Source organism: Spirosoma areae, assembly GCF_054781775.1.
This window is the reverse complement of sequence record NZ_BAAGTT010000037.1, coordinates 1-115,326: the sequence shown is the minus strand read 5'-3', so window position 1 is coordinate 115,326 and position 115,326 is coordinate 1. Positions and strand designations below refer to the sequence as shown.

104 protein-coding genes and 3 pseudogenes are annotated in these 115,326 nt (G+C 46.2%); 48 read left to right on the top strand and 59 right to left on the bottom strand.

Annotated elements, in window-relative coordinates; genetic code table 11:
- Positions 1 to 353 precede the first annotated feature (353 nt).
- Positions 354 to 788 (bottom strand): transposase, encoded by a 435-nt coding sequence (locus ACYVI1_RS22970; protein ID WP_460913180.1) that lies wholly within the window; start codon positions 786 to 788, stop codon positions 354 to 356.
- Between the two features lie 314 nt (positions 789 to 1,102).
- The gene (locus ACYVI1_RS22965) at positions 1,103 to 1,597 is read right to left on the bottom strand and encodes a transposase (RefSeq protein WP_460913179.1); all 495 of its coding nucleotides are present in this window, start codon (positions 1,595 to 1,597) and stop codon (positions 1,103 to 1,105) included.
- A 379-nt stretch (positions 1,598 to 1,976) separates the two neighbouring features.
- On the opposite strand from ACYVI1_RS22965, the gene ACYVI1_RS22960 reads away from it, so the two are divergent.
- Complete coding sequence (locus ACYVI1_RS22960) at positions 1,977 to 2,798, top strand: alpha/beta fold hydrolase (protein ID WP_460913178.1); 822 nt, start codon at positions 1,977 to 1,979, stop codon at positions 2,796 to 2,798.
- A gap of 453 nt (positions 2,799 to 3,251) precedes the next feature.
- Positions 3,252 to 3,491 (top strand): annotated as a pseudogene (locus tag ACYVI1_RS22955) (IS110 family transposase); the annotation flags it as partial.
- Between the two features lie 268 nt (positions 3,492 to 3,759).
- On the opposite strand, the gene ACYVI1_RS22950 reads toward ACYVI1_RS22955, so the two are convergent.
- The 18 genes from ACYVI1_RS22950 to ACYVI1_RS22865 form a co-directional block, all read right to left on the bottom strand.
- Positions 3,760 to 3,945, bottom strand: a complete 186-nt coding sequence (locus tag ACYVI1_RS22950; RefSeq protein ID WP_460913177.1) for a hypothetical protein — start codon at positions 3,943 to 3,945, stop codon at positions 3,760 to 3,762.
- 41 nt (positions 3,946 to 3,986) lie between these two features.
- A complete protein-coding gene (locus tag ACYVI1_RS22945; protein ID WP_460913175.1) occupies positions 3,987 to 4,685 on the bottom strand; it encodes an SDR family NAD(P)-dependent oxidoreductase in 699 nt (232 codons plus the stop codon).
- A 565-nt stretch (positions 4,686 to 5,250) separates the two neighbouring features.
- Complete coding sequence (locus tag ACYVI1_RS22940) at positions 5,251 to 5,991, bottom strand: ferredoxin reductase (protein ID WP_460913174.1); 741 nt, start codon at positions 5,989 to 5,991, stop codon at positions 5,251 to 5,253.
- Complete coding sequence (locus ACYVI1_RS22935; protein WP_460913173.1) at positions 5,992 to 6,606, bottom strand: sulfite oxidase-like oxidoreductase; 615 nt, start codon at positions 6,604 to 6,606, stop codon at positions 5,992 to 5,994.
- Positions 6,607 to 7,087: 481 nt separating this feature from the next.
- On the bottom strand, positions 7,088 to 7,387 hold the full coding sequence (locus ACYVI1_RS22930) for a hypothetical protein (protein WP_460913172.1): 300 nt from the start codon (positions 7,385 to 7,387) through the stop codon (positions 7,088 to 7,090).
- A gap of 16 nt (positions 7,388 to 7,403) precedes the next feature.
- The gene (locus ACYVI1_RS22925; RefSeq protein WP_460913171.1) at positions 7,404 to 7,955 is read right to left on the bottom strand and encodes a YceI family protein; all 552 of its coding nucleotides are present in this window, start codon (positions 7,953 to 7,955) and stop codon (positions 7,404 to 7,406) included.
- Positions 7,956 to 8,016: 61 nt separating this feature from the next.
- On the bottom strand, positions 8,017 to 8,493 hold the full coding sequence (locus tag ACYVI1_RS22920) for a cupin domain-containing protein (RefSeq protein ID WP_460913170.1): 477 nt from the start codon (positions 8,491 to 8,493) through the stop codon (positions 8,017 to 8,019).
- Between the two features lie 40 nt (positions 8,494 to 8,533).
- A complete protein-coding gene (locus ACYVI1_RS22915; protein ID WP_460913169.1) occupies positions 8,534 to 9,178 on the bottom strand; it encodes a superoxide dismutase in 645 nt (214 codons plus the stop codon).
- A gap of 65 nt (positions 9,179 to 9,243) precedes the next feature.
- On the bottom strand, positions 9,244 to 9,717 hold the full coding sequence (locus ACYVI1_RS22910; RefSeq protein ID WP_460913168.1) for a Dps family protein: 474 nt from the start codon (positions 9,715 to 9,717) through the stop codon (positions 9,244 to 9,246).
- A gap of 147 nt (positions 9,718 to 9,864) precedes the next feature.
- Complete coding sequence (locus tag ACYVI1_RS22905) at positions 9,865 to 10,809, bottom strand: hypothetical protein (RefSeq protein WP_460913167.1); 945 nt, start codon at positions 10,807 to 10,809, stop codon at positions 9,865 to 9,867.
- A 9-nt stretch (positions 10,810 to 10,818) separates the two neighbouring features.
- The gene (locus ACYVI1_RS22900; protein ID WP_460913166.1) at positions 10,819 to 11,214 is read right to left on the bottom strand and encodes a DUF302 domain-containing protein; all 396 of its coding nucleotides are present in this window, start codon (positions 11,212 to 11,214) and stop codon (positions 10,819 to 10,821) included.
- A gap of 111 nt (positions 11,215 to 11,325) precedes the next feature.
- Complete coding sequence (locus ACYVI1_RS22895; RefSeq protein WP_460913165.1) at positions 11,326 to 12,339, bottom strand: type I glyceraldehyde-3-phosphate dehydrogenase; 1,014 nt, start codon at positions 12,337 to 12,339, stop codon at positions 11,326 to 11,328.
- Positions 12,340 to 12,509: 170 nt separating this feature from the next.
- Complete coding sequence (locus ACYVI1_RS22890; protein WP_460913164.1) at positions 12,510 to 13,307, bottom strand: alpha/beta hydrolase; 798 nt, start codon at positions 13,305 to 13,307, stop codon at positions 12,510 to 12,512.
- Positions 13,308 to 13,380: 73 nt separating this feature from the next.
- Positions 13,381 to 13,812 carry a DUF6130 family protein gene (locus ACYVI1_RS22885; RefSeq protein ID WP_460913163.1) on the bottom strand — a complete coding sequence of 144 codons (432 nt, stop codon included), beginning with the start codon at positions 13,810 to 13,812 and terminating at the stop codon, positions 13,381 to 13,383.
- Between the two features lie 143 nt (positions 13,813 to 13,955).
- Entirely contained in the window at positions 13,956 to 14,813 is an 858-nt protein-coding gene (locus tag ACYVI1_RS22880) for an SDR family oxidoreductase (protein WP_460913162.1), read from the bottom strand.
- Positions 14,814 to 14,985: 172 nt separating this feature from the next.
- Positions 14,986 to 15,996 carry an alpha/beta hydrolase gene (locus tag ACYVI1_RS22875; protein WP_460913161.1) on the bottom strand — a complete coding sequence of 337 codons (1,011 nt, stop codon included), beginning with the start codon at positions 15,994 to 15,996 and terminating at the stop codon, positions 14,986 to 14,988.
- 123 nt (positions 15,997 to 16,119) lie between these two features.
- On the bottom strand, positions 16,120 to 17,478 hold the full coding sequence (locus tag ACYVI1_RS22870) for an FAD-dependent oxidoreductase (protein ID WP_460913160.1): 1,359 nt from the start codon (positions 17,476 to 17,478) through the stop codon (positions 16,120 to 16,122).
- A 63-nt stretch (positions 17,479 to 17,541) separates the two neighbouring features.
- The gene (locus tag ACYVI1_RS22865) at positions 17,542 to 18,117 is read right to left on the bottom strand and encodes a DsbA family protein (protein ID WP_460913159.1); all 576 of its coding nucleotides are present in this window, start codon (positions 18,115 to 18,117) and stop codon (positions 17,542 to 17,544) included.
- A gap of 582 nt (positions 18,118 to 18,699) precedes the next feature.
- On the opposite strand from ACYVI1_RS22865, the gene ACYVI1_RS22860 reads away from it, so the two are divergent.
- The 3 genes from ACYVI1_RS22860 (at position 18,700) to ACYVI1_RS22850 (ending at position 26,006) form a co-directional block, all read left to right on the top strand.
- On the top strand, positions 18,700 to 21,318 hold the full coding sequence (locus ACYVI1_RS22860) for a tetratricopeptide repeat-containing sensor histidine kinase (RefSeq protein ID WP_460913158.1): 2,619 nt from the start codon (positions 18,700 to 18,702) through the stop codon (positions 21,316 to 21,318).
- Between the two features lie 415 nt (positions 21,319 to 21,733).
- On the top strand, positions 21,734 to 24,034 hold the full coding sequence (locus ACYVI1_RS22855; RefSeq protein ID WP_460913157.1) for a tetratricopeptide repeat-containing sensor histidine kinase: 2,301 nt from the start codon (positions 21,734 to 21,736) through the stop codon (positions 24,032 to 24,034).
- Positions 24,024 to 26,006: a sigma 54-interacting transcriptional regulator gene (locus ACYVI1_RS22850; protein ID WP_460913156.1), complete on the top strand. Its 1,983-nt coding sequence runs from the start codon at positions 24,024 to 24,026 to the stop codon at positions 26,004 to 26,006. The genes ACYVI1_RS22855 and ACYVI1_RS22850 overlap by 11 nt, the downstream gene beginning before the upstream one ends.
- Positions 26,007 to 26,053: 47 nt before the next feature.
- On the opposite strand, the gene ACYVI1_RS22845 is transcribed toward ACYVI1_RS22850, so the two are convergent.
- The 3 genes from ACYVI1_RS22845 to ACYVI1_RS22835 are packed head-to-tail and all read right to left on the bottom strand — an operon-like array spanning position 26,054 to position 27,680.
- Positions 26,054 to 26,674, bottom strand: coding sequence for a pyridoxamine 5'-phosphate oxidase family protein (locus tag ACYVI1_RS22845; RefSeq protein WP_460913155.1), 621 nt, complete (start codon positions 26,672 to 26,674; stop codon positions 26,054 to 26,056).
- Between the two features lie 39 nt (positions 26,675 to 26,713).
- Positions 26,714 to 27,082 (bottom strand): hypothetical protein, encoded by a 369-nt coding sequence (locus ACYVI1_RS22840; protein WP_460913154.1) that lies wholly within the window; start codon positions 27,080 to 27,082, stop codon positions 26,714 to 26,716.
- A gap of 46 nt (positions 27,083 to 27,128) precedes the next feature.
- Entirely contained in the window at positions 27,129 to 27,680 is a 552-nt protein-coding gene (locus ACYVI1_RS22835; RefSeq protein ID WP_460913153.1) for a hypothetical protein, read from the bottom strand.
- Positions 27,681 to 28,050: 370 nt separating this feature from the next.
- Between ACYVI1_RS22835 and ACYVI1_RS22830 the strand changes: the two genes are divergently transcribed.
- From ACYVI1_RS22830 to ACYVI1_RS22815, 4 genes are all read left to right on the top strand, one after another.
- Positions 28,051 to 29,289, top strand: a complete 1,239-nt coding sequence (locus ACYVI1_RS22830) for a Pycsar system effector family protein (protein ID WP_460913152.1) — start codon at positions 28,051 to 28,053, stop codon at positions 29,287 to 29,289.
- 124 nt (positions 29,290 to 29,413) lie between these two features.
- Complete coding sequence (locus tag ACYVI1_RS22825) at positions 29,414 to 30,025, top strand: porin family protein (protein WP_460913151.1); 612 nt, start codon at positions 29,414 to 29,416, stop codon at positions 30,023 to 30,025.
- 39 nt (positions 30,026 to 30,064) lie between these two features.
- Positions 30,065 to 30,655, top strand: coding sequence for an RNA polymerase sigma factor (locus ACYVI1_RS22820; protein ID WP_460913149.1), 591 nt, complete (start codon positions 30,065 to 30,067; stop codon positions 30,653 to 30,655).
- A gap of 30 nt (positions 30,656 to 30,685) precedes the next feature.
- Entirely contained in the window at positions 30,686 to 32,572 is a 1,887-nt protein-coding gene (locus tag ACYVI1_RS22815) for a monovalent cation:proton antiporter-2 (CPA2) family protein (RefSeq protein ID WP_460913148.1), read from the top strand.
- Positions 32,573 to 32,646: 74 nt separating this feature from the next.
- On the opposite strand, the gene ACYVI1_RS22810 is transcribed toward ACYVI1_RS22815, so the two are convergent.
- Positions 32,647 to 33,306, bottom strand: a complete 660-nt coding sequence (locus ACYVI1_RS22810) for a BON domain-containing protein (RefSeq protein ID WP_460913147.1) — start codon at positions 33,304 to 33,306, stop codon at positions 32,647 to 32,649.
- A 572-nt stretch (positions 33,307 to 33,878) separates the two neighbouring features.
- Between ACYVI1_RS22810 and ACYVI1_RS22805 the strand changes: the two genes are divergently transcribed.
- The 6 genes from ACYVI1_RS22805 (at position 33,879) to ACYVI1_RS22780 (ending at position 40,588) form a co-directional block, all read left to right on the top strand.
- Positions 33,879 to 34,352 carry a nuclear transport factor 2 family protein gene (locus ACYVI1_RS22805; RefSeq protein WP_460913146.1) on the top strand — a complete coding sequence of 158 codons (474 nt, stop codon included), beginning with the start codon at positions 33,879 to 33,881 and terminating at the stop codon, positions 34,350 to 34,352.
- A 56-nt stretch (positions 34,353 to 34,408) separates the two neighbouring features.
- Complete coding sequence (locus ACYVI1_RS22800) at positions 34,409 to 34,993, top strand: DsbA family protein (protein WP_460913145.1); 585 nt, start codon at positions 34,409 to 34,411, stop codon at positions 34,991 to 34,993.
- Between the two features lie 243 nt (positions 34,994 to 35,236).
- On the top strand, positions 35,237 to 35,731 hold the full coding sequence (locus ACYVI1_RS22795; RefSeq protein ID WP_460913144.1) for an HAD family hydrolase: 495 nt from the start codon (positions 35,237 to 35,239) through the stop codon (positions 35,729 to 35,731).
- A gap of 147 nt (positions 35,732 to 35,878) precedes the next feature.
- The gene (locus ACYVI1_RS22790) at positions 35,879 to 37,069 is read left to right on the top strand and encodes an acetate/propionate family kinase (protein WP_460913143.1); all 1,191 of its coding nucleotides are present in this window, start codon (positions 35,879 to 35,881) and stop codon (positions 37,067 to 37,069) included.
- 101 nt (positions 37,070 to 37,170) lie between these two features.
- On the top strand, positions 37,171 to 39,576 hold the full coding sequence (locus ACYVI1_RS22785; protein WP_460913142.1) for a phosphoketolase family protein: 2,406 nt from the start codon (positions 37,171 to 37,173) through the stop codon (positions 39,574 to 39,576).
- 4 nt (positions 39,577 to 39,580) lie between these two features.
- Positions 39,581 to 40,588 (top strand): class I fructose-bisphosphate aldolase, encoded by a 1,008-nt coding sequence (locus tag ACYVI1_RS22780; protein ID WP_460913140.1) that lies wholly within the window; start codon positions 39,581 to 39,583, stop codon positions 40,586 to 40,588.
- Positions 40,589 to 40,697: 109 nt separating this feature from the next.
- On the opposite strand, the gene ACYVI1_RS22775 is transcribed toward ACYVI1_RS22780, so the two are convergent.
- Together ACYVI1_RS22775 and ACYVI1_RS22770 are read right to left on the bottom strand one after the other, a co-directional pair.
- Positions 40,698 to 41,330, bottom strand: coding sequence for an HAD family hydrolase (locus tag ACYVI1_RS22775; protein ID WP_460913139.1), 633 nt, complete (start codon positions 41,328 to 41,330; stop codon positions 40,698 to 40,700).
- 105 nt (positions 41,331 to 41,435) lie between these two features.
- Positions 41,436 to 42,551, bottom strand: coding sequence for an alpha/beta hydrolase (locus tag ACYVI1_RS22770; RefSeq protein WP_460913138.1), 1,116 nt, complete (start codon positions 42,549 to 42,551; stop codon positions 41,436 to 41,438).
- Positions 42,552 to 43,679: 1,128 nt separating this feature from the next.
- Between ACYVI1_RS22770 and ACYVI1_RS22765 the strand changes: the two genes are divergently transcribed.
- Positions 43,680 to 44,630: an MBL fold metallo-hydrolase gene (locus ACYVI1_RS22765; protein ID WP_460913136.1), complete on the top strand. Its 951-nt coding sequence runs from the start codon at positions 43,680 to 43,682 to the stop codon at positions 44,628 to 44,630.
- A gap of 174 nt (positions 44,631 to 44,804) precedes the next feature.
- Complete coding sequence (locus tag ACYVI1_RS22760) at positions 44,805 to 46,166, top strand: alginate export family protein (protein ID WP_460913135.1); 1,362 nt, start codon at positions 44,805 to 44,807, stop codon at positions 46,164 to 46,166.
- 265 nt (positions 46,167 to 46,431) lie between these two features.
- On the opposite strand, the gene ACYVI1_RS22755 is transcribed toward ACYVI1_RS22760, so the two are convergent.
- From ACYVI1_RS22755 to ACYVI1_RS22745, 3 genes are all read right to left on the bottom strand, one after another.
- Complete coding sequence (locus ACYVI1_RS22755) at positions 46,432 to 47,139, bottom strand: hypothetical protein (protein ID WP_460913134.1); 708 nt, start codon at positions 47,137 to 47,139, stop codon at positions 46,432 to 46,434.
- Positions 47,140 to 47,596: 457 nt separating this feature from the next.
- A complete protein-coding gene (locus ACYVI1_RS22750) occupies positions 47,597 to 50,212 on the bottom strand; it encodes a histidine kinase dimerization/phosphoacceptor domain -containing protein (RefSeq protein ID WP_460913133.1) in 2,616 nt (871 codons plus the stop codon).
- A gap of 189 nt (positions 50,213 to 50,401) precedes the next feature.
- Positions 50,402 to 52,966 (bottom strand): tetratricopeptide repeat-containing sensor histidine kinase, encoded by a 2,565-nt coding sequence (locus ACYVI1_RS22745; RefSeq protein WP_460913132.1) that lies wholly within the window; start codon positions 52,964 to 52,966, stop codon positions 50,402 to 50,404.
- Positions 52,967 to 53,472: 506 nt separating this feature from the next.
- On the opposite strand from ACYVI1_RS22745, the gene ACYVI1_RS22740 reads away from it, so the two are divergent.
- Positions 53,473 to 54,099 (top strand): class I SAM-dependent methyltransferase, encoded by a 627-nt coding sequence (locus ACYVI1_RS22740; protein WP_460913131.1) that lies wholly within the window; start codon positions 53,473 to 53,475, stop codon positions 54,097 to 54,099.
- Between the two features lie 86 nt (positions 54,100 to 54,185).
- Here ACYVI1_RS22740 and ACYVI1_RS22735 read toward each other — a convergent pair whose 3' ends face one another.
- The 3 genes from ACYVI1_RS22735 to ACYVI1_RS22725 all read right to left on the bottom strand — a co-directional run bounded on the left by ACYVI1_RS22735 (position 54,186) and on the right by ACYVI1_RS22725 (position 55,939).
- Positions 54,186 to 54,866 (bottom strand): hypothetical protein, encoded by a 681-nt coding sequence (locus ACYVI1_RS22735; protein ID WP_460913130.1) that lies wholly within the window; start codon positions 54,864 to 54,866, stop codon positions 54,186 to 54,188.
- 156 nt (positions 54,867 to 55,022) lie between these two features.
- Positions 55,023 to 55,457: a nuclear transport factor 2 family protein gene (locus tag ACYVI1_RS22730; protein ID WP_460913129.1), complete on the bottom strand. Its 435-nt coding sequence runs from the start codon at positions 55,455 to 55,457 to the stop codon at positions 55,023 to 55,025.
- A 146-nt stretch (positions 55,458 to 55,603) separates the two neighbouring features.
- Entirely contained in the window at positions 55,604 to 55,939 is a 336-nt protein-coding gene (locus ACYVI1_RS22725; RefSeq protein WP_460913128.1) for a putative quinol monooxygenase, read from the bottom strand.
- A 743-nt stretch (positions 55,940 to 56,682) separates the two neighbouring features.
- Here ACYVI1_RS22725 and ACYVI1_RS22720 point away from each other — a divergent pair.
- The 8 genes and pseudogenes from ACYVI1_RS22720 (at position 56,683) to ACYVI1_RS22685 (ending at position 64,752) form a co-directional block, all read left to right on the top strand.
- On the top strand, positions 56,683 to 57,645 hold the full coding sequence (locus tag ACYVI1_RS22720) for a quinone oxidoreductase family protein (protein WP_460913127.1): 963 nt from the start codon (positions 56,683 to 56,685) through the stop codon (positions 57,643 to 57,645).
- Positions 57,646 to 57,702: 57 nt separating this feature from the next.
- The gene (locus ACYVI1_RS22715; protein WP_460913126.1) at positions 57,703 to 58,143 is read left to right on the top strand and encodes a VOC family protein; all 441 of its coding nucleotides are present in this window, start codon (positions 57,703 to 57,705) and stop codon (positions 58,141 to 58,143) included.
- Positions 58,144 to 58,213: 70 nt separating this feature from the next.
- Positions 58,214 to 58,735, top strand: a complete 522-nt coding sequence (locus ACYVI1_RS22710) for a cytochrome P460 family protein (RefSeq protein WP_460913125.1) — start codon at positions 58,214 to 58,216, stop codon at positions 58,733 to 58,735.
- Positions 58,736 to 58,816: 81 nt separating this feature from the next.
- Entirely contained in the window at positions 58,817 to 59,236 is a 420-nt protein-coding gene (locus ACYVI1_RS22705; RefSeq protein ID WP_460913124.1) for a nuclear transport factor 2 family protein, read from the top strand.
- Positions 59,237 to 59,264: 28 nt separating this feature from the next.
- A complete protein-coding gene (gene pheS / locus ACYVI1_RS22700; protein ID WP_460913123.1) occupies positions 59,265 to 60,278 on the top strand; it encodes a phenylalanine--tRNA ligase subunit alpha in 1,014 nt (337 codons plus the stop codon).
- 3 nt (positions 60,279 to 60,281) lie between these two features.
- Positions 60,282 to 62,384 (top strand): phenylalanine--tRNA ligase subunit beta, encoded by a 2,103-nt coding sequence (locus ACYVI1_RS22695; RefSeq protein ID WP_460913122.1) that lies wholly within the window; start codon positions 60,282 to 60,284, stop codon positions 62,382 to 62,384.
- Between the two features lie 790 nt (positions 62,385 to 63,174).
- A pseudogene (locus tag ACYVI1_RS22690) lies at positions 63,175 to 63,828 on the top strand (DUF417 family protein).
- A 534-nt stretch (positions 63,829 to 64,362) separates the two neighbouring features.
- A complete protein-coding gene (locus ACYVI1_RS22685) occupies positions 64,363 to 64,752 on the top strand; it encodes a DUF983 domain-containing protein (protein WP_460913184.1) in 390 nt (129 codons plus the stop codon).
- 835 nt (positions 64,753 to 65,587) lie between these two features.
- On the opposite strand, the gene ACYVI1_RS22680 is transcribed toward ACYVI1_RS22685, so the two are convergent.
- A complete protein-coding gene (locus tag ACYVI1_RS22680) occupies positions 65,588 to 65,959 on the bottom strand; it encodes a hypothetical protein (RefSeq protein ID WP_460913121.1) in 372 nt (123 codons plus the stop codon).
- Between the two features lie 1,078 nt (positions 65,960 to 67,037).
- Here ACYVI1_RS22680 and ACYVI1_RS22675 point away from each other — a divergent pair.
- Together ACYVI1_RS22675 and ACYVI1_RS22670 are read left to right on the top strand one after the other, a co-directional pair.
- The gene (locus tag ACYVI1_RS22675; RefSeq protein ID WP_460913120.1) at positions 67,038 to 69,359 is read left to right on the top strand and encodes a histidine kinase dimerization/phosphoacceptor domain -containing protein; all 2,322 of its coding nucleotides are present in this window, start codon (positions 67,038 to 67,040) and stop codon (positions 69,357 to 69,359) included.
- A 549-nt stretch (positions 69,360 to 69,908) separates the two neighbouring features.
- Complete coding sequence (locus ACYVI1_RS22670) at positions 69,909 to 72,575, top strand: BamA/TamA family outer membrane protein (protein ID WP_460913119.1); 2,667 nt, start codon at positions 69,909 to 69,911, stop codon at positions 72,573 to 72,575.
- A gap of 100 nt (positions 72,576 to 72,675) precedes the next feature.
- Here the strand turns inward: ACYVI1_RS22670 and ACYVI1_RS22665 are convergent, their stop codons facing one another.
- From ACYVI1_RS22665 to ACYVI1_RS22655, 3 genes are read right to left on the bottom strand one after another with little or no spacing between them, the layout of a single operon-like run.
- Positions 72,676 to 73,299, bottom strand: a complete 624-nt coding sequence (locus ACYVI1_RS22665) for an alpha/beta hydrolase (RefSeq protein WP_460913183.1) — start codon at positions 73,297 to 73,299, stop codon at positions 72,676 to 72,678.
- A gap of 42 nt (positions 73,300 to 73,341) precedes the next feature.
- Positions 73,342 to 73,641 carry a GNAT family N-acetyltransferase gene (locus tag ACYVI1_RS22660; protein ID WP_460913118.1) on the bottom strand — a complete coding sequence of 100 codons (300 nt, stop codon included), beginning with the start codon at positions 73,639 to 73,641 and terminating at the stop codon, positions 73,342 to 73,344.
- Between the two features lie 15 nt (positions 73,642 to 73,656).
- Entirely contained in the window at positions 73,657 to 74,592 is a 936-nt protein-coding gene (locus ACYVI1_RS22655) for a ring-cleaving dioxygenase (protein ID WP_460913117.1), read from the bottom strand.
- A gap of 1,538 nt (positions 74,593 to 76,130) precedes the next feature.
- Here ACYVI1_RS22655 and ACYVI1_RS22650 point away from each other — a divergent pair.
- The 4 genes from ACYVI1_RS22650 to ACYVI1_RS22635 all read left to right on the top strand — a co-directional run bounded on the left by ACYVI1_RS22650 (position 76,131) and on the right by ACYVI1_RS22635 (position 79,429).
- The gene (locus ACYVI1_RS22650; protein WP_460913116.1) at positions 76,131 to 76,712 is read left to right on the top strand and encodes a DUF4136 domain-containing protein; all 582 of its coding nucleotides are present in this window, start codon (positions 76,131 to 76,133) and stop codon (positions 76,710 to 76,712) included.
- Between the two features lie 56 nt (positions 76,713 to 76,768).
- Complete coding sequence (locus ACYVI1_RS22645; protein ID WP_460913114.1) at positions 76,769 to 77,281, top strand: general stress protein; 513 nt, start codon at positions 76,769 to 76,771, stop codon at positions 77,279 to 77,281.
- Between the two features lie 121 nt (positions 77,282 to 77,402).
- Entirely contained in the window at positions 77,403 to 78,584 is a 1,182-nt protein-coding gene (locus ACYVI1_RS22640; RefSeq protein ID WP_460913113.1) for an oxalate decarboxylase family bicupin, read from the top strand.
- Between the two features lie 125 nt (positions 78,585 to 78,709).
- The gene (locus ACYVI1_RS22635; protein WP_460913112.1) at positions 78,710 to 79,429 is read left to right on the top strand and encodes a YoaK family protein; all 720 of its coding nucleotides are present in this window, start codon (positions 78,710 to 78,712) and stop codon (positions 79,427 to 79,429) included.
- Between the two features lie 118 nt (positions 79,430 to 79,547).
- On the opposite strand, the gene ACYVI1_RS22630 is transcribed toward ACYVI1_RS22635, so the two are convergent.
- The gene (locus ACYVI1_RS22630) at positions 79,548 to 80,351 is read right to left on the bottom strand and encodes a DUF2490 domain-containing protein (protein WP_460913111.1); all 804 of its coding nucleotides are present in this window, start codon (positions 80,349 to 80,351) and stop codon (positions 79,548 to 79,550) included.
- Positions 80,352 to 81,010: 659 nt separating this feature from the next.
- Here ACYVI1_RS22630 and ACYVI1_RS22625 point away from each other — a divergent pair.
- The 6 genes from ACYVI1_RS22625 to ACYVI1_RS22600 all read left to right on the top strand — a co-directional run bounded on the left by ACYVI1_RS22625 (position 81,011) and on the right by ACYVI1_RS22600 (position 84,870).
- On the top strand, positions 81,011 to 82,018 hold the full coding sequence (locus tag ACYVI1_RS22625) for an SLAC1 anion channel family protein (protein WP_460913110.1): 1,008 nt from the start codon (positions 81,011 to 81,013) through the stop codon (positions 82,016 to 82,018).
- Between the two features lie 197 nt (positions 82,019 to 82,215).
- The gene (locus ACYVI1_RS22620; RefSeq protein ID WP_460913109.1) at positions 82,216 to 82,965 is read left to right on the top strand and encodes a substrate-binding domain-containing protein; all 750 of its coding nucleotides are present in this window, start codon (positions 82,216 to 82,218) and stop codon (positions 82,963 to 82,965) included.
- 79 nt (positions 82,966 to 83,044) lie between these two features.
- On the top strand, positions 83,045 to 83,224 hold the full coding sequence (locus ACYVI1_RS22615; protein WP_460913108.1) for a hypothetical protein: 180 nt from the start codon (positions 83,045 to 83,047) through the stop codon (positions 83,222 to 83,224).
- A 132-nt stretch (positions 83,225 to 83,356) separates the two neighbouring features.
- Positions 83,357 to 83,602, top strand: a complete 246-nt coding sequence (locus ACYVI1_RS22610) for a TolC family protein (protein WP_460913107.1) — start codon at positions 83,357 to 83,359, stop codon at positions 83,600 to 83,602.
- A gap of 80 nt (positions 83,603 to 83,682) precedes the next feature.
- Positions 83,683 to 83,937, top strand: coding sequence for a hypothetical protein (locus ACYVI1_RS22605; protein WP_460913106.1), 255 nt, complete (start codon positions 83,683 to 83,685; stop codon positions 83,935 to 83,937).
- Positions 83,938 to 84,015: 78 nt separating this feature from the next.
- Positions 84,016 to 84,870 carry a universal stress protein gene (locus tag ACYVI1_RS22600; RefSeq protein WP_460913105.1) on the top strand — a complete coding sequence of 285 codons (855 nt, stop codon included), beginning with the start codon at positions 84,016 to 84,018 and terminating at the stop codon, positions 84,868 to 84,870.
- Between the two features lie 331 nt (positions 84,871 to 85,201).
- On the opposite strand, the gene ACYVI1_RS22595 is transcribed toward ACYVI1_RS22600, so the two are convergent.
- Together ACYVI1_RS22595 and ACYVI1_RS22590 are read right to left on the bottom strand one after the other, a co-directional pair.
- Positions 85,202 to 85,678: an RES family NAD+ phosphorylase gene (locus ACYVI1_RS22595; protein WP_460913104.1), complete on the bottom strand. Its 477-nt coding sequence runs from the start codon at positions 85,676 to 85,678 to the stop codon at positions 85,202 to 85,204.
- A 23-nt stretch (positions 85,679 to 85,701) separates the two neighbouring features.
- Positions 85,702 to 86,139 (bottom strand): hypothetical protein, encoded by a 438-nt coding sequence (locus ACYVI1_RS22590; RefSeq protein WP_460913103.1) that lies wholly within the window; start codon positions 86,137 to 86,139, stop codon positions 85,702 to 85,704.
- A 598-nt stretch (positions 86,140 to 86,737) separates the two neighbouring features.
- Between ACYVI1_RS22590 and ACYVI1_RS22585 the strand changes: the two genes are divergently transcribed.
- Both ACYVI1_RS22585 and ACYVI1_RS22580 read left to right on the top strand, forming a co-directional pair.
- A complete protein-coding gene (locus ACYVI1_RS22585) occupies positions 86,738 to 87,118 on the top strand; it encodes a hypothetical protein (protein ID WP_460913101.1) in 381 nt (126 codons plus the stop codon).
- Positions 87,118 to 87,621 carry a hypothetical protein gene (locus tag ACYVI1_RS22580; protein ID WP_460913100.1) on the top strand — a complete coding sequence of 168 codons (504 nt, stop codon included), beginning with the start codon at positions 87,118 to 87,120 and terminating at the stop codon, positions 87,619 to 87,621. Before ACYVI1_RS22585 ends, ACYVI1_RS22580 begins: the two co-directional genes overlap by 1 nt.
- 4 nt (positions 87,622 to 87,625) lie before the next feature.
- On the opposite strand, the gene ACYVI1_RS22575 is transcribed toward ACYVI1_RS22580, so the two are convergent.
- The 5 genes from ACYVI1_RS22575 to ACYVI1_RS22555 all read right to left on the bottom strand — a co-directional run bounded on the left by ACYVI1_RS22575 (position 87,626) and on the right by ACYVI1_RS22555 (position 93,035).
- Positions 87,626 to 89,308, bottom strand: coding sequence for a type IV secretory system conjugative DNA transfer family protein (locus ACYVI1_RS22575; RefSeq protein ID WP_460913099.1), 1,683 nt, complete (start codon positions 89,306 to 89,308; stop codon positions 87,626 to 87,628).
- A gap of 29 nt (positions 89,309 to 89,337) precedes the next feature.
- The gene (locus tag ACYVI1_RS22570) at positions 89,338 to 90,147 is read right to left on the bottom strand and encodes a DUF5712 family protein (RefSeq protein WP_460913098.1); all 810 of its coding nucleotides are present in this window, start codon (positions 90,145 to 90,147) and stop codon (positions 89,338 to 89,340) included.
- Positions 90,148 to 90,501, bottom strand: coding sequence for a BfmA/BtgA family mobilization protein (locus ACYVI1_RS22565; RefSeq protein ID WP_460913096.1), 354 nt, complete (start codon positions 90,499 to 90,501; stop codon positions 90,148 to 90,150).
- 1,832 nt (positions 90,502 to 92,333) lie between these two features.
- The gene (locus ACYVI1_RS22560; RefSeq protein ID WP_460913095.1) at positions 92,334 to 92,618 is read right to left on the bottom strand and encodes a hypothetical protein; all 285 of its coding nucleotides are present in this window, start codon (positions 92,616 to 92,618) and stop codon (positions 92,334 to 92,336) included.
- Between the two features lie 207 nt (positions 92,619 to 92,825).
- Complete coding sequence (locus ACYVI1_RS22555; RefSeq protein ID WP_460913094.1) at positions 92,826 to 93,035, bottom strand: helix-turn-helix domain-containing protein; 210 nt, start codon at positions 93,033 to 93,035, stop codon at positions 92,826 to 92,828.
- A gap of 137 nt (positions 93,036 to 93,172) precedes the next feature.
- Between ACYVI1_RS22555 and ACYVI1_RS22550 the strand changes: the two genes are divergently transcribed.
- Entirely contained in the window at positions 93,173 to 93,688 is a 516-nt protein-coding gene (locus ACYVI1_RS22550; protein ID WP_460913182.1) for a TraM recognition domain-containing protein, read from the top strand.
- Positions 93,689 to 93,905: 217 nt separating this feature from the next.
- Here the strand turns inward: ACYVI1_RS22550 and ACYVI1_RS22545 are convergent, their stop codons facing one another.
- The 6 genes from ACYVI1_RS22545 to ACYVI1_RS22520 all read right to left on the bottom strand — a co-directional run bounded on the left by ACYVI1_RS22545 (position 93,906) and on the right by ACYVI1_RS22520 (position 97,489).
- Complete coding sequence (locus tag ACYVI1_RS22545; RefSeq protein WP_460913093.1) at positions 93,906 to 94,157, bottom strand: hypothetical protein; 252 nt, start codon at positions 94,155 to 94,157, stop codon at positions 93,906 to 93,908.
- A gap of 113 nt (positions 94,158 to 94,270) precedes the next feature.
- Positions 94,271 to 94,534 carry a DUF1883 domain-containing protein gene (locus ACYVI1_RS22540; protein ID WP_460913092.1) on the bottom strand — a complete coding sequence of 88 codons (264 nt, stop codon included), beginning with the start codon at positions 94,532 to 94,534 and terminating at the stop codon, positions 94,271 to 94,273.
- Between the two features lie 262 nt (positions 94,535 to 94,796).
- Positions 94,797 to 95,792, bottom strand: coding sequence for a type II toxin-antitoxin system antitoxin SocA domain-containing protein (locus tag ACYVI1_RS22535; protein WP_460913091.1), 996 nt, complete (start codon positions 95,790 to 95,792; stop codon positions 94,797 to 94,799).
- Between the two features lie 10 nt (positions 95,793 to 95,802).
- Positions 95,803 to 96,150 (bottom strand): hypothetical protein, encoded by a 348-nt coding sequence (locus ACYVI1_RS22530; RefSeq protein ID WP_460913090.1) that lies wholly within the window; start codon positions 96,148 to 96,150, stop codon positions 95,803 to 95,805.
- A gap of 650 nt (positions 96,151 to 96,800) precedes the next feature.
- Positions 96,801 to 97,067, bottom strand: a complete 267-nt coding sequence (locus ACYVI1_RS22525) for a hypothetical protein (protein WP_460913089.1) — start codon at positions 97,065 to 97,067, stop codon at positions 96,801 to 96,803.
- Complete coding sequence (locus ACYVI1_RS22520; RefSeq protein ID WP_460913088.1) at positions 97,064 to 97,489, bottom strand: response regulator; 426 nt, start codon at positions 97,487 to 97,489, stop codon at positions 97,064 to 97,066. The genes ACYVI1_RS22525 and ACYVI1_RS22520 overlap by 4 nt, the downstream gene beginning before the upstream one ends.
- A 192-nt stretch (positions 97,490 to 97,681) precedes the next feature.
- Between ACYVI1_RS22520 and ACYVI1_RS22515 the strand changes: the two genes are divergently transcribed.
- Together ACYVI1_RS22515 and ACYVI1_RS22510 are read left to right on the top strand one after the other, a co-directional pair.
- Positions 97,682 to 97,960 (top strand): hypothetical protein, encoded by a 279-nt coding sequence (locus ACYVI1_RS22515; RefSeq protein ID WP_460913086.1) that lies wholly within the window; start codon positions 97,682 to 97,684, stop codon positions 97,958 to 97,960.
- A gap of 88 nt (positions 97,961 to 98,048) precedes the next feature.
- A complete protein-coding gene (locus ACYVI1_RS22510) occupies positions 98,049 to 98,396 on the top strand; it encodes a hypothetical protein (protein ID WP_460913084.1) in 348 nt (115 codons plus the stop codon).
- A gap of 334 nt (positions 98,397 to 98,730) precedes the next feature.
- On the opposite strand, the gene ACYVI1_RS22505 is transcribed toward ACYVI1_RS22510, so the two are convergent.
- Positions 98,731 to 99,978, bottom strand: a complete 1,248-nt coding sequence (locus ACYVI1_RS22505; protein WP_460913083.1) for a replication initiation protein — start codon at positions 99,976 to 99,978, stop codon at positions 98,731 to 98,733.
- A gap of 955 nt (positions 99,979 to 100,933) precedes the next feature.
- Here ACYVI1_RS22505 and ACYVI1_RS22500 point away from each other — a divergent pair.
- The 3 genes from ACYVI1_RS22500 (at position 100,934) to ACYVI1_RS22490 (ending at position 103,739) form a co-directional block, all read left to right on the top strand.
- On the top strand, positions 100,934 to 101,896 hold the full coding sequence (locus tag ACYVI1_RS22500) for a ParA family protein (RefSeq protein WP_460913082.1): 963 nt from the start codon (positions 100,934 to 100,936) through the stop codon (positions 101,894 to 101,896).
- 31 nt (positions 101,897 to 101,927) lie between these two features.
- Positions 101,928 to 102,896 (top strand): ParB N-terminal domain-containing protein, encoded by a 969-nt coding sequence (locus ACYVI1_RS22495; protein ID WP_460913081.1) that lies wholly within the window; start codon positions 101,928 to 101,930, stop codon positions 102,894 to 102,896.
- Positions 102,897 to 103,220: 324 nt separating this feature from the next.
- Positions 103,221 to 103,739: a DUF3471 domain-containing protein gene (locus tag ACYVI1_RS22490; protein ID WP_460913080.1), complete on the top strand. Its 519-nt coding sequence runs from the start codon at positions 103,221 to 103,223 to the stop codon at positions 103,737 to 103,739.
- A gap of 513 nt (positions 103,740 to 104,252) precedes the next feature.
- Here ACYVI1_RS22490 and ACYVI1_RS22485 read toward each other — a convergent pair.
- The 4 genes from ACYVI1_RS22485 to ACYVI1_RS22470 form a co-directional block, all read right to left on the bottom strand.
- Positions 104,253 to 104,948, bottom strand: a complete 696-nt coding sequence (locus tag ACYVI1_RS22485) for a DUF4476 domain-containing protein (protein ID WP_460913079.1) — start codon at positions 104,946 to 104,948, stop codon at positions 104,253 to 104,255.
- Between the two features lie 64 nt (positions 104,949 to 105,012).
- Positions 105,013 to 105,363, bottom strand: a complete 351-nt coding sequence (locus ACYVI1_RS22480; protein WP_460913078.1) for a LytR/AlgR family response regulator transcription factor — start codon at positions 105,361 to 105,363, stop codon at positions 105,013 to 105,015.
- Positions 105,364 to 105,390: 27 nt separating this feature from the next.
- A complete protein-coding gene (locus tag ACYVI1_RS22475) occupies positions 105,391 to 105,819 on the bottom strand; it encodes a hypothetical protein (protein ID WP_460913077.1) in 429 nt (142 codons plus the stop codon).
- Positions 105,820 to 106,074: 255 nt separating this feature from the next.
- Positions 106,075 to 107,151, bottom strand: coding sequence for a DUF5694 domain-containing protein (locus tag ACYVI1_RS22470; protein WP_460913076.1), 1,077 nt, complete (start codon positions 107,149 to 107,151; stop codon positions 106,075 to 106,077).
- A gap of 213 nt (positions 107,152 to 107,364) precedes the next feature.
- Between ACYVI1_RS22470 and ACYVI1_RS22465 the strand changes: the two genes are divergently transcribed.
- Both ACYVI1_RS22465 and ACYVI1_RS22460 read left to right on the top strand, forming a co-directional pair.
- A complete protein-coding gene (locus ACYVI1_RS22465; protein WP_460913075.1) occupies positions 107,365 to 108,390 on the top strand; it encodes a sensor histidine kinase in 1,026 nt (341 codons plus the stop codon).
- Positions 108,391 to 108,411: 21 nt separating this feature from the next.
- Positions 108,412 to 109,167 (top strand): LytR/AlgR family response regulator transcription factor, encoded by a 756-nt coding sequence (locus ACYVI1_RS22460; protein ID WP_460913074.1) that lies wholly within the window; start codon positions 108,412 to 108,414, stop codon positions 109,165 to 109,167.
- 122 nt (positions 109,168 to 109,289) lie between these two features.
- Here ACYVI1_RS22460 and ACYVI1_RS22455 read toward each other — a convergent pair whose 3' ends face one another.
- From ACYVI1_RS22455 to ACYVI1_RS22440, 4 genes and pseudogenes are all read right to left on the bottom strand, one after another.
- A complete protein-coding gene (locus tag ACYVI1_RS22455; protein ID WP_460913073.1) occupies positions 109,290 to 110,411 on the bottom strand; it encodes a carboxylate-amine ligase in 1,122 nt (373 codons plus the stop codon).
- A gap of 260 nt (positions 110,412 to 110,671) precedes the next feature.
- Positions 110,672 to 113,134 carry a glycoside hydrolase family 95 protein gene (locus ACYVI1_RS22450; RefSeq protein WP_460913072.1) on the bottom strand — a complete coding sequence of 821 codons (2,463 nt, stop codon included), beginning with the start codon at positions 113,132 to 113,134 and terminating at the stop codon, positions 110,672 to 110,674.
- Between the two features lie 103 nt (positions 113,135 to 113,237).
- Entirely contained in the window at positions 113,238 to 115,142 is a 1,905-nt protein-coding gene (locus ACYVI1_RS22445; protein ID WP_460913071.1) for an MGH1-like glycoside hydrolase domain-containing protein, read from the bottom strand.
- Between the two features lie 80 nt (positions 115,143 to 115,222).
- Positions 115,223 to 115,326 (bottom strand): annotated as a pseudogene (locus tag ACYVI1_RS22440) (IS5/IS1182 family transposase); the annotation flags it as partial.

The window sequence follows — 115,326 nt, the reverse complement described above, 5'->3', positions numbered from 1 at the left end:
GGAAGCTAACGTACGGCAAGTAAAACGGCGTTTAGCGGCTCTGGATTTAAGTCAGGACGAATTGAGTAGACTGTTTTCAAGCTATTCTATATCAGGAAGTTAGCTATGTGTTGTATAGAAATAAGTTGACCGTTGTCCGATCCTGAAAATAAGTTGTCAGTTTTGGGGTGAGAATTTATTGGTTAATCTTAATCCTGATATAGTGTTGTCAAAATAGATAAAACGGATTGAATTACCCAAATTGACCTTGGTCCCGAACAACCTTTGAGCGCTTGTAGACCTTCGGTTTCCAGTACTTCTTGAGGGGATGTTCGCTCTGATGGGCTAACACCGGAGTCAGGTAACCACAGCCGCTACGGCGGACCGTTCATATGGGGACGAAGATGATTGTAGTTATAGATACTTTTTTCAACCGCTTTTTCGGCCTCTTCAAAAGTAGTGAACACCCGGTTCAGCCGAAAGTCCGTCTTTAATATTCCATTCACTCGTTCGGCGATGGCATTTTCATAGGGGTCACCTTGCTGAGTCATACTAATCAAAATATTGGCTCCTTTCAGCTTGCGAACATAGTCAAAACTACAATATTGGCTCCCTCGATCGGAATGATGGATCAGTTCATCTTCCCTTTCCAAATGAGTTGCCAAGGCCATGTCCAGTGCCTTCAGACTACCTTCTGCCGTTAAAAATGGGTGAAGACAATAGCCCACAATCAGCTTCGAATAGGCGTCCGTTATCAACGACAAATAGCCAAATCCTAAGCCGATGTACAGGTAAGTAATATCACTCACCGCACCGGCGGCCCGGCCAAACCTGCCGGGGAGTTGTTATTACCCTATCAATAAGTAAGTTAGGGTATTTATGTAGACGGTGATTGGAATCCGTTGTTTGAGGTGTCTGTCGACCCTGACGGATAACCATAGCATGATTGTATAAGATTTTGTGCAACTTGTCACGGCCTAACTTGATGCCACTTTTGGCTAATGGTTCTGCCAGCAGAAGATGTAATTTCCGGGTTCCCAGGCCAGGCACATCTCGTCTGAGCGCCGTCACCAAGTCCAGTACTAACATCGCATGGCTCACCGATCGCTGAGCGCGTTGTTTTCTAGCGTGAAACGCTTGTCGGCTCACACCGCTCCGGCGGCCCGGCAAACAGTCGGCAAAGGCTTCCGACACTCACCTTTGCTATCTCGTTTTCACGAAGGTTTAGGACCGTTTGGTTCGGACCGCCGATGCGGCCAGACTTTTTTCTTATAGGCACATTCAATTCTTTTTCAGCGGTCTCAATCATCGTGTTGAGCGCCAGGATCAGCAAATTGGCTTGCTGTAAAGTCTGTTCTAACTCCTCATTTCGCTGTTTTAAGGCGGCCATGTCGCGCTTTTGTGCTTGCTTCATGGCGGGTAAAGTTAGCAGGCCCGTCTTCATCTTCTGGCGATAGAGTTGAACCCAGCTGCGCAGAGTATGGCCACTGTGAATGCCTAAATCCTCCATTACCTGGCTGACTTCTTCTCCACCAAAGAGGATACGAAAAACAGCAGTCTCACGGAGCTGCTCACTGTACTGAAAGCGACTCAGCAGGTCGCGGATGTGGTCTTGCATGGTTGTCGATTTTTGGTGAAAGTGTGACAACCTATTTCAGTGTAAGACACCTGCGCAATCGGGGGATTTTAGGACAAGATACTCCAATACATTGGATGTTAGCCTTGGAGCATCCAAATCATTAGAGTCTTGAGAAGTTGACTCGTTAGTAAGTCAGGATCAATCTTAGGCTTAAGGAGGGCATTGACGCAATTTTTCTATTCACTAACCTCTTTTTTTGCTTTGGCACGCTTTTAGGAAAGCCATTTACCTGCCGGGGCGGTCAACTGTTTCGTTCAAAGTGGGTGAGCATACTCATTAGAATCATCTGGTGGCGTGAGAGGGCAAAAGTTTTAATTCAATAAAATAGTAATTGTAGTTAATCTTAAATTCCAAGATCATGAGCAAGATTACAGTAAGTGACGGCACCGAGATTTATTACAAAGACTGGGGAACAGGTCAACCCTTGGTTTTTCATCACGGTTGGCCTTTATCCAGCGACGAATGGGATGGGCAATTGATGTTTTTCTTAAAGGAAGGATACAGAGTCATTGCCCATGATCGACGGGGGCATGGACGATCGTCCCAAACGTCCGAGGGACATAATATTGACACCTATGCTGCCGATGTGGCTGAGCTTACCCAATTTCTTGATTTAAAAGATGCGATTCACATTGGCCATTCAACCGGTGGTGGTGAAGCGATCCGCTATGTAGCAAAACACGGCCAGGGACGGGTATCGAAAGCGGTACTTATCAGTGCAATTCCGCCCATCATGGTACAAAGCGAAACTAATCCGGATGGTGTTCCAATATCAGTATTTAATGACATACGGGAAGGCACCGCAACCAAACGAGCTCAGTATAATGAAGACCTTACCTTGCCCTTTTATGGCTACAATCGGGAAGGCGCAACCGTCTCGCAAGGCATTCGGGATAATTTTTGGCGTCAGACCATGATGGGGGGAATTAAAGCACATTACGATGGTATTAAGGCCTTTTCTGAAACTGATCTTACGGAAGACCTCAAAAGTGTGACTGTGCCAGTCTTGGTTCTGCATGGTGAAGATGACCAGATCGTTCCTTTCCTTAATTCAGGGGCAAAGTCTATAAAATTGTTAAAATATGGGAAACTGATTTCGTATCCTGGATTTCCACATGGCATGCCTACTACCGAAGCGGCCACCATTAATTCAGCTGTGCTAAATTTCATTAAACTATAGCCTGTAAGTAATTATAATGCAGAAAAAAGCTGCCAAAGAAAAGACAGCTTTTTTTTGTTTATGCAACTGATTACGTTTGGCAGATAGTAAAAGTAGTCAGGTGACAGGAGCTCGCGTACTTACTTGTCCTGGAATCGAATGATTGTGCGGGTACCATCGAATACCCATTTCAAGTTGTCCTTGGTATTCAATGGTACCTGCACAAACGGTCAATACTTGCCGGACGGGTCACTGATCCAGCATTGCATGATTTATTTGAAATTGTTACTTCCATCAAGGGCGTTGGTGTCACAGTAGCTACCGCACAGGCGGCCCTGCGAAGTCATCATTACGACCAATGAGCGGCCCGCCGCAGCGGTTTAAAGCTATTACTGATCCTAAAAAGTTTGCCCGCGCGGCGTCCGCTGCTACGCTGGAGTCGTCCCTTTTGAGCAGAGTTCGGGCCGCAAACGAGGGAAACCTCAGGTAAGTCGGATTGCCAACAAAAAGGTAAAGGCACTCTTGCACTTGGCGGCTTTATCCGCCAGTCGTCACTCGGAAGAATTTCAGACCTACTTTGACCGCAAAGTATCGGAAGGCAAAAACAAGATGATAGTACTCAATAACATTCGTAATAAAATTGTATTGCGCATTTTCGCTTGCGTCCGGCGAGGTCAGAAATATGAAAATATTTATCCTTCCCCTATTGTATGAATCATAGAAATCTACTGGAAACTTTAGTCAGAATCCAGTATGAATACCTATCTTAATGATTTAGTAGGCTATAAGAAAAAGAAAACTCGACACCTGTTCCGTTGGAAGGTTACGGTCCGCCGTTCATGCATCGTTGAATTATTTAACACCACATCAGATGCATCAACGTAAGCGAAAAGCCAAACTTCACTGGTACCCTTATAAAAAAGTCAGGTACGGAAATGTACAATATGAGGGCCTGTTTCGCTGATTTTAATAACTGTACAACTCAATCAGTAGCATACGCCCAGAGCAGCCCAGCCGTCAACGGAGATAACCACGTCGATAGTCCGCCGAGTTTACTAAGGTTGCCAATTAGTGGATTTGCACTTTTATTCGCAGTGCCGAGCTGAATGGCCAGTTTGGCTAGTGATACGACGCGGAATAAACTGAAATCGGGAATGTTGCCCTCCATCAGTAAATTAGTTTGCGAGTGAATTGGTTACCAGCCAGCAGCTAGGCTCGATTGTACACCTTAAGTATGGGTTCTCGCAAGGCGCGGCCCGATCCAGATAGCACAAAGGCGATTGTATCTGCCAGCGTTTGCGGATCAACCCAGGCCGTAAAGTCGGCATCCGGCATGGCACGACGGTTTGCAGCGGTATCAATAACACTGGGCGCAATAACCGTAGAGACAATATCGAGTTCTTTACCCGACGCATTTATCAAATTTGACAATTCGAACAACAGGGATTTAGATAACGTATAAGCAACGGCCTGCTGGCCGAATTGAGCGTTCAGAGCTTGCCGGGCACCAATGAGTATAAACCTGCCTCCGTTGGGTTGAGTACTCATGTGGGTAAACAGGGGTTGGACCACGTAATAAGCCGTTTTGAAATTTACCGTCATCATGCTCTCGAGTAAGTCTCCATTCGTCTCCGTCAACGAACCACCCGCATACCCACCCGCCAACAGAATCGCTGCGTCAATTGGGCCATGTTTGGGAATAACCCGTTGGACCAACATTTGAACCTGGGCTTCGTCGGATAGATCCGTTTCATAGGTAAACAGCAAGTCTGAAAAGCCTAGGATAAGGTTTTGAGGATTGTCGCTGTACTGACGGGTAGCAATGACGAGATGCCCTTCGTTCAGCAGAGTTTGGGTGACGACGTGGCCTAAACCACCAGCAGCACCGGTTATAAGTATGGTAGCCATGAGTAAACAGATGTGTTATGTTAACGCGGTTGAAAATCGGTTGAAAGTCTAGCTCCTGTAGTTTCTCACTCCGCTTTTGTGCCAGTATTCTTTTTTATTAAGGAATTCTGATAATAGGCCTTATCTGTCGATTACGGGTTATTTTTAATCGGAGAAAGAAGCTAGTCACGTGTACAAACTCCAAATAACCTGGACGCTGCTTGATACTCGCTTGGGTGAACGACTATCCGTATCAAGCTTCAGTTGCGGCAAGTTTAGGAAATTCTTTGAAGTGGCTTACGAGCTATCTTTCCTGAAATAAATTGAGGGTTTAATCGAACGGTTTCCAGGTATTCAATGGTATTCGCATAATCATTCAATTTTAAGACGATACATGCGAAGGCGGTTCTGATCAGAATCGGACGTTTGAATGAACGAATTTGTTAATCGGGAAATTACAAACCAACATATTGACAGTGACTGTATTATCTTGTGTAATAAATATCAGGCAATTGTTTTTATAGAACAAAACAGGAATTTGTTAAGCTTAAGTAAGTGAAAGAGAGAAGGCTAGAGTATTATGCCTTCACGCACCAGTAGAGCCGAAGCGTTCCGTGTAGATGTCAGTAGGAAGTATTCCCATTTCGGCCAACTCGTTAGTGACTGATTCGACCAGTTGGGTTGGACCGCAGATAAAACAAAGGGGTTGCACAGTAAAAGCACTAACTTCCTGTTGCAACATCTGCCTATCTATCCGACGTTGATACCCAACCCAGGGAGAAGGAGTCTGCCGAGTGAAAGTTAAATCCGAGGTGAACGTAGCATCCTGGTTGGCCAATTTTAGTAGTTCTGTTCTGTAGATGGTTTCTTCCGGTGTTCGAACACTGTAGAGCAATCGAGTTGCATTTTCCGCCCCGATTAAAAACCTATGACGCAGGATTGCCATCAAGGGAACTACGCCCGAACCACCACCGATCAAAAGAAGTGGCCTATTCGCCATTTCATCACGCCAGACAAAATAACCTCCAATAGGTCCGCGAACTTCCAGCTTATCGCCTAATCCGACCCCTTCGTGTAAATAATTGGATATTTCTCCATCGTCTATTAATTCAATGGTTAGGTCAATTTCGCCCGTTTGCTCCGGAGCCGATGCAATTGAATAGCTGCGCTCGGCCTGGTAACCGTCTTCAGCAGTTAGGCGTAAATCATAATGCTGCCCTGGCAGGTGAGCGATCCACTGGGGCAGTTGGAGTCTAAACGTCTTGACCCGGGACGTTTCCTGAATAATAGCGGTCACTTCCCCTAGTTGCCAATGGATTCGAGTCATCTAATCGTCGCTGCTGTAGCGTTGTTCAGTCCAGGGGTTCCCATACATACTGTAGCCACCCCGTTCCCAAAAACCAGGCTGGTCATGCTCCATAAAGCGTAAACCGGTGATCCATTTGGCACTTTTCCAGAAATACAGGTGTGGAACTACTAATCGTGCAGGGCCACCATGCTCAACCGCCAGGGGTTCACTCTCGAAATTTAAGCCAATAAATGCTTTTCCATGTCTAAGGTCTTCCAGCGGAATGTTGGTGGTATAACCCCCGTATGAATACGCCATGACGTAGCGAGCTTCGGGTTTAAGGGTAACGTGTTCCAGCAAGATTTCCACGCTAACCCCCTGCCAGTGGGTATCTAGCTTCGACCACTTGGTTACGCAGTGAATGTCGGTCGTAAATGACTGCTGGGGTAAGGCATTAAATTGCTCCCAAGACCACTTTACGGTCGAGTCGACCAGTCCATCTAAGGAGAATGTCCAGGCCGAAAGAAGTGGGCGGGGTGTTGGGCCGGCCGTGAGCACTGGCCAGTCGGGAGTTTCATACTGGCCGGGTGGAATTCGTTCGGCATTCGGGGCAGGGTGTTTGCGACCGAAGCCCGGATTAAAAAAAGAGGGCATGTGGTGTTAAGTTTTGGGTTGAAAATGTATAGCCATGCTTACGTTCACACGATTCCTGCGAATCTTAGTTAAGCCCAAAGCATCCGGGCTATTTTTTCGTACTTTCCCATCGCACTGGTAATATATTCACTCATACCAACACCTTAAATGGGATATTTGAAAATGCTGGTTGAGATGCCCCGTACCATTCAACCAAACGAGGCAAACCTACATTGACCGAAAGTATACGCATGAGAGTATTTCCATCAACTTAGAGTTAGTTTTTAAATAACTGAATACAAACCCACCCGGTTAAAACTCATTCCACATCAAGTCGCTACAAGCTTTGAAAACGAAGGGTCAACCGTCGGCAAAAGCAGAATCTGAATGGTCAGTGTCCACGCTTATTCTGTTAGAACGTTTTTTTTGTTCAGCTGAAAATAGCAATACTCCTTTTTGTTGAGGCTGTTTTAAACATAAATCCAATCGATTCAATGAGGCCTCAATGCCTTTGTAACTTCTCCAATATTTCGGTTGAAGCGGTATCAGAAGAGGCCCCGTATCCTGTAACCAAAATACCTCTCAGCCCGGACGTAGATTCAATAGCATAGACACTGGCTTCATCAGCCGGATCGGAATCGCCTACATATCGGTATACATCCACAATGCTAAATTCATCTGCTTTAAATCGACTTGATGGGCAGACTAATCTGTTTTCTTCCAACCGAAAATCAACTGTATACCCCTGTTGGCGTAACGCCTGGATAGCCGTTGTCACCGTATCGTAATGAAGTTGGCCCATTGCTGTTGTGTTTTGGTTAATTCTGCTTGGTAACCTGAATATTCAGCACCAGTTTTACATCGTCGCTGACCACAATCCCCCCAGCTTCCGTCACACCATCCCAGTTCAGGCCAAATTCTTTGCGTTTGATGGTTCCGGTAATTTCAAAACCGGCTTTCGTATTTCCGTAAAAATCCTGCATCTGTCCTCCATATTCAGCCTGTAGTGCAACCACTTTCGTTACGCCATGTAAGGTTAACAGGCCGGTAAGCAGGTAGAAATCAGCTTTGGTTCGGGTCATGCCGGTCGATACAAACGTCAAACTTGGGAATTGGGCGGCATCGAAGAACTCCGCCGATTTTAAATGCTCATCCCGTTGTGCATTGCCGGTACTGATACTGTCTATATCAGCCGAAAAGGTGATTTTCGCATCATCAAAATCATCACCATCCATTTCCAGTTTTCCTTCGTAACGGCTGAACAGACCTATTACGGATGACACCATCAGGTGCTTTACCTTAAACTGGACTTCGGAATGAGTGGGGTCAATGACCCAGGTACTGGTTGTTACTGTGGTTGTTGTTTCCATGGAGATAATTTGTTTAATTGATTGATAAGATGAATTAATTCTGTGCTTTCCTAAAGATGGCTCATGCCTGTACCGACGTTATATTCAACTCTGGCCGGGTACCGGGAGGCCCCAGGAGGACATCACCAATTTCTTCGGATAGTTTTAAAAATAAGCTCATTTCATTCGAATTATCGGGTGGCAAGCTGTCATAACTACCGGGAGTACCGGTACTACGAATTAGTTTCGCGAATCCACTGGGTGAAGCAACGGTGATAGCCCGGTTTTCTGTTTTACCCGTAGCGGCCACTGCATGCGGGGTATTAATCGGAACGAAGATATACCCACCGGGAGAAAGGATAACTACCTGTGTATCCGTATAAACGGTAAATTCTCCTTCCACTACATAGATTGCTTCCGAGTACCTGGAATGACGATGTAAAGGCGTCTCTACACCAGCAGCCAGTCGGCCATCGATCAGGTCATACCGGGAATTTGTCTGTTGCTCATCCGTTAAAATGGTGAGGTGTGTGCCGAATAACCAATATGTTTGTTCCATCCTATAATTTGCTTATTATTCGTGCTAACTATGTTTACGCTCACAATGATTGTTGGTAAAGGTTTTCGGCCTCACGCCAATTAATGTGCTGCCACCATTGCGCCGAGTACTCCGCTAGCCTGTTTTCATACGTTTCTTGGTAAGCATGCTTCCAAAGGTTAAGCCCCAGAATAGGTATTCCGCGCCGATCGGCTGGTTCACAATCCATAAGTGGATTACGATGGCCAACTGTCGTAGCAGTCAGTAAACGGCCATCACGGGATACCAGCCATATCCAGCCATCCTGCCTAACCTGATGGGTCAGAGAAGCAACGTGATGCATCAATGGTTCCAACCCACCAAACGTTGACTGGATCGCTTCATGGAGGATACCTTCTGGTTTGTCGTCAGCCCACGGACCCAGCGTTTTCCAAAATAGCGACAAGTTGTAATGACCAGCCAGATAGGCTTGCAGGCCTACACCCATCGAAGACGACCGCCCAAGCAACTCAGTCAACGAACATACAGCCGGAAGCAGGGTGTTACGAAGAGCTCCGTTCAGTCCCAGTACGTAGGCGGTATGATAACCGTTGTAGAGTAGGTCGACGCTGTCCAGGCTTATAAAAGGTTCTAAAGCATCCAGTGCATAGGGCAAAGACGGCAGTTCAAACGCTGTCGTTACGGAAGTTGTAACAAGCTGGTTCATAGCATAAATTGAACTAGAAGATTTTTATGGGCTTGTGCAGCGGTAATAGCAGGGTAATCTGTTTGTTATTTAGTATGGGCCCGCAGCATCCACGCTATTTTTTCATGCGTTTCCATCAGACCGGTTATGTAATCGCTGGTACCGGCATCCTTGTGAGCATCAGAAAAGTTGTTGATATTCCCCCGCAAAAACAGGATAATGCTTTCGTGATCACTCAGTAAACTTTTGATCAGGCTGAGGCTATCGTTATTCCCGATGTACTTCTCGGTAAGATGAGTCAGTTCAAGGAAGTCTGCCAACGTCGCAGGCGCGTAGTGTCCCAGTTGACGCATACGCTCTGCCACACTATCAACAATATCAGTCGATTGCTTATAAAGTTCTTCGAAGTAGAGGTGTATGGAATGAAAGTCAGCACCTTCCACATTCCAGTGAGCATTGAGCGTTTTGGTGTACAATACAAATTCATCGGCCAATACCTTAGCCAGTTGATGAGCCACTTCGTTTCTGTTCTCCTCCGAGATACCAGTTGTATATTCCATGATTAAAAGGTTTATGTAAAAAATTAATAGTATCCACACGCACCGCTGTTTCTTAAAAAGTACACGAACAAGGGTTTATGCTTTCAGCTTGTTAGGGCTTCTTTAATAAACTGGAGGTAGCCAACATCCATTCGAGGATAAGACTTGTTATCTGGAGAAATTTAATAGTAAGCTACATAAGTCCTGATTAATTGATAGCACGGATGACTGGAGTTGATTCAACATCTCAACACGTACATGAAGGTCATCAGATTTATACATTCCACCCCCTCCAAAATATAAATCCTGAGCTTTATCGGCGCTATCCATCAATACGTACTCCTGCCATCTGCGACGTGTATTATAGCTAATTGAATTCTGACCGCTGTAACTAAACAACTTATCGTTAAGCATATTCCAGACAAAGGGTGGGTAATCGGACGAATGTTCATTCTGCAACCAGACATCTGTCAGTAAATTTCGCAGATGGATCAACTTAACGGCTCGGTTGGATGAAAAGGCGCCTAAACCACCAAAACCCGCACCAAGAGCGCCCCCTCCAATTCCTGTCACTTTCAGCGCGTTGCCATCTGGCAACAACGTAGTCGCCACGGTAGTCGAAGCACCGATGACAACCGAAATGATAGTTAGCAAACGTATACGCCCGGCATCACGCTGGTCCAGGTAAGTAGCCAATCGGCTGGCTCGTTCGCCCTCACAATTCAGTTCAGCCACAACACTGGCAATTTGAGCGGATGCCACTACCAATCGCCCCATAATTTTCTGACGTAAAGCAATACGTTGTACAAAATTGCCAGTCGTAGGATGAGTCTCCAAAGAAGCTAATTCCTGTAGTAAAGGCAAGATGCCAAGGGCGTTGGCCATTACCAGATCACGATGAGAGTACTGTGTAGACAAATCCAAGGTGATCTGTTCGATTGCCTTCAGATCAGTTTGAGTTTGGTATGTTGAATCGTAAACATACTGTATGGCCTGTTCGCAATATTTACTTTCGTCAATCAACAGACTTTTATTCCGTTTCACTGCAGTGCAGGCATTGAGATTTGCAATGGCACCCACCAACAAGCTGGTTGTGATAAGCCGTACATTCATAAAGAAATCTCACATATTTGACAACGCTTCGGCAACCAGTCCGTCCAGACGTAACATCGAAACAAGCTCTGCTGGCAGCTTGTAACGCTCAGCTATATACGCTATGCTGTTATACGCAACCCATACTTCATTCTGCACATCTTCCCAGGCAATTACTTTTAGTGGCAGATCAAGTGCTACCAATGGATTCTCCAGAATCACCGGCCCTCCTCCTTTCGGGTTGCCGAACAGGATGAACTCGATGGGCCGACTTTGAAGTCCTGCTTTTTGTAATTCAGCCTGCTGATCAATACGCGTATAGAGCGTACTATCACGCTGATGGATCAGGGACACCAGTCGATCAATCGTTTCATGGACTGAGAATAGACTCTGGCGGATGACACATCCTTTTGGGTTGGTACGCATCGATCTTTCTGTTGGTAACATACTATCTATCTGTATTCTTATTGACCTGAAGCACAATCTGATTGCCCATTACATGTAAATAACTGGCTGATGACAGGCTGTTTTCCAAGGTCACTTTCCATCGTCAATTCGTTCGGCCATGAATGCCGCTACATCGGCCAGCCGGTTTGAGAATCCCCATTCGTTATCGTACCAGGACGCGACAGATAGAATGTTGCCTTCTTTTACCGTTAGGGGTAGATCAATAAGGGAGGAATGGGAGTCATATACGATTCGGGACGAGGCCCATTCCTCTTCCAGCACATCCATCACACCCTTTAAGGGTCCTTCGTCAGATGCCTGACGAAAGGCTTCGTTCACTTGCTGAACCGTACATTCCTTCTCTGTAACCAGATTCAATTCGGCAATACTGCCCGTGCGTGTTGGTACCCGATACGCTTTTCCGGTAATCTGGAGGCCGGGCCAGATAAACTGCAACGCCCGTGCCGCTCCCGAGGAGGACGGAATAATATTCTCACAGGCAGCCCATGAGTCCCGCCGATCGTTCATCGGCTGGTCGGTAAGTGATTGGGAGTTGGTATACGAATGTACCGTTGAAAAAAGCCCGCACTGAATCCCGAAGTTTTCCAACAGAACCTTAATCGGTGCGGCCAGGGCGTTTGTCGTACAACTACCCGTACTGACGATATGATGGCTGGCTGGAGCAAAGTTTTCCAAGTTTATTCCCTTCAGCAGCACTGCATCACAATCGGCCAGCGTTTTACTTGGCGCACTGATCAACACATATCTGGCCCCCCGGTCTATATGAGCCTGTGCGCCAGGACGGGTGGTTGCCCGCCCCGTACAATCAACGACTAAATCAACACCAAGAGCGCCCCAATCGGGAAGTTCCTTCGTTGCATTAACGTATAAAATATCCCGTCCACCAATTGTTATCTGCCCGTCACGACCCGAAACCTGTTCGGGCCAACGGCCGTAATTGGTATCAACGGCAAACAGGGCTGCCAGGGTAGGCGCATCTTTTATATCGGAAATTGAAACGGGAACAAACAAATTTCTCTCCAGACCAATCCGCAAAAACTGTCTTCCAATCCGGCCAAATCCATGCAGGGCAATACGTGTCATACGTTAAGTTGATTAGTGCAGTTAGACAATATTATATAGTGTGTTGCAGGAAGAATCCGGCAGTTCGTGTCAACCATTGTGCCGATGGGCCTTCATGGCTGCCTGAAAATGGCAACGGCCAAATACCGACACCAACATATTAACCTTCCTTATGGGAGTGGTTGACATTTTTATTTCCTGCTCACTCGGGTAGACAGTTTATCCGACGCTTCCAGGATAAAGGTGGCAACTTCTTTGGGATGAGACAGAATCGATACGTGGCCGCTGTTGAGTTCAAGGGTATTGGCCTTTATTCGTTTGGCTTGATCCCGTTGCATGGTCGGATTTACCATCCGGTCCTGCTTGTCGATGATAACCCAGGAGGGTTTGGTTTTCCAGGCAGCTTTGGTCACTTTATCACTCAACGCTTTTTTGGCCCAAGGCCCCTGGGTGGCATACACGTTCAACCGGTCGACTGGTGACAGATCAGGAACGAAATCTTCATTCATTCCTTTTTCGCTCAGGTACAAAAAGCCCGACGCGTCTTCCTGCGTTTCGGCACCACCGGGCGAGGCTGGATACCCTTTTACTACATCAACCACCGCCTGGCCGTCATTGGGTATCAGAGCCGATATGTAGAGAAGCCCCTCTACCTTGGGATCATTGCCTGCTTCGGTGATCACCATGCCCGCCCACGAATGCCCAACCAGCAACACAGGCCCTTTCATTCGGGCAATAGCTCGTTTGGTAGCTGCAACATCGTCTCCCAATGACGTAAGAGGAAGATGTACTGCCGTGACGTTAAAGCCTTTGGCATGGAGTTGTGGAATCACTTTACTCCAACTGAAACCGTCAGCATAAGCCCCATGGACAAGTACGACATTTTTCAGACCAGCCGACTTGACCTGGGCCTGGGCCGAATGCCATGTGATAGAAGCGAACAATAAAACCGTTAATGCGCTCAGCGCAAGTTGATTGAGACGATACATGGTTTAAGTTATTTTGGTAAAAATGAAAAGTGATGTCTAACAATTTTGAATGGCCCTGGTTTAATATAGTCGCTCAGTTGCGTTTGGGAATAACGAATGTGATGGTCTTGGCATCAACAATTTTGTGAGTGGGATCAGCCAGCTCTATCAGCAAACTGTGCTGACCGGCGGGGAAACCATTCAGCGTAATCGGTTCGTTACTCGCGTCAAGCCAGTGCCAGGGAGCATCATCGACGGTTACGTGCAGATGGCCAATCCGTGGAGAAACATCCAGAGCAGCAGGTCCGTATACTGGCACAATGTGCAGGTTCTCCGTTCGATATTGTACCACTACCCGACCCAGTGTCAGCGGTTCGGCTAATGGGTCATCAACCACAAGTTTGGCGGGTGGTTCAGAAGCCAGGGGCACCACTGGGGCCGCCCCCCGAATAGCGAGGGCTGGTGGTTGAGTGCCCGCTGATGAGGTTGATTCAGCTGGTGTTGAATCGGTAAAAGAGAGTGCCATAAGCATATGGTCAACGCGCCATGCGCCAGCCGGTCTAGGTAAAACTTAGGTGAGAACAGCAAGCAGCAAACGACGCTGACAGATCTCACGACTTGCTTAAGTTGAGGTGAACTGCGGAGTATGAACCAGGGATCGCGGCTTGGTTATACGGCATATTTAGCCAACCACTTTGCTTTAATTTCCGCTCTGGCATTAATAAATTCAATATCCGTACCTTCTGCAACAGCATCAAGGGGATAACGCAATGGCCGAGTACCCTCTTTCATTGTAATGAGTGCTAAAACACCGTCGGCAATGACTTGTGGATTCATATTATACTCTACCATTTTTCTGTACAAACCTCCCCCCATTTCCTTGAACATCTCGGTCGCCAAGGGTTCGTATTCTTTACTGATTTCAGGTTTATCCGCAGATATATCGGCTTTACTGCCATTGTTCATTTCAGTAGGGTATACTCCAGGCTGAATGCTTACATTTTCAATACCAAACTGGGCCAGTTCTGCCTGCAAACCTTCGGTGATGCTCTCCACGCCAAATTTTGACGCAAAATAGGGGATCATAAAGGGTAAGGTATGACCACTTGCCCCCGATGTTATATTAATGATTAACCCCTTTTTCGCTTTACGCATGGCAGGCAAAACTGCCTGATACGTGCGGATAATACCGAAAAAATTAACCTCAAACATCCGACGTATCTGGTCCAGACTATAGGCCTCCAGTAACCCATATCCAGTTATAGCCGCATTATTTACCAGGACATCGATCGTGTCGTATTTTGATAATACTTTTTCGAAAGCGGACCGTACCGATTCATCGCTGGTAACGTCAATCTCCACCACTTCCACGTTAGTCATTGCCGATAATTCCTTAGTAACCGCTGCGTTTTTAGCAGCCGTACCACGCACACCGGCAATAACTGTATAGCCTGCTTTTGACAAAGTGATGGTCATCAATTTACCAAAGCCTGTACTTGTTCCAGTAATAAATACCACCTTACTCATCGTTCTTTTGTATTGTTAATCAGTTGTAAGACATTGAATTTTTAGTTGATGTTCGTATCCGCCGATAAGATTTGATACGCTCCTATCTGTAAAGTTTTGCCATCGGGTGCTATAAATCCTGATAGGCTTGAGAAACAGGATTTAACCAAACCTATCAGGATTTATAGCTCACTTACGCAAGGTATTTTTTCAATTCAGCAGCTGCCTGGACGAATAGCGAATGCACCGGTGGTAAATGAGCCATCCCATGCAGCAGCCCAAAATCATGGATGACTCCGTTGTACCGCACAGTCGTTACAGTTACCCCTGCTTCGTCCAGCTTGCGACCAAATGCTTCGCCTTCGTCCCGAAGCACATCGTTTTCCGCTACCTGAATCAGCGTTGGTGGAAGCCCTTTGAGCTGGTTAACTGTCGCCTGTAAGGGTGACGCATAAATCTGCTTCCGTTCCTTGGGATCAGGGATGTACATGTCATACATCCACTTCATCAGCGGAGTCGTCAGGAAGCGACTTTCCCCAAATCGTTTATAGGAGTCGGTTTCAAAGTTAGCATCGACGATCGGCCACATCATAATAATCAGTTTAATGTGTGGACCGCCATTCGCCTTGGCCTTCAGAGCGGTTACTGCTGTCATATTGCCGCCCACGCTATTGCCCACAACGGCCAGATTTTTGCCGTCTACTCCGATCTCATCCCCATGTTCTGCCACCCATTTTGTCGCTGCAAAAATCTCGTTGATGGCTTGCGGAAATGCAGCATCGGGGGTGCGGGTATAATTGACAAATACTCCGGAGTAGCCTGTTAAAACGACCAGTTCCCGGACCATCCGCTCGTGGGTTGGGAAGTCGCCTAAAATCCAGCCGCCCCCATGAATGAAAACAAACACAGGCAACGTACCTTCGACTCCGGCCGGACGCACGATATTCAGAACGACCTCGTAACCATCAGCGGTAATGGTCTTCTCAGAAACATCGATACCGGATACATCGACCTTTACGGCATCTTGTGCATTCACCAGCCCCAGCCGGGCCTGTGCAGGAGGAAGCTTCTCCAAAGGAGGCCCATCTCCTGAATTCAGTCCTTTTAGAAATGTTCTGACGCCAACGGAAAGATGTGGGTCTTCAGCGAAGGGCACAGGTTTAACCTCGTCTTTAACCTCCTCCAGTGTTGCTGTGTTACTCATACAAATAATTGTTAAAGGTGAAAAATTCAAACAAGACGCTTAATGGATCATAGATTTGTTCAAAATAATCCAGAGCAAGGCCACGTAGTAGCTCTATGACTTGCAGGCAAGCTCAATGTACCCTTACAGTTTTGCGAACAGATCATTCAACGCTTCACTCATGGTGGGATGCGTATAAATGCTGTCACGTAGAATGGTATAGTCGAGTTTCGCGTTAATAGCCATCTGTACCAGATTAATTAGTTCGCTGGAATAGGCGCATAACAGCGTACAGCCAAGAATTTGATTGGTTTCGGCATCCACTACCGCTTTCAAAAGCCCTTCTGTTTGATTGAGGATTTGGGCTCGTATACTGGCCGATGCGATTAGGGTAGTTACCCTAATCTGATAGCCTTTTCCTAAAGCTTCCCACTCGCGCAGGCCAACATGTGAATAGGGAGGGGTAATAAACAGGGATGTAGCGATGTTCTTTCGGTCGAGCAAAGTATGTCTTTTCGAGCCGAAGAACTGATCTCTAATAATTCGAAAATCATCCAGCGATATGTATGTAAACTGTGGTCCACCGTTCACGTCCCCAATCGCCCAAATGTGAGGTACGTTGGTTTGTAGCCATTCGTTGACCCGGATGTATCCTTTTGCATCCCGTTCCACACCGGCCGCCGAAAGGTTTAATCCTTCGGTATAAGGCTGTCGACCAGTAGCTATTAGAATGGCAGAAGCATCCACCGTTTCGGTTTCGCCCTCATTATTCCGGAATACGACAATATCATGCTGCGTGTTATCCGTTACAATCCTGTCGATGGATGCGCCCATTTTAATCCGAATGCCATTATCTGCCAGAATTGACCAAATGGCATCTGCCATATCCCGATCTTCATTCGGTAGAAAAACCGATGATTTATCCACAAGCGTAACCTCCGACCCAAATTGGGCATACAGGCTGGCAAACTCAAGCGCGATATATCCCCCGCCAATAATCACCAACTGTTTGGGCAGCTCGGTTAACTCAATTAGGCTTGTGCTTGTAAAGACCCTCGGATTACGATGAACTCCCGGTATTGAGGGTATAAAGGCCTTTGCGCCCGTATTAATTATGATTTTATCGGCTTCGATCAGCACTTCTTCACCCGTCTCACTGAGCCGAACCGATATCAGATGAGGAGATATAAACGCAGCTTTACCCGTTATGACCGTAGCGTTTGGCGATCCGTCAACCATATTATAGTTGGCCTGTCGTAGAATAGCCGTTAATCGGTTTTTGCCTTCGATAGCCTGCCTATAAGGTACATGCGTCTCGGCACTATGAACCAAAAACTTAGTGGGGATACAGGCAATATTGATGCAAGTGCCGCCATACATCAGGGGAGATTGCTCGACCAGTGCCACTTGCCAGCCTTCATTGGCCAAATAACCGGCCAGAGTTTTTCCGCCTTTTCCAAAGCCGATAATTAAGGCATCATATTTTCTTTTGATAGGCTTCATAGCGTGGTAAAAAACCATAATCATGACTAACGATCATCAATATACGTATAGGGTTACCCTGATTTATCCGAGCGAATAAATACGTCGTCTATCTACCAGCAACTGATTTGTTTCTGGTTGAGGATTTAATAATTTACGTTGACGAATCAAGTGGAAATGAATAAACGGTACCAATCGTGATAGTGTGAACTTGCCGTAGAACCGATATCCGTCTACGAAGAGTGTGGGCGTGTTATGTACGCCTAACCGATATCCGGCTTCCCAGTCCAGTTTGATTATAGTGTGTAAGTCATCGTTAGCCAGATCATCCATGAATTGTTGCTGGTCGAGCCCTAATTGGAGTGCCTGGGCAATAAGCGTAGTGCAATTAATTGCAGGCAAGGTAAGCAGCGCATCGTACATCGGCAGAAACTGATCCTGCCGTTTAGCAGCTTCAAGCGCAAATGCCGCCAATAACGAATCTTTGCAATCAGGATTAGGATAATGACGATATCGGTACGTTACATCATCATCGTGCATTTTAACAACTGCATCAATAAGATTACGAGCCTGTCGGCTCCGAAGAGTTCCAAAATCACCAAATTCTGTTATCTCTACGTGGCCAGCGTTAAGAGGGTACTTGCTTTGGATGGAGTTCATGGAAAATAGGGGCTAGCAGATGGGAGAATGTACGAGAGTAGTTCAGTGGCAGAACGGCTTTTAATCGAGTGATAACGGGCTGAACATAAGACCAATACTCCGTATTTATCATTATCGGTTATTACAGGCATTATGACTCAAAGTGTCCGAAAAGTGTGCCAAACCCCATGCTTACCACTGGTATATTGCCAAAAACGAGCTATTTGATTAAAAAAGCCCCTTATTTATCACTCTTTGCTTCTGTAGCATGCCAAAAACCATGTTCCAAAAGTCCATCGGAATGGATTCTCCAACAAAAGGCTCCAAGACCTTGGAGAGGTTGGTGTACCAGGCAGCTTTAAGGCAGTCAGGCTCGAGATAAACTGTGTCAAATAAAGGCTGAAATAACGCTCGTATAATAAAATATAGCTGATACTAATTAGTATGTTTAAAAATCAATTTACTGTATTTCAGCTATTTATCTATCTTACATAAAGATTTGTTCTAATGTCGGCATTGGTTGCTTTCCCTTGGCGAATTTAAAATGCCCTCTATTTTTTGCTTAGTCATAACATTGGTTATCAAGTTGCTAACTATCCTTCTATGTGGGACTTTCTAACAATCCGCTTCTTTGGGGGCATGCTTGGGTTAATCCTGTTATCGTCTGAGGCCAGAGCGCAGCCAAGTCCGTTAACCACAGTCGATAGTCTGAAGCAAATGCTTCGAACCTCCAGGACCGACATTACTCAGGTACCGGTATTCCTTAAACTGAGTGCTTACTACCTCAACAAAACCCTGAACCCCAGGCTTGATCTGGATAGTGCTCTGACACTTGCTCATAAAGCCGAAGAGTTAAGCCGTCGGTTTGCTTTGGCCACAGATTTGGATGAGGCCCTTTTCCTGCGGGGAAAAATTTATGGTAAACAGCAAAAATTCGGTACGGCACTGCACTTATTAAAAAGCCTGAGTGACACAAGCCTAATTAAGCTGTTGCTGGAATTAGGGAAAAATAAACTCCGGCCAACGTACACACAGAATGCGGATCGGGAAAGCGCAATCGCATTTTTTCGCCGGGCGGAAACGATTAGCGAACGTATTGGCAATCAAAAATGGAAGCAGGAAAGCCAGTGTCTGATTGGGATCAGCTATCTGCTAAACAAGGATTGGGCAGGCGGCAAAGCCTACTTTATGAAGGTTGTAAAAGCTCGCCAACAGGCGGGCGACAAAGCTGGTGAGATCAGGGCCTTGTTGCGGATGGCAACCACTACTTTCTGTGATGACTGCCGCGAAAATATGAACGCTTTAATAAGCGCACTGGCTCTCTCCCGTCAAATCGGTGATCAGTCCCAGGAAATGATTATCCTGATGGAAATGGGCTATGAACACTTTCAATTGGATAAAGGGAGCACCGTGCAGGCTGAGCAAAAAGCACTACAGGTATTGACTATTCAGCAATCTATCGGTTTTAAGCCACTAACTCGCGCTTATCACGCATTAGCAGAGGAGAGTGTTTACAAACTGCCGGGCGAGTATGGCTATTTATCTAATGCCTACTACTTTATGTCTGATTTAAGTCAGGCAAGAGGAGATTTAAATCAAAAATTATTCTACGTCCTGAAGGTCGTCAAAAGTATAGAGACTAGTGGGTTGCCTGAGGAACTGGAGTATGCTTATTTTAAGCTGGGAAACGCTTATTATGAGTTAGGCCTATTTGATGAAAGTATGGTGTATCATCAGAAATCGTTAGCGATCAGCCATCAAAAAGGCAGACTCTTTATTCAAGTGGGCATAGTTAGCCGAATGGTCGTGACCATGCTTAAACAGGGAAAATCGACGGAGGCGTTAGCATTCTTGCAGGATATAACGCGCAAAAACCTGCCCGCTACTTACGAGGAAAAACTGCTTTTAGGGCAAAGCTTTGGGGCCTGTTACAGTGCTCTAAAGCAATACAAGCTGGCAGAAAAATATTACTTGGAGAACGTCACCTTGAGTAAACAAGTTGCTTCTCAGTTTCGATATGCCGCCTGGCAACGTATTAGTCAATTTTATGTAGCAAATGCTCAATACACGAAGGCCGATCCGTATTTAAGAATGCTGCTGGCGGAATCCCCCCTCAAAATAATACCCAGTCATCAGATAGAGGTTCACCTGATGCAGTTTAAAGTGGATTCGGCGCAGGGCAACTATCCGACGGCCATTCGCCATTACCAGCGATACAAAACCCTTACCGATTCTATTTTTAATGAAAAAAAATTCAATCAGATTACCCGGTTGACTATTCAATACAAAACGGATAAAAAAGAACAAGCCCTACGGTTAAGGGAAAAAGACATCGCTTTACTTACCGAGCAGAGTAAAGCCCAGCAAACCCAGCGGAACGCCCTGATTGGGGGGGCTGCCTTGCTATTGGCTCTATTACTATTAAGCTACAATCGCTACCGGCTCAAACAGCAAAATAACCAGCAGTTAAAGGCCCAACAGCGCGTGCTTCAGGAACGACAGGAGGAGATTAACCATAAAAATACCACGCTCCAACTACTGCTGACCGAGAAAGAATGGCTCTTGAGGGAAATTCACCACCGAGTTAAAAACAACCTCCAAGTGGTCATGAGTTTACTCAACGCTCAAGCCAGTTACCTCTCCGATGATACCGCGTTGTCGGCCATTCAGGAGAGCCAGCACCGGGTGCAGGCCATGGCCTTGATTCATCAGAAACTCTACCAGGATGAGCAAATAGCCCGTATTGGTATGTCATCTTATATCCAGGAGGTAGTAGCCTACTTGCGGGATGCTTACAGTTTACACCAACCCATCACTTTACAACTTGATGTGGATGCTATCGAGCTGGATCTAACGCAGGCAGTTCCCTTAGGATTGATTATCAACGAAGCCATCACCAATGCCCTCAAATACGCCTTTCCAAAGGGTCGCCCCGGTACGATATCAGTAAGCTTACGCCAGATAAAGAGAGGTACTTACCAGCTAATTATTGCCGACGATGGGGTTGGCTTACCAATGGGTTACAATCCGGAACAGAGCCGTTCGTTAGGCATGACGCTGATGCACGGGTTCAGTGAGCAGTTGGGTGGGGTATTACAAATCAGCAATAGCTCTGGACTAACAATCAGTTTATTATTTAGCAATGAGGTATTTAATCAGAGCCCGACAAAGGAGGACAAGTCGCTGTGTTCGTCCTCCTCTTATCAGGATGAAAACGCTTAATGTTAGGGAACTCCTCCATTTAACTCCAATAGGATGGAGTTTTTCATGGAGACTCCATCCTATTGGAGTTAAATGGAGGAGTTTTGGCCGTTATTGCCTGCCTATCTGAAGGGTAAGAATTATTCCAGTTAACCTACTAAAGATTAAAAGGATAAATAGCGGTCCTAAAACAAATAACCTTATCTGATTAATAAGCTATAAATCAATACATTACCAATAAAGCAAAAAAGTTTTACCAGTTATATAGATAGTCTTATCCTACCTGACACATATAAACGTACTAGTAAATTATAAGGCTGGTTCTCAAGTTGCTAGCTCGTTCTTACTGTAGAAAAACTTACTGGCTCAGCAGGACTCCGAACGTCAGGTCAGATCAACCCTAAGATGGCTTGTTGGTTATTGATCTTCATCGACTATGCGACACGTTGGCTTTCGACGCTTCCTGCTCTGGTTTATAAATTTAATGTTGCTGGTTGGTACGATTGGAGCGCATCCGAATCAGCCAGGTAAAGTCGATAGCCTGAAAAAGGCCCTTTCGTTAGCTATCTCTGACACGAACCGGATCAAATTATTAATAAAATTGGGTCATAGTTACGTAATCAAACCCGGAGAATTTGCCATTGATCTGGACACCGCTTTACAGCTCAGTCGGAAGGCTTACGGGCTTAGTCGCTCAATAGGTTATTTAAAAGGACAGGGATTAAGTTATCTGCTTGCCGCACAGTCAAACCGTGAAAAAGGCAATAAACAACTGGGTATGCTATTCAACAAGCGGGCTATTAACCTCCTGGCGAAGCTTGGCACGCCAGAAGATCAGGCGGATACATACATCGAGCAGGCTGCTTATTACACCATTTCCAACCAGGATATTATTCAGCAAATTCATCTTTACAAAAGAGCAGTCAGGCTCCTACAGCGATCAGGAAATAAACTAAAACTGGCTGATGCATTAGCGTACCGGGGCGACTTGTATCAATTACAAAGCAATAATACACAGGCGCTTAAAGACCTTCATTACGCGTTAAGGCTTTATCGTTCAATTGGTTACACTCACTTACAGGAAATATATGATTTGTTGGGATTCGTATTCAGTAAGATGGGTGACTACGAGGAAGGAATCAAATATGGTTTGTTGGCCATGCAAACTGTGGAGGCCGCTAACGACACTGTTAAATTAGCTAAAGTTTATAGTCGCCTAGGGAATACGTATCATGAATTGAACCAACCGGCGAAAGCACTCCTCTATTACAGTAAATCTCTGCGTAGCGCTCAAACGCAACATCGCAGGAGCACGATCATTGTGCTGGCTACTACGATCAGTGCCATATTGGATAATTACGCAGGGGAAGCCGTAAAAAAACTGAAAATAGATGAGGCTTTAGCCCATTTACAGGAAGTTATAAAAATACGCCCGGCCGACAGGAATGACATTGACTGCCGCATGGCTATAGCAACCTGTTACGTAAATTATTACAGTAAATTCTCTCATGAATACGTCAAAGCACAACAATATTGTGACCAACTGGAAGCAATGCTTCAAGCCAACCTAGGGCGGGATTACCATCTCTATATTCATGGGGCATTAATTCCGTTTTACGTAAGCAGTAAACGATACGAAAAGGCCCAGCTACTGTTAAGTGCAAACGAAACTCTTTGCCAGGAAGCACATTATGCTAAAGAACTGTCTATCAATCATTTGTGGTGGTTTAAGTTGGACTCCGCACGGGCTAACTATGTCCCGTCGATTACCCATTATCAGCGCTACAAGACCCTGAATGATTCATTGATCAATGAAACGACAAAGCAGCGAACGGCCCTGTTCGAGGTGCAATACGAAACCCAGGAAAAAGAAAAGAAGATTATAGGCTTGCGGCAGGCTGGTAAATTGCAGGAGATGAAAATACAGAAAGCAGAATCGACCCGCAACTTTATCATAATCGGGGCCCTGATGCTAATGCTGTTACTGGGGTTAAGTTATAATCGGTATCGGTTGAAGCAGCGCAACAACCAGCAACTTCAGGAACGGCAGGAAGAAATCAACCAGAAAAACACCACGCTCCAATTACTGCTGACCGAGAAAGAATGGCTCTTGAGAGAGATTCATCACCGGGTCAAAAATAACCTTCAGGTGGTCATGAGCCTGCTGAACTCCCAGGCCAGTTACCTCTCCGATGATACCGCGTTGTCGGCTATCCAGGAGAGCCAGCACCGGGTGCAGGCCATGGCCCTGATCCATCAGAAACTCTACCAGTCCGAGCAGGTGGCCCGCATTGCAATGCCGGCCTACATCCAGGAAATGGTGGCCTACCTACGGGATTCCTATGACCTGCCTCAGCCTGTCTATTTTCAGTTCGCCGTTGACCCCATTGAGTTGGATGTTACGCAGGCGGTCCCGTTAGGCTTAATTATCAACGAGGCCATTACCAACGCCCTCAAGTATGCCTTTCCGGATAGTCGTTCTGGTACAGTAAAACTTTCGTTGCTCCGGTTAGAGCAGCGTTCATATGAGCTTACGATTGAAGACGATGGGATTGGCTTGCCAGCAAGCTATAATCCCACACAAAGTAACTCGTTAGGAATGACGCTGATGCGTGGCTTCAGTGAGCAATTGGGTGGAGAATTGCAGGTGAATAGCCACCCCGGATTGACGATTACCTTAGCGTTTGGCGATGAGCAATTAAATCCTACGTTTACCAACACCGATCATGCCTATTAACACAACCAACCTCCAGCACCTTAAGCAAACGATTCTGATTGTGGAGGACGAGTTTGCAGTAGCCAACGATTTGCGCCTTATCCTGGAGAGAGCAGGCTACATGGTTAGCGGGATTGCACTATCGGTAGCCAAAGCACTGGAAATCAACCGCCAGCAACGGCCCGATCTGGTATTGGTCGATATCCATCTGAAGGGCGCTGAGACAGGCATTGACCTGGCCCGTCAGCTTAGTGAGGACAATATTCCCTTTGTGTACTTATCGGCCAATACCAACGTCAGTATTCTGGAAGCAGCGAAGGCAACCAAACCGTACGGTTTTCTGGTTAAGCCCTTCCGCGAAAAGGACGTGCTGGTAGCCCTGGAGATTGCTCATTACCGCCACGCCCATAGTGTTGAGGTTCAGGTACGGCAGGAGCAGGCCTTGCAGATTGCGATTACGGATGCGCTTTCGGAGGAGGCCGACTGGAAAGCGCGGCTATTAACCGTTGCCCGGCTTTTCCAACCCCACATTCCGTTTGACTACTTCATCATAGGGCTTGAGAACGATATGACCCTGAATACGTTCCGGTCCTGTAGTTTCTTCCGGGCGGGTCAGGACGAATATCAAACGATTCAATCAGATACCTTTTTACAAATGACCGGCCTGACGTTAGATAAATACCATCAGATCCGTGCTCAATCGCAGTTAGACCGATTAGCCATTTACAACGGGGATGATTTTGACGCGAGCTGCCGCAAAAATCCTTTAAGACAGCTCATCGCTAAGACCTTCCGGTTGTACTCCAACTTGATAATGCCCATCAAAACGGCTCATAGTGGAGATTTTTACCTCTCGTTCTTCAGCCGTCAGCCGGACACCTACCAGCCTCAGCACGAAGCATTACTTCAGCGGTTAAAACCCTCCCTAACGCTGACGGTAGACCGGTTGATGGCGTTTGACAAGATCGAACAACTCAGTGAGCAACTGCGTCAGGAGAATACCTACCTACAGGAAGAAGTAAAGACAGGGGCCAACTTTGAGGAAATAATTGGGACAAGTCCTGCTTTATTAGGCGTGTTTAAGAGCATTGAACAAGTTGCACCGACTGATTACACGGTGTTGATTCAGGGCGAGACCGGGACCGGTAAAGAGTTGATTGCCCGTGCTATTCACAACCGCTCAACACGCAAAACAAAACCCCTTATCAAGTTGAATTGTGCTGCACTGCCTGCTAATTTGATCGAATCAGAATTATTTGGTCATGAGAAAGGTGCATTTACAGGCGCTACCGATAAGCGAATTGGTAAGTTTGAACTGGCAAATGAGGGCACTATTTTCCTGGATGAGATTGGTGAGTTACCCCTCGAACTGCAACCTAAACTCCTGCGGGTCTTACAGGAAAAAGAAATTGAACGGGTTGGCGGCAAGGGGCCCATCCCTTGTGATGTACGGGTCATTGCCGCCACCAACCGTAATCTACAACAAGAATCCGTTGTCGGACATTTTCGTCAGGACCTGTATTACCGGTTGAACGTATTTCCCATTAACTTGCCTTCCTTACGGGAACGGAAGCAGGATTTGCCCCTACTGAGTACTTACTTTTTACAAAAGATTGCAAAAAAGCTGGGTAAGAAGCTAACCGGCATCTCGGAAGCCTCATTACGGCAGATGAACGACTACCACTGGCCGGGTAACATACGCGAGTTAGAGCACTTGCTGGAGCGGGCCGCGATTATGAGCACTACCCCTGAAGTGTCCCTAATCGAACCGCTTGCTGCCAACTTGATGCCGGCACCATCGCCTATTTCGCTCAACCAGTCCTTCAGTCTAGTTAAGCCGTTTGATCAGGCCGAGCGGGATAATATTCTGGTCGCCTTAAACATGTCAAACTATCGAATCCGGGGAAGAGGTGGTGCGGCTGAATTGCTGAACATTAAACCCACTACGCTGGAGGCCAAGATGGTCAGGATGGACATAAAACGAAATAGATAGTCATACAAGACTGGGGTTCGACAAGTTTCAGATTATCGGGTTCCAATTTAGGATAAAACGTTCACCCTCTGGCGCAACCGGGCCACCTCCGCTTCCAGGCTTTGAACGTATTCATCCCGTTCAGCCATTGCTCCCGCTATCTCTTCAGCGGTATATCGGGGGGTGATGTGCTGTGGGCAGTTCCAGTCATAGGATTTTACGGTCAGAACCATCATTCGTTCGGGACGGTGAGGATAGTCGGCAGGATCGAGTAAATTGAACAGGTCGGGCTGGTCAGTCAACTCAATTATACTGGCTTCGGCATAAATTTTTAACCGGGCTCGTCGGGGGTAATCAACCATAATTAAGGACACCTGTGGACGAGTCAGGATATTACCCACCGAGATGTACTGGCGATTCCCTGTGAAATCAACAAAACCAATGTGGACTTTGTCAATCACCTTTGCAAATCCTTTTGGGCCGCCCCGATGCTGAATATAGGGGAACCCATTTTCACCGATACTCGCCATATAAAAGCTGTCGCGTTCAGCAATGAACCTGGTTTCCTGCTCAGTAAGGCCATCAAGGTAGGCGTACTTTTCCTGACGGGCATACGCACTTCGGCTACCGAAACGCTCCTGAAGTTTTTTTACCGGGTCTGTAAAGGCAAAGTTTGAGTAGTTCTGCATGATAATCTGAGGTTACTGTTTATCGGAGGGTTAACATGATTACTTGCGTACATCTTCGTCATAACGGGTGTAGCCGACGGTGATGCCCAACCGAACGAATCCATATTGCTGATTGAAGTAAATATTATACGGGTCTTCTCCGTAGTACCCCACTGTAGCAAACACGCCCGTATCGCGACCGAATGGCGGAATGTAATAAAGGCTAAGTTCAGCGTTAAGCCGTTTTCGAACATCCGTAAAACTGGACCCATCCAGTTTATTGATGGCATAGGAGGCCTTCCCACTGATTCGCAACCATTCCGATGTGACCGACGATTTATGGAGCGTGGTTAGCGTCGACGAACTTCGATGGAAGCGCCGGTAAAGAGCCTGCCCTAACAGACGTGTGAATCCATAGTGATCTTTCAAGCCTTCAGAGTGGTGGAAGAACGGCGCGTGCCAGCGGATACCCAAATTATAGTTGGTTCCGTAATGGTGGCGATGATACGTACCCCTGGTAAAGGCCTTGTACATAGTTCGTCGCAAAATCGCCGGTTTCGGTGTTGTACGTTCCATTTAAGCGCAAGGCATCGCCATCCTGTCCATTGGAATGGTGATACACCTGGCCTTCAAGGTAGTGATAGCGGACCGTCTGATGGGTTAGTCGGTAAAAAGCCCGTAGACCAACCCGATAACTGGGTGTACCTACCGGCGAGGAAGTACCATCCCGAATCCGGACGGTGAAACGGGGGGTGAAGGCCAGTGCCAGCCTTGAGGTACGCGTAGCCAGCACAAAGAAATTAGCAATCAGTTCACTGTTGAGCACATACTTGCTGGGTGCTCCGAGTTCACCTTTCGGCGACAGGTAGGACATATCCGTATTACTTCGATATAGCTCGATATAGCGGTGATTCTGTAATTGAATCGAATCAGATCGAAGGGCGGGGCTACTCTGTGCGCAAGTGAGCGGATAATACCACAACCAATTCAGAAAAAATAAGGCAGTAAGTAAGAAGTTGTGTTTCATGGCAAACGGGAATATTGGGTAGTTCACCTTCCATACCATGTAATATGCCAGAAACCAACGGTTGATACGAACTCTCTAAAATGCATCGCATTGGGGAATGGACGCGTATTTTTATCGGGTTACCACTGTTTCAGATAGCTGCTATTTAATAGTTCTCCAATTTTGGTGAAGGGTTTTGTCCAATTTTTCGCATGATTTTGGAGGATTTGGGAAATTGTTTCAGACAGACAAATTGATGACTCAGCGTAACTAACTGATAAACAGCATTTTTTAGCAACACTGGTTAGCTGCTTCGTATTGGTATGTCAATTGGTATAGAGTTGATGCCCCGTCACAATGGGTATTCATCACGACAAATCAGGCTTACCATATGGAATCGACCGCGCGATTGACCAGCCCAGCAAAGCGTCCTCTCCATGGACGACACAGGCATAGAAATATCGTTAAGAAGGCCCGAAAATATGTTTTTGTCCTCTATAACAAGTACGTATCGACTGACCGCTATTTCCATACCTACACGCGGGCGTTTGAGGTTGTCAAGTCCTGTAAGGAACTGGCTCGTATAATGGCTTTACCCGACGAGGCTTGTGAAGTACTCCTTTTGGCGGCCTGGTTTGTAGACATTAAGTACGTCAATATTGATCAGGAGACTAAATCGGACAGTGTTGCTATTGCACAAGCCTTTTTGGAAGAGTACGGTTACCCAGCCGCCAAAACTGAACAGGTGATAAGCTGTATTCAGTCAGTAGAAGATGCCCAGCCGCCCCAAATGCCCTTGGCTGAACTGCTTAACGACGGTTATTGGCTTTATCTGGCGCAACGAAATTACGTCCAGCAGGCCGAATTGATCCGGGCTGAGCAGGAAAGGTTATCAGGTCGAACGTTATCAGATGAACAGTGGATACGCCAATGTTTGGATGATTTTACCAGGCATCCCTTCTATACCGAGTTTGCCCAGCGGGAATATAGCCGAAAACGGGCCGAAAACAGGTTGGCATTGGATCATAAGCTTCGAAAGCTGATCCCTTCCGCCAGCCCTGATCATAAAGAAGATAACCGATTGTCGTTTCGGGATATTGAGGATGCGTTCAAGCTAACGTCACGGAACTTCGTTAATCTGGTGGGTGTAGCTGATCGAAAAGCGGGGTTGTTGATTCATGTCAGTTCAATCATCATCTCTATCGTTTTAGCCGTATTACTCCGCCATCTGACCGATAACTCAATGCTTTTGGGTCCAACCGTTCTACTCCTGATCGTTTGTTCAGCAACCATCGCATTTGCCATCCTGGCGAGCCGGCCTACCCACCTAACCAATCGGTCAATTGCTCAAACCGATGAGCCAATCCTGTTTTTTGGCAGCTTTGACAAGACCGATCCAGCCTTTGAGCGCATCTCCTGGGAAACCTATTGCAACCAGGTTAAACACCTTAGAGCAAATGACAAAGAAGCCCTCTTCAATCAGATGTCAGGTGAGCTGTATCAGACTCGACGATTACTTAGCCGAAAATTTCGGCATTTGTCCTACGCGTACCTCACCTTTCTAATCGGCATGGTCGTGTCGGTACTGGCCTACATTATCGCGGTATTACTCCAAAATCCAACAGCTTGAGTGGTCGGTTATCCGACTCTTGACGGTGTTAAAAACGTAGCTAATCTTTCCCAGACGGTGGTGGTTGCGGACGGGGTCCGTTCGTCCTTCCATCTTTATTTCAAACAATAAACAACAACTAATCATGAACAAATTTGTATGCACAGTTCTGCTGCTCACCGGATTAGTGAGCAGCACATGGGGGCAGATCTCACTGGTTCCCAAAGCCGGGATAAACCTGGCCCGTATTGCCTTCGATCAGACCGACAACAAAGACACACGAACAAGGGGGGTGTTTGTTGGTGGCATCGGGGTCTTGATTGGTTCGCCGTTCAGCGTTTTTTCGCTGCAACCCGAGGTGCTGTTTACTCAGAAAGGGTATCAACGCGCTACGAATAATCGAATGACGGTCAATTACATTGAGATTCCGGTGATGGGTCGCCTAAGCGTAGGGAGTAAGCAGACCCGGATTTATCTGGGTGCTGGCCCCTCTTACGGGTATGCCATCGGTGGTAAGAACCGGGGAGCGGATGGAAAAGATGTCAAATTAACGTTTGGCGACGGAAAAAATGAAGTAAAACGTTCGGACTGGGGTCTGCAATTTGGTTTGGGTCTTAATCAGAAATTGGGTTATGGCTCGCTACAGGTCGAAGGCCGATACGGATTGGGTTTGTCGAACATCAGTACATCAGAGTCTCACAATCGGGTCATCTCCTTTACGGTAGGGTACGCTATTCCACTCACCAGCCGATTGTAAGGTAAAGGACTACAATATTCCAACTGCAGCCCGCTGTCTGTGGAAAGATTTTATAGCGTTGCTGCTGGCTACTTTCCTGATTCCATTCGCAATAGCGCCTATCGCAATAACAAAATAACCATGACAATGAACGATGTACACGCCGATTTTACGCACCAGATTACCCAGATTAGGGGCAAACTGCACCAGTACGCTCTACAGATAACCAAAAATTCTGAAGACGCGAAAGATCTGGTGCAGGATACCCTGTTAAAAGCCTATCGATACTGGTATACATTCAAGCCTGACACGAACCTGAAGGCTTGGCTATTTACCATTATGCACAACACCTTCATGACCCAGTGTGACCGGGTAAAGCGAAAACGCCGGGTACTGGTTCAAAAACCATTTCATGAGTTAGGCGACTTGACCGGTGGTGCCTTACCCAATGGAGCCATTAGTAAGGCCGTAATGGACGACATTAAATCAGCTATTGCTCAGTTGGTGACAGAATATCGCGAACCTCTCCAACTGCACATGGATGGCTTTAAGTATTACGAGATTGCACGTCAGCTATCTGTACCATTGGGCACCGTGAAAAATCGGATTTTTATTGCCCGCAAAGAATTAAAACGACGACTACGGACCTAATTTTTTATTCACTCTTTCTGCTTACGTACCATGCAGGAATCCTTTTTCTTTCAGGCGATGGTGTTTCTGGCCGCAGCAGTCTCCATGGTGCCTATTGCTAAAAAGGCAGGGTTAGGCGCTGCATTAGGCTATTTGTTAGCGGGTGCTTTCATCGGGCCGGCCTGTTTACACATCGTTGATCATGAAGGAGCTGCTATCATGCGTTTTGCTGAGTTTGGCGTTGTCATGTTATTGTTTGTAATAGGCCTCGAACTGGAGCCTTCCCGCCTATGGCGTTTGCGGAGTGCTATATTGGGTATGGGTGGTCTGCAAATCGCCGTTACATCCGGGGTACTGGCTGGCCTGGCCATACTTTTTGGTGTTGAGGGCAAGCAGGCTTTGGTACTGGGCCTAATTCTATCCTTATCATCAACAGCCATTGTTCTCCAGGCACTTAATGAAAAAGACTTGTTACCCACAGCGGCTGGGCAAAGTTCGTTTGCTGTATTGCTGTTTCAGGATATCGCCGTGATTCCCATGCTGGCCTTGTTTCCTCTTCTGGCTGGCTCAGCGGTAACTAATCAGGGAAATGGCGGTCAGGAAAATGCCAGCCTCATTGATCCTCTGCCAGGGTGGTTACAACTTTTGGTTTCGTTAGGCGCCGTAGCGGCCATTATTATTGCTGGACGCTATCTGACTTCCCCTATTCTACGTATCGTTGCCCGCACGGGCATGCGGGAATTATTTACAGCCACGTCACTATTAATCGTTGTAGGTATTACCGTCCTGATGACATCAGTCGGCTTAAGCCCCGAATTAGGCGCGTTTTTGGCGGGTGTTGTGCTGGCCAACAGTGAATACCGGAATGAGCTGGAGAGTGATATTGATCCGTTTAAAGCCTTATTGCTGGGATTGTTTTTTATGGCTGTGGGGGCATCCATCAATTTTAATCTGATATTGGCTAACCCACTGTTGATATTGGGCCTGGTGCTTGGCATAATGGGCTGCAAAATGACGGTGTTATATGGATTGGGGAAAATGTTTCACCTATCTATTGACCAACGTCTTATTTTCAGTGTCGGGTTATGTCAGGTAGGTGAATTTGCGTTTATATTGTTTAGCTTTTCAAACAGGGAAGGTATCCTAAGCCGTGAGTTAACCGCTATTTTAACGGTTGTTGTGGCGTTCAGTATGATTCTTACGCCCTTACTCATGCTGCTGACCGAGAAGTTTCTCCTACCTGCACCAAAGATCAAAAAAAATGCGGATGACAACGCGAGTGACATAGTGCCCCGTGACAACCCGGTAATTATTGCCGGATACGGCCATTTTGGAAATACAGTTGGGCGCTTTCTGCAGGCTAATCATATAGGGACGACGGTACTGGATATAAACAGTGACAATGTAAACTGGCTCCGCCGATTAGGGCTTGACGTGTACTATGGAGATGCCTGCCGACAAGATTTACTGGAAATAGCAGGAGCGGCCAACGCTAAACTGATCGTTATCGCAATCAGCAATGAGAAAAAGCGACTGGAGTTAGTTGAGATGATTAAGAAAAACTTTCCTGATCTACACATTCTGGTGCGGTCGACCAATCGCAATGATGCTTATGAATTAATGAATGCTGGTATGCTGCACATTTATCGCGAGACGCTCGATACCAGTCTGCGCCTTGGCGTCGATGCGTTGACGTTGCTTGGACACAGCCCTGCCGAAGCATCACAGGCCGCCCAAACATTTTTTATTCACGATGAGCGAACATTAAAACGATTATCGGTGATCCGAAATAAAGACGAATACGTTAATGTCGTTCGCGAAACTATAGTCGAACTGGAACGGGTAATTCAGGCAGACCTTAACATTGAACCTCTTTTGCCGGGTAATGATCATTGGAATGGATCACCGTTCATTTCCAATTTGAAAGGTCCTCTATAAAAAAAGCAGCCCAAATTCAGGCTGCTTTTTCCGATTTACTCAACCTCCCTACTCACACACTTTTTACTAAGTCCTTAAACAAGAACATTCAGGTTGTTATTTACATGCCAGACACCGGGAGCTGCCCAAGCCGCAGACTCGGCTGCGTCGTACTCACTCCACGAGCGCACGGTTCCAGTAAGAAAGGCCTCGTTACCGGCTGCATCGACCTCGATGGCATTTGCTTCCACATTCGCATTTCGTTCGAGTGCCTTTTTGATTCTGTTTTTAATCTCGGCAGCACCGAATGACAACGTGGGTTTTAACGTGATTAAATTTATTACGCCCTTAGTCCCCGCCAGATAACGTACTGAATCTTCAGCGGCTTTCTTTCTAAAATTCCAATCAACCTGGCCCTGTAGGGTTATAACTCCATTTTCTACTTTTATACGGATGGCATCCAATGGTACAGAAGAATTCCATTTAAGCGCGTTCACGGCGGCTTCCGCAATATCCTGATCAGTGTGAGCATTCCGGCCGGGTAACTCGACGACGATGTCCTGTACTACAGCTTTCACTCCCGCCACCCGCCTGGTAGCCTGCTCAGCATTATACTTTTCGAGGTAATTGTCTACCTGACCGCTCAGGGTTACTACACCATCTGTAACAGCAACGCCAATATTGGCTGCATTGAGGGAAGGCTCCCAGAGCAATTCTTCTAAAACATCGCTCTGTACGTCTGCATCAGTTTTCATACGATTCAACAGGTTAACTATGAATTGATTAGTTATAAAAAGGTATTTTATGAGAGAGTAAAAAATTCTAAAATCTCAATACACCCGCACTCTAATAGATGAAGCGGGTTAAATAAGGGGTAAGAAAAAAAGTGCCAGAAATCGTACAGATTGACAACATCTGGTTAAAGCCACGTTCAGCCGCCAAAAATGGCATTAAAACTATTTCAGTTGATAATGGCTGGATAAGTCAATTTCGGAAAAACTCTATAATAATTGGAGACTCCATCAATTCATCTCCATTCAAGTAGAGTTCCCATACGCAAATAGAACTAAAACGGTATACTATTCTTAAATCAAAGAAATATCTCAATAGAATCAGTATTGAATTTTTACTGGCAGAATACTGACGATTTCTCTACATATACATAAATAACATACTGATATTTAGAGTATTAACATTTTCATAATTGTAGCTATCTCAGCCACACTCTTATTCATCAGGCAGGTTTTTTGGCTTAAGTCGAGATACTTGACTGCCCTGGCCCTTCTGTTGCTTGCTACTGGTAACACCTTAAAACCATTCATTCATCATGAAGTTACTGGCCGACTTTCTCCGCAGCCTATTTGGCCCTTCTCTTGCTACATTGGTTGGCGATCTTCATGTTCGTCTGCTTAATGACTGGATTCTGAAATCCGATGCTTCGTTTATCCACCCTCGCTGTCTGTGGAAACTGGCTAGTGGACACCCTTGTGAAGGTGTCTACGAAGGCCAGGACTTCTATGACCAGTACATGCGGGAAATTAACAGTGTCTACCCGGATTGGCATGAAATCGTTAACGAAATTATTGGCTCCCCAGTTGGCGGAATCGTTGTTGGTGAATACCAGTTTCGGCACGAAGTAAATGGCCTCTGGTACACAGCCCCATTTACCCATTTCTACCGGATTCATCAGGGAAAAATAGTAGGGATTCGGTATTACATGGGCGAGGTAAGTATTCATCTGCATCGCTCGCAGAAGCTTATAGATCTGTCAGCACTTTACGCTTTTCACTCACTTAATTAACCCCTGCCGTTTATTATTTCTTTCCCTTCATTAAGCGCCACTTTTTACTAACTTCTATGCATTCACTATCAAACAAATTTCCCACGGAAACCCACGCATTGGGAAACGCCGTAGAGTTGATTGAGTTTGTTGACTTCGCCTGTTCCCGTTGCCGTGCCACCAGGGAGCTTCTTGATACCGTTTTCAATGCGTTTACTGGTCAGCTAACGTATACCTTTTGCTATTTCCCCAATCCTCGAAATGAATCCTCGACTCTGGCTGCGTTAGCCGCCGAAGCGGCTCGTCGGCAAGGGTATTTTTTGCCTATGTTCCAGGCTTTATTCACCCAGCCCGCTATTAATCGTACCACTCTTTCCATCCTGGCCATCTATTTAGGTATGAACTACAATCAATTCATCAAAGATTTAGACGATGAACAACTACGGCTATGCATAGAAACGGATCAGCAGGAAGGCCATCGGCTTGGGGTAACCAATACGCCTACTCTCTTTGTGGGCGGGCAACAGTTTCATGGGAAATTGACCCAATCCCGTTTGACTTCGATTATCCGTTCTCATTTGAGCCGTAGTAACCGGTCCATTCTGAGTAAAGTTGACTCAGCAAGTGGTACAATTTGCTGGGGGAAGGGAGAATGGGGCTAAGTTCGTAAAGTCAATTTTCAAGAAGGCATTGTTACTGCAACCCAGCCAATATATCGACATTCATGCCAACGTTTAGAAATAAGATTACGAAGTGCTCCTCTATCTGGTCGTGGTATTAATCATCAGTTCGCATAAACAATTGGCTCTTCTATGGCTCCGCTCTTTGGCAATCCTGCTTTAACCATTTCTCTTTTGGCGTACTTCAGGGGCTGACATCTGTACGCTTTTTAACCTAAAATGAGCATGCAAAACCCAGCAGAAAGAAGCCAACTCATCACAACCTTATTCCTGGACATTGGTGGTGTATTGCTGACGAACGTATGGAGTCAGCAATTTTGTAAGCTGGCCGCCGAGACATTTGGTCTGGACCTGATGGAATTAGAAGAACGGCATCAACTAACCTTTGATACGTACGAAATAGGCAAGTTCACAATGAACAAATACCTCAGTCGGGTCATGTTTTACGAACCCCGCTCGTTCACGATGGATACTTTTCGGGAGTTCAAGTTCGCACAGTCAAGACCTTACCCCGACATGGTCGCGCTGGTCCGCCAGTTAAAGGAGACGTACCGGTTAAAAATAGCGATGGTGATTAATGAAGGCCGCCAACTCAACGTCCACCGAGTTCAAACGTTTAGACTAAACGAATTCGTGGATCTCTTCATCCTTCGTTCACTTCCGCAAACCCGACGCCGATATCTTTCGAATCGCCCTCGACATTGCGCAGGCTCCCGTTAGTCAGGTAGTCTATATTGACGATCAGCCTACGTTCATCAGTGTGGCTAATAGTCTGGTTATTACAGGTATTTGTCATGTAGATTATCCGTCCACCAGGGCTAAACTGGAAGCGCTCGGGTTACAGTTAGTCGTAGAACCCCGTAACTCATGATCACACCAACTAAGCAGATCTTAACCGTTAACGGCGGTTCGTCGAGCATTAAGTTTGAAGTATTTAATGGAGGTGACTTTTCAAACCGGGGCCTTTACGGGTGCATTGACCGCATTGGTTTGCCAGGAACAACGCTAACATTTACCGATCCTGTTACCCATCATTCGTCCCGTATTCCGGTCAATGCCATCAACTGTTCATCAATCGTGGACTTCCTAATCGATTGGCTGGAAAAACAACCCATTTTTGACCGGATAAGGGCGGTCGGGCATCGGATCGTACAGGGTATGGAGCATCAGGGGCCGGCATACATTACGCAGGAGTTGTTAAACGAACTACGCCGAATTAGTGCTTATGATCCCGATCATCTGCCCAGCGAAATGAAGCTGATTGAAACGTTTCAAAAGCGCCATCCGCACCTGCTTCAGGTTGCCTGTTTCGATACCGCGTTTCACCGCACGATGCCCCGCGTTGCTCAACTTCTGCCTATTCCCCGACGATTCGATGCGAAAGGAATACGCCGCTACGGGTTTCACGGTTTGTCGTATGCGTATTTGCTTCAGGAACTCGGCCGGATTGCTGGAAGGAAGCACTCCCTGCAAGGTCGTATCATACTGGCGCATCTGGGTAGTGGGGCAAGTTTGTCGGCCGTTCGGGATGGTAAAAGTGTCGATACGAGTATGGGGTTTACGCCCACCAGCGGCTTGCCGATGGGCACCCGCCCCGGTGACCTTGATCCGGGGGTAGCCTGGTATCTGATGCAATCGGAGCCATTGACGCCCCAACAATTCAACCACCTGATCAATCATGAATCCGGTTTGCTCGGTATATCGGAAACGAGTTCGGACATGAGCGATTTGCTAAAACAGCAATCCGTTGATGTTCGGGCGGCAGAGGCCGTCGAACTATTTTGCTATCAAACCCGCAAATGGGTCGGAGCGTTTACAGCCGTCCTCGGTGGACTGGATACGCTGGTGTTTTCGGGGGGAATTGGTGAAAATGCCGCCGAAATCCGAACCCGCATTTGCGACGGACTGAACTTCTTAGGTATTGAACTGAACCAACAGCGCAACGCAGCCAATTCACCAGTGATTTCGACCGATGAAAGCCGAGTCGCTGTCCGTGTTATTCCAACTAACGAAGAAGTGATGATCGCCCAACTGGTGAGCCAGCTCTTAACGGATTAACGGAGTTATGCCAGTTGATGCGATAATTCATAACGACAATACCACGCAGCTCTTCTTTACGCACTGCCTAACACCAGTTTTTCAACCCAGCTAACTCAACTATGGAACCCAATATTAATCGACAATCAAACATGGAAAGCCAGGGGGATATGCCCTTATCTTCGGAGCAATGTCAGCGGATGAATGCCTATTGGCGGGCCGCCAACTATTTATCCGTTGGCCAGATTTATCTGCAAGACAACCCACTGTTGCGAAAACCCCTTGAACTGGCTCACGTCAAGCATATGCAACTGGGGCACTGGGGTACTACGCCGGGACAGAATTTCATTTATGTGCACCTGAACCGGGTCATCAGGAAGTATGACCTCAACATGATGTACATTGCCGGACCCGGTCATGGTGGCCCGGCGGTGGTCGCCAATACCTACCTGGAGGGGACGTACAGCGAAGTTTACCCGGCTGTTAGCTCCGATGAAGCCGGATTGAAGAAGTTGTTCAAACAGTTCTCGTTTCCGGGGGGTATTTCGAGCCATGCCTCCCCACAGACCCCCGGTTCGATTCACGAAGGGGGCGAGTTAGGCTATTCACTCAGTCATGCATTTGGGGCGGTCTTCGATAATCCGGGCTTGATCGCGGCTTGTGTCATCGGCGATGGCGAAGCCGAAACCGGGCCTCTGGCGACGGCCTGGCACGCCAATAAGTTTCTCAATCCAATTTCCGATGGGGCGGTATTGCCCATCCTACACCTGAATGGCTATAAAATTTCCAATCCGACCGTATTCGCGCGCATTAGCCCTGAGGAATTAGACCAGTTGCTTAGGGGCTATGGTTGGATACCCTATTATGTGGAAGGTGACGAGTCCGAACGGATGCATCAGGCCATGGCCACCACAATGGACCAGGCGATCACGCAAATCGGTGAGATTCAGCGGAATGCCCGAAGTCAACATCAGTCGACCCGGCCTCGGTGGCCGATGATTGTATTAAAATCACCCAAGGGTTGGACAGGGCCAAAGGTTATTGATGGACTACCCAACGAAGGCACCTTCCGGGCACATCAGGTTCCTTTATTGGTGTCGGCCAGTACGCCCCCTGAGCATCTGGCGCAACTGGAAAGCTGGCTGAAAAGCTACAAACCTGACGAGTTGTTCGATGAGCGAGGGCGACTGAGACCAGAACTGGCAGAGTTGGCTCCGACCGGTGACCGGCGGATGGGGGCGAACCCTCAGACCAATGGGGGGCTATTGCTGAAGGATTTGCACATGCCTGACTTCAGCGGGTACGCCGTCAATGTACCGTCGCCGGGGGCCAGCGAGGCCAGTGTTACCTATGTAGCGGGGCAATTCTTACGAGATGTTATCAAGTTAAATCAGGAGTCGCGAAATTTCAGGGTCTTTGGCCCCGATGAAACCCTTTCGAATCGTCTGGAAGCCGTTTTTGAAACCACGAATCGACAATGGAATGCCGAAACTACTCTAAATGACCAGTTTCTGGCCCTCAATGGCAGTGTCATGGAAATACTCAGCGAACATCAGTGTGAGGGCTGGCTCGAGGGATACCTGCTGACAGGTCGGCATGGATTGTTTAATAGCTATGAAGCATTCGTCCATATTGTCGATTCGATGTTTAATCAACATGCCAAGTGGCTGAAAATGACGCTCGAAATCCCGTGGCGCCGACCAATTGCGTCACTAAATTACCTGCTGACGTCCACCGTGTGGCGGCAGGATCACAATGGGTTTACGCATCAGGACCCCGGCTTTATGGATCACGTGATCAACAAGAAAGCCAGTATCGTACGCGTGTATTTACCACCCGATGCGAACTGTTTGTTGTCGGTAATGGACCATTGCCTGCGCTCCCGGCATTACGTTAATGTGATGGTGGCGGGCAAACACCCGGCCCCCCAGTGGTTGAACATGGAGGCTGCCATAAAGCATTGTACCGAAGGTATCAGCATCTGGACTTGGGCCAGTAACGACGATGGCGTCGAACCGGATGCCGTTATGGCTTGCTGTGGCGATGTACCGACGCTCGAAACATTAGCGGCCGTATCGATTCTGCGAGCGCATTTGCCCGACCTGAAATTTCGGGTCATCAACGTTGTTGATCTGTTGAAACTGGAGCACCCTACCCAACATACCCATGGCCTGAGCGACGCAGATTATGATGCTCTTTTCACCCAGGACAAGCCCGTTATTTTTGCGTTTCACGGTTACCCCTGGCTGATTCATCGGCTAACCTACAACCGCATCAACAATCCTAACCTACACGTTCATGGCTATCAGGAAGAGGGCACTATTACTACACCCTTCGATATGACGGTACTGAATAAGCTGGATCGCTTTCACCTGGTTATAGATCTACTGGACCGCCTTCCCCAACTGGGCAACAAAGGAGCGTACTTGAAACAGTTGTTGACGGATAAGCTTATCGAGCACAAGCAATACATCGACCAATATGGAGAAGACATGCCTGAGATTCGTAACTGGACATGGAAAGCCTGATCGGATGAATATACCCCTATTAATCGAAACAGCCAGGGCCCTCGTCGCGGACAACAAGGGCTTACTGGCGATGGACGAAAGCACATCGACCGCTAACCGTCGATTCGCGGAACTGGGTATTCCCCAGACCGAAGAAACCCGGCGGGCCTACCGGGAGTTGCTAGTCACAACACCCCGATTGGGTGAGAGTATTAGCGGAGCCATTTTGTACGACGAAACGATTCGGCAGCGTACACTGGCCGGCACGTCATTTGTTGAAGTTCTGGGCCGGGCAGGCATCATTCCAGGTATAAAAGTCGATCTGAGTACAAAGAATTTGGCGGGCTTTCCAGCAGAAAGAATTACCGAAGGACTTGACGGGCTCCGCGAACGACTGGCAGACTATGCACAGTTGGGCGCCCGTTTTGCCAAGTGGCGGGCGGTGTTTTCCATTGGCGAGGGCCTGCCAACGAGAGCGTGTAAGGAAGCTAACGTTCATGCGCTGGCCCGCTATGCAGCATTGTGTCAGGAGGTTGGACTGGTGCCCATTGTGGAACCCGAAGTCCTTATGGAGGGCACTCATACACTGGAGCGCTCTTTTGCCGTGACCGAGGGGGTGCTAAGAATGCTTTTTGATCAATTATATACGCAGCATGTCAAGTTTGAGTGCATGTTGCTGAAACCTAACATGGTATTGGCGGGGAAAGATCATCCCGAACAGCCCACTAAAAATCAGGTAGCCGATGCAACCGTGACCTGTTTATTGAGAACGGTGCCCGCTGCGGTGGCAGGCATCGCATTTCTGTCGGGCGGCCAATCACCCGAGCTGGCAACCAGCCGTCTCTATGCGATGAACAGTCTATTTAAGGAGCGATTACCGTGGGCGTTGACTTTTTCGTTCAGTAGAGCCATTCAGCAACCCGCGCTGAGTATATGGAACAATCAGGACGGAAACATAGACGCTGCCCAACAGGCCCTGGTTTACTGGGCAAGTCGTAATCGTGCCGCCAGGCAGGGAGTATATATAGTTTAATAACCGGTAATCGACTCCCAACTGACCGGTAAGTCCGTTAACTAAACCGGGTATTATCCTGGTGGGTCCAGGGCTTGTAAGTTGACGTATAAATCACACGTTTTACTTGTTATGGCTGATTACTTTGGGTTAATCCCAAGGAAATCAGCTTTTCACGTGTGGACTCATAACTGGTATGCTCGATGCAGTGCATCCCCAACCTTTGGGCGACCTGAACAAACATCAACCGGTCGTCGATATACACAACTTCGCTAGGGTCTATCTGCCCTATGTCCAAAGCCAATTGGAAAATATCCGTGTCAGGTTTGCGCAGGTGTACGTAACACGATGATACAAACGCATCGAAAAACGTGTCGAGGCCGAATTGGCGAATACGATACGCATTGATCTCACGTCCTTCGTTATTGATGGCCAGCAGTTTTAACCCATGTTCCTGTTTCAAATTTTTCACCAATTGAATCATCTCTGGAAATGGCTGAGACTGCTCCATAATAAAGCGGGTAAACTCTCCTTCCGAAAAAGACCGATTTTCATAAAAAACAATTCGCTTAAGATACTCTTCCAGGCTTAGTTTGCCAGATTCATAGGTGTCGAATGTTAGATGGTGTCGCTCATTGAGTTGTTCGTAGTCCAGACTAAAGAGTTGGGCTGCCCGGTACCGAGCGTTTCGATCCCAGCCGTTCGTTAAGAGGACACCACCAATATCTAAAAAGAGCGCTTTGATTGGTTGAGACGGTATCATTATGATTTTTAGTTGTGTAGTACTCGCTAAGTAAAGTTAAAACGGCAGTAAAACCATATTGGGTTCTACTGCCGTTTTTTAATTAAATGAACAAACCCTGGACATCTATTTTATAGTGACTCCGCCCGGCAACAAATACTTTCTTAACTCGGCTGCGGCCTGGATAAACAGGGAACGCGTTTCTGGAATTTCCGCTAGCCCGTTTAACAATCCAAAGTCATGAATCATACCATTATAGCGGACTGTTGTCGCTTTTACGCCAGCCTCGTTGAGCTTTCGTCCGTAGGCCTCCCCTTCATCCCGAAGAACGTCATTTTCGTCTACCACAATTAAAGCGGGGGGAAGTCCTTCCAGTTGTTTTATAGTTGCCTGGAGGGGTGAGGCATGGATTTGCTTACGATCCTTAGGGTCAGGAATGTACATATCATACATCCACTTCATGGTCGATGTAGCCAGATACCGGTCTTTTCCAAACTCTTTGTAGGACTCTGTATTAAAGTCCGCATCTAATATTGGCCACATCATAATCTGCAACTTAATGGTGGGCCCATGTTTCTCTTTTGCTTGAATAGCGGTAACAGCCGTCATATTACCACCTACACTATTGCCCACCACAGCCATATTGCCTCCGTCTACATTGATCTCCTTGCCGTGCTCAGCCACCCACTTTGTGGCGGCATAAATCTCGTTGATAGCCTGGGGGAACTTAGCATCCGGGGTGCGGGTGTAATTGACAAACACGGCCGCAACTCCCGATAGCACCACCAGGTCACGTACCATCCGCTCATGCGTCGGGAAATCGCCTAATACCCAACCTCCTCCGTGAACAAACATGAACACAGGCAACTCACCCTTCACCCCTTTAGGGCGAACGATGTTAAGTTTTATAGTGTATCCATCAGCCGTGATCGTTTTCTCGGAGACGTCAATGCCTGACAGGTCTACTTTTACGGAGGCTTGTGCATTCTCCAGTAACTTCCTGGCTTCTCTGGGTGGAAACGTCTCGGGGAGGGGGCCAGCATTTACTACTTTCAAAAACGCACGTACCTCTTTCGTTAAATGGGGGTCCGTGGTATACTCTTTCCCCTGGGCAACCACATCGACTTGAGTGATCAACGAACACAGTGACACAAGCAATGTAAACAAAAGCGGTCGACTATATTTATTTGATTTAAATGGGTGATCTTCTGACCCGGTGGTAAAGAAATGGCATTGCTTCATAGTTGTAGTCGTTTTGTAACTATTGAAAAATTTGTTTGTAGGGAAGTATTGAAAACCAACGATTCGAAGAAGAAGGAATGGTGTCCTTTGCTTCATCCTAAATCCCACACGAGGCTAGCTCTCTTATGTAGTCTAACAGGTCTAATCCTGATTGTTCAACTCCCCCTTTCAACGTAAACCAAAACGGGTGCCAAGCCATATGCCAAGAACAATCACAGCTATTTTCTTTTCTAACTATCTCATAATAAGGCTTATATATGATTGCCTCATTTATTGATTAGTGGAGTTCTCAACCAATATCCAATTCTATTTTTGACTCATTTTGGAGTTTTGTCCATTACCTTGGATACTTGGCAAAGTAGTTATCCGGAAAATTGGAGCTAGAGGAACTGACGGAAACATTTAACCAAGATAGATGTCAGATTACCTTTATCGAATAGGAGTATGAAGAATAGCTTTTTTACGAGAAACGCATTGGGTAGGGTATTGGAGTTTAGTCTAATAGTTCGTTTATCTATCATCTAAGCCAGCGTTGGTTTAATACTGATGTTGAGAAAAAATTACCTCATAATCCAGCTAAAGTGGTTGGTTAGTGACTATAAAATCTGCGCTTTTGTATCAACTGCTACCCCTCAGAAAAGCTCATACAAACAGTGAAAATACTAGCTGTTGGATAATTTTAGTTGATTCCTGCAACGATTGTAGAAGTCACAAACCCCTTGCTTACTGGCGCGGACTAGACTGACAAGATACTGGTCCAATAGGTTTCCCGCCGTTGCTCGGTACCTCTACCTCCTTGGAGAAATGTAGCGTTGCCAGTGGAGTTCCCCATTTGGGTGGAGTATAGGGTCGCTTCCCAAAATCATCTATCTAAAGATAAGGAGATCAAAAAATTCATTTCTAGCGTCCAGATGCCTTTTATGGTCTAAACAGTCATCAGCCAGCTAATTAGGCACTGTTTTTTCGAAGGCCTGAGCAGACGTATAATGTCAAATGTCCGAGTAAGGTCAATGCCTATGCTCTACGGGTTTGATACTTCGTTGACCCAAAGCGCCAATTCGTACTCTTCTTGGGCATCTAGTGATCGTAATATTCACTCATTTTTTATCACTTTTAAAAAGGCTAGCAATGAAAAATCAGGACAGCAAAATCTCACGCAGAAACTTCATGGCCACTACCGGAATGTTCACAGCCAGTTTTCTTTATGAAGACTGGGAGATAGTAAAAGCCGTTAGCCCCGTAACCGTCATTATCACTGCGGCAGCCAAAACCCCCATTACCGTGCAAAAGTTACAGGAGAACATCAGTGTACTCCTAGGATCAGGCGGCAATATCATTGTTTTCTCGGGGCCTGAAGGGAAATTGATGATTGACGCCGGCATTAGTGTATCGAAAGACAAGATCAAAAAAGCACTGGCGGGCATTAGTGACCAACCCGTAAAACACTTAATAAACACGCATTGGCATTTTGATCACGCCAGTGGAAATGAATGGATACACCAGACCGGTGCTACGATAGTTGCGCACGCAAAAACCAGGGCAAACCTGATGAAAACCATTCGGGTGGAGGATTGGAATCATACCTTCACACCAGCGCCTAAAGGTGCACTACCCACCATCCTATTTGAAAATGAGCATACCTTACACATGAACGGTGACACCATTAAGTTGCACCATTATGGTCCCGCCCACACCGATTGTGACACTTCCGTTCACTTTGAGAATGCGGACGTATTGCATGTAGCCGACACCTGGTGGAATGGACATTATCCCTTTATTGACCATAACTCGGGCGGCAACATAAAAGGAATGATACGAGCAGCCAACGGTAATTTACAGCACGTTTCAGCTAAAACAATTATTGTCCCTGGTCATGGTCCGGTGGGCAATAAAGAGCAGATGATCGAATACCGAGATATGCTCGAAGATATAACGGCCAAAATTGAGTCCTCAAAAAAGCAGGGGCGATCACTGAAAGAAGTAGTGGCTAGTAAACCCACAAAGTCGTACGATGCGAAATGGGGTACTTATGTTATTGATCCTGATTTATTTACAAAGATGATTTACCGTGGGGTTTAGATACGGTAATTAACGTAACGACGGAGTCAAACGAAACCTTTATGTCAAATCAGCCGCAAGTGTCTGAAAGTAGCCATGTACAGTTGTTACGCCTTCTCACTCCCTTTACTCGACTTAAGTCAATAAGCAATAAAGCTTTTGTCTATCTAAAGCTCATCTAAACGCTGGAGACTCATGAAATTTCCTTTTTGGTTTAGAGTTTTATGTAATTCAGGGTGGTTAATGCTTACCTACACATCCCTTCTGGCCCAATTTACCCTGAATGGTCAGCTACGTACTCGTACCGAATACCGTCATGGACAAGGCACTTTAGTCCCCAAACTGACGCAACCTGCCATTTTTACGTCTCAGCGTACTCGGCTCAACGTTGGCTATACTGGGTACCGGTACAAATTTTTTACTGCGTTACAGGACGTACGCGTGTGGGGCCAGGATGCCTCCACCATCAATCAGATCACCTCCGAGATTCATAATGGCCTTATGGTTCACGAAGCTTGGGGAGAAATTTCACTAGTGGATACGGGCTCAACCTCAACCGAACTAACCTTGAAGATTGGACGGCAGGAACTTCTTTACGACGACAGCCGGTTGCTGGGCAATCTGGACTGGCTGCAACAGGGTCGCCGTCATGATGCAGCCGTGCTTAAGTGGCGTAATAAAGACTGGGCAATCCATTTGGGTGGGGCATTTAACCAAAATAAAGAGGGTAAGATCGGGACTATTTACAACGGCGTTCCAACAGGGTACCCGGCGGGTAGCAACGGTATAAGCACCCTGTACAAATCGCTGCAATTTCTCTATATAGGTCGTGAATTTAAGAACGGCAGGGCTTCGCTTCTGGGCGTAAAGGATGATTTTAATAAATACGAAACGATCAATAACCAGAGTCGTGTTTATACAAGGGGAGTTTGGAACCGTGTTACGGCAGGTGGTTATATTTCAGCGATCGCTGCTAAGCGAATCTCTTTAACCGGTAGTGCATATTACCAGTTTGGTAGAGATCAGGATGGGGTTGATCTGTCCGCTTATTTACTAACTATGTATACATCCTACCAGTTAGCTCCTAAATTCAATCTTGGGTTAGGTATAGACTATACGTCGGGCGGCGGGTCTGAAATTAAAAATAGACGATTTGACCCCCTCTATGGTACCCCTCATAAATTCTGGGGGTATATGGACTTTTTTTATGTCTCCGATGGATTTGGCCTTCGGAATGGACTCGTCGACTTTTACCTGAAGACTCGCTACAATTTCGGAGACAAAATAACGCTAACCTTAGATGCACACCAATTCTCTATCCCGAACCAGATAATCAGCACCGACAACAATCAATATAACCGCAATCTGGGTACGGAAGTAGATCTGGTTGCGAATTACAGCTTATCGAAAGCGATTAACTGTGAGAGTGGCTATTGCACTTTCTTTGCTACACCAAGTCTGGCGTCTAAACCTGTAAAAAATGTTCAAAACGCTCAACTTACGGCCAATTGGGTATATTTAATGATATCTATTAAGCCCAATTTCTTGAATAAATAAAAAACTATTGGTAAAAGCATATACTGCCTACTTAATTCAACTCAGCCAATGATCCATGTATTAAAACAATTTGTAATTATTTGGCAGGGCCACTGAGTTTCCTACGATTTACTGTTAACAGAAGTGATCAACGTTGCTGGGAAGTATAAATCCTCACTCATGAATTAAATATGTATTCATACTGATGTGGGATTATACTTAATAAAACAAAGCCGCTGGATTAATTCCAAACGACTTTGTCTACTTACTCTGGAAGCACTGTCAATTAAAGTGCAGTTACTTTAATTCGATTGTAATAAATGGATTGGTTACCCTCAAAACCGGAGTCTGTGCCGATAATCACCCAGACTTCGCCCTTAGCATCTGTTTTCACTTTGAATGGTTTACCGGCATTGGAACGTTGAATTAACGTGTACTCCTCTTTATCCTTGCCATTCGCCATGTTGCCAATAACCAACAAGTCCTTACCCCCTTCGACCTGATTTCCTTTATCCAGATTCAATTTGTAGTAGCTGCCTTCTTTCACCTTTTCAGGCTTAATGATCGAAGCCCCCGCTTTTAGCACGACACTCGTTGCTGGGCTACCACCCGCTCCAACCCCATTGGCTGGATAAAGGGAAGCCAGTTCCACCTCGAAGAGTAAACTGTATTCTTTGTTTGGGACTAAATTGGAAAGCTTTCGATTCACGTACATGAACAGGTCATCGCTGCGATTTTCCCCGTATAGCCGCAGTGATTTCTGAGCTACATTAAGAGGTTTGGGTAATCCAGTATGCTCAAATTTGAACTTAATTAAGCTATCCTGGGCTGCTGAATAATCGGTGTAGCCCCCTACCCAGCCATTGGTACTGGTCGAAAATGAATCGTTGAGTAAAATGCCTGTTGTTAGCATTGGCGGATTGATGGACTCGTTTTTACATGACGAGTTGATGAATGCCGTTAGGGCAAACACATAAATGAGGATGCGTTTCATAAAAGAAATAAACTGAAAAGATAAAAATGAACTGTACGTCCCGGGCACGCACTATTAAGAGCTTATCGGCTTGTGAAGGGTTGGAAGGGCTAATTAAATAAATTTAAAAACATTCATTTCTGTAATTAACAGTAAGCGAACCAGCGATTTTTAATGACTGTTTGGCACTATTTTAACTTAACTTTTATGCATAAAAACTACACTCTTATCACTGAAAATTTTATCATAAATATTTCATGTTACACTGATTGTAGATTGGCAACAAATAAGGCAATACGTATGATTTGACATTTTTGTAACCGATGTGTATATTTTATTCTATATACTTGAGATCAATGAAAATGATGTTTCTGTATGATAATTATTCCATATGAGTATAGTAAGAAAACTAAATACGGCGTCACTTTTGCCAGTTATGGCACCACTCCTCTGTCTTAAAGTGAATGGATACCTGTTATTATACGAGAGGGCTGATAGTGTTCGCTTCATCTTGGAATCGTAAACGCATGTTCAGTCCTGGTTGACCGCTGATCTGCAATTGCCCCCCGAGCTGTTCACTAAAGCCATACATCAGCGTCATGCCCAAGGACCGGCTCTGAGTAGGATCGAAATCAGCCGGTAAGCCGATGCCGTCATCGGCAATCACCAGCTCATATACCCCTTCGCTCAACGCACCCAACTTCACCTGCACGCTCCCCTCCCGTCCAGCGGGAAAAGCGTACTTGAGGGCATTGGTGATGGCCTCGTTAATAATTAAGCCTAACGGGACCGCCTGCGTTACATCCAACTCAATGGAGTCAATGGCGAACTGAAAATAGACAGGCTGGGGCAAATCATACGACTCGTGGAGGTAGGCCACCATCTCCCGGATATAGGCCTCCATGGGAATGCGAGCCACGCCTTGGGCCTGGTAGAGCTTTTGGTGGATCAGGGCCATGGCCTGCACCCGGTGCTGGCTCTCTTGAATAGCCGATAAGGCGCTTTCGTCAGAGAGGTAGCTGGCTTGGGAGTTAAGCAAACTCATTACGATCTGGAGGTTGTTTTTGACGCGATGGTGAATCTCGCGTAAGAGCCTCTGCTTTTCTTCCAGGAGCCTCTCCTGCTTCAGGAGTAAGTCATTCTTTTGGATTAGAAGTGAATTCTTCTCCCCCAGCAGTTGGGAGAGGTGGTCATTCTTGGAGTGAATCTCTTTCTGTTGCGCTTGCAGTTCTTGTTTTTGCACTTCCAGCAGCAAATTACTGCGCTGTTTAAGCCGGTAGCGGTTGTAGCCCAGCCCCAATAATGAGAATAGTAACAAGGTACCACCGATGAGGGTATCGCGCTGAGTTTGCTGGTTTTTGCCTTCAGAACGAAGCAGGATAATGTCCTTCTGGCGGAGTAGGAGAGCCTGCTCTTTCTGGTTGATCTGGTATTGGATATCGAGTTCAGCCATTTGTTTATGAATAGTCTCATTGAACAGGGAGTCTTTCAGGGCCGTGTAGCCCTGGTAGAGGTGAAGGGCTGCGGGGTAGTTGGCCTGGGCAGAGTCCACTTTTAACTGCAACTGCATCAGTTGCAATTTTTCAGGAGCTGGCATTACTCCAGCATGAGTTGCTAGTCGCCTGAGATACGGGGCCACTTTGGCGTATCGAGCCGTAGCCACGTAAAACTTACTAAGTTGCAACCAGGCAATAAATGTCCCTTCAGTCTTTTCATTCCAGGCAACGGATTCCAGGTAATACTGCTCGGCCAGTTTGTACTGTCTAAGGGCTGAATAGCATTGCCCAAAGGCGGCTGCAATATTCATTTTACTTGCGTAATCTATGGGAAGTTGTTGTCGGGTAAAGTTTTTTAATAACTGTAGGGCCTCGTGTGTCTTTCCCTCTCTCGTTAGCGACTCGGCCATTCGTCTGATCATTCCTGCGTATACAGCCACTTCTCCCTTCCGATGACTCACGGCTAAAGACAGTTGATAGTAGGCTACTCCCTTGCCATACTGCCCTAGTTCATAGTAGCTGTTTCCCAGCCAAAAATAGGGCCAGTCCAGGTCTTCACGCAGGCCACTGCGCTCCAGGTCCCTGACCACGGCCAATTTGTAGAATACCTCTTTAGTCACATTAGGAGTTGTTTCTATAATATGGGCTAACACACTATTAGCGTTTAAAAGGTTGAAAAGAAATAGGTGTTGCAGATAATTGTTTTCCTCCACCAGCGCGTGGAAAGCCCGGTTGAGTGCCGGATAACCAATGGACTTTTGAATGGCCAAGGCCTTCAGCCCTTCCTGCTCGGCTTGTCTCTGGTTGCCTTCAATCGAACGTTTAGTTCCAACCATTAACAACAGAAAGGCCTCCCGGGGCTTGTCGTCAAGCTGACGGGCCAATACGAAGGCTCGGCTTTGTATATCTACGCTATCATAGCATTTCCATAGTGTATATTGAGTCGTTGCCCACCGCAACCAGGCCCGCAGCTCACCCGCCCGGTCACCTGCCTGTTGGCGCGCATCGATCACCCGCATGAACCAGACCTTGCTCCGCTCACAATCGCCTTTGAACACATAGGCAACGCCGGTTAGCAGTTGGCTTTCCTGCTGCCAGGACTGACTGCCAATTCGATTGCTTACTTGTTCGGCCTGGTTAAAATACCACAGGGCACTATCCAGATTGGCCTCCCGGGAATACGTTGGTCGGAGCTTGTTCTTGCCCAGTTCCAGTAGCAGCCGGATGCGGGTTAGTGCATTCCCGCTTCGCATCAATTGTTGCACCTTGCTATATTGCTCCTGTTTGATATAGATCCTGGCTTGTTGGATGATTGCATCCTGGTGTCCGTTGCTATAGTGGAGTTGGTGACTCAGGGCCTGCGCCTGATTAGCCAGCACTAGGGCGGTGTCCAGGTTATTGCCGTAGTTGAGGGTCCGCCCCTGATAATGACTGCTCAACCCTAGCAACGCTCCTACTCGGTTAGTATCGGCATAGTTGTTTCGTAAGAGCAATCGCAGGCTATCTGCCTGTGCTATTGTAAGCGGTTGAGCGGTTGAGGATGCAGGCAGCAAGAGACCAGCCAGCATTCCTGACAAGACCAAGAGAGCGTAGCGCATGGCAGGCCAGATTCGGTTTACAGTTTATTAATCAAAACTGATAGCAGGCAATGATTGACTCCATTATCAAGTAGCTTTTGCCCGCGTTTGTAAAGATAAGCAACTCATGCACAATAGATTCCGAGCCAACTAGCAATGGCAATTGCCCAAAACCACAATCCCTCTATCCCAAGAGAAGTCGATACTTATTTATGCGTAGGCCTTGACCGTGTGCGTCTCGTCATGGAAGAGTAATCGAAGACTCATTCCCGATTGACCCCTAATCTGGAGCTGCCCCCCGAGCTGTTCACTAAAGCCATACATCAGCGTCATGCCCAAGGACCGGCTCTGAGTAGGATCGAAATCAGCCGGTAAGCCGATGCCGTCATCGGCAATCACCAGCTCATATACCCCTTCGCTCAACGCACCCAACTTCACCTGCACGCTCCCCTCCCGTCCAGCGGGAAAAGCGTACTTGAGGGCATTGGTGATGGCCTCGTTGATGATCAGCCCCAGGGGCACCGCCTGGGTCACGTCCAACTCAATCGGCTCCACCTCTAACTCAAAGCTGATGGGCTGGGGCAACACATACGACTCGTGGAGGTAAGCCACGACATCCTGAATGTAAGCCTCCATGGGAATGCGAGCCACGCCTTGGGCCTGGTAGAGCTTTTGGTGGATCAGGGCCATGACCTGCACCCGGTGCTGGCTCTCTTGAATAGCCGATAAGGCGCTTTCATCAGAGAGGTAGCTGGCCTGGGAGTTAAGCAAACTCATTACGATCTGGAGGTTGTTTTTGACCCGGTGGTGAATCTCTTTGAGCAGCCGTTCTTGCTCGGTGAGCAGCCGCTGGAGGGCCTCATTCTTGTGGTGGATGAGTTGTTGCTGCTCTTGCAGGAGTTGGTTGCTGCGCTGTTTGAGTTGGTAGCGGTTGTAGCCCAGTCCCAACAGAGCCACCAGCAATAAAGTACCCCCGATGAGGGCATTGCGCTGGATCTGCTGGAAGTGGTTCTGCTGGGTAAGCAGGGTGATGTCTTTTTGGCGGAGCAGCAGAGCCTGTTCTTTCTGGTGGGTCTGATAGCGAACATCAAGTTCGGCCATCTGTTTATGGGTGGTCTCGTTGAGCACAGAGTCCTTCAGGGATGTGTAGTACTGGTATTGGTGGAGAGCTGCAAGGTAGTGAGCCTGAGCGGAATCCACTTTGAACTGCAACTGATATAATCGCATTAATTGACCAGGGGAAAAGACAAACGGTTTATACGGTTTATTAGTAGGCAGCAGTCGTCTGAGATAAGGAGCCGCCTTGGCGTACTGAGCCGTGGCTACGTAGAATTCACTAATGTGTAGATAGGACAAAAGATAATTACGTCCTACCGAATCCCCGGTTTTTAAACTCAAAGCCACAGATTCCAAGTAATACTTTTCGCTTAGTTTGTACTGTTTGAGAGCAGTAAAACATCGTCCCAAACCGATAGAAACGTTTATTTTATTTAAGTTATCCAGTGGTAGGTGTTGACTAATAAAGTTATTATATAATTGAAGTGCTTGGCGAGCTTCGCCCTTCCTGATTAGCGATTCGGCCATTCTACGAATCAATCCTACGTAAACGACCACTTTTCCATTATGTTGACTCACGGCTAAAGATTGCTTGTAGTATGTTAAACCTTTAGCATATTGCCCATGATCATAGTAGTTGTTCCCCAACCAGAAGTAAGGCCAATCCAGGTCTTCTCGCAGACCACTGCGCTCCAAATCTTTGATCACTTTCAGATTGTAAAGCACACTTTTGGTTAAATCATTTTTCAAAAGATTTATGTCGGCTAAAAAACAATGTGCATCTAAAAAGTTGAAAAGTAACACATGTTCTAAGTAATCGTTTTGTTCCACCATTGCGTGGAAAGCTTGATTATAGCGCTTAAAGCTAATGCTCTTTTGGAGGCTAATGGCTTGGAGAGCTATCCGTTCCGCCATTTTTTGGTCGCCCAAAATAATGGGTCTTATCCCACTTTGAAGTAGTAGCAGCAACTCTGTTGGCTTATCGCCAAGATAACGTGCCAGGGTTAGGGCTCTAGTGAATTCACTTGAATCGTTGAGACATATGCCTTCGCCTTCACAACTGGTGATAAACCACCGTAGCCATGCTCGAAGTTCGCCCGCCTGATCACCTGCCCGATGGCGCGCATCGATCACCCGCCTGAACCAGACCTTGCTCCGCTCACAATCGCCTTTGAACTCATAAGCAACGCCGGTTAGCATCTGACTTTCCTGCTGCCAAGGTCGGCTACCAATCCGATTGCTTACTTGTTCGGCCTGGTTAAAATACCACAGGGCACTATCCAGATTGGCCTCCTGAGAATAGGTCGGCCGGAGCTTGTTCTTGCCCAAATCCACCAGCAAGCGGATATGAGTTAGGCCACTCACACTGGAGAGCATCTGCTTTACTTTACCCAGCTTCTCCTGCTTAATGAAGATTCTGCCCTGTTGAGCGAGGGCTTCTTGTTGGCCCTCAGCGTAGTGGAGTTGCTGACTCAGGGCTTGCGCCTGATTAGCCAGCACTAGGGCGGTGTCCAGGTTATGGCGGTAGTTGAGGGTTCGCCCCTGGTAGTAGGCACTCAACCGCAACAGCGCTCCTATTCGGTTAGTATCAGCTTTGCTGGTCCGCAGAAGCAGTCGCAGGCTATCTGCCTGGACTACCGTGAGTGCTTGGGCATGTAAGGGCAAAGACAGCAAGCAGCCGACCAGTAGCCCCAACAAGAACGAAAAAGCGTGTCGCATTACAGGTGGGGCCGAGCCAGCCTTTCATGACGTGAGAAGTATATAAATTACTTAGGATAGCTTCATTAGGTAAATCCATTAGTATAAAGGTAAGTAATTCATTCACAAAAGAATAGTTGACCGCCCCAAGCCACTTATCTCTAGACTTTAGTCGTTCGTAGATCAGCTAGATAAGGGCGTCTACTTGCTATCAATATCGCAGTATATACCGAACATCCAATACGATGGAGTTAAGCGTTGGAGAATACAAATCAACAGGGTGGCGTTAGGCTGACCCGCCAATCAAGTGGCACAAATGCAAGCTATTGCCTTTCTTTGAGGTACTTTTTATACTCGACAATTCTTTATTTCGTTTTGGCATGCTTTTAGAAGACCAGCTATCAGGATGTGCAACTCGCTAAATAAACGATTGGACTTCTCTCGACGCAAAACGGCAAAGCGGATAGTGACGGCTCAACTGTCATCGGTACCAGACTACATGTAGATCAACTTCTAATTCAGAAAACATGATGGATGCTTGGCTTAAACGGTGGGAAGATAGGTATAGCGGAAATGAGTATGCCTATGGAGTAGAGCCCAATGAATTTATTAAGGAACAGTTACCAAAAATAACTGTTGGAACAATACTTTTCCCAGCAGAAGGCGAGGGGCGAAATGCTGTATTTGCCGCTAAATTGGGCTGGATAGTTTCAGCATTTGATATTAGTATAAAGGGGCGCGATAAAGCCTTACAACTAGCCCAGGAAAACGAGGTTACAATTGACTATCAGGTTGGCGAACTCCCTGCATTAGGTTATAAAAACGAGCAGTTCGATACAATCGCATTGATTTATGCACACTTTCCCGCCAGTCTTAAATCAGTCTATCATGGGTTACTAAACCGGTATTTACGCAAAGGCGGAATAATCATTTTCGAATCATTCAGCAAAAACCACCTTGCGTACAGACATAAAAACGAAAAAGTTGGTGGGCCAGCCGATTTAGCGAGTTTGTTTTCAATTGATGAAGTGAAATCCGATTTTAGAGACTACGATATTATGACGTTAACTGAAGAAATAATTGACTTGAAAGAAGGGATATATCATAATGGAGAGGGGTCTGTCATTCGCTTTGTCGGACGAAAAAATAAATAAGCGTGCCCCGTGTACTGTATGGACAGGTTAGCAGGATTCGTTTCGTAATGGCATTGATAACAATGGTCTTCATGCCGGTAACAATCTTAGCTATTTCTCTTGATGAATGACTTTACCTTATCAAGTTCCAACCTAACGTTCTTTTCTGCATTTTGGGTGTCACTTTTGGCTGCCTTGTCGAGATTACTCAGTGCCGTGCGGGCGTCTTTAATCACATCCGTTCCTTCCTGTCGAGCATTCTGACTGAGATGGGCCGTATTTTTCTCAATGTGTTCCAGCACTTGACGCATGTGCAGGTTGGTTTTGGCTGTGAACAAAGGCATTGTTTCCAACTTTTCAATCCTATCATGCGCTACCAGCAGCTCACCCACTTCAGTTACGAATTGGACAGCATCAGCGGTAGCTTTACCCGCTTCAACCTGCGGCACTAGGGCTCTCATTTTAGCAAGTTGCTTCTCAAATGGGTACGCTGGAGAAGTCCCGCCGATCTGTGCTTCCTTCTCGTAGGCGTCAATACCTACTTTTAATTCGATGGCTGCCTGCTTATGGTTGTGTTTCTGAAGGTCCGAAACAGCTCGATCGAAGTGAATATCTGACGTATTATCTAAAACTTCAGGAATAGCAACGTCCTCGTAGGCGGAATCAATAGCAACCGATTGGACTGCATCATCATGCTGATCTGCATGTGAACGATTACACCCATTCAGGGTAAGCATAAGCCCGGTGACAAGAACACAGGGTGCGTAAATAAGAGGGTTATTCTGCATGACTTAATTGATTTAGGTATTGTATGTGCACGACAATAGTCGACAGGTAGATTCCAAAAACGGGCAAAGACACAAAGGGTCGTAACGGTCGTCTGATGATGCTATCGCTTGTCAATTTTAAAGCAAAGTTGACAAGCGATAGCATGAAAAAACAGTTTACGGTCCGAAAGCCGCCATGGTTTTAGTTGGATCGAAATACTCTGACAGAAATATTAATTTACCTTCATGTTGCCGAAAGTGCCCAATGTAATTCTGTTGGTAGATCCGGCCATTTTCCGGCACGTTTACCTTCGTTTCATAAGTGGCAAAAGCCTCACACGGATCAACACAGCGATAGACAACCGGATTAGTAAACCGAATTCCGGGAACACGAACAAAGAAAGCTTTGATGGTTTCCGCAATAATAGCTTTACCTTCTAAACGTGGCGGATTCCCAGCCGCTTCGCCATAGGGAAATTCGATCACGATGTTATCATGAAGTAAATCGAGCCAGCGTGGAAAGTCCTGTGTTGAGAATTCCAGATGATTCAATACTACCGATTCAATGTCACTCATGACCCTGTTTTTAGGATTCATCATGCTTGGTTTCATTGGCTGTTTGTTTAACATCAGTCTTGCACTTCACAGTAACCAGCTTGCTTGGCTACAAAAGGAGATCGTATAGCCAGGACGCAGTCTGAACATTCCTGCTTTTATCCAAACGCATGGCCTTTTCTGGCAGCGTACATCGATAGCCCTTAAAGCCTGTGCGGTTTAATTGGTGCTTCCTCAGAAACGGTGTAAATCACCCCTTTATAGTCTAGTATCCGTACATTATCAAGAACCTTGGAATAAGCTTCTTGAAATATTGGACTGTTCCCGTGTTCATCAAGCACTTGACGGTCAGTCCATCCTTCAGCTAAATGGCACAAGTTTTTATCCACTAAATCGAACGAGAAAGTGTAGAAAACACAACCAGGAATCCTTTGTGTTTCCTTGATATGTGGCCGGACGGCATCGGCAAAAATGTCAAGATCATCGGGATGAAGCGTGTAGGTAGTGTTTATCACTAAGTGCGCTTTTTCAGTTTTCATAAATTTTCGTTTTTATGGTTTATTACATTCAGTCATCTTGGTCCCTGGGAACAGATTCAGGAAGCCTAGCTTCAATAACTTTGGCGTCTATACGCTAAAATGCCAAATACCTTATTCAGGGAGGCACTCGATACACAGACATTTATTTTTATTGATTCAGGCATCGGACAGGAGAGCCTTGTGTAAACTTCGGATGAATGCTCGCTTAGAAGTGGTTAAGTGAGGTGAAGAAGCAAACAAAAATTGTTTTAAGTAAACCCATCAACCGCTACGATCAGAAGATGAACGTACCGGTGTAGGAGCCAACCCGATAATACATAGGTTAGGCTTGACCAGCAGGGCCCCATAAGTGTGCCAAACCTTACGGAAGTGACTGGGATAGGGCTAAAAACGAGTTATTTACTAAAAAGAGAAGTTTGCACTTGCCTTTGCCTTTGACAATTGGCCAACATGCTTGTTCATAAACTCCAGTTGTTTGGAGAATCCAACCAAACAACTCCAAAAGCTTGGAGGGAGAGGGTGAACAGACGGATGACGCGTTCGTTCGCTAGGCTGAATAGCACGCTTTCGGAGCGCATGACATAGTTTTCTTACACAGCAATACCCTTTTCAGGCTTTGGCACGCTTTTAGGAAACTGGCATCTGGCAGAGCTGTCCAACCCGTTAGAAACCGGTGAGTGTCAACTAAGTTGAGAGCCATTCAGTGTCAGTTAAATGAATGATCAAATAAGCCAGAAACAATCATGAAAGCAGCCGTATTGACTCAATTAGGAACATCCCCCTTTTATGAGGATGTGGAGAGTCCCGTTCCTCAGGATGGAGACCAACTCCTGATTAACATCAAAGCGGCCTCTCTTAAAAATATTGATCGGCTACGAGCCGGGGGTAAACACCCGGCGAGCCACAAGGATCTTCCTGCTATTGTGGGAATTGATGGCGTGGGCACGATAGAAGACGGCACAAGAGTGTATGCACAGGGCCTAACCGGAATGATGGCGCAGAAAGGCTTGATCGCGAAGAACCGATACACCGTTTTGCCCGACAAACTGGATTATAGTACGGCGGCTGCCTTACCCAACGCGGTCATTGGCTCGACAATGGCCTTACTATTCCGGGGTAAAATGGAGCCGGGAATGACAATCTTAATCAATGGAGCAACCAGTGTGACCGGACAGGTTGCGGTTCAGGTTGCCCGGCACTATGGAGCGGCTAACATCCTAGTTACGGGTAGAAATTCAGCAGTTTTAGATAGCCTTAAGGCGCTGGGAGCAAACACCGTCATACCCCTGGAACAGGCTGACGATCAGATTAGTAAGCAGATAAAGGAAAGCCATGCTAAAACCCCCATTGACCTTGTTATGGACTATTTATGGGGCAACCCAATGGAGTTAGTGTTAAGAGCCCTACAAAGCGGTGGGTCACATGCCGTGCGCGTTGTGACCGTAGGCGATGCTGCCGGAAGCGGCATCAGTTTACCCTCGATCCTGTTACGTAGTGCTGCCATCGAATTAGTAGGTTCCGGTCTAGGCAGTTTATCCCAGCAGGAGCTAAAAAAGTTCGATACGGAAGTTCTGCCGGAAATGTTTCAACTAGCGGCCGACGGCAAACTACGTATAGACACCGAAAACCAACCCCTAGAACATATTCACCAGGTATGGAATCAGGAAGGTAAAGCTGGTAAACGAATAGTGATTGTTATGAATTGACCCCAAATTAATGCTCGACCTAAGTGGATTACAGGTAATAATAAACATGAAAATAATATGGCTGCTGATTCAGTAAATGGCTTGCAGAGCCTTAGTCTGCACAACGTGGCTTTCACCGTTTCCGACGTGGAAAAGGCCGTTCGATGGTATAGGGATATACTTGGTTTTCAGGTACTGCGCCGGGAGATCTTTACGGCGCTGGGGGACGCTGAAATTGCTTTTTTACAAAAATCGGATATCCGCCTGGAAATGCTGCGAATCCGGGATGGTTTTCGCATCGACGAGTTGTTTGCCGATGCGCCGGGGCATCTGCTGCCCATTGGCAATAAGTCGCTGGTTTTGCAAGTCAATGACCTTCATGCGGCAACACTTGAACTGGAAGCGAAAGGCGTAACCTTTGCCTGGAAAGAAATGAACCTAACCGAAGATGGTATGCCGTCTACTATGATACGGGACATGGACGGGAATTTCATCAATATTTTTCAACGAGAAGCGTAAGACTGGCAGTTGTTGCGCACTGCCGGACTTACCATAGATTTAATTTTCACCTGTTTGAAATAGGCACTGTATGAAACTAGCCGCAGCACTGCTGTCAGTGATTTTATTACTGGCTGGCAAATTTACTCATGTATCACCCTCAGCCCGGCCTGGTAGCGGAGAAGCCGATTCTATTTATAGCATTAAGATCCCCGCTGGGTACCGCGATTGGCGGTTTATATCAGTAGCCCACGAAGAAGGTACGCTTAACGATTTCCGCGCTATTCTGGGCAATGCCATAGCTATAGAAGCTTACCGAAAAGGAACGCGGCCATTCCCGGACGGCGCTATCATTGCAAGACTATCCTGGGATTATGTTTCGTCGGAGGAAAACAACAAAGCATTCGGCCGTCGCCAATCCTTCGTGCCTGGCCACCCTAAGAATAATCAGTTCATAATCAAGGACTCAAAAAAATACGCCTTAACTGGGGGGTGGGGATTCGCACAGTTTAATGAGGGCGAAACCACCAACAAAGCGGTGTACGTCACCTGCTTCTCATGTCACCAATTTGTTCAGGGCCGCGATTTCGTTTTTACCCAGTACGCACACTGATACCGGCAGTTGCACGGCGATCGTCCTTAAGTCACCCCATATAGGAAGTGAATCACACAAAAATTGGAACAGGAAATCAAGATGAGAACCGCGAAAGAATTACTAATCAATTACCTAGAGAACATCAACGATGCCGATACGCTTATTGACCTATTCGCTGATGATGCCACCATCGAGTTGCCTTATCTGGGCAGTTTAGGTATGCCCTGGCAATGGCATGGGAAAGCGGTTATCTACCAGTTTCTTCAGAGCCTTCCCCAAACCTTCGCTGGTTTTGTATTTGGGAATATCAGGATACACATCGACACCCCCGATCAGGCGTTTGGCGAATATGATGTTGATGCAACGGCAGTAGCAACCGGCCGGCCCTACAAACAGACGTATATGGGCAGGCTCGTGGCCGAAAACGGCAAAATTAAGCTGATTCGTGAAGCTCTCGACATGGTACAAGTTGCCAAAAGTATGTTCCCTGATGGCGTATCCGACTTGCCAGGCATTTAAGTACAGGTGAAAATCAAAGAAGACGGTTATGTATGACATAAATAGTTTGAAAATTAAATTTACTTCTGCTATTCAGGAAGTGGATTCCATAAGAAGTTTAGAGGCACTTCAACTTTCATATCTGGGAAAGAAGGGGATAATCAAAGATCTTTTTTCAGGAATGAAGGCTCTCTCCGACAAGGAGCGGGTTGCCTATGCCCAACAACTAAATGCAGTCAAGCAGTACATAGAGCAAACCTTGCAAGACGTTGAGCAAGGATTAAAAAAAAAAGAAATCGATAGTAGAATTCAGGATGAATGGGTTGATATTTCCCTGCCAGGAATAATCAATCAACGTGGTGCATTGCATCCATTAACAATTATCGAAAGAAAATGCCTTTCTGTTCTTAACATGCTTGGTTTTGAGTTTGTGGATGGGCCAGAAGTCGAAAATGCCTTTTACAATTTTGATGCGTTGAATATACCTGAGCATCATCCAGCACGAGATATGCAAGATACGTTCTGGTTAGATCAGGGACTTCTGTTACGTTCTCATACATCAACGGTGCAAATAAGAGTCCTTGAAAAACAAAAAGAATTGCCGATAAGAGTAGCCTCTCCTGGTAGAGTCTACAGAAATGAAACTGTTGATGCAACTCATTTAGAAAGCTTTCACCAATTTGAAGGCTTATGGGCAGATAAAGATGTAAAATTCTCTCACTTAAAAGGCACTTTAGAATTTATCATTAAAAACATTTTTGGGGCTGATTGGGATTATCGGTTTAAACCTAAATTTTATCCTTATACAGAACCATCAATCGGTGTTGATATTCGATCAAAAGCAAAAGATGAAAAATGGATTACCATTCTCGGAGCTGGAATGGTACACCCTAATGTCTTTAGGTTCACAGGGCATGATCCAAATAAAGTAAGTGGATTTGCCTTTGGCCTGGGTATATCAAGAATGGTCGCTATGGCTCATAAAGTAGACGACATGAAAAGTTTGTATGAAAGCGATTTACGTGTTCATCATGGATTAGCACGAAAAACGTCTAAAGGCTAACGCATGAAAATAAGCATAAATTGTCTTCGCAACTATATTAATCTTCCTGAAAATGTTTTTGAAGTACAGGAAATTATGGAAGATATTGGATTGGAAGTTAAAAAAGTTGAGAATTCGGAAAAAGGCACTTTGTTTACATTGGAACTTCTTGCAAATCGTGGTGACCACCATTGTTATGTTGGATTGGCAAGAGAAATTCATGGTAGAACAGGCTGGGAAATGTGTATTCCCCCAATGCATGTGGATCGTGAATTGAATAATTTAAATAAAGTTGACGTACAAACGGATAAATGCTTCAATTATGTTTTGACAGAGTTAAGAAAAAAGGAGGTTGACAAGCTTGATCTTAATGAAGAAAAAAAATTAATGCTCGAAGTAGCGGGTATAAACTTGATTTCTCCAATTGTGGATAGTACCAACTTTATTACTATAGAAATAGGACAACCGCTCCACGCTTTTGATGCAGATAAAGTCAAAGGGAAAATCCAGGTCAGGGAAGCGGATAATGGCGAAAAGGCAAGATTGGTTTTTTCTGAAGATTTTCGTGACGTACCTAATGGGACTATTGTCATTGCGGATGAAGAAAAAATCCTAGCAATTGCCGGTGTTATTGGTTGCGAAGAATCAAAACCTACTGAAGCAACAACACGGATTTATATCGAAAGTGCCACCTTTGATCCAGATAAAGTAAGAAAATCGGCCCGATACTTTGGCATCCAGTCTTACTCCTCTGTACGCTTTGAAAAGGGTGCAGACCCCGCTCTTGCGATTGGCGGAGCGAAAAGAGCGGTAGACTTATTAAGTAGTATCGGCTGGGAGATGAATGGTCCAATTTCCATTGAAAAAGAATGGGATTTTCCAATAGTTTCGATTGAGTTGCAACTCAGTGAAGCTAATGAATTTTTTGGAACCCAGTTTTCTTGGGATCATATTCTTTCCGTTTTAGAGAGATATGGTTTTGGGGTGTTAAAAAATCACAGCTTATCAGAGGACAACTATTTAGTTTCGGTTCCATCTCACAGAATGTGGGATGTAATAGACGTAAAAGCTCTATATGAAGAAATAGCTAAAGGTATTGGTTACAATTCACTTCCATCATCTCTGCCATTTGCGGTTGAAAGCGTTCAACCTAAAGCAAACTTGAAAAGAAAAGAAAAAGTTGAGGTTCTTCTTATTGGCGAAGGGTTCTATGAAGTATTCACCGACGGTTTTTATAGTGAAGCTCATCGAACTAAAATGGGTATAAAAGAAGGGCATCCCTTGTGGGATCATGTTGGCATTGCTAATGCTGGCAACCGTTCTTACGCACTACTAAAGAATAATTCACTGGCTCAGGCTATGGAATTAGTCCTTAAAAATATTCATATTAAAAACCACAATAGTAAAGCATTCGAATGGACAAGGATCTTTAAGCCAAATAAGTCCGCAGACAATGGGCTTTGCGATGAGCAATTAATTCTGTCGATCATAGCTTATGGAAAGAATAAAACACCAGGGTGGGATAGTATAGGTACGGATGTAGATGTATATTATATGAAGGGATTGGTTGAGGAAATGTCAAATTTACTAAGTATTCAACTCGACATTAACCAAATAGAAAATGATAACAATATCGCTGCCGTGGGAACTTGTCTACACCCATCAAGAAGAGCTTCAATTTTGTTTGAAGGAAAACCAGTTGGTGTCATTGGAGAGGTGCATCCCAGAGTTATTAGTTCTTGGGGGATAAAATCGGGCCGCCCGTGCTTCATTGAACTGTCTCAGGAAATAGTTAATCTTTCTCCTTCAGAGCGTATATATATTCCACCCTCAAATTTACAAACTGTTAGCAGAGATATCTCTTTACTGTTACCAAAACGATTACAAACTAGCCAGATTGTAATTTTTTTTAAAGAAAAGTCCTCTTGGATCTCCAGTGTAGATATAAGGAGTGTTTTCAACTCTGCAGTTACAGGCAGTAAAAATGCAGTTACATTCTCTTTAACTTTTAGTCTGGACAACGCATATAAAGATAAATTTACAAACGAAGAAATTAATCTAGAAACAGAGCGCTTGACGGAAGAAGTATTAAAAAAATATATGAAATTTCACATTGAGCGTAGGTAATTAATTTGTCCGAGTGTTATCATTGCTAAAAGCTATTTGATACCTAACAAATTAGTATAAGAAGTAATAAATTTCAATTTTAACAGTAAGAAATCTCGTTTGTATAGTGTTCACCTAAAGTTTGCCTGTAGCAATAAGTACAAAACTAATAACCACTGCGAGGCCCCGTTGCAGGCATACCCAAACGATTAGTATTTAAAGGGCGGTTTGACCGCATATTTTCATTCTTAAAACTATGATCGTAAACATTAATCGCTGGATACCGGACTCCAGCCCAATGTTATGTTGAGGATATAAAAGGGAGAGAAAACACACGCCCTTGGTAGGCTGGCAATTTCTTAAATAAACTGGAGACTGACCAACCGTTGGGTAGTGTCCTGTTAGCTCAAAGCTTGATAAGTAATTAACCCTTGCCCTTGGGGTCTCTTTTGGAGGGTCCATGATACTGGAGTTGTAAACTGGGATTGGCACTCTATTAGAAGAAGGTAGGTCAGTAGTGATTTTGTATCACGACGCGAGTTCGTTCAGAGATAAGTGTGTTTGATCCAACAACTCAAATTTATTCATTCAACCTATGGAAGTCAGCTATTCAACTCCTTCGTTCACATACGGGCCAGTTCTTCAGAAAGTATGGGTGACATAAAATGTATGGAACAGTAAACACCCTGGAAGAGTGTCTCTGATTTGTTCTGTAGTACTGTTCGATGAAACTTTTCAATAATTGGCGATTTATCCACTCGCTACGGCCTGCCCAGGAGACAGTTTTAAACCGAGTTAACTAAATACGCATATGTCAGTCAACCCGTATTTTCTGAAAAGAATTTTGTATTACATGGCCGGTCAGCAACGTCTCGGAATTCAATTAACCCGTTTAGCTATAGCTTTAGTCCTGATCTGGATTGGAGGCCTGAAGTTTTACAAATACGAAGCCGATGTCATTGTACCCTTCGTGGCCAACAGTCCCCTAATGAGTTTTTTCTAGGATACTCTGTTAGATTATGTAGACCATTTCAACAAAGAAGGCGAACTGAACCTGGCCAACCGAAGGTGGCATGAGCAAAACAGCACCTATATTTTTTCCTATACCCTGGGGGCTTTACTGATAGGCATGGGACTCCTGCATCTGGGGAATACTCTTCATCCGGCGGCTGGAGTAGCCGGTAGTTTGTTAACCATACTAATGAGCCTGGTCACGATGACATTTCTCATCACAACGCCAGAAAGTTGGGTCCCTGCATTAGGTGATGCTGATTATGGATTCCCTTTTCTCTCTGGGCGTGGACGCTTAGTCGTTAAAGATGTCATCATGCTGGCAGGTGCCGTTGTCATACTCTCCGATTCGGCCCGTCAATATCTGTTCCACCTTGAACAAGGCGAACGGAAAAGTCGAACAAGGTTCAGCCGTACAGAATCTACCCATTCGAATAGACGTCAGTCATACTAAATAATCAACTTTACTGTAATCAACAAATGACAATGAAAGCCATTAAAGTGCCAACCAAATCTCAAATGAGCAAAGCCCCAAAAGTGTTATTCGACCAAATACAGAAAAAGATCTTGAAAGTCTCTAATCTATACGGCCGGGTATTTACCAATGACGCTACACAGGCGTTTTCCAATTCAACGGGCACCTTATTGACTGAATGTTTATCAAAGAACGTGAAGGCATTGTACTAATGGTTTCGCAGAAATAAGCCGCACAATCTTTAACGTATATACCACATCGTTGTTTAGTTTTTTTTACCATGAAGCCTATTCAAGCATACTGATCAATCTAATACAAATAGCCATCAATGCTAATATGGATTATATGATTCTTCGTGACAAAATCTACACACACTCCTCTATGAGTGAAGCATTGAATGACTTGTTTGCAAAATTGTAATCAGTTGCTTTACCTTCATTGAGGTCGGGGCATTTGTCCTCACTAAGCGTACTTATTAAACGTAATATCACTCACACTTACGAACAAGCAACAATGTTTTATAACAGTCGTTTGTACAGCGTTTTATTTAACAAATGCCCCCGCTGCCACAAAGGAGATTTTTTTATAAAAAGCAGCGCCTTTAACCGACACTTCGACGACATGCATGACCAATGCTCCAACTGTGACCTGAATTTTAATCCTGAGCCGGGTTTTTATTGGGCATCGATGTTTATCAGTTATACATTTTATACCATCTGGATACTAATAACCTTTTTTATCGTGGTGGTATGGCTAGAAGTTGATTTGAATTATTACTTAATAGGTTTAATCCTGACGCTTTTATTTTTGATACCTTACTTTTTTCGAATAGCGCGTCGAACCTGGCTAACAATTTTCGTCAGGCCTGATTTACGGAATGCCTCCCCTACGTATGGCATCTGACTGCTCGCCCTAGTGTGCCGTCGGCACGCCTAATTATGTACTTTGACAAAAATTTACTTAAATTCATCACCATTTAACACTAACTAATATGAGTAACTCAAAGGCCTTGGAACAAATCAAACCGTTACCTGTTGCCGAAGACCCTCATCTTTCAGTTGGAGTAAAGACTTTCCTAAAAAGCTAAATCCGGTCGACGGGCCTCCTTTAGAAGCGCTCTCGCCTACAAAGGTCGGGATCGTTCTGGTGAACGTTTAAGCTTCCGTAAGTGTCGATCTATTCAATACGCTGGTTTCTCTTTAGCAGGTAATGCGATTCTCTTGTCCCCGCGAATGAACCAGCTTCAAAACTGGATGACATTCCATCTGCAGCCTATCTTTAATTGGCCACTTGTTATGAAAGCGTAAAACCAGCTTTCAATAACCCGGCGGCGTCGCCAGATACGTAAGAAATGCACAACTCCAGTCGGTGAACTGCACTTGCTGCGTACGTTTATCGGCCCTGTCAACTTGGATCGAAACATAGCCGCTTTCGGCTAATTATTTGACCAATCGCCCCATTGTCTGCTTGTTGATGTGCGCCCGATGCGCCGGTACCCGTGTGCCCGCCGGATCAAGATCACTCAATAACTGAACATGGACGCTCCGCACCTCCAGGCTAATCACGAATTGAGGTTAGATTAAGAAAATCTGCGTTTTACTGATGGTCAGCAAAACAAACTTGTATGCTTATGTACAGGCTAACCAACAAAAGAATGGGTAGAGACAGCAGAAAACCTTATTTTCATTTGGGGCCGTTTTGGACTACAGATGCAGGTTGACGCTTCATGCCGAAATACTCACCCCGGATGTGTGAAGAAAACATAACCAAATAAAATAGCAAAAACTGAGTAGATCAATCCTGCTCCTACTAGTGCTGGCTCAAACGAACTAATAAAAGCTAGTTTATCAAAGGCAAGACTGCCTATAAGAAAATGGGCGAAATTGCCAGTCGAGATAGGTTTACTATAAATACCACCAATCAGGTTTGCTTTCGCCGTCCAGTTGACCATCGCAAAGCTAAAGTAGAGCGCTCCTAATAGTAGTAAGAGTACAGGCTGGGTTTTGCAGGAACCCAAATAAGTTGATATTTCTTGGGGGAAGAACGATAAGAGTAGTCCGGCAGCCCCCATAGCAAAGGCACTAAGAACCATTAATAGTCTTGTGTTCATGTAATTATGAATAAAATCAAGTGGCGGGTCGGATACTATTTTCACTAAAAAATAGGATCAGGTTCCGACCAGTAACATTATATTTCTTATTTTAATGTCCATTAATTGGCCAGGTGCATAAACGCATTTGATTGGTCATGTCGGCCCGAAAAACCTTTCATGCCTTGGCTGGTTAGTTCAACCAAGTATATAGATGGGGTGTATAACACATCCTGTTTAGATTCGCCAAATTACTAGATGTCAGATGGATTTGGCCGCGCGTTGGACAATATTTTCGTAAAACGGTTATGACGCACGCTGAACCGAGTGTCCGAAGCCATATGAACACTTGTATTTGCGGGCTAAGTGTGGATTATCTCTATGGAAGGACTAGATAGATAAGTGCTTTCACTACTACAATTATGAACGAAAGCATCAGTTGTTAGGCTATCAGCCCCCTCTCAGTGGTACGTCGAACGAATAGAACCGGGTCGATAGAGCAAGTAAAAGAAAAGTGTAACTTTAAAGGCTACAACAACAAGCCTAATTTAATCCAAAAGCTGTTCAACTAATTGGGAACCCATATAATCTGGTTGCGGTTTATCTCGTGCCGCTTGCTGATAAAGGTCAGGGTCTCCTTTTCCCTGATGACTTCCAGTACCACCTTGAGTTTGAACTAGGCGGTAGATTTTGAGCAAGCGTTTTTGTTTGGAGTTGAGTAACGGCCACCGTGGCGCGGTCAAACCGAGGGGCAGGTGAATTGACTAAAGATGATTAAACGCCAAGGGTACGGGCGGTTGAATTTTGACCGGTTCGCCGGTGCGATTGTTGCGCCAACGGGTGTTGTTCCAGAATTGTACTGATCCCCGAAATTGAATCATGACTAGCACCTCCGAGATATACAGATTGTACTTCTTCCAGGACATTTATTTGGTTGCCTCATAAGCAAGTAGAACGACAGACCGGGCGGGCCAACATTCTGGCAGGTAAAATTTATAGGTGAAGTTACAACCATTCGCCCACGATGTATACTACTTTATCTTACGAAAAGATGCCTATCAAAAAAGAATTATCGCATTCCAGCTATCTTTAGTAGTTTATGAATTGGCGCGGTTTACTGACATTTAAAAGAATGAAATTGATAATACTCACTGTAACACTCTGGTTTTTTGTAGTGCCAGTGTGGGCGCAGTCGCCTGTATATCAGATAGACACTTTACAGAAGCAATTGACCAGGAGCAAAGCCGATACCAACCGGGTAAAGCTGTTGATTGACCTGAGTTATAGCTATGTACACAGGCCGGGTGAGCTGGCAAGCGACCTAAATACGGCGTTGCTGTTTGCCAAACAGGCTACGACTCTTAGCCGCTCTCTGCATTATCACAAAGGCGAAGGAAGAAGTTATCTGATAATAGGACAAGCACTGCGGGAAAAAGGAGACTGGCCCTTGGGGAAAGCCTATGCCGGACGGGCTTTTTACCTATTTAGGAAGTACGGTGAACTGGCGCAATTAGGTTACGTATATTCTGAATTGACCCAATACTATTCCAACACGGCTTCGGACGTTTCGTCGAAAATCAATCTCAACCAGCAGGCTTTGTCATTCTTTAATCAGACAGGCGAAAGGAAAAAAGTAGCTGAGTTATTGAAGGAGCAGGGCGATTTGCTTCAGTTGCAGGAGAACTATCGCCAATCATTAAAGGAATTACAGCAAGCCTTAATACTATACCGCTCCACTAGTCATCCTCATGTCGATCAGGTTTACGATTTACTTGGATTTGTATCTACAAAAATCGGTGATTTTAAAGCCGGACTAGCATACGGTTTACAGGCAATCAAAACGGCCCAATTGCGGGGTGGCACAGATTTACAACTTTGTACTATCTATAATCGCTTGGGCATTACTTATCAGGCACTCGGGCAGTACAGCCCAGCGCACACTTGTTTCAGAAAATCACTGGCTATTGCTTTGACGTATAAACATGTTCCATCAATTATATATCTGTCCTGTAACCTTAACTCCCTAATGGTGAACTCAGGAAAACCTAGGCAAGCGCTCGCTTTTCTTCGTAACATGTCTGATAAGTACCCGCCTACTTATTTCGAGAGTCGTATTATTCTGGCGACTCGTTTTATGGATACATACCGCAGTTTGCAACAATTCAACCGGGCGCAACCCTATTGTGATCAGGCAGTAAAACTTGCCCAAAAAGATGGAGCCGGAAGTCCGGGTCTGGCTACTACCTACCAGTCTGTCATTGGGTTTCTCCTCGCCAGCAAACAGTACGGACCAGCCAAAAAATATTTGGCTATTAACCACCAGCTTTGCCTTGTACAGGGTTCGCCTATCGCTTTAGCTAATAATCATTTACAATGGTTTCAGTTGGATTCAACCTTAGGGCATTATCCGTCGGCTATTGTTAATTTTCAACGCTATGTTCGTTTACGGGACTCGCTGTTCACCGAAAGCAAAAACCGCCAGATTGCTCAATTGGAAATCCAATACCAAACCGCCAAGAAAGATCAGGATATACAGCTGAAGGAAAAAAACATTCTATTGCTAACCGAGCAGGGAAAATTACAACAGCATCAATTGGATCAGGCTCAACTGATCCGCAACGGAACCTTGGCCGGCGCTTTCATGCTGGTATTATTGCTGGGATTGGGTTATAACAGGTACCGATTGAAGCAAAAAAGTAACCATTTATTAGAGAGTATACAGCTTAAAATCAATCAAAAGAATGACACGCTGGAAAGCGTTTTGCGCGAGAAAGACGCATTACTGGAGGAGAAAGAGTGGATGCTCAAGGAAATCCATCACCGGGTCAGAAACAACCTACAGATTGTCATGAGCCTGCTAAATTCCCAGGCCGCTTCTCTTCAGGACAAAGCGGCCCTGTCGGCCATCCAGGAAAGTCAGCACCGGGTGCAGGCCATGGCCCTGATTCATCAGAAACTCTATCAGTCTGAGCAGATAGCCCGTGTTGACATGACCTCATATATTAACGATATGGTCGATTACCTACGCGATTCCTATATACAACTCGAATCCGTTCGCTTTAATCTGTTGATAGATCGCCTGGCGTTGGATGTTACCCAAGCTGTACCGCTGGGCCTAATCATTAACGAGGCAATCACTAATGCCCTCAAATACGCGTTTCCGCATGGTCGTTCTGGAGTTGTAAGTCTCTCATTGCATCAAGTGACTAGTGGGACCTACGAGCTTACGGTTGCTGACGATGGGGTTGGCTTACCAGCAGGTTACGATCCTTCATGTAGTCGATCACTTGGCATGTCGCTTATGTACGGTCTTAGCGAGCAGTTAGGCTCAGAGCTAATGATCACAAGTTCACCTGGCGTAACAATCCGCCTTGAGTTTAATGATGAATCCATAAATCCAAATTATGAAGGCTCTGACTGACTTTACATATTGATACTATCAACCAATTCTAAAATTTATCTCAGCTATAAACTCCATCAGACTCTAAATTATTGGAGTCTGATGGAGTTTATAGCTTTAATTTTGGAGGTGTTCGAGGGATCTACGTACGCTCCCCCAGCTAATCTACCGCTGAAATATAGCTTTTCACTCACGCTTTACTGGTTTTCAAGCGAGTAAGATAATGGTGACCAACTGGCACGAGAGTTGACTTGTTTGCAGTGTCGTGTTTTATCTAAACATGAATTGACACGGTAAAGCATACCACCTGTTTTCCATAGTTCGTAGCCTTCCACTAAGGATTAATTACTGGTGTAGCCAATCCATTCCGGTTTATTGATGATGTCCGGGGCTCGTGGAAACTGGTTTCCTTCTGATTATTTTAACCCGTAATGCGATTGCCGGAGTGGAGTGTTCATGTTGTTAAAATAACGCCTGAAAATCGCTGGAGACTAATGACAGTTGCTTACAGCTAACAACTCAGCCAGGAATCCATCAATCTGTAAAATAGAGGCCTTAACCATATGCTGCATGAGAAGACGTCTTACATTCCACGATGCTCATCGTCTCAGTAACCTGAAATTTTTCCTGTTCATGTATTTGGGGACGGGATCACCCAGTTTTGCTCAACTCGGCACTATTAATTTCTGGAAGCTGCACCATCCCCCCATACAGGAGGACTCGGTCGTTGTACGAGCTACCAATCGGTACACAGTCCGTAAGGGGATGACTTTTCTGTTCGGGAAACATTACCGGGACGTGTGGGCGGTTCCACTTCACTTGCCCAAATTAAATCTGGAACGTGAGGCTGGTGGCCTTACGGTAGAACAGCGCGGAGGAGGTTTACAAACACTCTCCCTTCGTCTTAAGGGCAACGACGGGTTTCATTATGTTCTCCGATTAGTGAATAAGAATCCAGAAAAACTACTGCCAATCGCTTTCCGGAAAACTATAGTTGCATCTATCCTTCAGGACCAGATTTCTGCCTCACATCCCTATTCTGCTCTGGTGGCTGCACCATTAGCCCAGGCCGTGGGAATCTTGCACGCCACCCCCCGACTTGTCTGGGTTCCGGCTGATTCAAGTTTGGGTTTGAATCAGCCGGATTTTGGGGGTAGTATCGCACAGCTCGAAGAACGGCCTGAGGGTGATGAATCAGCTCACCCCCAATTTGGCTTCGCCCACAAGATCGTTAATACCCAGCGTATGTGGGCTGATATCCATGCAGACTACCGGCATCGCACAGATGCACGGGCATTTGCATGGGCTCGATTATTTGATATGTGGATTGGTGACTGGGATCGGCACGAGGATCAGTGGCGTTGGGCAGCCGTAAAAAGAAGTAACCAAACGATATACCGGCCAATTCCACGGGACCGGGATCAGGCATTTGCTCGCTATGACGGATTAATACCGTTTCTGGGGACTCGTAAATGGGCTGCCCGGCGTTTTCAAACGTTCTCTCCCCACTTCACTGACATCAAAGGGCTGAACTTTAACGCAAGACGGATAGATAGAATGCTTCTGACAGAACTCACGCAGGCCGATTGGCTAAGTCTGGCCGATAGCCTCACCAAGTGCCTGACAGATGAAGTAATAGATCAGGCTCTACAGGTATGGCCGGTTGCTGTTTACCGGTTGCATGGAGCTACTATCAACCGGACGTTAAAAGCCCGCCGGGTTGCGCTTCCGGATGTTGCTCTCGCATACTATCGCATTCTTGCACAAACAGTTACAATTGTGGGCACTCAGCAACAAGACCATTTTCTCATCGACCGACTTAAAACCGGACAGACTTTGATTCATGTCGTTGCTGAAAAGGGCAACGGGCAACTAGGCGATACTCTATTTTACCGATTGTTTCAACCAAATGAAACCCGTGAAATCCGACTTTTTGGATTGGGAGGTGATGATCGGTTTATTGAGCGAGGTATATCTAAGCGAGGCATTCGAATTCGGATCATTGGGGGTCCGGGACAAGATCAGTTGATGGGGCAGGGAACAGATAGTACCCTAATGGCCCGAATTAACCATGGCATGTGGGTGTACGATACAAAGGATGGTATCCGTATGCCCGTCAATACTGTGGCTCATCGACGACTGTCTCTTAATCCGGCAGTCAATCGATTCGATTCGACTTTTCAGTATGATTATGCCCAGCCAATCTTACAACCGGGTTGGAACGTTGATGATGGGTTAGTACTGGGGGGGACAATTTTAGTTGGTCATCACGGTTTTCGCAAAGTACCAGTCGCAGCTAACCACCAGTTAACAGCCAGTTTCGCTTTTCGTACCAAAGCACTTCGACTGCATTATGAGGGACGATTTCACTCAATTATTAGCGGCTGGGATTTGCTGATGGGGGCAGAAGCAGGAGTAGCAAATTGGGTCTATAACTTTTACGGGTTGGGCAATGAAACTGCTCGATTGGAAAGTGATGTATTACCCGTCTCAAAGCTAAGTTATTACCGGCTACGGTTTAACCAGTATGAGCTTGGTGGCCGACTAAGCCGGAAAATAACTTCATCCTCAACCCTGGAATTAGGTCTTCAATATAAATATACTGTTACCCGACAACAGGAGAATCGAATTAGCAGCAGTGAAACTTCGGGCTTGACACAAGCCGATTTTGGCACCAAGCCCTATGCTGGCATCACTGCTAGCTACCAATTCGACAAAACGGATAACCCGCTCCAACCTCAACGGGGCCTACGGGCCGAGATCAGAACAGGCTGGCTACAAAGTTTGAATGGTACAAATGCTTACACTCCCTTCGTGGTAAATGTATCGGGTTATTGGCCAATAAGCAGGAATAAGCTGGGGTTGGCTATCCGGGTCGGGGGGGCTACAATTCTTGGGCAATTTGAGTTTTTCCAGGCAAATACCCTGGGTGGGACGGCGAATCTGCGTGGTTATCCGCGCAATCGCTACAGTGGCCGTAGCTCTCTCTACCAAAACCTGGAACTGCGAGTGCGCCTGTTTGAATTCAAATCATTTTTAACCCGTGGCCAATTTGGTCTATTAGCGCTGACTGATAATGGCCGGGTGTGGGCGGATGGCGAAGTATCCACCCGGTGGCATCAGGGCTATGGAGGAGGGATTTGGTTGAGTCCGTTCGATTTGGCTATCGTATCGGCTGTCGGCTCTTTTTCAACCGATGGTACATTCATTTCTATTCGTTCCGGTTTTTTTTTCTAAACCGTGTTTCAGACCAAATACCATTGTGCAGCACTGTGCCGGTTAAAACACTCGAATGATGAAACACCTGGCCGCTAGATTTTACATCCGCCCGGCTGCCTTATAACTGTTTAAAAATAAGCGAATTCGCTTCGTTAATTTCACCCTGACTAATGGTGTGGCCCATATTCACATAAACTTTCTCAGTTATATTGGCTCCCATGCTCTTTAACAATACAGTTGATTCATGCACCCGTTTAACTGGTACGTGGACATCAGGGTCGCCGGTGCCAATAAAAATGGGCGTTTCTGAAAACGTACCAATGTACTTTTCGGGGTAGATTTTATCCCCAATCAGCCCACCGGTAAAGGCAACCACGCCCCCATACCGAGTTGCCTGCCGGGCAACAAATTCCAGGGTGAGACAGGCCCCCTGAGAAAACCCAACAAAATACAGGCGTTCGGGCGGAATGCCTTGGCTGCCAAGCGATTTGACTAAATCAGCCAGCATACTCAGCGAAGAGGAAAGCCAGGGCTCATTTTGTGCGGCCGGAGCCAAGAAGGATGCTGGATACCAACTGTTGTCTGGAGCCTGAGGTGCCAATAGAGCGAAATCAGAAACGGTCAGATGGTTGGCTATTGACAGAATATCACTGGCCGTTCCCCCTCTGCCATGCAGTAAAATCAGGGTCCTGGCGGCATTCGCCAGGGGTTGCCCAGCCGTGAGAATTGCTTTCTGGTTCATCATTTATGGAATTAACATGTTCACACGGTAAATGGGTAAGTTTTAGTGCCCTGTCTGCTCCCATACATCCAGATACTGATCGGGATCCTGTCTAAACTGAGCCAACACATAAGGACAAAGCGGACGTACAGTCAGCTTATGCTCCCGCACGTAAGCGACCATTGTTTCAACTAGCTGTTTGGCATTCCCTTTCCCCTTTGCCTCTGGAATCACTCCTGTATGGTAAACCGTCAGGATATTTTTTGCGATATCAATGATCATTTCCCCGATTTCAGCCCCTGCCTCATAAATAAAAAAGGCACCTTTCTGCTTTTCATTAAATTTCAGTTTTATATTAACCATCCTGCATTGGGAAATTTATTTCAGGGCTGGTAAGGTACTTTCTAAGTTTGTTCGCAAGGCTTCGTGCTGCCCAGGTAGCCTTAGACTCTCGCCCAGTTTCTCTAACGGCTCATCGACTGTAAAGCCAGGATTATCGGTAGCTATCTCAAACAAGACGCCACCCGGTTCGCGGAAGTAGAGGGAAAAGAAATAGTCGCGGTTTATTTTTGGGGTAATCTGTAATCCTTTACGTAAAATCGTTTCGCGGTATTCCATCTGGATGGCTTCATTTGCTACCCGGAAGGCAATATGGTGGTTCGTTCCGGCAGCATTCCGGCCTAATTCCGCTTTCGGTTCTTCGAGTAGGTCGACAATCGACGCATTCTCTATGGCATCAGTCATGAATCGATAGCGGTTTCCTTCCTGCGCCAGCAAACTGTAACCGAAAATATCAGTTAGTACCTTAGCCGTTTTGTCAATATTTTGCAGAGTTAGCGTAACACTATGAAACCCCCGGGTTGCCATGTCCTGCTTTACATCCGCCGTTTCCCAGGCCGGACGGTCGTCGGTGGCTTTAGAAACGATAAAGGAAAGAGACAGACCATCCGGGTCGATAAATGGCAGGTAGCGTTCGACAAACCGTTCGGCCGGTTCGCCCATCGATACGCCAAACTCGTGAAACCGACCAGCCCAGTTATCCAGACTATCCTGGGGAACTGAGTACCCAATTTCAGTGGCCATGCCAACCCCGTTTTTACCCGGTCCTATACCTTCCCACGGGAAGAAGGTAAGGATGGTCCCGGGCGTACCTTCTTCATTGCCATAATAAAGGTGGTAGGTGCTGGGATCATCAAAATTGACTGTTTTTTTTACCAGCCGCAGTCCCAGCACATGGGTATAAAAATCAAAGTTGCGTTGGGCACTGTTAGCAATGGCCGTGATGTGATGAAGCCCTAAAATGCGCTTTTCCATAGTTACAATTTGGTGAATATTGGCATCTGACTATCAGGTTGCCGAGTAACATAAACGGTTCTCATCACACCGCAGTTAGGACATTGAGCCCACCGCCCGATTAATGGGTAATCCCCTAATGCTGCTAGCCGACTATAACTCGATGAGGAGATCAGTTCTACAACTTAGGACGCCAAATAAGATACCAAAACGAAAAATGAGCCAGAATTATAGATAAAACATTGATTTTCAACAGCTTACTAATCATTCATTTTGCTAATTTAGGTACGTATTCTCCAATAAGCAGTAGGTTTATCCATAACCTCCAATGAGGTGGAGTTTTAACGCTATTAAGTTTGAGTGTATACATGGTCATTCGAAGCAACCAATGGCTAATGGCTTAAGTGCTTCTTCAATGAATCGGCAGGTAAGGTAAGGTACTCAACCCGACTCAGAACTCCTCATCCATCTTTGGGTTCAGGATAAACTGGGCTAGATCGTAGTGGTCGTTACGGCCGCTTCCAATAAGCAAATCTCTTTACCCGTTTGTACCACCCCAGCTTTGACAACCCAAAACTAGATACAGCCCCTGACGGACCTGGCGAACCATGCCAGGATTTTTAAATCGAACGTTAAGCTTATAACATGGAAACCGGGACTGTACAGCTCGTAACCGGGCTGCCCCGCCTGAAACACATTCCTAATACGAACCTCGGATTCGATTAGGGCTTTTTGTTAGGTTCTCGCCAAATAAACCGGATCATCCTAACTAAGTACGTTGCGCCAGTAGGCATAAACAGCTTTGTCGGGACCACCATGTACGGTTGGGTCAGCCTGTTGCTCTGAGCATAGCAACTATGAGTCGAAAGGTAAAAGCTGGTTTGGTAGAGATTAGCCCCAAGTAATCAGCCATAATACTGGGTCAGCTACGCGACGGTTAAACTATCTATCTGTTTTCAAACTATTCCTGATCAGTGCTGTATCCCTGCAATAAATTGGTAGCCCATAACTCTGTTTTAGCGAAGCCATTTGTCTTCTCCATACTAGAGTGTCTTTACCGTTTAACATCACTATCTACCCTAATTACTGCCAACGAAACTCACCCAGTACATTCGTGTTGGAGAAGTCTCCAGTAGGGTGGAGCCATGATGATAAATTCCAATACAATGGAGTTGCATCAGTTGATAGTAGTTGAGCTATTTGTTGTAATGCTGTTCTGATTGTCAAATGATTAGCTCAAGATTTTATCCCTTTCTACTCAGGCTGCTGATGTGGCATCTAATTTGGCACAATACAACTGAGTTGCCGGTGTTTAGAAGGCCGATAAGACAGCCGATGTTGTTGTAAAGCAAGCTCCGGTTTCATTTATGTGCCAAAAATAGCGTCTTGACTGTATGCCACTGTGAATCAACGGTAGTACACGGCCGTCTCTTAATAAACAACGTATAACAGGCTTGTGAGCAACGGTGGCCCAACGGTTGCCCAGTACAGCGTTGCCTGATTTTTTCAAATCATTCAATGAGTAACCTCATGTATAAAAACACGAAATTGTCTATCTGATGAAAACAACCCTGCTTACTCTATTTGTTTGTTTAGTCGCCCTATCGGCAAAGTGCCAGATCAACGTTGACTACGATCACACTGTGGACTTTGGCCAGTATAAAACGTTCGCCTTTGCTCCAGGCAAAGCTATGCGCCAACTGGGCGTGAAGGACAATGACAGTACATTTATAAACAAGAACATACAGGAAACCGTAACGCAGATTCTGAGCAAGAAAGGACTGTCTTTCGCCAATAATAATGCTGACATTACCATTACATTCATTGCCGGAGCCAAAGAGAAAAAGGAAATCGAGAATTACATTGGTAGTCCTCAATTTGGTTTTGGATATGGCCAACAGTTTTACGGTGCGGGTGGTTGGTGGGGCCCATCCTGGAACAATTGGTGGGTAAACCAGTACGAGCAGGGTACCCTTATTCTGGACATTTACGACACCAAAACCAACGAACTCGTTTGGCGGGCCTATGCCGTATCCAACATCACTAATTTCAATGAGCAGAAGTTCGTAGACCGGGAAGTCAATAGGGCATTGAAACGCTTTCCGCCCAGGAAAGAACCCGGAGAATATGCGGAAAAGTAGCCGGATTGAATCTGTACATCGTATTTATAACCAGTACTTTAAACTCTAATTTTGCCATGAATAACCAAAATGCATTCGTTGCTCTTTACGATAGCCATGAACTGGCCGAAGACGCCGTCAAAAAACTTCAGAAGGCCGGTTACAATATGAAAAAGCTCTCCATCGTCGGCCAGGATTATCACACGGAAGAGAACGTGATCGGGTACTATAATCTTGGTGACCGGGCCAGAAAATGGGGTGGTGCAGGGGCCTTCTGGGGAGGTATCTGGGGCCTACTGTTCGGGTCAGCTTTCTTTTTTCTGCCGGGACTGGGTCCGGTGCTCATTGCCGGGCCGCTGATAGCCTCGCTGGTGGCCGCTCTCGAAGGAGCCGTGGTAGTGGGCGGGTTTACGGCGCTGGGAGCCGCTCTGTATAGCTTGGGGATTCCAAAGAACAGTATCCTGCAGTATGAGACAGAACTCAAAACCGGCAAGTTCATGCTGGTGGCCCACGGAACCGCCGACGATGTGGAGAGAGCCCGAGACATTCTCGGCATTGAGCAGGAAACTCCAGCAAACGTTCTGGTGTAGAACGTTGCAATTTTATCTGTTGTAGGGAATAGGCTCAAATTACGAGCATCCTACCCCGGTTGTCTCCTCATCATCGGTGGTTTTTAAGTGCTTATCTGATCTTAATTATACCTGGTTCATTATGAAAGCAGACAATGAAAATGCATCGGCAGATGCCATACCACAGCCCCAGGGTACAAACCGGGGAGGTTCCGATTTTGGCCCTCGCAATCTCAGCCGGGATCGGGAAAATCCTGACCTTCTGGCCCCTCCTGACACGGACAAGGGAACCGTGAACAACCTTCGTTTTTCCTTCTCCGACGCCCATAACCGGCTCGAAGAAGGGGGCTGGACGAGGGAGGTAACCGAGCGGGAACTCCCCATTTCCACAACGCTTGCCGGCGTAAATATGCGGCTTAACCCCGGGCAGCTCACAGGCGTGCGGGAACTTCATTGGCACAAACAGGCAGAATGGGCTTTTATGATCAGTGGTAGGGCCAGGATTACAGCCGTCGACGCCGATAGCCGTAATTTCGTTGATGATGTCAACGAAGGGGACTTGTGGTATTTTCCCGCCGGGATTCCCCATTCAATTCAGGCTTATCCGGAAGGGTGTGAGTTTTTATTGGTATTTGACGATGGTAGCTTTTCGGAGAACAATACATTTCTGCTTACGGAGTGGCTGACGCGCACACCCCGATCCGTAGTGGCCAAAAATTTCGGGGTTTCCCTGGAAGCACTGGAAAATTTACCGCTTAAAGAAAAATACATCTTCCTGGCTCCGGCCCCTCCCGAAAGCCTTTTAGCGGATCAGATAGCCAGTCCAAACGGCCGGGTCCCCCAGTGGTTCAGCTATCATCTGTCTCAACAGGCCTATACTGACGTGGCGGGTGGCCGGGTAAAGATTGTTGATTCGACTATTTTCCCCGTTTCTAAAACCATTGCAGCCGCTTTGGTGGAAGTTGCTCCGGGCGGCATCCGGGAAATGCACTGGCATCCTAACAACGACGAATGGCAATACTACCTGGAAGGCCAAGGGCGGATGACGGTCTTTACCTCGGGAGATAAAGCCCGTACGTTCGACTATCGGGCGGGTGATGTGGGCTACGTACCGTTTGCCATGGGTCACTACGTGGAAAACACGGGTGATACACCCTTACGATTTCTGGAAGTATTCCGTAGTGATCGTTTCGCTGACATCTCCCTCAATCAATGGCTGGCGCTGACGCCACCCGAGCTGGTTCAGGCGCACTTGAACGTCGACCATACCTTCACCGATAAGCTAAGCAAGCAAAAGCCGGTCATTGTGAAGGTCTTATCGTAGGCCGACGTAGCCTCTCTATCGCAAAACGGGCACTATTTACTGACCGATAGTTGTGCCCGTTTTGCTGTTTCGTGCCGTTTATCATTTACAAACTTTCTGATTAGAGCCTGATTCTCAATACGCTCATGGAACGCCAAACGACTTTTGCCCTTGCTTTTGTTACTGGCTTCGTAGATACGGTCGGCTTCATTACCCTGTCCGGGCTTTTTATCGCCCAGATCACCGGTAATCTGGTGCTGGTGGGCGCTTCTTTTATTAAAGCCGATGATGCCAATAACATCAATCGATTGCTAATGATACCCGTCTACCTGCTAGGTAGTAGCCTTGCTACGCTTCTTGGCCTGTTACTCCAAAAGGCTTCTAAAGCGGTCTTCCCGAAGTTGCTACTGGTAGAAGCCGGGTTGCTGCTTTTGTTTACCGGGTTAGGGTATTTTCTGGACAACCCGCATCACCCGCTGGAGGCAGTGGATATGTTTATGATTGCCACTACCGGCGTACTGGCTATGGCCGTTCAAAGCTCAGCCGTACGGCTAGGATTTCCGGCCTATGTGTCAACGACGACCATGACGATCAACGTAACCCAGTTTTCCATCGACCTGGTTGATTATCTGGCAAATATTACTCCGTTTGTCCGGCGTCCTCAACCACAAGCTCAGCAACAGATCCTGGCGCATCAGGTAAATCGCTACGGCGTGGCACTGCTTGGCTTTATCGTCGGTACCGGCACGGGTGCCTTGTTATTTGCCCAGATAGGGGTAGTGTCTACGATTTTACCCGTCGGCCTGGTTCTATGGGTAGCTGTTTATTCCCAACGATCTGCCAGTGCAGGAAAGATATTGACGTAGTAGAGGTAAACAACACGTATTGTTATTGCGTATATGCATGATCGTTATCACATCACCTGCCACGCAAAACATCTTTTGCGTGGCAGGTGAATCAGGTATCTGCTGAGGTCTAACCTGGTTATTTGTTTCTTTTGGTCAAATCAATGCTGTGATTTACGTTTACCCGAAACCCATTATTAATCTCAACAACCGGTTGGCCGGTTGTTGCATTCGGTCTGGCGTGTTGAAGGATCTGATTTAAATAGTTTAGCTCTACTTGCAAACCCTTCCGAACCTGATAGCCTATGCCCGCCGAGATTCGGTTCTGGTTAAAGATGTTCTCGTTTACCCGTTTGCCGAAACCAATAAAGAGTTCATCAAAGAAATTCAAGTAGAAATTTCCGTTCTCAATAGTTATCCCGCCTAAGGGCAACTTTCCGGAAATCTGGTAGCGAACTCGGTTCTGAAACTCCCATTCAGCAACATGGCGGGGATTCTCGGTCGCTAATACCCCTAACCATCGCTGCTCCAGACGAAACCGGTGCGCGAGGTGCAAGCGTCCGTAGGATTCACTCATCTCGACATCCTGATAAATGCGCTGTTCCGGGTACGGTACACCCAAGTCGGCCTGGGGATACGCTCCGTACGGGAAAGTGGCCAGATAGGTGTAGCCTCCGGCAAACTTCACCCGCTCGGATAGCTTATAGGTAGCTCCCAACCGCGCCAGCGACTGTTGCCATGTCCGGATAAGATCAATTCGTCGCCATTGATATTCCGTATGAATCGCCCACTTTTTCGCAACGCGATAATCGCCGTTATAAACGTACCACCCGATGTCGTTATGGTCCAACACTCGTCTGGACTGGCCATGCCCTTTACCATTAACGAATAGGAGTAACCCGACCAGCAGTCCCGGCCTGACATAATTGTTAATCAGCTTCATCCTGATAATTTGTTAGTATTTGTTGTTGATTATAACCCGCAGGATACCCATCAAATGTGAGTTGCGGATTGCCTGAGCGGTAAGAAAAAGCGTGCCAAAGCCAATTCTTCAGCTACCACCTACTGCCAATCCGCGTCAGAACGTAAGAAATTGACCTTTTGCTGATTTCACCGATGGAGTAAGCTTAACGTGTACTCCATTTTAATAGAGTACCTATCCGTTTCTCTCCAATCGGTTGGAGAGAAACGGATAGGTAGCCTGTACAGATCGGTTAAAGCGGTCCAGGGAAAAGCTAACTCAATACACTCGTATTCAAACACGCCTACCTGTTACATAGCGTGGAAACCGTCTGACAGAAAGTTGAACTCATAACTCTACATAGCTGGAGTTTTGGAGGCAAACTCTATCTGATGGGAGATTACGCCATAAGTTATGTGTTCATCAATGGCTCATCGAATTAGCAAAAAAGCCAATTTAATCCCTTAGAACATGTTTTTAAGGGATATACATTCGGGTTGAAGCGGATTGGCTTTCTTTTTGAACACTCACCTACCAGTCGTCGTGGCATATGGCCTCATCCATCCAGTTTCTTACCTGGAACATACCAGTGAGGGAGAATATTGACTACGGCGTGACCTCTTTCCAAACGGACTGGAACTATGAAAACGGTTGATTTAACTGGACAACAGCCAACCCCCGAAACCATGGCGGATAAGAAGTCAGCGAGTAGCCCTTTGTCTTCTTTGCCGATAAATCTGTTTGCTTCGGTCGTTAGTTTAGCGGGACTAACAGCTGACTGGCGGCTCTCGGCCCACCTGTTTCGAACGGATGCAGGTATTGCAGAAGTCATGGGACTAATAGCCTGGGTTGTTTTCATTTTTCTATTGATAGCATATGGCCGAAAAGCGCTTATCTATCCCCAACAAGTGATGAACGAGTTTAAGCATCCGGTCGTGGGTAGCTTCTTCGGTATCATACCCATCAGCATCCTGTTACTTGCCAATCCAGTAACTCCTTATTCGCTCCGAATCGCCGAGTTGATTTGGCTGGTGGGGGCTGTCCTGATGATCGCCATTTCGTTCCTGACAACGTATCGCCTGATGGCCATTCAACAAAATCGCCTGAATGCAACACCAATCTGGCTCATTTCAGGAGCCGGTACGTTCAACGTTGCTGTTACCGGTGGTTCGATGACGTTTTCGGGAGCTGAAGAATTGAGGCTGCTGGGGTTTTCTATTGGAATGGGGTTGGCACTCATTTTTTTGACCCTTCTCTTCTCCCGACTCATTTTTGACGACCGACTCGAGCAGTCAGTGAATCCTGCCCTGTTCATGCTAACTCTGCCATTTTCCCTCGCTTTTCAGGGGTACCATACATTAACGCATCGAATTGACTTATTCAGTACGATACTTTACTACTTCGGTTTATTTCTATTTGCGGTAATTGCCCTCCGGGTTATCTTATTAAGGTTACCCTTTATGCTCACATGGTGGGGTATGGGATTCCCCATTGCCGCGCTGTGTAAAACGGCTTTAGAATATGCCATTTACAGGCCAACTATGCTGAACCGTGGCATTGCAGTTGTCTTGCTAACTAGTCTTACGCTGCTGATTGGGTACATGGCCATCCGAACGCTTTACGGACTATTCCCCAAACCCCTGTCGTAGAGTAAATGGCGTTTAATGTGCTGTAATGTCAAGAATTCAGCCATACGTCTTTACGATACTTCACCTGGCCAATGGGTATTAGTCGGTCAGGCAAGTGTTAGGCTTCGGATTATCAGACTGGTTTACATTCCTGCCCTCGGTGCACGTGTGACGTTAACTTTCTTACCAATCCAGAAGTGCAATTCTACTAAATGACTATGGACAAATTAGCTCTGATACTTATGTTATTTCTGCCGCTGTTTCTTCAGGCACAGGCCCCCGCATTGACCGATACCCTCTATGTGTATGGCCCCGGCGGACCATTCGGCCCCATCAACGAAAGCGCCGAACTTTTCAGCAAACAAACCGGCTATCCCGTTAAGGTAATCGCCGGGCCTGATCCGGATTGGATTGATGCGGCCAGAAAGAATGCCGACATCTTTTACAGTGGGGCCGAATACATGCTCACCCAGTTTATGAGCGATTACCCCAATCTGGTCGATCCGGCTACCCGTACGGAACTCTACGCCCGACGGGCCGGGATTCTGGTACGGCCCGGTAACCCCAAGGATATACGAAGTCTGGCTGATCTGGCTAAGCCGGGTATCGCTATACTGGATGTCAACGGGTCGGCGCAGGTGGGTCTTTGGGAAGACCTGGTTGGCCGCCAGGGGCTCAGCCAGGCCATTCAGGGCAACATCCGGCAAACGTTTATGACGGGTGCTGCGGGTATCGCGGCCTGGAAGCAGGATAGCCGGTACGATGCCTGGATTACCTTTATCTCCTGGCATCAGCGACTCAAAGAAGAAACCGAACTGGTGCCCATTCCACCCAGCGAGAACTTATTCCGCTCAACGCCCATCGCCCTGAGCCGCTTTACCAGGCAAGGGGAGTTGGCCCGTCAGTTCATCGCGTTCATGAAAACGGAACCGATGCACAACGTATTCAAAAAGTGGGGGTGGGAGTAAACCATGGCGCGATAGGCTATACCATCTTGTCCCGCGACCCGAAGGAATCGACCGTTGATTATTTAGACGTCATACCAGCATGTGGATTGTTCGACTGGCACTTAATCGCCCCTACACATTTATGGTGGCCGCCCTGCTCATACTAGTGCTGGGCGACGTACTCCGGCGAACGCGGACCTCCCGGCTGGAAAGTCTGCAACTGGCCCAGTCACTGTTCAAGGGTGGGCTAGTGACCGAAACGGATATCACCCAAGCCTAGAGCGAACTGGCTTCCGTTGATGAGCAACTGGAAGATAACGTCCGGCAGCGGCAACTGTCACTAAACACACTAAAGGCCCTTTGCGGCAGTTTCTCACCGCTGACAATACCCGTCAACTCACAACCACTGCCATTGCCGGCCATCCCGGTTGATCTTCCCGCTCAGGTGTTACGGAGCCGACCCGATATTACTGCGGCAGAGCGTCGTGTATTGGTAGTGGGAACCGAGGCCGGAGTCGCTCAGGCGGCTATCTTACCCAGGTTGATGGTAACAGGGTCTGTCGGTTTTTTATCCCAGCATATCGACAAGCTCATCAAGGGGAACAGTACGAGCTGGCTTATTGGCCAAACCTTGTCCATTCCCGTGTTTTACGGTTGAAGAACGCGGGCAACCGTAGCGACAGCCCGCGCTTATTGCGAGCAGATACTGGCCTTTTATCGGAGTCAGGCGCTAACCGCTTGGCACGAAGTGGAAGATGGTATGGAAAACCTGCGCCATTTAGCTACTCAGTCGGCGCAGCAACAACGGTCGCTGTTGGCGTACCGGCTTTGGTACATGAGCAGTACAGTAGCGGCCTGGTGACGTATCTACAGGTTGTAAGTGCGGACCGCGATGTACTGACGGCCGAAAGTGCTGCGCTGCAACTGCTTGGTCAGCGCCTAATGCAGACCATCTACCTCGTTAAGGCGACTGGTGGTGGCTGGCAGCCTTAAGCGTCATGTTTGGCAGGCAGATGCTAACGGCAGGAAAAGTCTGCTGATTATGCTCTATCTCGTTAACCCTTGATTATCATGTACAAGATTCTGATTCTGACCGATTTCTCTTCGACTTCGCACCATGCGTTGGTTTTTACGCAGGCACTCTTTGCCGATACCGCTACCCAGTTCTATTTACTCCATGCGTTTTCAACCGAACCGACCGAGGGGTTCACCGGGGCCTTTTTGCTGCATGAACAACGAAGGTTGGCCGAGGATTCCTTACTGCAACTTGAGCACACCCTGACGCAGCAGCCGGTGCCGAGCTACCATAGCTACCGAACAATGGCGATGCTGGGCAGTCCGGTAAGTGCCGTTGAGACCCTGCTCGCTCAGGAATATTTCGATCTGGTTGTGGTGGGCGCTACCGGTTTGGGCCGTACTGAATTCTTTGGCAGTGTCGCTACGGGTGTGGTCCGGTTCGCTAATACGAATGTGCTGGTGGTGCCAGCTTCCTCACCCATCCGGCAGCTTGAGCGGGTGGTGCTGGCAACGGATTACCGGTCCGTCAATGATGCGGAGTCATTTGTATTTTTGACAGACCTGGTCCGTCGAAAAGCGGCTCAACTCATCATACTAACCATCGAAAACCCCAAGCAACCAGACATGAAAGCCTCCGAATTGAGTCATCGATACGTACTCAGGGCTTTTGACGGCCCTCAGATAGACACCTACAGTATCCAGAACGAGGATGTACAGCAAGGCATCAATGCCTATTTAGATAACCATACGGTGGATTTATTTATCATGCTGCCCCATCACAAAAGCGTCTTTGATGTGTTGCGGAAAAACAGCGAAACCCGCCCCCTGGCCTACCACCCGCGTGTTCCGCTGATGACTCTGTACGACCCCACTGACTCCAACGAAAAAACCAGTTTCAGAATGGGATGACCTTCCGTTCGCTACCTACCTGTTATCTGATCCTGAAATCAAATGATTGTGCGGGTAACTTCGAATACCCATTTCAAGTTGTCCTTGGTATTCAATGGTGCCTGCACGAACGGTCAATACTTTCCGGACGAATCAGGTCAATAAAAAGATGGATAACCAACAAACGGTCAACACAAATTAGGACGGGTCAAAGCCGTTTCCGGCCATTAAATAGGTAACGAATGCTATTTAATGAACTCGTTATGTTGCTATCAATGATGGGGTTGTGTTACGATCAGCTACCGCTGAAAATCGTTCACTTAAACCTCCGATTGAATTCTATAATTGCCCTTTAGGAAACTGGACCGTTCCATAAGCGCTGATCCAGAATCAGATCTTGGCTACCCAAAATAGCAATATCCTGATAAAGGGGGTGCTTGGGATGTAATAGCACGTTATAGGAGATGTCCATCACTGCTGAGGGGACACCGATGCCTAAGTCAAGCGGGCTTTGCAACCACTCTGCAAAAATCGACTGCGTTAAGGGTAAGGCCGTTGGATAAGCCCACTCATCGGGTAACAATTCAGGATAGATCCATCGAACCTCACCATCTGGAATTTGTAAGGTGAAGATGCGCAATGCTGGAAGTTGGTCATAGGGTATTTTAGGAAAATGAACCAACGTTTCCAGCAAGGCTAAGGCGGGTGAACTAGCCGTATAGAGAATACCCACACCCGGTGGATTCCACCGCCCACCCGCTATCTCGGCCCCAATCACCGAGAGGGGGTCATGCCAATACGGCTCTTTTAGAATACGATATACCTCCACTCCAACTGCTTATTGCATAGGACTTAGCTAAATACGCCGGACTCGATGCGGGTAAAGACATTATCCACCAGTTTACAGCCGGTGACCGTATCCAGTAACGATAAAGGAGTCGGATAAGGCGGCATAGGTTCCGTAGCGATTAGTTTATGATTGGCCAATCGCTCCCGACGGGCCTGTGCTGCCGATGACAAATCGGGGGGGGCTTGCTTGGTGCCCATCTGGGCCATGGGACGGGGGAGATACTCCGTCACCGGCGAAGCAAAGCCTACCTCAGGGGTAGCCAACTCAGCTAAGGGGGTACGAAGCCAGGTATAAAATCCCTCCCGGTGCCCGTCAAAGATAGCCAGTCCGTGCTGAAATAATTTCTCCAGCAATAACAGCCGCTCCGAGAGGGGAACGGATAATTCCCCTTGATGATGATTATATAAGTTCCGTTCCGTGACACCTAAAACAAGTGCCATCTGCTTTTTGGTTAGACCTCCTAACAGGGCTACTTGGTCGACTCGACTCCGGGGTAACTTCTGGCGAGCCTGTAGAATTAGATCAGCGGTAGAAAAGCCCCAGCCAAGACCAGAAAGCTGTACGGATGGTGATACCATAGCATTATGAAGTTTTGCATGAATATAACTGAATTATTTCAAAATAAATTTCAGTGCGTCACTTTAAGTAAACACTTCCTCAGAAAGCCAGCTAGATGTTGGCTGCTAGGCAGTAGGTGATGGATGTCAGTGGTGTAAATATACCCCTCCCCTTCTCTTAAGGCGTTCAGAAAAACGTCCCATTGTTTCTGGAAAAAGATGGTCGATTATGCAGCTTAAATTCCTATATCATTGATTAAAAAATTGCCATCTTATCTCAATATAAGTCAAGGCTAACCAGCCACGCAAATATGACAAGGACATTTAGCACACCAAGACATATACAAAATTTTCAAACTTTGGCCAAGTTCGTCCTCTCTTTAAATCCTTTCGTCCCTACTGCGTTTAAAGCCTATTTTGTCCTTCCCCTTTTGTCGTATTTTAGCCGAGCCACGGTGGCTTTTAGCTAATGATTACGTTCATGGAAACGGACTACTTTTCGCTGCGATTAAACACCCTAACCGCCGATCTAAACATACCTGATGCCATACTGGAGTCAGCCACCGAAGCTGCTCGACAGGCTTTTGAAGAGCAACGCCGGGCGGGTGCAGCCGTGAACCTAGCTATTGAACATGCCGAAGCAGTGATGCTGGAAACCATCACCCCTACCCTCGATGCGGCCAGTCGGTTAAAAGATATACTGACCACTGATTTCGCCCATGTGCCGGCACTTGCCAGTCCCCCTCATTTTGGGAAACTCGTGCAGCAATTCATGCCGCTACTAACCGACCCGCCAAGCCGACTGGCTGACGCTTACATCGTGGGATTACTGACTGAGTATCTCGATAAACACTTCAGCTAATGGCCTATAATCACCGCGCGCATCTGGCCGCTAATCTGGAGGCCCTGCGTTTAGCGTTCGCCATCGACCTGCGTACTAAAGCCGGAAATGTAGTTGAGCTGACTGATGAGAAGCGGAATATACTAGCCGCCTACAGTGGTTTTGGGGCGCTTAAATCGGTTTTATTACCGGTCGGGGACGACAGCCTATGGAAAACGGGGTTGGATGCTCAATTACGGCCGGGCGTGCAACAACTTCATGCCTTATTAGCCGAAGCCGCAGGAGATCGGGCGGAAGAATTTCTATCGGGCATCCGAAATAACGTACTGTCGGGATTTTATACGCCCCCCCTCGTCGTAGATCATCTGGGTAAAGAACTGGCCAGCGTGATGGGTTCCTCACCCATTCACTATTTAGATGCGATAGAGGGGCTGAGAAAGCCAATGCCTTTGTCGTCAAAGGCGACAACCCAACTTATAGGATATTTAGCCGGACGAACGCCAGTAGTTGGTTCTCAGAATTAAGTTTCTAAAAATCATCTTTTTGCGTTGTGTTTTTAGTCTCTACTTCACGATACAATATTCCCTGAACGTCTAACTGGATTTGCAAAAAATTAGCCTTTATCTGCTCTATTGTGATGTTCTGAAAGGGTAGCATTTCAGGCAAAGGGCCTATCTGCTGCGCTTGAAATTGTGCCTTAAAACTGCTGTGATCGCTTTCAACTAATTGGCCGAAAAATTCGCCTTCACTTAGTTCCGTAATATCGTTTATTTGGATTCGTTGTCGCTCTTGTAGGCTTTCGCTCTTACTTTTAGAAAAGGAAGGTTGACTGAAAATAGTTACTCCGTTAGTACTCTTGCTTACACTTTGGGTAGTTTGTAGAACCTCATGCTTACCCCATAGTTCGGCCACATACTGAGCCGTACTCACGAGTCCAACCCGTCCCCAGAACTGATTACTTAAATTAGCGACTAAAGTATCTTTTTTTAGTCGTCCATATGCGTTTTCAATTTGGCTTAGGTCCTGAGCTGCATATACTGTTGCTACTTTATTAGCTCGTGCCGTGGCTGGTATATGTTCAAGATTAGGAATATATATAGTCGGGGCTTCATCCAGAATTACAACACTTTTCTGTTTATTTGGCTTATTCATTTGCTTGAGAGCTACTGTTGCGATCAGCGCGAGAATAGGGCCAAAAACCCCCTTTAAACCATCATAATTGCCTAATGTTACAAACTTGGGTTCTTCTGGGTCATTAATATTCAAATTAAAATCATCTCCCGACAATACCCATGCTGTTTCTTTGGTGTTAATCTTTCGTAGGGCAGTTTTTAGGGTTGAGTCTATACCAGCAACCTGGGCCTCTGCCTTACGTTCTATTGCTCCCCGTAAGCTGGCCACCGTGCCGCGTGTCTCAGCATTGGTTGATAATAATTCTACCACTTTTACTGTGTCTTCTAATACTAAGCTGACTACATGAGGAAGTGTACAGAAATTAGGGTACTCTTCTCTTAAAAACCAGATTACGGCGGTTAGGTAACTTGTAGCCTCATCTGTCCAGTAATCTGACTTTTGTATGCTTTCAGGTTTAAGATTGTTAAGTATACATTTAGCGCACTCGTCAGCATAGCTCTGTGTACGCATCAGATCGGGCCGCAGTGGGTTCACTCGATGGGAACGGTTTAAGTCTTCGAGGTCGATGTAATAAAGCTTCGTAGGCGTTTTATAGGTATCTTCCGCATACTTAGCAATTTTGGCCAAAGAGGGAAACTTAAAATCATAAAGTATACCTGCGAACCCTTGTTGAATTGATTGAATAATTATTGGCTCTATTAGGCTGGCACTCTTGCCGGACCCGGCCCCTCCAATTACCAAAACTCCCCGATAGGGATTTGTCAGATACATAGTCGGCATATCTGAGTGAACCGTTTTGAACGAAAAAACTGTCTGTTTAATATCTCGGTCAGTACGCCTTGAAGCAGCAGCGCGGTTTTTATCAATAGTATTATCGGGTCTACCTAAGAAAATTTCATACACGATAAAAGCTCCCAATCCTAAAGTGAGCACTAATGAAATACCTGCAAATAAAACGCCAGGTATTATTCCTTTCATTGCTCCTATTACTGTTGCCAGTACAAAGTACAAAACTACTGCAACTACAATATTTCTAACTGTTGCGATTCCTCCGCGTTCTCTGTTCTTAAAGTTCATTTTAAATAACGTTTGAGGTTTACACTAATTCACATGCTCATTCCAATTTGTCTACTTTGTTCTAAAACCTTATCCTTACTTCTTTTAATTTGGTCTTTTTGTAAGGCTTGATCGTAATCTTTTTTCGTACCATTTTTGATAGCATTACAATACTCATAAGATTCTTCTTTAGTACGTTGATAACTAAATTGTTTGTCAAAAGTCTGTTCATTAGCTTTATAAAATGCGTCTCTATCAAACAATTTTTTATTATTTACCATAGGGCTTATTTGAGTAGTTCTTTCTTTATTAATGTTTTTATTTGCTTCTAAAACATGCCTATTTTCTCGTGCTTCACAACGAGACACGATGATATGAATATGTCTTTGATCGCCTTCCTTTATTTCACCGGCTTTTGCCTGACCGGTTTTAACCTCTAATGATTCGTAGTTATACTTCCTTTCGTTTTCAACTTTTGCATACCAAACTAAATCTTTACTTTCTATACCTCTGTTCTCACCTCTACTATTGCGAAAATTGGCCGCGTAATTCTCCATTACCTTACGCGTATACTCTTTCAATTTTTCAGATTCATTACCAGTATGCCCCAACTCACTTTTACTTGGACTAATAATAATTGAATAGAATCGGTCGTCTTTTGTTTCTAAACCTTGTCCTTTTCCGTTATTATCAATTTGACAAATAACTTCATACTTATTGCATTTGTCACGGTTAGCAGAAAAAAAATATTCCTGCTCCATTATTAATTTTTTGTCATTTTCTTTTTCTAAATAAGTTACTAATCTGGTGCTACTTCCTTTATTGTTTCCTTTTACAGGGCTACCAAACTTTGTTTGCATTTATGATTTAATATTTAGGTGAGTAATAATCTTTTTAACATTGGCATTGACAATCCTTAAATCCTCGCGCCTGGGCATTCCTTCAGTACTGGCTATCTCAAATAAGGCATCTTTCATAGGTACTAATAACTTTTTTTCCTGCTCTTTCATAAAACTAACTAACCGACGATCCAGAGCCTTTATAGCGTCTGTCGGATTGTCAGCTTTAGGGTCTCTTGGATCAGCCTTACTGATTTTAAAATATGTCAACATTGCCTCTATAAGTCCCTTATTTGTTAATCCATAACTCTCTGCCATTCGCTCAAACTCAGCAAACGTGCTTTCGCTTACACTAATTGTTTTATACTTCGCCATAATTAGGAAAATAATTATTCTATGCCCTGATAGTCAGTATTTTAGCATTTCTACAATTACGATCTACTTATAAACCTTAATTATAATAGCCTGATTATCAGATTTTTATTGTCACAATGCACGAAAGAATAGTGTCGAAGACCTCTTTCCTCTTGCTAAATTTTGCAAAAAATTACTTTGCGCCGAACCCGCAGGGGAAGGCGATTCAACAAGTAAGTGAGTGAGTAGCACAAAATGACCTTTTTACACTTACATTTAATTCCATTGATTATCATACATTTAGACAGGTTTTTTTACTGTTAATGCATAAAACAGTGGTATATTTCGTTTAATACCAGATTAAAAAGTGAAAGACGATTAGGAATACAATTATAGGCAAAAGCGCAATCGCATCATACAAAAATGATGTATTTTCAAAATTGGTGGATAATAAAATAATCGTCTTATACAATTTAAAATATAAAAAGAAGCAATAAACTGAAAATAATGTAATGTTTTTTTAGAATATTATGCAAAGAGTCATTCATATAATTTCTAAAAAGACAAATAAAATAAATATAACAATAGATAAAAGTCAATTATTTTATTAAGTGTATTTGGCAATACCATAATTAAATAAATTCACTTAAATGTGTCGTTCGCTTTAAAAAAACTTAGAAAAGCCAAGTTATTTAGATTATGGGTGATGATACTCACATATCAGCTACCTATTCTCTGTTAATGTCTCTGATTATTGTAATAGCAACTAAAGTAATGAATAACCCCGTAGAAAATCAAACATGATAATTTTAGATGAGGCACCTACCCTATTCATTCTCAATTTTCATAAGTTGCCCGCTACCGCCGGAAGTAGTGAGGTAGCAACTGTCTATATGGTTCATAATATTTCTCAAATGGAAGATTAGTTAAAACCACAGCAATTTGAAATGTTATTGGGTAACTTGTCGAAGTATTTTTATGGCCATTTCACTGATTCAAAAAGATTACAACGGGTAACAATCCTGCTTTATAAATATGATGTCGAATATTAACAATTGGCCAAATTTCTGAAGATAGAAACTCATCGAATAGTTAAAATATTAGTACCTCGATTCAACAATGAGACCGATTACCCATGCAAACCATTCGTGATTTATAAACCGGTCAATTCGCTGGATTCATTGCTGAATGTAACGTATCTGGACTTGTTAGCCAATTAATAGCCCCTCCCTCAAAAGCTAAACTTATCAAGGCATCCACAACTGTAACCGAGGACAAGAAACGGACCAACTTTCTACAGATAAAAGAAGCGGTCAATAAGATTTTAGCAGAAAGAATAAAAATCAATACTGTACCTCTTCCCTCTACCAGTCCCAAACAAACAAATTTCAATAATCACTCTGAAAGTTGGGAAGGCTTTTCATAATGTGATGTTCTACAAAACAGTATAAGCCTACCCATATACATTGTGTCATCTATGGGTAGGCCATTTTCTATAAACAGTATTATTTAGATTGGCTTATTTAGTACAAAGCGTGTCGGATACGATTCTGTTTGTTCGTGGCATGAATGGCATAAAGTTCGCCCATTGTTTATGTCCCAAAGAGCATTGCAAGAACGTGCCGACTCTAAACTGTTCACATTGTTTTCCCTGACAAGTAGGTTAATACTTACAATATGGTCAGCTTCAATAACCCGTTTGCGCCCATTCCTGGCCCCGCAGTGCTGACAGGTGAACCTATCCCGTATGAATACTACTCTTTTCCAGTTTTCATATTCATCCATCCGGCGAATAATTCGGACAAGGTTGCTTACTGAAACAACATTGTCCCTTTGTTTACTACTCATGGAATTTATAGGTATTCAGCCTCTAATGAATGGGACTCTATAGCCTCTCTAATCACAGGGTCTAACCCTTCAATTAGGGTTTCAAGTTGGTGCGATAGAGTCCGCACTTCGTCAGCCAGTAAGCGGCCATTATGGGCGACCATATAGGGGTTTTTGGTCAGCAGGTAAACATTGCGAAGGGTCTCGATTTGGGCGTAAAGGGCACCCGTGGAAACCAGCGGCAAGCTAATCACTTGCTCAAAGGGGTTTGCATGGCTGTTAGAAACAGCGTTATTTTGCACCGTTTGCATTTGACTATATAGTTAAGTGTGACGTTCGCCCCTTCGCTTCCTCCGCCAAGATGTTAGCGTTAGGGGCTTTTTTATTGTTGTGATTATTGGCATTCACCGTAGAATGAAATAACTAAGTTGAAAGAACATACTGACGGATTATTGCCTGATTATCAATACAATATTAAATAAAAGGTTTGGTATATCAAACCTTTTTGTATAAAATTTTTATACTATTGAAATCATAAGTTCAGACCCTAATGCGTCAGCCACCTTTTGTAAAGTTTCAATCGTTAGGTTTTGTCTGCCTGCCTCATAATTTGTTACAATTGTTTTTGTAACCCCCATACGTTCAGCTAATTCCTTTTGTGTTAATTCCTTATTTTTGCGGGCTTGTTTTATGATTAGCCCTACTTTTTTCTTTATTACGTCCGACATAGTGCTTGATTATATTTTAATGCAAAAATAACGAGCTAACTAATCCCATTTTTAACATATTCATTGACAGTAGAATGACATATAATTTACATATAGACAATTTCTTGCGCGAATAATATGAAGCATAAACATGCAGCATAGCGACCATCTACGGAGCGCAGGACATTAGCCAGATTGAGGATATGTACGGGCGCAGCAAGAAAGACGCGCTGTTATCCAACCTGAACAACCAGTTTTACGGGCGGGTTGGCCACCGGGAAACGGCACAGTACATTGCGGATTTGTGGGGCCGGGAGTACGTGCAACAACGAAGCGAAGGCCAGAACGAGAGCAGCCGTAATTTTGAGACGACCCAAGGCCGCAGCGTTTCCCACAGCTACACGGAGCGGAGCCGGGTACGTATCCAGGACGTGTTAGAATTACAGACGGGCGAGTTCTACGGCCAGCTCGTGAATTCGGATTTTAGCAGTTTCAAAGCCCAGATAAAAGCTACGGAGCCGGGACCAATACCGGAAATTGTACCAGTTACGACCGCCACCAGCCAGGCCATAAAGAAAAACTTTATCCGCATTCAGGAAGAAATAGAAACCTTGTTGGCCAGCCAGCGACCAGGCACAGCGATACAGCCACCCACAATCACCCCCCACAAATGAATGGCCAGGCACAAAACGGCCAAGCCCGGCACCCCGGCCAGTCAATACCCGGCGAGAGGTTAGATTTTTAGTGTAGTGAGTTCCTTCGGCGACCCTTTAGCGGGGAGCAGGTCCTACAATGAAGCGGTGCTTTTTATTCTCTAAAAATTTGGGTAGTTCTGCCAAATCGTACATTTCTCGTCACGAAGGCAGAACTACCCAAATATAGGCGAATCAACTACTCAACTTCCTGTTTCTCTTGTTCCTTTACCACAATCTTCTGTTTTGGTTCAGAACGTTCCTGACGTTCTGGCTCCGCTAATGCTTTCAAAAAACTCCCTACGATCAGTAAGTATACTACTACTGTAAAAAACCGCTGCTCATCTTTCCACAATGCAATGTTAAATGTTGCAACTAAGAAAGAACTAATAAGGTATACGAACACCGCTGACCCTATTACAAGACTAAACAAAAACTGACGCTTGTTCATGGTTGTATATGGTTTACATAAAGCTTAATAAATATAAAATCTCCATGTACTTTGGGTTTACCGCCCCAAGCTCCGTAGGTTTTTCAGGCATATCCCACACCAACTGTGGGGTATTATGCCACTCGAACAGATGAACCGACACTGCCAGCACGTCCACCAAGATCAACAACAACATACCAATGCCCAGTACTTGGAATTGACAAGCGGAAGGGTGACCTAGTAACATGACCACCTCTATAACTATACCGTTGTCCTGCTCGATAATGACGGAAGTTCAAGTCATCTAAGAGTTGAACATTTGCCGCATTTCCACTAAGGGTAACTACAACTGTCTGCCCCTGAGATACATTACCTAAATCGTGGTGAGTGAATTTCATAGTATTATTTTTATATTAAATAGCGACTGACACCAGTTTTTAAGATAAGAAATTTTAAAAATCAAAGCTCTATACAAAAAATAGACAGGGCTTTGATTTATTATTTCTTGCTTGGAGATGGAACGTTAACTCGTTCTTTCTCGGTGGTTTTTTTATGCTTGTCTGCATACTCTTTCGTGGTGATACGCCCGGTATCAGAATCACGATAAATTGTCTTTTTGGGCATGATCTGATTGTTTTAAATTAAAAACACTACTAACTATTAAATGTGCTGTAGATGGAAACTTTCCTTGTAACTCACTAAATCTCTATTCATCACATTATCCAGCCAAGCCTTTTCTTCATGATTAGCCTTGACTATATCACTGGCTGAATAATTAGAGAATTTTTCAGAAATTTTTTTCAACGTACCTAACTCAGATTCACTAAATATTTCAGAATTAAATTCTGAAATAGATGTGTATTGCTGGCTAACATTCGCTGAATTTTCAAACATGTAATAGTTTACTTTGACTAAGTTCTGGTCAGCCGCTTCAGCAAAAAGTTTATCATAGCTTCTTGGCACTACACCATAAGTTATTGCCCTATACGAGAGACCTGTTATTGACTGGCCAGTTGCTTTGCAATGTCCAAAATCAGCGTAAAAGAGCAATTTATTTAATGCTGTCTGCCAAGGTTTTAAAGTTTCTGCAAAATAAACTACCACGTTTAATGCTTTATTTAAATCAGGTACTTTATAACCAGTGTACTCACTGGCTACCTTCCCATCCATGATATACTCATCTTTGCTTATTATAGAGGCTTCTCTATCCTCTATAATTTCGGCAATTCGTTCATTTAATCGTTCTAAATCTTTTCCGCTTAACGCAGAACTATACGATACGATATCGCGAAAAGATTCGGGATTCGATGCAGTTTTTATAAAACGAGCATTAGAATCATTTGGCATCTCGCCAGCTTCGTAATTCCTATACATGTTTACCCCAAACCCTAAAATCTCTGACATTTTTACAGCAGATAAGCCATATAAATTTCTAATTTTCTTGATTTCGTCGGGAAAGGGGATCTGGTGTTTTATTCTATAAGAATTATACACCTGGCTTAAGTTAGCATCTCCAATTTCTGGTGTAATAAATTCTTCGCCTGAATCCTCACAGAGATAATATTGATACTCTACTGTGAATAATTCTTTTCTAAATGGTAAAGTCTTGGTTTTGACTTTTAATACCATGGGCTTGTCTGTGATCGGACTGTTCATAATATGGCGATCATATTTTAAGAGGATATTGCATAGGGTATGCTGGAAAGTGGAAAGAGAAGCATTGTGCTTTTTGATTGGGCTTACCAAGTGAAATTTTTATATAAATCTCATGGCCTTTCACGTCTCTACCAAAAACCCACATGGGACTCCCCATACTGATTTTTTCTTCTACTGGACCTTCGCAGTAGTCTACGGAATCTAACGATTCGAGTACCTTTTTTACATAGGCATAATATATCTCTAAGAACAATAGCGTTTCATCGTTCTTTTCTCGGGAATGGAACTCCAATCCCCATACAGACAACTTAATCTTGAAGTCCCTAAGTAACTGCTCTACATCGCTTTTTGTAGCCATAACGAAGAAAAGGTAAAGTTCGGTGGTTAGTACATGTGCTCATGAATGTAAAACGTTAAAGTTGATTTTTAGTTCACAGATGCAAAAAAAACAACTTTAACGTTAATTTCCTAATTCTGATTTGTATTTATTTACTCATTATCAGAGATTTCCGTATAAATACAGGCAATTATTAGTCACCCGTTACGACGGCCACCAGCCAGGCCGTAAAGAAAAACTTTACTCGTATTCAAGAAGAAATAGAGAACCTATTGGCCAGCTAGCGACCCGGTTAGGGAAAAGCCGCCGAGCCGATTACCCCCACCGTTACGCCCGCACCCGTTAACGGTCAGGCGCAGTATAACGGCCAAGACAGGCACCCCGGCCAGTCGAGGCCCGGCGAGAGTTCAGATTTTTAGTCGGCTGTGTTGCCTTCGGCGACCCCTTAGCGGGGAGCAGGCATAACAAAGCAAGCGGGCCGAATTGGGCAGTTTTTGACTGCCCAATTCGGCCCGCTTGCTTTGTTATGCGATTAGCGAAAACCAAACAATCTTTGGAGGGCTGACCCCACCGAGGGGCCAAAGCCGCCAGGAGCGGAGCCAGGTCGGGCGGAATGGCTGCCCGCAGCTCGTCAAAATTGGCTCCTATCACCAAATATTATTCTGATTTGGCTACGGTAGATTAACTGCTTCCATTTCCTGACGGTGACGCACAAGCAGCAAAGTAAGTTGTTGCTGTTGCCATGTGCCGAGTTCGGCCACTTCCTGCTTTTGCCTTAGCCATATAGCTATGCTTACTGGAAGCGGGCTGATTAGCGTTAGTTCTTCTTTGTGCCGGATTCGTAATTCATGCCATTCCTGGGTGCGCGCCGTTGCGTTGTGGCGTCGTTCCAGGAGATGTTTGTACGAAACAGCTTCTTTGTCTGGACTTAAAATCATGGATTTGCCGGTATATGAACCGTTTTCAACCAATAAGTGTGCATCAGTTGAAGTAATTGACTCATTTCAGCAAACGAGTTTGGCTTACTCATAAACGTGTTTGCACCCAATTGATAAGCTTTACGAACGGTCTGCTCACTGCGGGTAGCACTGAGAACCAGTACCGGAATGAAGCATAGAGCCGGATTGGTTCGGAGCGTTTGCAGCACCTCATAGCCATCCACACGGGGCATATCGAGGTCTAACAGTATTAAAGCTGGTAGCTTCTCTTCAGGACTATTTGAGAGGTCAGACAGCAATGATTCTCCATCCTTGAAGAATGTCACGGCACAATCTGAATACGATTTTAGAGCCTCTTTAATTAAATAACTATCGTCTTCATCATCATCGACCGCATAAATGCAGAACTGCTTGTTTTCCAAAGTGTACTGGTAAGATATGCCTAAGTTAGGCATATCTTACCAGTACACTTTATTTAGCCTTTAAGTTTTATGGTTGAAAACGAGCGTGTTAGCCTTTACCGTTGATTCTATAGGGCTATATGACCAACGGAGGTAATCAGAGTTGTTTTATGATACATTGGCATACGTAAATTTGGGAAAAATTAACCTAGCATGGCCACTTACTTTAAAAGCTACCAGCGGGCCGACTTGTGGAACTATTACAAGTTGTTCGCCGACCGCCAGCCGCCCGCTTGCGAAGTGGTCAACTTCTTAGGGGAGCTACCCATGATTGAACTTCGGGAATACGACCTAAGTAGCCCAGGCAGTAAGATCGATTATGATGCCCTTTGGGAGGTGGGCGAGCGCATAGCCGCCAGTGAGTACGAAGCGATTTATAAACGGGCCACGTCCGGCCCGTTTACATTGTACATCAACGGGAAGCCACAGTAAATCTTAAAGCGGTCAACTACTGGCCCCTGCTTTCCATCTGCTGGAACAGTTCGTACTAATGTGGTTAGATAGTAAACTTGTCTATCAAATGAAACTAAGCCTAAAACCCAGGGAGATACCTTTTAAGGTGAAGGACATTGTATTCATCAATCAGCCTTACGCTATACTAAATCGCACTCCGCTATCAGAACACGATAGCGTCTATTTTCAAGCTGAAATTATCCGTATTTTCCTGGACTTCTCCCAGAAATTTAGCGTGGTCAAAGAACGCCAGGACATTCATATCATTGAGGTAAATACGATTATGTACGACGTGAAGCCCATCGGAACCCATGAAGGGTTAAGCCGGGTGGCCATTTCTATCGACTTAGACGATACCGAACAAAAGATTTTTGGTAGTCTGGAATCGTTACTGACCTACCAGGCACAGCAATAATAGGTCAGGGGTGTTTCTGACTGGTAACTTAGAAAAGTACAACGCCCGGCTACCTTCCACGAGATAGCCGGGCGTTGTACTTTTTGGGGATTGTTATATAAAGTATCTTATGTAATGAAATTATTCACTGAAGTACAGCAACTCCGTTGCACTTAACAAACTTTGAAAAATACAGGGAAGCCGTTTTAGTAAATACTAAAGTAAGGAAAGTAGTCTATTTAGAGAAGAAGCCCGGCTGAATAATTCTCGGAGTCCGGGCTACGAAACTTCTATTCCTGCTGCACAAATGCACCAATAACAATCCAGGAAGACACCGGAAGCCGTTATTTATTTGTTAGTTTGGTTCAGTATATACAAGTACTTCTTTACCTTCTACAACGTCCATATCATATTCGTCCTGTTGCAACATCCAATCTAAATAAGCTTCAAACGTACTATAATCTGATAGACCTTTATCCTGTAAGGTTTTGAACTGCTCACGTAAAATTTCTAAAGGAATAATTTCAATGTTAGGTTGCTTAATAGATGGCTTGGGCGCATGGTACGTGGGTTGGTCAGCCTGCCAGACTAAAAATTCTTGTTTTAGCTGGTCAGTCATCAGGGCTTTGTATATAGCCCCAGCTGTTGACTTGATTCGACCTTTCTTTTTAGCTTCCTGATAATACTGAATGACAAATCGTAAATAGTCTTCTGACAATAAGCTCTGTTGAAAACGTACCTTTATTTCATTGAGTGATTTTAGGCTTATCCCTATTTCCGCCAAAGTTTGCTGTGTTCCTTCCGGTAGCTTAATCTCATCCTGTGTAATAACGGCTGGCCTCAGCAGGTAGAAGAGTATTGAACTTACGGCCCTCCCCTCTTTAAGCTGTTTATATTCAAAGGCCATATCCGTTATGCTGAGTTCATGTTTAGCAATGTCTAAAACAAAGCGTTTGAAGTCAGCAAAATTCTGATACCGTTGTTCGAGATTCAACGTTTTTTTAAGAGCCGCTAAATCCAACTTTATTGTATCATGGTGAAAGGCAGAGGACTTAAGGAGCCAGTAGAGCCGGTACGAATAAAAACTCCGAAACCCTAACAGCGTTTGAATTTCGGCTACCGTGAAATTACCTTGTAGCTCTAACAAATACGGCTTTACGAAGTTGTTGAATTGAGCGATGAGGTATCCAGAACCTTCTTTATAGCGGCATGTTGCCATTAGGGGATTGCTAACAATCTCCCGTCTGCCTTGCTCATCCCTGGTTTCTACATGAATAACTCGGCTGGCTAACCGGATTACCGCTTCTCGTACTTGCGAGTATGCCTTCCCTCCTACTTTCTCATCTGGATACAATTCTGAAACCGGTATTCGACAAAGTACAAAATCCTTATCCTTTCGGTCAATTCGTCCCAGCAGACAAACGAACAAGCGCGATTCCAGCAAAGACATATCATAACGCGCCCGAATTAAATCATTATGCTGGGCAACCATACTATCTTGCCGAATTTGGCGAGTCGTTGCCCGCCGATCCGCTTCTAAGAACTCAGAATCGTTGCTGAATAACTCGGTTTGAGAGTCGGTAGACTTAGAACTTTTGGACATACAATATAGGTCTTATTACAAAGCTAAAAAAAGCCGTTGAGTCCGCAAGCTTTCCGTCAAATTGGCTAATTTTCCCCGAATAATCAAGGCATTAACATCACTAACAGGGCGAATTGCGAGTAAAAGTCCGTCATCTTATAAATCGGATGGGAGTGAATCTCGAATCATTGTCCATATTTAACTGTAAACGGGGTTAAACTACAATTTTGACGGTACTTTACTCGCAATAGAATTAGTTTTTCCCCCAAGATGAGTCTTCAATTAGATTAAAACCGCACCCTGTGGCGGTACTTTACTCGCAATTCAGGGGAAACATACATAGTTGACGTTATTCTACTCGCAGTTGTTAATACAGGCCAACTAGCCCGGTAGTTATTTGGCCATTCGCCTATCATATTTAACCACATTGAGAATTGTTAACCTATTTTACCCTGAAAAATAGACGTTGACGGTAGTTTCCTCGCAGCTAACGGTAGTTTCCTCGCAGGTACGGTAGTTTCCTCGTAGTTGACGGTAGTTTCCTCGCAATTAAACGGTAGATTCCTCGTAATTGACGGTAGTTTCCTCGCAATTAAACGGTAGATTCCTCGTAGTTAGCGGTACTTTTCTCATATTTGTTCATTGTAATAAACTGAATATCAGATAGTTACGGAGCCTTTAATTTATTAATTAAGTAAATATATTTAATGCTAAGCCAATTAATTTAATGGTGAGCTTTTTCAAAATTTCATAAAAAGAGCTTTCCAGAAACAGGTTTACTGATTTAATAAAATAAGGAATGTGTTTTTCCGCGACGGTACTTTCCTCGCAATTTGACGGGGTTTTCCTCGCAATCAGAGATAGTTTTTAACATCATTTAGTAGACCTTGGCAAATTAATTAGAACTCAGGTCCATATTACTTGACAATGGCTATTATTTGTCCTAATATTAGGACAAATAATAGCCATTGTTTCTATGATTACCAACGCTGACGTTTTAATGTTTTTTCAGCAAAACCCGGCCTTATCTGCTTCTGTTATCGAACAGGAAGCAGGTATACCGACAACTACCCTTACTAAAGCCTTGACGGGTGATCGCGTTCTAAATGCAAAACATTTAGCGTCATTGTACCCGGTTTTAAAAAAATATGGCTATGTCGATACCTCGTCCCGGAAGGCAAAAGTTATTTCGATTGCCAATCATAAAGGTGGCGTTGGTAAAACGACAACGACGTTAAATTTAGGTAAGGCATTATCGCTGTTAGGCCATCGGGTATTGCTGATTGATTTGGATTCACAAGGTAATCTATCTCAGGTATTGGGCGTTGAGGAACCGCAAAAACAGGTAGTTCACGCCTTATTAAAAAACGAACCCTTACCGATTGTAGCGATTAGTACCAATTTTGATTTATCACCGAGCGATTTAGAATTGGCTAACGCGGATTTAGAGTTGGTACAGGCAGTAGGAGGGGTCAACCAGCTCAAAAATGTACTTTCAGGTTTACGGGCGCAGTATGATTACATTTTGATTGACTGCCCACCCGCACTTAATATATTTACCAATTCAGCTTTGGTCGCTTCCACGTCCTGTTTGATAACGCTTCAGCCGGAGGCTTCCGCTATGAAAGGGATTAATAATCTGTTTGAACGCATCATGCAAGTACGGGACCGAATCAATCATGAATTAACTGTAGAGGGTATTGTCCTTACATTGGTAGATAAGCGGTTGAACGTACATAGGGATATGCTTAACTACATTCGAGGGGGGGTATTAACGAATTTTACAGTTTTTAATGCTGAGATTCGCTTAAATGTCGCTTTAAAGGAATCCCAGATTGCCCAGCAGGATATATTTACCTATGCAAAAGATTCTCATGGCGCAGTTGATTACCGTAATTTGGCGTTAGAGTTAACCGGGCAACGGGCCAATTTGGTCTAATTGAAATCGCCCCTTTTATATCACCTTTTCAATGGCAAAAAAATATCAAATGGCCTTAGACACTAAGACGATGATAAAAGATCAAAGTCTACTTCGGCATGAAGACATTAAGCAACACATTCACGTTTTACCTGAACTCGCGGCTTATATACCTCCACTGTTACCGGACGAGTATAAGCAGTTAGAAGAGAATATAAAGCAGAATGGTTGCCGAGAAGCTTTGCTTGTTTGGGAAACAACAGGGGAACATATACCTGAGTTGGGTACGGCTACTACCGCTTATATTCTTATCGACGGCCACAATCGGTATGCTATATGCCAGAAGCATCATTTAGACTTTAAAGTGCATCTAATGAACTTTCCCTCTATTGAGCAGGTAAAGTTCTTTATGATTGATAATCAATTAGGTCGGCGCAATCTGGCACCTGAACAGGTATCTTATTTGCGAGGAATTCGCTATCTACAGGAAAAACAGGGCAAGGGTAAGTATAGTCGAGATATTCAAAAGGGTCAGAATGACCTTTATGAAATAGAGGGTCAAGAAGACAAAAAAGGCGCGGATAGGAACGAGCCTGTAGTAGGAGAAAACCAGCAAACAACAGCTCATCGGCTGGGCAAACAGTTTAATGTCAGCGAAAAGACAATAAAACGTGATGGTGCTTACGCTCAGGGCTTAGAGCGATTAGACCCCGCTTTCAAGCAGGATATTTTATCCGGTCAAACAAAAGTTGATAAAGCCTTAGTACAGCAGCTTGGCCAATTTGATAAACTTTCAAAACCGATTAGAAATCATGCCGAGTTGGAACAAGTCGTGCACAAAGCTCAGGAAAAGCCTCAACCAGTAAGTAAGTCTCGCCGAACTGCAACGAATGAAAAAACCGATCAATTGAAACAGCAACTCAATCAACTGGTTAGTCAATTGAAATCAAAAAAATCTAATCTTAATCAGGTTTGTAGTGAAATTATTGAGTGTGCCCGTCAGTTACAACAGCAGCTTTAATCATTTTGCGTCTAGCAGTAGGAGGGAAGCTATTATAAAATTAGCTCGTTTAAAAATAGATGTAATACTACAAACTAATGACATAGGATTTAATCAATTGTTGTGGCATAAAGGACACTTTGTCCTTTATGCCACAACAATTGCAATTTTAGAAATAGATTATTTGATAATTATTTGGTATACACTTAGCTAATCATTTTTTAACCCTATTATACAAAATAAATGTACTAATGCAAATAAAATGTTGCTAATTTAAATGAGTCAAAAAACATACAATTTTACGGGTAACTATCCAATGGCTTTCATTGTACTAACACAACTATTGTGCCTGAATCAAAACTGGCTATTGTGGTCTTGACCAATCAGGATAATCATAATTTTCACGAAGCCTTACGGTTTCAAATTCTTGATGCCTACCTGAATGTTCCCTACACGAATCGACATGACTATTACTTAAAACGATCTCAAAGCCGGAACCTGGCCAACCAAAATGATTTGAAGGAGTTAGCGAGCCGGGTAGCAAAAAATACGAAGTCTTCCTTGCCTTTAATGGCTTATACCGGTACGTATCAGAACGAACTATACGGGAAGCTGACCATTGAATCTACAATGGGTGAGGCAGGTAATCAACCGCTACTGATGCGGTTAGCACACCATCCAAATTTGACGGCTCGATTGGATTATATGGACAACGATACCTTTAGGCTTACCTTTTCCAACACCCGTTTTGGTACTTTTCCGGTTAAGTTTACCATGAGCAATGGTAACATTCAATCCCTTGAATTAAAGGGGACCGAATTTGTTGATAATGATTCGTTTATTTTTAAAAAATTGTCCAAATAAAAGGGGGGAGGTCACATGAGTGTGCCGATATAATTAGTTATCACAAAAGCCGCATCCATTGAGTTTGGACGCGGCTTTTTCGTGCAGGTTACTGTGCCGACAAAATCACCTGATTAAAAAAGGGAGATTTTCATGAACGATTTCCAGCGGTAGCTGATATTGACACAACCCATTCATTGATAGCAAAATAACGAGTTCATTAAATAACATCAGTTACCCTTTTATTGGACGAAAACGGCCAGTGAGCAGAAGGGAGCCTGTACGGATATAAATAGTTACGTTACCTAAAGAAAACGCGACATAATCTATACCAAAAGCCTGACGAGGGGTTTCAAGCGCTTTCTTGTCTACATGAAGCTGACCAGTACTAGCCGTCGAAAATCACTACCTTTTTTGTTGGAAGCCGTTTATCTCTTCAGCAAACGTAGTCCGTTACAGCCAGTACTGGTTAACAAGTGCATAGGAGAAATTAAGCCGACTGGTTAGCTAAAGGCAGGGCTTACGGGGGCCAGTTCACCGGCTGCCCATATACGCCTTGAGTTCCTTCACCGACGTGCTGAAGGTAAACACATCAAAAACGGTGTAGAAATACGGCCGGTCAATAACGCTGTTCCAGCCTATTTTGGCCGCTTCCAGCCGTTTGGTATCAAAGGCGAACAGGTTGAGTAGTTCAGCCAATTGGGCCGACGACAGGGACCGGTCGATAAGAAGGGTACTTAGTAGCTCAAACTTTCCATCGTCAAACGACTGTTTTTTGACGGCCTCCCGAATGCGCTCAAACTCCTGGGGAGCCATCGCCATACGCTGGTTGTCGTCAGAACCCGGACGATAAGCCGAACCGTTCGTCCCAACTCGGTGGTTGCCTATGGGGCTGGCCCAGTCCGAACCCGACAAGCGGCCATCGGTCGGGAGTGGAAAAACGGCTACGACCCGAAGTCCTTGCCGGGCGCGAAACTCAGTCACGGTGCGGCTGTCGGTGCGGAGTTCAACCCAATCCTGATAGAGTTGGCTGTTGTTGCGCAGGATAACTAACCGCAGCCGCCCGGCCGGCAGGTCGAAAAAGCGGTATCGACCCGAGGAGAGACTGAGGGTTTGGTCATCGAGGGTAACGGTGTAACGGCCTGGTTCATCAATGCGCAGAAAAAACTCGGCATCGGCCCAAGCCGGGCTACCCAGTAGCAGATAAAAAAGCAGGGATAGCGCACTCATTTTAGATTTTATTGTAGACAAGTGTAAACAAAGGTATAGTACGAAGGCAACAATGATTAGCCATTTACACAACAGGGCACACGATGGGAAAGTCATTCGCCAACTGCGGTTTTAGCCGCCGGGTTTGTCGGCGGGATATGGGTAGCTGCCTGGCCTGCGAAAGCTCAACAAAGGGAGCAGGCACATACCGAACTCGGTAGGCAACAATATGCGCGGGATTAACTAAGGTTCCTTTATGAATCCGCAGAAAAGTAGGTAATCGCTCCGCCAGACGTTTCAGCGTGATGGCCACCAGCATGGGCTTTTGGCCCATCAGATGCACGGTCGTGTAGTTACCCATCGCTTCCAGGTATTCAATTGAGGCCACCGGTACGGAACGCTTGGTGGTAAAGTGGGGCAAGAGCAGTGTGTTCATTCAGGGGGTGGCTAAACTTAGTTGACGCTATTTGGTGCCGACCAGTTCGAACGGTGTGCTTCCATCGTTTGGGATCAACTTGATCGTAAAGCTGTTGTTGCCGCCTTTGGCAAATGTGGACCCATTTTTACTTAGATTAACCTCCCCATTGCCTGCATCCTCAACACTGACACCAGTTGCCGAAAACTGGAGATTATCCGCCGGGCTGCTGCTATTGGTCACCTCAACGGTTACGCCGACTGAGGTGGCCGATTCGCGTACAACGTTCATTTTGCCTTTCGTTTGGGCATTAATCGTGTACGTTTTGCCATTTTCTTTTAGCGCCGTCAGCGTGTAGTTGCCCACCACGCGGGCCGACAGTTCTGGGTGAAGCTCAGCTTCTTTCTTGCAGGCCGTGAAGGTGGTCATCAGTAACAGAGCAATACCGATAATTGGGGAAATGCGAATCGTTTTCATGAGATGATTTGGTTTGATTGTTAAAAATTGATTGATAAGACAGGGCGAATTGGCCGATTTGACTGGCGAATTAGCTGATGCAAAGGTGGCGGGTTGTGGCGGGTCTAAGCAAATTTCGGAGCCCTACAAATACGCTACAATCTGGAGACTTAGTCGCTACAAATCCTATACAATAGCAGAAAACTATTGGGTAAGATACTGATATACAGATAATTGAATTAGAAAGCCAATAAAGACCGACAAGTCGAGGGACGATTATTCCGGTTGGTATTCATTCAGCGTGTAAACGGTCACGTTGGGCATGGCACGCAGGGTCTCCACCATGATCTGCCGGTGATTGGCTCCCACACCAACGACTATCCGTTTAGCCCCTGCCAACCGGGCACGGCTTACTACGTTGCGGCACATTCCCTCATTGCGCAATTGCCAGTAATGAAGCATATCAGACAGGGTCTTTTCGGGAAAGTCTGCCAAACCGAACAGCCGTCTGGCTCCATAAAAATTCGCAATATTCAGAAATTCGTCACCCTCTGGTGCGTTCATAAACTGAGTTTGGTTTCCGGCTTGTGCGGCTTGTTTCTCCCGATTGGTCAATTCGTTCATCCGCTTCATCAGGGCCGCATACCGCCGGGCGGCTACCGTGTTTGTGTCGGTCTCCAGACTCGCTTCCCACCGGCGAAACAGGGAGTCTGTCCTGTTCCAGGCCGCCTGCCAGGGTAAATCATACTGCTGAGCGTCCATGGGTAGAATCCGGTCCTGCTTCAGTTTATCCAACAGCGGAAAGAAGATGTTGTGATACTCACTGGAGCGGGAGCGGTAGAGCGAATCGGGTTCGCCCAGAATGGCCCGGTAGGCGTCGCGTTCCTGCTGGCCGAACGTAATTTTGGCCTGATCGAGTCGGTAAAGCTGGTAGCGGGCGTTGCCAAAATCATGCGCCAGGTAGAGCGCCCGGGCCAGTTTCATTCGGTCCTGGTGGAAAGTGGGGTGTTCACCCAGCAGCTTGTAGGTCTGCTGAATAAATTGAGCCGGCTGTTTAGGGTCCGGGTAGGTATGACTCCGGACGTAGGCCACCCGTTTTTCCAAAGCCGCTTTGTTCCAGAAGTCGGCCAGGGCGTCATAATCTTGGGGCGATAAATCTTCGCCAAATACCGCGTCGGGCCGGAAGGCAAGGGCTTTGCCCAGTGGGTACTCGAAGTGTTCAACGGGCGTTTTACCGTACTGATGCGATGCGCCAATGAGCAGAATTTCGAGGTGCTGGTTCGCCGGATTGGGTTGCGTATGGCCGGTAAAAGGTATGGTCAACAGCAGCAGGGAAGCGAGCCGTGGTTTCATGATGTTGTGCATTGTTGCATAATGGATGGGTCAAAGGTGTAGCTTCGTGAAGGCTACTACCAAGCCCATTCGACCAACCCGCTCAACACCTCGGCTAACCGCAGTTTACGCCGACCAACGCGGGTCGACAGCCCCTAACCCGTTCGTCGGTTGAAATTGGGCGTTGGTCGAACCGATTTGCCAACTGATACATTGACTGTATTACTTTGTCGTATGAAAAACCGCACCCGTACCCTGCTCTACCTCGGTGGTTTACTGTTGTACCTGACGCTCGATATTGCTCGCTTTCGTGATTCAGGCAAGCCAAATTGGGGATTTGCTCTTCTGTTTGACACCCATCAATGGCTAACAATTTACCTAACCCATGTTGTGGTGCTGAATCCACTGTTTGCCCGCCGGAAATACGGATGGGCTATTCTGGGCGCGTTAGCTTGCGTGGCGTTCTTCATCGGCTTCCGCTACCTGATTGACGAAACGTTGGTGTTCGCCTTATTCGGTATCCGTAACTACTTTCCCGATACCCCGATTTCCTATTTTGTGAAAGACAACCTCTACTATGCCGTCCCGGCCGTTCTGATTGGGCTGATCTTTAAGATTGTAGAAGACTGGTTTGTGCATCAGCAGGAACGCACGGCCTTAGTCAGCGATCGAAACACCGCCGAACTGGCCTTTCTGAAGTCGCAGGTGAATCCGCATTTTCTCTTCAACACGCTCAACAACATCTACGCCCTGGCCTATGCCAAGTCCGATGCGGCTCCGGGTGCCATTCTGAAACTGTCGGAACTGATGCGGTATATGCTGTATGAGGGCAGCGAACGAACCACTCATACCGGTGGCCCGGCCCGCGTCCCGCTCTCGAAAGAGGTGACGTATCTGGAGAATTTTGTTGAACTGGAAAAACTGCGGGTGGCCAACGCACACGTTCAGTTCAGCGTTGAGGGGAATACTGATTTGTTTCGTATTGAGCCGCTCCTATTGGTGTCGTTCGTTGAAAATGCCTTCAAACACGGCGACCTGACCGATTCCCACCAGCCATTGGTGATTGACCTGAGCGTGCGAAATGGCACCCTGCGGTTCGACACACTGAACAAAAAGACGCGTCGGCAGACCGATGCGGTGGGTGGTATAGGGTTGGCCAACGTTCGGCGTCGGCTGGCGCTACTCTATCCGAACCGGCATACCCTGCGCATTACCGACGAGCCCGACAGCTACGCCTGTTCGCTGGAACTGAGTTTGTAAGCCCCTATCCCCACCTCCCGTATGCGCTGTTTGATTGTTGACGACGAACCCTTAGCTCACACGATCCTGAGCGATTACATTGGCAAGGTGCCGTTTCTCGAACTCGTTGGTGCCACCACCAGCCCCATCGATGCGCTGACCCGGGTGCAGCGGGGCGAGGTGGATGTGGTCTTTCTGGATATACAAATGCCCGAACTGACGGGGATGCAGTTTCTGAATCTGGCCCGACGTGGGGTAGACGGCATCCAGTGCCGGGTTATTCTCACAACGGCTTACTCGGAGTACGCCCTGGAAGGGTACGAACATGATGTGGTCGATTACCTGCTCAAACCCGTCTCCTTCGAGCGGTTTTACAAAGCCGTGCAGAAATTATTTTCCGCCAGTCCTGTCAGTCACCGTCCGGCCACAATCATCCCTGACCCGTTGCTGACTACGCCCCTTCCGGCACTGTCGACCAGCGATGGATCCAACAGTTTTATTTTTATCAAGACCGAGTACCGGCTGCAACGCGTTAGTCTGCCCGACATTCTGTACTGCGAAGGGCTGAAGGATTATGTATCCATTTACACCACGACGGATCGCATTCTGGCTCTGCAGACCATGAAAAGTATGGACGAGAAATTACCTGCCAGCCAGTTCGTGCGGGTCCATAAGTCCTACATCGTGGCCCTAAGCCGGATTGAATCCATCGAGCGGAATCGCATTTACATCGGCAAAGCGGTCATTCCCATCGGCGAAACCTACCGCGAATCGTTCTATCGACTCATTGAAGGGTAAACCGGCTGTCATTTCGGAAGCGGACATTTTTGTGAACAACAGGATATAGGAGTAATGCTTAATAAATAACGAAAACATGCTAACCACCTAATTCAATAAGCAGCGATTCACTGGGTTAGCAATCAGCTTAAGACCACTCCGATTGCCGTTTCCCGCATCAGCAAATCAACTACATCCTCTAACTTACCTGCTCGATTATAGGCCGCTCGTTGACGAGCCGAGCCGGTACCTCCCTGAATAACCTGATCGACAAGTTCAGAAACTTCATCCCAGTCGTTATACGCTTCCAGGGCTGACCGAACATAGCTCAGAAACTGACGAATCACATTAGGCGCAGCAACTGCCCGACCCGCCAGGGGATCAATCAGGGTTTGAGATAGGCCAAAACGAGCCGCCTGCCATTTAGCCGCCTGTAAGATTTCGGGTCGTATAATCGGTAAGGCCACATTCGCTTCAGCCTCCAGGGCGCAGGTTCGCACTAAGGCCCGAACCATACCCGCTACTAAAACAGCCTCGTTGATGGTGAGACACACATCGGTGACGCGAAACTCCAGGGTCTCATAATGAGACGAGGGGCGCACGTCCCAATAAATTTTGGATGCATCGGCGATGCTACCCATGGCTGTAAGGTCCTCAATCAAGCGGTCGTAATCAACCCGTGAATCAAAGTGTTGGGGGATACCCGCTGTCGGCCAGCGGCCCCAGATTTCAGTTCGAAAGCTGGCGTAGCCCGTGTCGCTCCCCAGCCAATAAGGCGAGTTACTGGCCACGGCAAGTAAGGCTCCTAGCCAGGGTCGGGCCCGATTCATGACCTGAATGGCCAGTTCCTGATCGGGAATGCCCACGTGGATATGACAACCAAAAATGAGTTGTTCCCGGGTGAGTTGCTGAAAGTCAGTTTCTAAACCCCGGTAGCGTTCAGTGGGTGTTAGCTGCTGATCCTGCCAATGGGAAAAAGGATGCGTACCGGCGGCCACCAGCCGACTGTCGGATTTTTGGGCGGCAGCGATGACCTGACCCCGCAACACCTGAAGTTCGAGTCGAACCTGCTGGAGGGTTTGGCAAATGGAGGTACCAATTTCAATCTGAGACAGATACATCTCCTGGGTTACCTGATCGCCCAGGGATTGTTGGGCTTTGGCTAGGACGGCTTTTGCCCGGGAGCGTAATTGCCGGGTTTGGGGATGGATGATCTGATACTCTTCTTCCACGCCAATGGTGAAAGCTTCCGAAGGGAGGGACATAGGGACCGTGATTTAAGGAGGAGCGCTGCGTGAGCCATAGTTATAGAGAGATAAGGTAGCCAATTTTATCCTACCGATTCAAGCCATGGTTCATTGGGACCAATAATCGGCACCACATCTCCATGCCGAAGGGGAGGTTTAATTGAACGGTTTCTGGGTAAAAGAGGGATACTCTTGCAACAGACCGTTTTAATAGTTGTCAACCCTAATCTGTAGCATAAAAGATGATCGCTGGTATGCGTAGTAAGCTTGATCCTACTCTAACGACCTACCAATGTATAAACTCCCCTTTTTTTTGTGGCGAAAACAAGTTCGTTGTCCTTGCCTCTGACTGACTTTACCACCTTACCATCCTGGAAAATGGTTACCGGGTTTTTGACCAGCAAGCGGCACACCGACCCACTCGATGACTTGATTTTCCCCGCCGTAAATTTGTTGTCCTTCCACTGGATGTCCACCTCAAAACCACCCCTTGCCCGTAACCCTGACACAAAACCTGACGACCACTGCGTAGGCAGGGCAGGCAATACGTTCACAACACCGGTATGACTTTGCAGCAGCATTTCGGCCAGCACCGCCGTTGAACCGTAGGTACCGTCCAACTGATACGCCGAACCAAAAAAGTTGGGGGAGAACCCATATTTTAACTGATACTGGTGGTGCCTGTAAGCCTCCTGAGCCTCGCCGAGTCGCAGCCACATCAGACTGATCCAGACGCCCTGCCAGCCCCCAAAACTCTCGCCGTTCAGGTAACTGCCATAGCTTTTGTACCGATTGCGGGCCTCTTCGGTTTTGGCATTCGGATTACCGGTCAACCGGCGTTCCAGCGTCTTGCGGGCCGCAGCATACAGGGCGGGCGTTCCAACAGTAATCTGGTCAGCCGGAAACAGGCCGTAGAGGTGCGAGATGTGCCGGTGACCCAATTCAGGTTCCTTATAATCTTCGATCCATTCCTGAATGCCGCCCGTTCGGCGGCTGATTTGTACGGGGGCCAGTTGGGCCAGGGCCGTTTGCAGTTCGCGTTTGAATGAGGCCTCAACCGGCTTCCCCAGTCCCAGTGTACTCAACTCGTCGATGGCCCGCAGGCAATTGGTAAATAACTCCCGGCAAATCTGCGTATCCATCGTGGCCCCATACGTAAATTGAAATTGAGTTCCGTCGGCTTTCTCAAACGCATTTTCGGGCGAATGCGAGGGGTTGGTGACCAGCTTTCCGGCCATGGGCAATCCTGCCGGGATGGGTTTCAGAAAGTCCAGGTAAAACTCGGCGGCTCCCTTCATGAGGGGGAATGCCCGTTTTCTAAGAAATTCTTTATCCCCCGAGAACTGATAGTGTTCAAACGGGTGATGAGCCAGCCAGCCGCTCCCCATCGGCCACACGCCCACCACCCCATCCACGGGCGAGGTCCGCCAGAACACATCCGTCAGGTGATGCACGACCCAGCCTCTGGCTCCGTACATCGTGCGGGCCGTGTGCCGTCCGTGGATGGCCAGGGAGTCCATCAGATCAAACAGGGGTTCGTGACATTCGGCCAGATTGGCGGCCTCGGCGGCCATGTAATTCATCTGCAGGTTAATGTTGGTGTGGTAGTCCGAACTCCACGGTGGGCGCATCGTCTGATTCCAGATACCCTGTAAATTGGCGGGTAAATCGCCCCGCCGGGAAGACGCGATGAGCAGGTACCTGCCGTACTGAAACAGTAAGGCCGAGAGGTAGGGGTCATCAACCAGTTTGGTTTTGAGCCGGTTCAGCCGGGCATCCTGGGGTAGCTCCAGCGGGTTGGCGTCGGGGGAGAGGCTTAGTTTCACCCGGTCATACAGCGAGCGATAATCGGTCAGATGGTTCTGCCTTAGCACCGCAAGGGGCTGGGCGATTGCTTTTTGCAGCGTCTCGGCTGACCGTTTCTCCGGATTAGGTGCTGCGTAGTCGGTGGCGGCTGTCAGGTAAAGCGTTAGCTCATCGGCATTGGTAACGGTCATCAGCCCGGTGGTATCGACTGAAATCTGACCGTTGGGGGTAACCGCCTTCAAATCGGACGCAAAGCGCATCCCGACCGGCTGACCCGTGGTTTCATCGGGCCGGGCAATGCGCCCCCGCAGGAGCAGCCGGTGCGGGTCGGTGGCTGAAACAGCCGTAGTGGCGTCCTGTTCGCGTTGTAACCGGATGCGGACATTGATGGAACGGGGCTGGCTGGCCGTCAACCGCACGACGATGACCTGAGCGGGATGCGAGGCAAATACCTCCCGTCGGTAGTTTTTACCCTGGTGCCGAAACTGGGTTACGGCCACGGCTGAATCCAGACTGAGCCACCGCCGATAGCCCTGGTAGGTTGTATCGCCCGATGGATTAAGTTGCTCGATGAACAGGTCGCCCAAAGGCTGGTAGGGCCGAATTCGTAGGGGCTGACCCATCAGCGTCTTCGTTGCCAGTTGCTCAGATTCGTCCGTTTTCCCTGCAAACATCAGCCGTTGTATATCAGGCAGGGCGGTTACGGCAGCGGGGTTGTCGGTGTTGCGGCGGTAGCCGTCCCAGAGCGTTTCTTCGTTGAGCTGAATCCGTTCATTTACTACCCCACCAAACACCATGGCCCCCATCCGGCCGTTACCCACGGGCAGGGCTTCCATCCAGCCGCGCTTCTCGAAGTGAAAGGTTCGCTGGAACTCGGGAGCCGTGTAGCTAAAAACGGCGGGCTGGTAAGCGGGCCGGTCGAACCAGAGCTGCATGGTTTTTTGCTGGGCGGAGCTGAAGGACGGCAACAGGGTTACCAGGCACAAAATCAGGAAAAATCGGTTTAGGCTATTCATCATCATTAGTTAGGAATATTCGTCAAGGCATTGTTTTCTTTGGCACTATTACTTTACCCTGTTCCAGAAAGGACATAAAGCCCATCAAGGCTCCCCAGTGATAAAATGAATCGCTGCGGTTTAGGGCTTCACCGGGTAGCCGCCCCACACCCGATGCATGGAAATTTTCGGGCACGCTCCGGCTTTCCCGCCAGTTTTTTAAAAGCAGTTGGTTCGATTTTTCGACAAGCTGTTTCCTGACATCGGGCAAATCATAGTTTCGCAGCCCCCAATAGACCAGAAAATTAAGCGGTGCCCAGATGCGCCCGCGCCAGTAGTTCTGCTCCTTGAATGCCGGGTCATTACGGGCCACGGAGGGCAACACCCACTCGCCCCAGAATTCGTCCGGGTTCAGCAGGTGTTCATTTGCCATCCGCCGGGCCTGTTCCGTTGTGGCTACACCGGCCAGCATGGGGTAAAACAAGGTGGGCGATAATCGCTCGCTGAACTGGCCTGTATCGGTACGGCGATTCAGAAACAGGCCCTTTTCTTCATGCCATAATGTTTGCAGTGCCTTGCTGTAGCGATCAGCACGTTGGCTCAATTCGGCGGTTTCAGTCGTGCGATTCAGAATCTGAGCCAGTTCAGCCAGGGCTTTACAGTCGGCAATGTATAAGCTGGTCAGGCCTACATCCGCCAGTTGGAGTTGATTGGTTTGGGAGTTAAACGGTACGCCGTCGTACATAGGCGAATTGTCCAGCCCTGATTCATAAGCAGCACCCTGCCAGCTATGGGCCGCTCCGTCGGGCGGTAGCTTGTCCGATCCCCAGCAGAGTAGACCGTCCGTGTCGCGGTGCGTAGGCCACCAGCGGTTCCAGCGCAACAGCCGATCAAAAGTTAGTTCCAACAGCCAGCGGTGGTGGTATTGCCGGTAAAGCTCCCGAATCACCAGACTTCCCACCGGTGGCTGAGACCGGTCTGGCGACCCCAACCCACCGCCAGCGACGTAATTAGGCACCATACCGTATCGGTCAATGTTTTTGGTCGCTTCCACCGCGTTAGCGTAGGCTAGGGGGCGATTGTCCAGACCGGCCATATACGCCGAGAGGTACGTATCCCAGTCGAAGAGCACATACTGTCCGCCGAAGAAGGTGTTCCAGAACCGGCTAACGGGTGCCACTACCCCCCGCAGTTCGGGGTCGTAAATGGTATTCCAGGCAAGGGCACTTTGCTGAACTAGGTACGTTTCGCTCAGCGTACCCCATTGGTTGAGCGTTTTCTCAAAGGCGGTCCGCTGCCGACTGACTATCGCCCGAATAGCATCGAGCGTCCGGGGATTACCCACCGAAACGCCCACGGCCTGATCGAACGCAACACTCAGGTGTTTACCCGCCAGCGGCAGGGTTTCTGACCCGATGGGGGCGGTGCTCTGTACTAAAAACCGGTTGCTGCCCACCTGAGCCAGTAATCCGCTTTTTTGCTCAGTTACACTTCCGGGCCGGTTCCAGAGCAGGGCTGTTTCTATAACCAATGAAGGAGGGCGAACCGGTAGTTTCAGAGGGGTAATCAGCAACACAAGCCCCGTACCATCGTGGGCACTTTCTATCCGGAACTTGGTACCTTCCCAAATTACGGTGCATTCGGTATAGCTTCCATCGTAGGCATGATAGCCTGCCACCACCGTTTCGGAACGCGGCTCTTTGGGCGAGATGTAGGCTTCGTGCAGGTAGCGATGGTTGGTTATTCCGTTGCTTTTCAGGCCAATATTCACCGCCAGCCCCTGGGGTAACAGCACATGACTCAGCACAGAACGGGTATTCCAGGTGTTCCAGCCCGAGGCCAGTTTGGTCTGTAGCTGGCGGTAGGTTTGCTCGGCAGTAGCCGGTTGAGACCTGACCTGGTGGTTTCCAGGCAATAGCAGTAAAAACAGGATAGGGAGATGGATCATGTAGACGCTACCCAATTCATGATTAGAATTTTTTCGCTTTAGGTATTCCCTTCACGATACTCCCTAGGGCGTGTTGACATTCAAGCTAACAAAATCAAAGCTGACGCTATGTAAATAAATCCAGCAAAGCTGCTGGCTGTCTTATCGTAGCGAGTAGCCACCCGTCGGTACTGCTTGAGCTTGT

Coding starts and splice junctions, on each gene's coding strand:
- ACYVI1_RS22965 (WP_460913179.1), bottom strand. CDS start 1,597: ATGCAAGACCACATCCGCGACCTGCTGAGTCGCTTTCAGTACAGTGAG.
- ACYVI1_RS22960 (WP_460913178.1), top strand. CDS start 1,977: ATGAGCAAGATTACAGTAAGTGACGGCACCGAGATTTATTACAAAGAC.
- ACYVI1_RS22950 (WP_460913177.1), bottom strand. CDS start 3,945: ATGGAGGGCAACATTCCCGATTTCAGTTTATTCCGCGTCGTATCACTA.
- ACYVI1_RS22945 (WP_460913175.1), bottom strand. CDS start 4,685: ATGGCTACCATACTTATAACCGGTGCTGCTGGTGGTTTAGGCCACGTC.
- ACYVI1_RS22940 (WP_460913174.1), bottom strand. CDS start 5,991: ATGACTCGAATCCATTGGCAACTAGGGGAAGTGACCGCTATTATTCAG.
- ACYVI1_RS22935 (WP_460913173.1), bottom strand. CDS start 6,606: ATGCCCTCTTTTTTTAATCCGGGCTTCGGTCGCAAACACCCTGCCCCG.
- ACYVI1_RS22930 (WP_460913172.1), bottom strand. CDS start 7,387: ATGGGCCAACTTCATTACGATACGGTGACAACGGCTATCCAGGCGTTA.
- ACYVI1_RS22925 (WP_460913171.1), bottom strand. CDS start 7,955: ATGGAAACAACAACCACAGTAACAACCAGTACCTGGGTCATTGACCCC.
- ACYVI1_RS22920 (WP_460913170.1), bottom strand. CDS start 8,493: ATGGAACAAACATATTGGTTATTCGGCACACACCTCACCATTTTAACG.
- ACYVI1_RS22915 (WP_460913169.1), bottom strand. CDS start 9,178: ATGAACCAGCTTGTTACAACTTCCGTAACGACAGCGTTTGAACTGCCG.
- ACYVI1_RS22910 (WP_460913168.1), bottom strand. CDS start 9,717: ATGGAATATACAACTGGTATCTCGGAGGAGAACAGAAACGAAGTGGCT.
- ACYVI1_RS22905 (WP_460913167.1), bottom strand. CDS start 10,809: ATGAATGTACGGCTTATCACAACCAGCTTGTTGGTGGGTGCCATTGCA.
- ACYVI1_RS22900 (WP_460913166.1), bottom strand. CDS start 11,214: ATGCGTACCAACCCAAAAGGATGTGTCATCCGCCAGAGTCTATTCTCA.
- ACYVI1_RS22895 (WP_460913165.1), bottom strand. CDS start 12,339: ATGACACGTATTGCCCTGCATGGATTTGGCCGGATTGGAAGACAGTTT.
- ACYVI1_RS22890 (WP_460913164.1), bottom strand. CDS start 13,307: ATGTATCGTCTCAATCAACTTGCGCTGAGCGCATTAACGGTTTTATTG.
- ACYVI1_RS22885 (WP_460913163.1), bottom strand. CDS start 13,812: ATGGCACTCTCTTTTACCGATTCAACACCAGCTGAATCAACCTCATCA.
- ACYVI1_RS22880 (WP_460913162.1), bottom strand. CDS start 14,813: ATGAGTAAGGTGGTATTTATTACTGGAACAAGTACAGGCTTTGGTAAA.
- ACYVI1_RS22875 (WP_460913161.1), bottom strand. CDS start 15,996: ATGAGTAACACAGCAACACTGGAGGAGGTTAAAGACGAGGTTAAACCT.
- ACYVI1_RS22870 (WP_460913160.1), bottom strand. CDS start 17,478: ATGAAGCCTATCAAAAGAAAATATGATGCCTTAATTATCGGCTTTGGA.
- ACYVI1_RS22865 (WP_460913159.1), bottom strand. CDS start 18,117: ATGAACTCCATCCAAAGCAAGTACCCTCTTAACGCTGGCCACGTAGAG.
- ACYVI1_RS22860 (WP_460913158.1), top strand. CDS start 18,700: ATGTGGGACTTTCTAACAATCCGCTTCTTTGGGGGCATGCTTGGGTTA.
- ACYVI1_RS22855 (WP_460913157.1), top strand. CDS start 21,734: ATGCGACACGTTGGCTTTCGACGCTTCCTGCTCTGGTTTATAAATTTA.
- ACYVI1_RS22850 (WP_460913156.1), top strand. CDS start 24,024: ATGCCTATTAACACAACCAACCTCCAGCACCTTAAGCAAACGATTCTG.
- ACYVI1_RS22845 (WP_460913155.1), bottom strand. CDS start 26,674: ATGCAGAACTACTCAAACTTTGCCTTTACAGACCCGGTAAAAAAACTT.
- ACYVI1_RS22835 (WP_460913153.1), bottom strand. CDS start 27,680: ATGAAACACAACTTCTTACTTACTGCCTTATTTTTTCTGAATTGGTTG.
- ACYVI1_RS22830 (WP_460913152.1), top strand. CDS start 28,051: ATGGAATCGACCGCGCGATTGACCAGCCCAGCAAAGCGTCCTCTCCAT.
- ACYVI1_RS22825 (WP_460913151.1), top strand. CDS start 29,414: ATGAACAAATTTGTATGCACAGTTCTGCTGCTCACCGGATTAGTGAGC.
- ACYVI1_RS22815 (WP_460913148.1), top strand. CDS start 30,686: ATGCAGGAATCCTTTTTCTTTCAGGCGATGGTGTTTCTGGCCGCAGCA.
- ACYVI1_RS22810 (WP_460913147.1), bottom strand. CDS start 33,306: ATGAAAACTGATGCAGACGTACAGAGCGATGTTTTAGAAGAATTGCTC.
- ACYVI1_RS22805 (WP_460913146.1), top strand. CDS start 33,879: ATGAAGTTACTGGCCGACTTTCTCCGCAGCCTATTTGGCCCTTCTCTT.
- ACYVI1_RS22800 (WP_460913145.1), top strand. CDS start 34,409: ATGCATTCACTATCAAACAAATTTCCCACGGAAACCCACGCATTGGGA.
- ACYVI1_RS22795 (WP_460913144.1), top strand. CDS start 35,237: ATGCAAAACCCAGCAGAAAGAAGCCAACTCATCACAACCTTATTCCTG.
- ACYVI1_RS22790 (WP_460913143.1), top strand. CDS start 35,879: ATGATCACACCAACTAAGCAGATCTTAACCGTTAACGGCGGTTCGTCG.
- ACYVI1_RS22785 (WP_460913142.1), top strand. CDS start 37,171: ATGGAACCCAATATTAATCGACAATCAAACATGGAAAGCCAGGGGGAT.
- ACYVI1_RS22780 (WP_460913140.1), top strand. CDS start 39,581: ATGAATATACCCCTATTAATCGAAACAGCCAGGGCCCTCGTCGCGGAC.
- ACYVI1_RS22775 (WP_460913139.1), bottom strand. CDS start 41,330: ATGATACCGTCTCAACCAATCAAAGCGCTCTTTTTAGATATTGGTGGT.
- ACYVI1_RS22770 (WP_460913138.1), bottom strand. CDS start 42,551: ATGAAGCAATGCCATTTCTTTACCACCGGGTCAGAAGATCACCCATTT.
- ACYVI1_RS22765 (WP_460913136.1), top strand. CDS start 43,680: ATGAAAAATCAGGACAGCAAAATCTCACGCAGAAACTTCATGGCCACT.
- ACYVI1_RS22760 (WP_460913135.1), top strand. CDS start 44,805: ATGAAATTTCCTTTTTGGTTTAGAGTTTTATGTAATTCAGGGTGGTTA.
- ACYVI1_RS22755 (WP_460913134.1), bottom strand. CDS start 47,139: ATGAAACGCATCCTCATTTATGTGTTTGCCCTAACGGCATTCATCAAC.
- ACYVI1_RS22750 (WP_460913133.1), bottom strand. CDS start 50,212: ATGCGCTACGCTCTCTTGGTCTTGTCAGGAATGCTGGCTGGTCTCTTG.
- ACYVI1_RS22745 (WP_460913132.1), bottom strand. CDS start 52,966: ATGCGACACGCTTTTTCGTTCTTGTTGGGGCTACTGGTCGGCTGCTTG.
- ACYVI1_RS22740 (WP_460913131.1), top strand. CDS start 53,473: ATGATGGATGCTTGGCTTAAACGGTGGGAAGATAGGTATAGCGGAAAT.
- ACYVI1_RS22735 (WP_460913130.1), bottom strand. CDS start 54,866: ATGCAGAATAACCCTCTTATTTACGCACCCTGTGTTCTTGTCACCGGG.
- ACYVI1_RS22730 (WP_460913129.1), bottom strand. CDS start 55,457: ATGAAACCAAGCATGATGAATCCTAAAAACAGGGTCATGAGTGACATT.
- ACYVI1_RS22725 (WP_460913128.1), bottom strand. CDS start 55,939: ATGAAAACTGAAAAAGCGCACTTAGTGATAAACACTACCTACACGCTT.
- ACYVI1_RS22720 (WP_460913127.1), top strand. CDS start 56,683: ATGAAAGCAGCCGTATTGACTCAATTAGGAACATCCCCCTTTTATGAG.
- ACYVI1_RS22715 (WP_460913126.1), top strand. CDS start 57,703: ATGGCTGCTGATTCAGTAAATGGCTTGCAGAGCCTTAGTCTGCACAAC.
- ACYVI1_RS22710 (WP_460913125.1), top strand. CDS start 58,214: ATGAAACTAGCCGCAGCACTGCTGTCAGTGATTTTATTACTGGCTGGC.
- ACYVI1_RS22705 (WP_460913124.1), top strand. CDS start 58,817: ATGAGAACCGCGAAAGAATTACTAATCAATTACCTAGAGAACATCAAC.
- pheS (WP_460913123.1), top strand. CDS start 59,265: ATGTATGACATAAATAGTTTGAAAATTAAATTTACTTCTGCTATTCAG.
- ACYVI1_RS22695 (WP_460913122.1), top strand. CDS start 60,282: ATGAAAATAAGCATAAATTGTCTTCGCAACTATATTAATCTTCCTGAA.
- ACYVI1_RS22685 (WP_460913184.1), top strand. CDS start 64,363: ATGTTTTATAACAGTCGTTTGTACAGCGTTTTATTTAACAAATGCCCC.
- ACYVI1_RS22680 (WP_460913121.1), bottom strand. CDS start 65,959: ATGAACACAAGACTATTAATGGTTCTTAGTGCCTTTGCTATGGGGGCT.
- ACYVI1_RS22675 (WP_460913120.1), top strand. CDS start 67,038: ATGAATTGGCGCGGTTTACTGACATTTAAAAGAATGAAATTGATAATA.
- ACYVI1_RS22670 (WP_460913119.1), top strand. CDS start 69,909: ATGAGAAGACGTCTTACATTCCACGATGCTCATCGTCTCAGTAACCTG.
- ACYVI1_RS22665 (WP_460913183.1), bottom strand. CDS start 73,299: ATGAACCAGAAAGCAATTCTCACGGCTGGGCAACCCCTGGCGAATGCC.
- ACYVI1_RS22660 (WP_460913118.1), bottom strand. CDS start 73,641: ATGGTTAATATAAAACTGAAATTTAATGAAAAGCAGAAAGGTGCCTTT.
- ACYVI1_RS22655 (WP_460913117.1), bottom strand. CDS start 74,592: ATGGAAAAGCGCATTTTAGGGCTTCATCACATCACGGCCATTGCTAAC.
- ACYVI1_RS22650 (WP_460913116.1), top strand. CDS start 76,131: ATGAAAACAACCCTGCTTACTCTATTTGTTTGTTTAGTCGCCCTATCG.
- ACYVI1_RS22645 (WP_460913114.1), top strand. CDS start 76,769: ATGAATAACCAAAATGCATTCGTTGCTCTTTACGATAGCCATGAACTG.
- ACYVI1_RS22640 (WP_460913113.1), top strand. CDS start 77,403: ATGAAAGCAGACAATGAAAATGCATCGGCAGATGCCATACCACAGCCC.
- ACYVI1_RS22635 (WP_460913112.1), top strand. CDS start 78,710: ATGGAACGCCAAACGACTTTTGCCCTTGCTTTTGTTACTGGCTTCGTA.
- ACYVI1_RS22630 (WP_460913111.1), bottom strand. CDS start 80,351: ATGAAGCTGATTAACAATTATGTCAGGCCGGGACTGCTGGTCGGGTTA.
- ACYVI1_RS22625 (WP_460913110.1), top strand. CDS start 81,011: ATGAAAACGGTTGATTTAACTGGACAACAGCCAACCCCCGAAACCATG.
- ACYVI1_RS22620 (WP_460913109.1), top strand. CDS start 82,216: ATGGACAAATTAGCTCTGATACTTATGTTATTTCTGCCGCTGTTTCTT.
- ACYVI1_RS22615 (WP_460913108.1), top strand. CDS start 83,045: ATGTGGATTGTTCGACTGGCACTTAATCGCCCCTACACATTTATGGTG.
- ACYVI1_RS22600 (WP_460913105.1), top strand. CDS start 84,016: ATGTACAAGATTCTGATTCTGACCGATTTCTCTTCGACTTCGCACCAT.
- ACYVI1_RS22590 (WP_460913103.1), bottom strand. CDS start 86,139: ATGGCACTTGTTTTAGGTGTCACGGAACGGAACTTATATAATCATCAT.
- ACYVI1_RS22585 (WP_460913101.1), top strand. CDS start 86,738: ATGGAAACGGACTACTTTTCGCTGCGATTAAACACCCTAACCGCCGAT.
- ACYVI1_RS22580 (WP_460913100.1), top strand. CDS start 87,118: ATGGCCTATAATCACCGCGCGCATCTGGCCGCTAATCTGGAGGCCCTG.
- ACYVI1_RS22575 (WP_460913099.1), bottom strand. CDS start 89,308: ATGAACTTTAAGAACAGAGAACGCGGAGGAATCGCAACAGTTAGAAAT.
- ACYVI1_RS22570 (WP_460913098.1), bottom strand. CDS start 90,147: ATGCAAACAAAGTTTGGTAGCCCTGTAAAAGGAAACAATAAAGGAAGT.
- ACYVI1_RS22565 (WP_460913096.1), bottom strand. CDS start 90,501: ATGGCGAAGTATAAAACAATTAGTGTAAGCGAAAGCACGTTTGCTGAG.
- ACYVI1_RS22560 (WP_460913095.1), bottom strand. CDS start 92,618: ATGCAAACGGTGCAAAATAACGCTGTTTCTAACAGCCATGCAAACCCC.
- ACYVI1_RS22555 (WP_460913094.1), bottom strand. CDS start 93,035: ATGTCGGACGTAATAAAGAAAAAAGTAGGGCTAATCATAAAACAAGCC.
- ACYVI1_RS22545 (WP_460913093.1), bottom strand. CDS start 94,157: ATGAACAAGCGTCAGTTTTTGTTTAGTCTTGTAATAGGGTCAGCGGTG.
- ACYVI1_RS22540 (WP_460913092.1), bottom strand. CDS start 94,534: ATGAAATTCACTCACCACGATTTAGGTAATGTATCTCAGGGGCAGACA.
- ACYVI1_RS22535 (WP_460913091.1), bottom strand. CDS start 95,792: ATGAACAGTCCGATCACAGACAAGCCCATGGTATTAAAAGTCAAAACC.
- ACYVI1_RS22530 (WP_460913090.1), bottom strand. CDS start 96,150: ATGGCTACAAAAAGCGATGTAGAGCAGTTACTTAGGGACTTCAAGATT.
- ACYVI1_RS22525 (WP_460913089.1), bottom strand. CDS start 97,067: ATGATTTTAAGTCCAGACAAAGAAGCTGTTTCGTACAAACATCTCCTG.
- ACYVI1_RS22515 (WP_460913086.1), top strand. CDS start 97,682: ATGGCCACTTACTTTAAAAGCTACCAGCGGGCCGACTTGTGGAACTAT.
- ACYVI1_RS22510 (WP_460913084.1), top strand. CDS start 98,049: ATGAAACTAAGCCTAAAACCCAGGGAGATACCTTTTAAGGTGAAGGAC.
- ACYVI1_RS22505 (WP_460913083.1), bottom strand. CDS start 99,978: ATGTCCAAAAGTTCTAAGTCTACCGACTCTCAAACCGAGTTATTCAGC.
- ACYVI1_RS22500 (WP_460913082.1), top strand. CDS start 100,934: ATGATTACCAACGCTGACGTTTTAATGTTTTTTCAGCAAAACCCGGCC.
- ACYVI1_RS22495 (WP_460913081.1), top strand. CDS start 101,928: ATGGCAAAAAAATATCAAATGGCCTTAGACACTAAGACGATGATAAAA.
- ACYVI1_RS22485 (WP_460913079.1), bottom strand. CDS start 104,948: ATGAGTGCGCTATCCCTGCTTTTTTATCTGCTACTGGGTAGCCCGGCT.
- ACYVI1_RS22480 (WP_460913078.1), bottom strand. CDS start 105,363: ATGAACACACTGCTCTTGCCCCACTTTACCACCAAGCGTTCCGTACCG.
- ACYVI1_RS22475 (WP_460913077.1), bottom strand. CDS start 105,819: ATGAAAACGATTCGCATTTCCCCAATTATCGGTATTGCTCTGTTACTG.
- ACYVI1_RS22470 (WP_460913076.1), bottom strand. CDS start 107,151: ATGAAACCACGGCTCGCTTCCCTGCTGCTGTTGACCATACCTTTTACC.
- ACYVI1_RS22465 (WP_460913075.1), top strand. CDS start 107,365: ATGAAAAACCGCACCCGTACCCTGCTCTACCTCGGTGGTTTACTGTTG.
- ACYVI1_RS22460 (WP_460913074.1), top strand. CDS start 108,412: ATGCGCTGTTTGATTGTTGACGACGAACCCTTAGCTCACACGATCCTG.
- ACYVI1_RS22455 (WP_460913073.1), bottom strand. CDS start 110,411: ATGTCCCTCCCTTCGGAAGCTTTCACCATTGGCGTGGAAGAAGAGTAT.
- ACYVI1_RS22450 (WP_460913072.1), bottom strand. CDS start 113,134: ATGCAGCTCTGGTTCGACCGGCCCGCTTACCAGCCCGCCGTTTTTAGC.
- ACYVI1_RS22445 (WP_460913071.1), bottom strand. CDS start 115,142: ATGATCCATCTCCCTATCCTGTTTTTACTGCTATTGCCTGGAAACCAC.